Annotated in this window: 103 protein-coding genes (1 of these 103 running past the window's edge); 43 read left to right on the top strand and 60 right to left on the bottom strand. The window is 55.5% G+C overall.

Features of this window, described 5'->3' with window-relative positions; translation table 11 throughout:
- Positions 1–66: 66 nt before the first annotated feature.
- Positions 67–633, bottom strand: a complete 567-nt coding sequence (gene gmhB / locus AB8818_RS13010) for a D-glycero-beta-D-manno-heptose 1,7-bisphosphate 7-phosphatase (protein WP_163330367.1) — start codon at positions 631–633, stop codon at positions 67–69.
- Positions 634–821: 188 nt separating this feature from the next.
- On the opposite strand from gmhB, the gene metN reads away from it, so the two are divergent.
- The 6 genes from metN to proS all read left to right on the top strand — a co-directional run bounded on the left by metN (position 822) and on the right by proS (position 6401).
- Positions 822–1853 carry a methionine ABC transporter ATP-binding protein MetN gene (gene metN / locus AB8818_RS13015; RefSeq protein ID WP_163330366.1) on the top strand — a complete coding sequence of 344 codons (1032 nt, stop codon included), beginning with the start codon at positions 822–824 and terminating at the stop codon, positions 1851–1853.
- Positions 1846–2499, top strand: a complete 654-nt coding sequence (locus AB8818_RS13020) for a methionine ABC transporter permease MetI (RefSeq protein WP_014168730.1) — start codon at positions 1846–1848, stop codon at positions 2497–2499. Before metN ends, AB8818_RS13020 begins: the two co-directional genes overlap by 8 nt.
- Before the next feature lie 40 nt (positions 2500–2539).
- A complete protein-coding gene (metQ, locus tag AB8818_RS13025; RefSeq protein WP_116344006.1) occupies positions 2540–3355 on the top strand; it encodes a methionine ABC transporter substrate-binding lipoprotein MetQ in 816 nt (271 codons plus the stop codon).
- A gap of 106 nt (positions 3356–3461) precedes the next feature.
- On the top strand, positions 3462–3866 hold the full coding sequence (rcsF, locus tag AB8818_RS13030) for an Rcs stress response system protein RcsF (protein WP_008501883.1): 405 nt from the start codon (positions 3462–3464) through the stop codon (positions 3864–3866).
- Complete coding sequence (gene tsaA / locus AB8818_RS13035; RefSeq protein ID WP_163330365.1) at positions 3863–4570, top strand: tRNA (N6-threonylcarbamoyladenosine(37)-N6)-methyltransferase TrmO; 708 nt, start codon at positions 3863–3865, stop codon at positions 4568–4570. Before rcsF ends, tsaA begins: the two co-directional genes overlap by 4 nt.
- Before the next feature lie 112 nt (positions 4571–4682).
- Positions 4683–6401 carry a proline--tRNA ligase gene (proS, locus tag AB8818_RS13040; RefSeq protein ID WP_163330364.1) on the top strand — a complete coding sequence of 573 codons (1719 nt, stop codon included), beginning with the start codon at positions 4683–4685 and terminating at the stop codon, positions 6399–6401.
- Positions 6402–6448: 47 nt separating this feature from the next.
- Here proS and nlpE read toward each other — a convergent pair whose 3' ends face one another.
- From nlpE to AB8818_RS13055, 3 genes are read right to left on the bottom strand one after another with little or no spacing between them, the layout of a single operon-like run.
- A complete protein-coding gene (gene nlpE, locus AB8818_RS13045; RefSeq protein ID WP_192982047.1) occupies positions 6449–7147 on the bottom strand; it encodes an envelope stress response activation lipoprotein NlpE in 699 nt (232 codons plus the stop codon).
- Positions 7148–7181: 34 nt separating this feature from the next.
- Entirely contained in the window at positions 7182–7604 is a 423-nt protein-coding gene (gene arfB, locus AB8818_RS13050; protein WP_116344003.1) for an alternative ribosome rescue aminoacyl-tRNA hydrolase ArfB, read from the bottom strand.
- Entirely contained in the window at positions 7601–8146 is a 546-nt protein-coding gene (locus tag AB8818_RS13055) for a YaeQ family protein (RefSeq protein WP_163330361.1), read from the bottom strand. Before AB8818_RS13055 ends, arfB begins: the two co-directional genes overlap by 4 nt.
- Positions 8147–8342: 196 nt before the next feature.
- Here AB8818_RS13055 and AB8818_RS13060 point away from each other — a divergent pair, with 196 nt between their 5' ends.
- Together AB8818_RS13060 and rof are read left to right on the top strand one after the other, a co-directional pair.
- The gene (locus tag AB8818_RS13060) at positions 8343–8543 is read left to right on the top strand and encodes a YaeP family protein (protein ID WP_008501889.1); all 201 of its coding nucleotides are present in this window, start codon (positions 8343–8345) and stop codon (positions 8541–8543) included.
- A complete protein-coding gene (gene rof, locus AB8818_RS13065; RefSeq protein WP_126796884.1) occupies positions 8530–8790 on the top strand; it encodes a Rho-binding antiterminator in 261 nt (86 codons plus the stop codon). Before AB8818_RS13060 ends, rof begins: the two co-directional genes overlap by 14 nt.
- Positions 8791–8818: 28 nt before the next feature.
- Here the strand turns inward: rof and tilS are convergent, their stop codons facing one another.
- From tilS to rpsB, 20 genes are all read right to left on the bottom strand, one after another.
- The gene (tilS, locus tag AB8818_RS13070; protein ID WP_163330360.1) at positions 8819–10108 is read right to left on the bottom strand and encodes a tRNA lysidine(34) synthetase TilS; all 1290 of its coding nucleotides are present in this window, start codon (positions 10106–10108) and stop codon (positions 8819–8821) included.
- Between the two features lie 58 nt (positions 10109–10166).
- Positions 10167–10556 (bottom strand): VOC family protein, encoded by a 390-nt coding sequence (locus tag AB8818_RS13075; RefSeq protein WP_028015591.1) that lies wholly within the window; start codon positions 10554–10556, stop codon positions 10167–10169.
- 65 nt (positions 10557–10621) lie between these two features.
- Positions 10622–12754 (bottom strand): lysine decarboxylase LdcC, encoded by a 2133-nt coding sequence (locus AB8818_RS13080; RefSeq protein ID WP_192982044.1) that lies wholly within the window; start codon positions 12752–12754, stop codon positions 10622–10624.
- 100 nt (positions 12755–12854) lie between these two features.
- Positions 12855–13814: an acetyl-CoA carboxylase carboxyl transferase subunit alpha gene (gene accA / locus AB8818_RS13085; protein WP_013095666.1), complete on the bottom strand. Its 960-nt coding sequence runs from the start codon at positions 13812–13814 to the stop codon at positions 12855–12857.
- A 12-nt stretch (positions 13815–13826) separates the two neighbouring features.
- A complete protein-coding gene (gene dnaE / locus AB8818_RS13090; protein WP_061099163.1) occupies positions 13827–17309 on the bottom strand; it encodes a DNA polymerase III subunit alpha in 3483 nt (1160 codons plus the stop codon).
- Between the two features lie 38 nt (positions 17310–17347).
- Positions 17348–17944 (bottom strand): ribonuclease HII, encoded by a 597-nt coding sequence (gene rnhB, locus AB8818_RS13095; protein ID WP_061099164.1) that lies wholly within the window; start codon positions 17942–17944, stop codon positions 17348–17350.
- Positions 17941–19089: a lipid-A-disaccharide synthase gene (lpxB, locus tag AB8818_RS13100; protein WP_023334578.1), complete on the bottom strand. Its 1149-nt coding sequence runs from the start codon at positions 19087–19089 to the stop codon at positions 17941–17943. Before lpxB ends, rnhB begins: the two co-directional genes overlap by 4 nt.
- Positions 19089–19877, bottom strand: coding sequence for an acyl-ACP--UDP-N-acetylglucosamine O-acyltransferase (gene lpxA, locus AB8818_RS13105; RefSeq protein WP_063440167.1), 789 nt, complete (start codon positions 19875–19877; stop codon positions 19089–19091). Before lpxA ends, lpxB begins: the two co-directional genes overlap by 1 nt.
- A gap of 3 nt (positions 19878–19880) precedes the next feature.
- Positions 19881–20336, bottom strand: a complete 456-nt coding sequence (gene fabZ, locus AB8818_RS13110) for a 3-hydroxyacyl-ACP dehydratase FabZ (RefSeq protein WP_010426706.1) — start codon at positions 20334–20336, stop codon at positions 19881–19883.
- Between the two features lie 102 nt (positions 20337–20438).
- The gene (gene lpxD / locus AB8818_RS13115; protein WP_041911190.1) at positions 20439–21464 is read right to left on the bottom strand and encodes a UDP-3-O-(3-hydroxymyristoyl)glucosamine N-acyltransferase; all 1026 of its coding nucleotides are present in this window, start codon (positions 21462–21464) and stop codon (positions 20439–20441) included.
- A gap of 3 nt (positions 21465–21467) precedes the next feature.
- Positions 21468–21962 (bottom strand): molecular chaperone Skp, encoded by a 495-nt coding sequence (gene skp / locus AB8818_RS13120; protein ID WP_014882635.1) that lies wholly within the window; start codon positions 21960–21962, stop codon positions 21468–21470.
- Positions 21963–22084: 122 nt separating this feature from the next.
- Positions 22085–24517 (bottom strand): outer membrane protein assembly factor BamA, encoded by a 2433-nt coding sequence (gene bamA / locus AB8818_RS13125; protein WP_116343999.1) that lies wholly within the window; start codon positions 24515–24517, stop codon positions 22085–22087.
- A gap of 31 nt (positions 24518–24548) precedes the next feature.
- Complete coding sequence (rseP, locus tag AB8818_RS13130; RefSeq protein WP_061099167.1) at positions 24549–25901, bottom strand: sigma E protease regulator RseP; 1353 nt, start codon at positions 25899–25901, stop codon at positions 24549–24551.
- A gap of 11 nt (positions 25902–25912) precedes the next feature.
- Complete coding sequence (gene cdsA, locus AB8818_RS13135) at positions 25913–26770, bottom strand: phosphatidate cytidylyltransferase (RefSeq protein ID WP_116343998.1); 858 nt, start codon at positions 26768–26770, stop codon at positions 25913–25915.
- Between the two features lie 12 nt (positions 26771–26782).
- Complete coding sequence (gene ispU, locus AB8818_RS13140) at positions 26783–27541, bottom strand: (2E,6E)-farnesyl-diphosphate-specific ditrans,polycis-undecaprenyl-diphosphate synthase (protein ID WP_028015581.1); 759 nt, start codon at positions 27539–27541, stop codon at positions 26783–26785.
- A gap of 186 nt (positions 27542–27727) precedes the next feature.
- The gene (gene ispC, locus AB8818_RS13145) at positions 27728–28927 is read right to left on the bottom strand and encodes a 1-deoxy-D-xylulose-5-phosphate reductoisomerase (RefSeq protein ID WP_192982042.1); all 1200 of its coding nucleotides are present in this window, start codon (positions 28925–28927) and stop codon (positions 27728–27730) included.
- A gap of 95 nt (positions 28928–29022) precedes the next feature.
- The gene (gene frr, locus AB8818_RS13150; protein ID WP_003856180.1) at positions 29023–29580 is read right to left on the bottom strand and encodes a ribosome recycling factor; all 558 of its coding nucleotides are present in this window, start codon (positions 29578–29580) and stop codon (positions 29023–29025) included.
- A 167-nt stretch (positions 29581–29747) separates the two neighbouring features.
- On the bottom strand, positions 29748–30473 hold the full coding sequence (gene pyrH, locus AB8818_RS13155) for a UMP kinase (protein ID WP_008501910.1): 726 nt from the start codon (positions 30471–30473) through the stop codon (positions 29748–29750).
- A 150-nt stretch (positions 30474–30623) separates the two neighbouring features.
- Positions 30624–31475 carry a translation elongation factor Ts gene (gene tsf, locus AB8818_RS13160; RefSeq protein ID WP_028015579.1) on the bottom strand — a complete coding sequence of 284 codons (852 nt, stop codon included), beginning with the start codon at positions 31473–31475 and terminating at the stop codon, positions 30624–30626.
- 117 nt (positions 31476–31592) lie between these two features.
- On the bottom strand, positions 31593–32318 hold the full coding sequence (gene rpsB / locus AB8818_RS13165; RefSeq protein WP_003856207.1) for a 30S ribosomal protein S2: 726 nt from the start codon (positions 32316–32318) through the stop codon (positions 31593–31595).
- Between the two features lie 322 nt (positions 32319–32640).
- Here rpsB and map point away from each other — a divergent pair, with 322 nt between their 5' ends.
- From map to dapD, 3 genes are all read left to right on the top strand, one after another.
- Positions 32641–33435 carry a type I methionyl aminopeptidase gene (gene map / locus AB8818_RS13170; protein ID WP_028015578.1) on the top strand — a complete coding sequence of 265 codons (795 nt, stop codon included), beginning with the start codon at positions 32641–32643 and terminating at the stop codon, positions 33433–33435.
- A gap of 62 nt (positions 33436–33497) precedes the next feature.
- Entirely contained in the window at positions 33498–36173 is a 2676-nt protein-coding gene (glnD, locus tag AB8818_RS13175) for a bifunctional uridylyltransferase/uridylyl-removing protein GlnD (RefSeq protein WP_192982039.1), read from the top strand.
- 32 nt (positions 36174–36205) lie between these two features.
- Positions 36206–37030 (top strand): 2,3,4,5-tetrahydropyridine-2,6-dicarboxylate N-succinyltransferase, encoded by an 825-nt coding sequence (gene dapD, locus AB8818_RS13180; RefSeq protein ID WP_008501915.1) that lies wholly within the window; start codon positions 36206–36208, stop codon positions 37028–37030.
- Here dapD and AB8818_RS13185 read toward each other — a convergent pair.
- Entirely contained in the window at positions 37027–37659 is a 633-nt protein-coding gene (locus AB8818_RS13185; protein WP_116342611.1) for a DNA-binding protein, read from the bottom strand. The two genes, dapD and AB8818_RS13185, sit on opposite strands and share 4 nt — an antisense overlap.
- 322 nt (positions 37660–37981) lie before the next feature.
- Between AB8818_RS13185 and AB8818_RS13190 the strand changes: the two genes are divergently transcribed.
- Positions 37982–38371, top strand: a complete 390-nt coding sequence (locus AB8818_RS13190; RefSeq protein WP_008501916.1) for a DUF3461 family protein — start codon at positions 37982–37984, stop codon at positions 38369–38371.
- A gap of 68 nt (positions 38372–38439) precedes the next feature.
- Here the strand turns inward: AB8818_RS13190 and AB8818_RS13195 are convergent, their stop codons facing one another.
- From AB8818_RS13195 to dgt, 3 genes are all read right to left on the bottom strand, one after another.
- On the bottom strand, positions 38440–39597 hold the full coding sequence (locus AB8818_RS13195; protein ID WP_166710167.1) for a CdaR family transcriptional regulator: 1158 nt from the start codon (positions 39595–39597) through the stop codon (positions 38440–38442).
- Between the two features lie 146 nt (positions 39598–39743).
- Positions 39744–41180: a serine endoprotease DegP gene (gene degP / locus AB8818_RS13200; RefSeq protein WP_116342607.1), complete on the bottom strand. Its 1437-nt coding sequence runs from the start codon at positions 41178–41180 to the stop codon at positions 39744–39746.
- Positions 41181–41311: 131 nt separating this feature from the next.
- Positions 41312–42826 carry a dGTPase gene (gene dgt / locus AB8818_RS13205; RefSeq protein ID WP_116342605.1) on the bottom strand — a complete coding sequence of 505 codons (1515 nt, stop codon included), beginning with the start codon at positions 42824–42826 and terminating at the stop codon, positions 41312–41314.
- An 82-nt stretch (positions 42827–42908) separates the two neighbouring features.
- Between dgt and mtnN the strand changes: the two genes are divergently transcribed.
- Genes mtnN through AB8818_RS13220 form a run of 3 tightly spaced genes read left to right on the top strand, consistent with a single transcriptional unit; the run spans position 42909 to position 45045 of the window.
- A complete protein-coding gene (gene mtnN, locus AB8818_RS13210; RefSeq protein WP_192982036.1) occupies positions 42909–43607 on the top strand; it encodes a 5'-methylthioadenosine/S-adenosylhomocysteine nucleosidase in 699 nt (232 codons plus the stop codon).
- A complete protein-coding gene (btuF, locus tag AB8818_RS13215) occupies positions 43600–44400 on the top strand; it encodes a vitamin B12 ABC transporter substrate-binding protein BtuF (RefSeq protein ID WP_192982034.1) in 801 nt (266 codons plus the stop codon). Before mtnN ends, btuF begins: the two co-directional genes overlap by 8 nt.
- A gap of 21 nt (positions 44401–44421) precedes the next feature.
- Positions 44422–45045 (top strand): TRIC cation channel family protein, encoded by a 624-nt coding sequence (locus AB8818_RS13220; RefSeq protein ID WP_116342599.1) that lies wholly within the window; start codon positions 44422–44424, stop codon positions 45043–45045.
- Between the two features lie 58 nt (positions 45046–45103).
- Here the strand turns inward: AB8818_RS13220 and erpA are convergent, their stop codons facing one another.
- Together erpA and clcA are read right to left on the bottom strand one after the other, a co-directional pair.
- Positions 45104–45448: an iron-sulfur cluster insertion protein ErpA gene (erpA, locus tag AB8818_RS13225; RefSeq protein WP_008501923.1), complete on the bottom strand. Its 345-nt coding sequence runs from the start codon at positions 45446–45448 to the stop codon at positions 45104–45106.
- A 79-nt stretch (positions 45449–45527) separates the two neighbouring features.
- Positions 45528–46928 carry a H(+)/Cl(-) exchange transporter ClcA gene (clcA, locus tag AB8818_RS13230; protein ID WP_192982031.1) on the bottom strand — a complete coding sequence of 467 codons (1401 nt, stop codon included), beginning with the start codon at positions 46926–46928 and terminating at the stop codon, positions 45528–45530.
- Between the two features lie 177 nt (positions 46929–47105).
- Here clcA and hemL point away from each other — a divergent pair, with 177 nt between their 5' ends.
- Entirely contained in the window at positions 47106–48386 is a 1281-nt protein-coding gene (gene hemL / locus AB8818_RS13235; RefSeq protein ID WP_116342595.1) for a glutamate-1-semialdehyde 2,1-aminomutase, read from the top strand.
- Positions 48387–48479: 93 nt separating this feature from the next.
- Here hemL and fhuB read toward each other — a convergent pair whose 3' ends face one another.
- From fhuB to hrpB, 10 genes are all read right to left on the bottom strand, one after another.
- A complete protein-coding gene (gene fhuB, locus AB8818_RS13240) occupies positions 48480–50462 on the bottom strand; it encodes a Fe(3+)-hydroxamate ABC transporter permease FhuB (protein ID WP_163330345.1) in 1983 nt (660 codons plus the stop codon).
- Positions 50459–51349 (bottom strand): Fe(3+)-hydroxamate ABC transporter substrate-binding protein FhuD, encoded by an 891-nt coding sequence (fhuD, locus tag AB8818_RS13245; protein WP_192982029.1) that lies wholly within the window; start codon positions 51347–51349, stop codon positions 50459–50461. Before fhuD ends, fhuB begins: the two co-directional genes overlap by 4 nt.
- On the bottom strand, positions 51349–52146 hold the full coding sequence (gene fhuC / locus AB8818_RS13250; RefSeq protein ID WP_192982026.1) for a Fe3+-hydroxamate ABC transporter ATP-binding protein FhuC: 798 nt from the start codon (positions 52144–52146) through the stop codon (positions 51349–51351). The genes fhuD and fhuC overlap by 1 nt, the downstream gene beginning before the upstream one ends.
- Positions 52147–52196: 50 nt before the next feature.
- The gene (gene fhuA / locus AB8818_RS13255) at positions 52197–54452 is read right to left on the bottom strand and encodes a ferrichrome porin FhuA (RefSeq protein WP_192982024.1); all 2256 of its coding nucleotides are present in this window, start codon (positions 54450–54452) and stop codon (positions 52197–52199) included.
- Positions 54453–54655: 203 nt separating this feature from the next.
- On the bottom strand, positions 54656–55660 hold the full coding sequence (locus AB8818_RS13260; protein WP_371199903.1) for a fimbrial protein: 1005 nt from the start codon (positions 55658–55660) through the stop codon (positions 54656–54658).
- Positions 55661–55672: 12 nt separating this feature from the next.
- Positions 55673–58150: a fimbria/pilus outer membrane usher protein gene (locus AB8818_RS13265; protein WP_166710155.1), complete on the bottom strand. Its 2478-nt coding sequence runs from the start codon at positions 58148–58150 to the stop codon at positions 55673–55675.
- 19 nt (positions 58151–58169) lie between these two features.
- The gene (locus AB8818_RS13270) at positions 58170–58883 is read right to left on the bottom strand and encodes a molecular chaperone (protein ID WP_116342584.1); all 714 of its coding nucleotides are present in this window, start codon (positions 58881–58883) and stop codon (positions 58170–58172) included.
- Between the two features lie 43 nt (positions 58884–58926).
- Positions 58927–59535, bottom strand: coding sequence for a fimbrial protein (locus AB8818_RS13275; protein WP_166710153.1), 609 nt, complete (start codon positions 59533–59535; stop codon positions 58927–58929).
- Between the two features lie 295 nt (positions 59536–59830).
- On the bottom strand, positions 59831–62356 hold the full coding sequence (gene mrcB / locus AB8818_RS13280; protein WP_166710151.1) for a bifunctional glycosyl transferase/transpeptidase: 2526 nt from the start codon (positions 62354–62356) through the stop codon (positions 59831–59833).
- A 189-nt stretch (positions 62357–62545) separates the two neighbouring features.
- Complete coding sequence (gene hrpB / locus AB8818_RS13285; RefSeq protein WP_192982021.1) at positions 62546–64975, bottom strand: ATP-dependent helicase HrpB; 2430 nt, start codon at positions 64973–64975, stop codon at positions 62546–62548.
- 74 nt (positions 64976–65049) lie between these two features.
- Between hrpB and thpR the strand changes: the two genes are divergently transcribed.
- From thpR to panD, 9 genes are all read left to right on the top strand, one after another.
- Positions 65050–65604, top strand: a complete 555-nt coding sequence (thpR, locus tag AB8818_RS13290) for an RNA 2',3'-cyclic phosphodiesterase (RefSeq protein ID WP_116342574.1) — start codon at positions 65050–65052, stop codon at positions 65602–65604.
- The gene (sfsA, locus tag AB8818_RS13295) at positions 65594–66298 is read left to right on the top strand and encodes a DNA/RNA nuclease SfsA (protein ID WP_116342572.1); all 705 of its coding nucleotides are present in this window, start codon (positions 65594–65596) and stop codon (positions 66296–66298) included. Before thpR ends, sfsA begins: the two co-directional genes overlap by 11 nt.
- A gap of 176 nt (positions 66299–66474) precedes the next feature.
- Positions 66475–66930 carry an RNA polymerase-binding protein DksA gene (gene dksA, locus AB8818_RS13300; RefSeq protein ID WP_013095632.1) on the top strand — a complete coding sequence of 152 codons (456 nt, stop codon included), beginning with the start codon at positions 66475–66477 and terminating at the stop codon, positions 66928–66930.
- A gap of 59 nt (positions 66931–66989) precedes the next feature.
- On the top strand, positions 66990–67880 hold the full coding sequence (gene gluQRS / locus AB8818_RS13305; RefSeq protein ID WP_116342570.1) for a tRNA glutamyl-Q(34) synthetase GluQRS: 891 nt from the start codon (positions 66990–66992) through the stop codon (positions 67878–67880).
- A gap of 42 nt (positions 67881–67922) precedes the next feature.
- Positions 67923–69320 carry a polynucleotide adenylyltransferase PcnB gene (gene pcnB / locus AB8818_RS13310; RefSeq protein ID WP_028015552.1) on the top strand — a complete coding sequence of 466 codons (1398 nt, stop codon included), beginning with the start codon at positions 67923–67925 and terminating at the stop codon, positions 69318–69320.
- The gene (gene folK / locus AB8818_RS13315; RefSeq protein WP_163330335.1) at positions 69317–69796 is read left to right on the top strand and encodes a 2-amino-4-hydroxy-6-hydroxymethyldihydropteridine diphosphokinase; all 480 of its coding nucleotides are present in this window, start codon (positions 69317–69319) and stop codon (positions 69794–69796) included. The genes pcnB and folK overlap by 4 nt, the downstream gene beginning before the upstream one ends.
- A 121-nt stretch (positions 69797–69917) precedes the next feature.
- Positions 69918–70709: a 3-methyl-2-oxobutanoate hydroxymethyltransferase gene (panB, locus tag AB8818_RS13320; protein WP_371199904.1), complete on the top strand. Its 792-nt coding sequence runs from the start codon at positions 69918–69920 to the stop codon at positions 70707–70709.
- 11 nt (positions 70710–70720) lie between these two features.
- The gene (gene panC / locus AB8818_RS13325; RefSeq protein ID WP_163330334.1) at positions 70721–71572 is read left to right on the top strand and encodes a pantoate--beta-alanine ligase; all 852 of its coding nucleotides are present in this window, start codon (positions 70721–70723) and stop codon (positions 71570–71572) included.
- Between the two features lie 32 nt (positions 71573–71604).
- Complete coding sequence (panD, locus tag AB8818_RS13330) at positions 71605–71985, top strand: aspartate 1-decarboxylase (RefSeq protein ID WP_006810068.1); 381 nt, start codon at positions 71605–71607, stop codon at positions 71983–71985.
- A 3-nt stretch (positions 71986–71988) separates the two neighbouring features.
- On the opposite strand, the gene AB8818_RS13335 is transcribed toward panD, so the two are convergent.
- The 4 genes from AB8818_RS13335 to AB8818_RS13350 form a co-directional block, all read right to left on the bottom strand.
- Complete coding sequence (locus tag AB8818_RS13335) at positions 71989–73236, bottom strand: polysaccharide deacetylase family protein (protein ID WP_116342560.1); 1248 nt, start codon at positions 73234–73236, stop codon at positions 71989–71991.
- A gap of 63 nt (positions 73237–73299) precedes the next feature.
- Positions 73300–73740 carry a PTS sugar transporter subunit IIA gene (locus tag AB8818_RS13340; protein WP_116342558.1) on the bottom strand — a complete coding sequence of 147 codons (441 nt, stop codon included), beginning with the start codon at positions 73738–73740 and terminating at the stop codon, positions 73300–73302.
- A 104-nt stretch (positions 73741–73844) separates the two neighbouring features.
- On the bottom strand, positions 73845–74615 hold the full coding sequence (locus AB8818_RS13345; RefSeq protein ID WP_023334536.1) for an ABC transporter permease: 771 nt from the start codon (positions 74613–74615) through the stop codon (positions 73845–73847).
- Positions 74612–75538 (bottom strand): ABC transporter ATP-binding protein, encoded by a 927-nt coding sequence (locus AB8818_RS13350; RefSeq protein WP_116342556.1) that lies wholly within the window; start codon positions 75536–75538, stop codon positions 74612–74614. The genes AB8818_RS13345 and AB8818_RS13350 overlap by 4 nt, the downstream gene beginning before the upstream one ends.
- A 107-nt stretch (positions 75539–75645) precedes the next feature.
- Between AB8818_RS13350 and can the strand changes: the two genes are divergently transcribed.
- Positions 75646–76308: a carbonate dehydratase gene (can, locus tag AB8818_RS13355; RefSeq protein ID WP_014882586.1), complete on the top strand. Its 663-nt coding sequence runs from the start codon at positions 75646–75648 to the stop codon at positions 76306–76308.
- A gap of 65 nt (positions 76309–76373) precedes the next feature.
- On the opposite strand, the gene hpt is transcribed toward can, so the two are convergent.
- Positions 76374–76910 carry a hypoxanthine phosphoribosyltransferase gene (gene hpt, locus AB8818_RS13360; RefSeq protein WP_014882585.1) on the bottom strand — a complete coding sequence of 179 codons (537 nt, stop codon included), beginning with the start codon at positions 76908–76910 and terminating at the stop codon, positions 76374–76376.
- A gap of 208 nt (positions 76911–77118) precedes the next feature.
- Between hpt and AB8818_RS13365 the strand changes: the two genes are divergently transcribed.
- Entirely contained in the window at positions 77119–79509 is a 2391-nt protein-coding gene (locus tag AB8818_RS13365) for a glucose/quinate/shikimate family membrane-bound PQQ-dependent dehydrogenase (protein WP_116342554.1), read from the top strand.
- A gap of 84 nt (positions 79510–79593) precedes the next feature.
- Here the strand turns inward: AB8818_RS13365 and cueO are convergent, their stop codons facing one another.
- On the bottom strand, positions 79594–81162 hold the full coding sequence (cueO, locus tag AB8818_RS13370) for a multicopper oxidase CueO (RefSeq protein ID WP_192982018.1): 1569 nt from the start codon (positions 81160–81162) through the stop codon (positions 79594–79596).
- A 145-nt stretch (positions 81163–81307) separates the two neighbouring features.
- On the opposite strand from cueO, the gene AB8818_RS13375 reads away from it, so the two are divergent.
- The 3 genes from AB8818_RS13375 (at position 81308) to speD (ending at position 83435) form a co-directional block, all read left to right on the top strand.
- Positions 81308–81655, top strand: coding sequence for a YacC family pilotin-like protein (locus tag AB8818_RS13375; protein ID WP_014882582.1), 348 nt, complete (start codon positions 81308–81310; stop codon positions 81653–81655).
- 115 nt (positions 81656–81770) lie between these two features.
- Positions 81771–82640, top strand: a complete 870-nt coding sequence (gene speE, locus AB8818_RS13380) for a polyamine aminopropyltransferase (protein ID WP_028015536.1) — start codon at positions 81771–81773, stop codon at positions 82638–82640.
- Positions 82641–83435: an adenosylmethionine decarboxylase gene (gene speD / locus AB8818_RS13385; protein ID WP_013095609.1), complete on the top strand. Its 795-nt coding sequence runs from the start codon at positions 82641–82643 to the stop codon at positions 83433–83435. It abuts the gene before it with no gap.
- A 30-nt stretch (positions 83436–83465) separates the two neighbouring features.
- Here the strand turns inward: speD and yacL are convergent, their stop codons facing one another.
- Together yacL and acnB are read right to left on the bottom strand one after the other, a co-directional pair.
- Positions 83466–83828 (bottom strand): protein YacL, encoded by a 363-nt coding sequence (gene yacL, locus AB8818_RS13390; protein ID WP_116342548.1) that lies wholly within the window; start codon positions 83826–83828, stop codon positions 83466–83468.
- A gap of 190 nt (positions 83829–84018) precedes the next feature.
- The gene (gene acnB / locus AB8818_RS13395) at positions 84019–86616 is read right to left on the bottom strand and encodes a bifunctional aconitate hydratase 2/2-methylisocitrate dehydratase (RefSeq protein ID WP_192982015.1); all 2598 of its coding nucleotides are present in this window, start codon (positions 86614–86616) and stop codon (positions 84019–84021) included.
- 684 nt (positions 86617–87300) lie between these two features.
- Here acnB and AB8818_RS13400 point away from each other — a divergent pair.
- Together AB8818_RS13400 and AB8818_RS13405 are read left to right on the top strand one after the other, a co-directional pair.
- Entirely contained in the window at positions 87301–88824 is a 1524-nt protein-coding gene (locus AB8818_RS13400) for a DUF3300 domain-containing protein (RefSeq protein WP_192982012.1), read from the top strand.
- Positions 88825–88834: 10 nt separating this feature from the next.
- The gene (locus AB8818_RS13405) at positions 88835–89626 is read left to right on the top strand and encodes a DUF2950 family protein (protein ID WP_116342542.1); all 792 of its coding nucleotides are present in this window, start codon (positions 88835–88837) and stop codon (positions 89624–89626) included.
- Positions 89627–89679: 53 nt separating this feature from the next.
- On the opposite strand, the gene lpdA is transcribed toward AB8818_RS13405, so the two are convergent.
- The 4 genes from lpdA to pdhR form a co-directional block, all read right to left on the bottom strand.
- Entirely contained in the window at positions 89680–91104 is a 1425-nt protein-coding gene (gene lpdA / locus AB8818_RS13410; RefSeq protein ID WP_023332094.1) for a dihydrolipoyl dehydrogenase, read from the bottom strand.
- Positions 91105–91279: 175 nt separating this feature from the next.
- Positions 91280–93175 (bottom strand): pyruvate dehydrogenase complex dihydrolipoyllysine-residue acetyltransferase, encoded by a 1896-nt coding sequence (gene aceF / locus AB8818_RS13415; protein ID WP_116342540.1) that lies wholly within the window; start codon positions 93173–93175, stop codon positions 91280–91282.
- Positions 93176–93189: 14 nt separating this feature from the next.
- Positions 93190–95853, bottom strand: coding sequence for a pyruvate dehydrogenase (acetyl-transferring), homodimeric type (gene aceE / locus AB8818_RS13420; protein WP_028015529.1), 2664 nt, complete (start codon positions 95851–95853; stop codon positions 93190–93192).
- Between the two features lie 123 nt (positions 95854–95976).
- Positions 95977–96741 carry a pyruvate dehydrogenase complex transcriptional repressor PdhR gene (pdhR, locus tag AB8818_RS13425; RefSeq protein WP_014882565.1) on the bottom strand — a complete coding sequence of 255 codons (765 nt, stop codon included), beginning with the start codon at positions 96739–96741 and terminating at the stop codon, positions 95977–95979.
- 263 nt (positions 96742–97004) lie between these two features.
- Here pdhR and AB8818_RS13430 point away from each other — a divergent pair, with 263 nt between their 5' ends.
- The 4 genes from AB8818_RS13430 (at position 97005) to AB8818_RS13445 (ending at position 101173) form a co-directional block, all read left to right on the top strand.
- Positions 97005–97232 carry a hypothetical protein gene (locus AB8818_RS13430; RefSeq protein WP_116342538.1) on the top strand — a complete coding sequence of 76 codons (228 nt, stop codon included), beginning with the start codon at positions 97005–97007 and terminating at the stop codon, positions 97230–97232.
- 46 nt (positions 97233–97278) lie between these two features.
- A complete protein-coding gene (gene aroP, locus AB8818_RS13435; protein ID WP_028015528.1) occupies positions 97279–98649 on the top strand; it encodes an aromatic amino acid transporter AroP in 1371 nt (456 codons plus the stop codon).
- Between the two features lie 165 nt (positions 98650–98814).
- Positions 98815–100212, top strand: a complete 1398-nt coding sequence (locus AB8818_RS13440; RefSeq protein WP_192982009.1) for a glycoside-pentoside-hexuronide (GPH):cation symporter — start codon at positions 98815–98817, stop codon at positions 100210–100212.
- A gap of 10 nt (positions 100213–100222) precedes the next feature.
- Positions 100223–101173: a family 43 glycosylhydrolase gene (locus AB8818_RS13445; protein ID WP_192982006.1), complete on the top strand. Its 951-nt coding sequence runs from the start codon at positions 100223–100225 to the stop codon at positions 101171–101173.
- Between the two features lie 18 nt (positions 101174–101191).
- On the opposite strand, the gene ampE is transcribed toward AB8818_RS13445, so the two are convergent.
- On the bottom strand, positions 101192–102046 hold the full coding sequence (ampE, locus tag AB8818_RS13450; RefSeq protein WP_116342532.1) for a beta-lactamase regulator AmpE: 855 nt from the start codon (positions 102044–102046) through the stop codon (positions 101192–101194).
- Positions 102047–102055: 9 nt separating this feature from the next.
- The gene (gene ampD / locus AB8818_RS13455; protein ID WP_116342530.1) at positions 102056–102607 is read right to left on the bottom strand and encodes a 1,6-anhydro-N-acetylmuramyl-L-alanine amidase AmpD; all 552 of its coding nucleotides are present in this window, start codon (positions 102605–102607) and stop codon (positions 102056–102058) included.
- Positions 102608–102694: 87 nt separating this feature from the next.
- On the opposite strand from ampD, the gene nadC reads away from it, so the two are divergent.
- The 4 genes from nadC (at position 102695) to hofC (ending at position 106767) form a co-directional block, all read left to right on the top strand.
- Complete coding sequence (gene nadC, locus AB8818_RS13460; protein WP_028015523.1) at positions 102695–103588, top strand: carboxylating nicotinate-nucleotide diphosphorylase; 894 nt, start codon at positions 102695–102697, stop codon at positions 103586–103588.
- 174 nt (positions 103589–103762) lie between these two features.
- Complete coding sequence (gene ppdD, locus AB8818_RS13465) at positions 103763–104200, top strand: prepilin peptidase-dependent pilin (RefSeq protein ID WP_163330323.1); 438 nt, start codon at positions 103763–103765, stop codon at positions 104198–104200.
- 10 nt (positions 104201–104210) lie between these two features.
- A complete protein-coding gene (gene gspE / locus AB8818_RS13470) occupies positions 104211–105593 on the top strand; it encodes a type II secretion system protein GspE (RefSeq protein ID WP_116342524.1) in 1383 nt (460 codons plus the stop codon).
- The gene (gene hofC, locus AB8818_RS13475) at positions 105583–106767 is read left to right on the top strand and encodes a protein transport protein HofC (RefSeq protein ID WP_192982002.1); all 1185 of its coding nucleotides are present in this window, start codon (positions 105583–105585) and stop codon (positions 106765–106767) included. The genes gspE and hofC overlap by 11 nt, the downstream gene beginning before the upstream one ends.
- Positions 106768–106808: 41 nt before the next feature.
- On the opposite strand, the gene AB8818_RS13480 is transcribed toward hofC, so the two are convergent.
- Positions 106809–107852, bottom strand: a complete 1044-nt coding sequence (locus AB8818_RS13480; protein WP_166710124.1) for a GMP reductase — start codon at positions 107850–107852, stop codon at positions 106809–106811.
- Between the two features lie 228 nt (positions 107853–108080).
- On the opposite strand from AB8818_RS13480, the gene coaE reads away from it, so the two are divergent.
- From coaE to yacG, 3 genes are read left to right on the top strand one after another with little or no spacing between them, the layout of a single operon-like run.
- Positions 108081–108701 carry a dephospho-CoA kinase gene (gene coaE, locus AB8818_RS13485; RefSeq protein ID WP_116342518.1) on the top strand — a complete coding sequence of 207 codons (621 nt, stop codon included), beginning with the start codon at positions 108081–108083 and terminating at the stop codon, positions 108699–108701.
- On the top strand, positions 108701–109444 hold the full coding sequence (gene zapD, locus AB8818_RS13490) for a cell division protein ZapD (protein WP_028015517.1): 744 nt from the start codon (positions 108701–108703) through the stop codon (positions 109442–109444). Before coaE ends, zapD begins: the two co-directional genes overlap by 1 nt.
- A gap of 9 nt (positions 109445–109453) precedes the next feature.
- Positions 109454–109648 (top strand): DNA gyrase inhibitor YacG, encoded by a 195-nt coding sequence (gene yacG, locus AB8818_RS13495; RefSeq protein ID WP_028015516.1) that lies wholly within the window; start codon positions 109454–109456, stop codon positions 109646–109648.
- A 34-nt stretch (positions 109649–109682) separates the two neighbouring features.
- Here yacG and mutT read toward each other — a convergent pair whose 3' ends face one another.
- The 5 genes from mutT to ftsZ all read right to left on the bottom strand — a co-directional run.
- On the bottom strand, positions 109683–110075 hold the full coding sequence (gene mutT / locus AB8818_RS13500) for an 8-oxo-dGTP diphosphatase MutT (RefSeq protein WP_116342516.1): 393 nt from the start codon (positions 110073–110075) through the stop codon (positions 109683–109685).
- A 56-nt stretch (positions 110076–110131) separates the two neighbouring features.
- Positions 110132–112837 (bottom strand): preprotein translocase subunit SecA, encoded by a 2706-nt coding sequence (gene secA / locus AB8818_RS13505; protein ID WP_116342514.1) that lies wholly within the window; start codon positions 112835–112837, stop codon positions 110132–110134.
- A gap of 57 nt (positions 112838–112894) precedes the next feature.
- A complete protein-coding gene (secM, locus tag AB8818_RS13510) occupies positions 112895–113398 on the bottom strand; it encodes a secA translation cis-regulator SecM (RefSeq protein ID WP_163330317.1) in 504 nt (167 codons plus the stop codon).
- Positions 113399–113679: 281 nt separating this feature from the next.
- Positions 113680–114597, bottom strand: coding sequence for a UDP-3-O-acyl-N-acetylglucosamine deacetylase (lpxC, locus tag AB8818_RS13515; RefSeq protein ID WP_061099229.1), 918 nt, complete (start codon positions 114595–114597; stop codon positions 113680–113682).
- A 101-nt stretch (positions 114598–114698) separates the two neighbouring features.
- Positions 114699–115343 carry the 3' portion of a cell division protein FtsZ gene (gene ftsZ, locus AB8818_RS13520; RefSeq protein WP_008501978.1) on the bottom strand. It continues 507 nt past the right edge of the window, so only the last 645 of its 1152 coding nucleotides appear in the window; the start codon falls outside the window, past its right edge; the stop codon is at positions 114699–114701.

Genomic DNA, 115343 nt, shown 5'->3' on the forward strand with positions numbered 1-115343 from the left:
CTGCCGAGGAATGACAAGGGGAAATATACATTTTTATTTCGACCGCTCACCTTTTCGCCAGAAAGGCTATTTTTGATGCTTTTTTATCTCATTCGGCAGCTCAGCCAGGCTATTAATCACCCAATCCGCTGCATTTTCCGCTTCTGGCGTCACTGGCTTACCGGTGCGAACTAATATTTTGGTCCCTACACCCGCTGCTGTTGCTGCCTGCATATCTTCCAGTTTATCGCCCACCATATAAGAAGCAGACATATCAATGTGCAGAAACTCCTGCGCAGAGATGAACATCCCCGGATGCGGTTTACGGCAGTCACAGGTCTGGCGATACTCTTCTACCGTACCCTGCGGGTGATGCGGACAATAGTAGATGCCGTCGAGATCCACGCCGCGATCGGCCAGCGACCAGTCCATCCATTCGGTCAGCGTCTCGAACTGTGCTTCAGTGAATTTACCGCGCGCAATACCAGACTGATTGGTGACCACCACCAGCGCATAGCCCATCTCTTTCAGCTGGCGCATTGCCTCTATAACGCCGTCGATAAATTCGAACTCATCGATCTCATGCACATAACCGTGATCCACATTAATAGTGCCATCACGATCGAGAAAAATTGCGGGTACTGATTTTGCCACCGGTTTGCTCCTGAAAAAGGCCTGTTGAGCTAGTATCTCATGAATCGCAGCGCAATAAAGTGCTCATCGTTCAGAGTTGGATTGATTTAGACGTCTGGATGCCTTAACATCCATTTTGTTTACGGTCATCACCCGTATCTGGCAGAAGAAAATGCCACGGCTAACTTACATACGATAAAAATAATCTAATGATTAAACTTTCCAATATCACCAAAGTGTTCCAGCAGGGGAACCGAACCATTCAGGCGCTGAACAACGTCAGCCTGCATGTTCCTGCTGGTCAAATTTATGGCGTCATTGGCGCATCGGGTGCAGGTAAAAGCACGCTGATCCGTTGTGTTAACCTGCTTGAGCGCCCAACCCAGGGCAGCGTAGAAGTTGGCGGTCAGGAACTTACCGCCCTTTCAGAAAAAGAACTCACCAAAGCGCGTCGTCAGATCGGCATGATCTTCCAGCACTTTAACCTGCTGGCGTCCCGCACCGTGTTCGGCAACGTCGCCTTGCCGCTGGAGCTGGATAACACGCCGAAAGAAGAAGTGAAGCGTCGCGTTACCGAACTGCTCGACCTCGTGGGTCTGGGCGATAAGCATGATAGCTACCCGGCAAATCTGTCCGGTGGGCAGAAGCAGCGTGTCGCCATTGCCCGCGCGCTGGCCAGCAACCCAAAAGTACTGCTGTGCGACGAAGCCACCAGCGCGCTGGATCCGGCCACCACCCGTTCTATTCTGGAACTGCTGAAAGACATTAACCGTCGCCTGGGCCTGACGATCCTCCTTATTACGCACGAGATGGACGTGGTGAAACGCATCTGCGACTGCGTAGCGGTTATCAGCAACGGCGAGCTGATCGAGCAGGATACGGTAAGCGAAGTGTTCTCCCATCCGAAGACGCCGCTGGCGCAGCAGTTCATTCAGTCCACGCTGCATCTGGATATTCCGGAAGATTATCTGGAGCGTTTGAAAACCGAATCCACAGCAGACAGCGTCCCGATGCTGCGCATGGAGTTTACCGGTCAGTCCGTTGACGCTCCCCTTCTTTCCGAAACTGCGCGTCGCTTTAACGTGAACAACAACATTATTAGCGCGCAGATGGATTACGCCGGTGGCGTGAAGTTCGGCATCATGCTGACGGAAATGCACGGCACCCATGAAGAAACCCAGGCAGCAATCGCCTGGCTGCAAGAACACCACGTAAAAGTAGAGGTACTGGGTTATGTCTGAGCCGATGATGTGGCTGCTGGTTCGCGGCGTTTGGGAAACGCTGGCAATGACCTTCGTATCGGGTTTCTTTGGTTTTGTAATTGGCCTGCCGGTGGGCGTACTGCTGTACGTGACGCGTCCGGGTCAAATCATTGAGAACGCAAAACTCTACCGTACGCTCTCTGCGCTGGTGAACATCTTCCGTTCTATCCCGTTCATTATTCTGCTGGTGTGGATGATTCCATTTACCCGCGTGATCGTCGGAACCTCTATCGGTCTGCAGGCGGCTATCGTTCCGCTGACCGTAGGCGCAGCGCCGTTTATCGCCCGTATGGTGGAAAACGCCCTGCTGGAGATCCCAACCGGTTTAATCGAAGCTTCCCGCGCGATGGGTGCCACGCCGATGCAGATCGTCCGCAAGGTTCTGCTGCCTGAAGCACTGCCGGGCCTGGTGAACGCGGCAACCATCACGCTCATCACGCTGGTCGGTTATTCCGCAATGGGCGGTGCAGTTGGTGCTGGCGGTTTAGGACAGATTGGTTACCAGTACGGCTATATTGGATATAACGCTACTGTGATGAATACCGTTCTGGTATTGCTGGTTGTTCTGGTTTACTTAATCCAGTTCTCCGGCGATCGCATCGTCCGGACCGTTACTCACAAATAACGTTACACACAACACAAACTCGACGAGTTAAGGATAAAACATGGCGTTTAAATTAAAGACCCTTGCAGCAGTAGGCGCGCTGATTGGCTCTCTGGCACTGGTGGGTTGCGGTCAGGACGAAAAAGATCCAAACCACATTAAGGTGGGCGTTATCGTGGGTGCCGAACAGCAGGTTGCTGAAGTTGCTCAGAAAGTGGCGAAAGAGAAATATGGTCTGGACGTTGAGCTGGTGACCTTCAATGATTACGTTCTGCCGAACGAAGCGCTGAGCAAGGGCGATATCGACGCCAACGCCTTCCAGCATAAGCCATACCTGGATCAGCAGATCAAAGATCGCGGTTATAAACTGGTGGGTGTGGGTAACACCTTCGTTTACCCTATTGCCGGTTACTCTAAGAAAATTAAATCGCTGGACGAACTGCAGCCGGGCTCTCAGGTTGCCGTGCCTAACGATCCAACCAACCTCGGTCGTTCCCTGCTGCTGCTGCAGAAAGTGGGCCTGATCAAACTGAAAGACGGTGTTGGCCTGCTGCCAACCGTTCTGGACGTCACCGAGAACCCGAAAAATCTGAAAATTGTTGAACTGGAAGCACCGCAGCTGCCGCGTTCTTTGGACGATGCACAGATTGCCCTGGCCGTTATCAACACCACTTACGCCAGCCAGATTGGCCTGACGCCAGCAAAAGACGGTATCTTCGTTGAAGATAAAGACTCCCCGTACGTTAACCTGATCGTGACTCGCGAAGACAACAAAGACGCGGAAAACGTGAAGAAGTTCGTTCAGGCCTATCAGTCTGATGAAGTTTACCAGGAAGCCAACAAAGTGTTTAACGGCGGCGCTGTTAAAGGCTGGTAATCTCACCTCAGTGTAATATCATCAGGACGGGCTTATGCCCGTCTTGTCATTTGTGCAGTCACCTGATTCAATATCTGACGTTTTGATTATCCATTGAGGAATTATTATGCGTGCTTTACCGATCTGTCTTTTAGCACTCATGCTGAGCGGCTGTTCTATGCTAAGCAGATCTCCTGTTGAACCTGTTCAAAGCACGGCAACCCCGCCAAAAACTGAGCCTGCGAAACCGAAAGTGGTTCGCCCTGCGCCGGTTCGCATTATCACCAAAGCTGACGAACTGGTCGGCAAACCGTTCCGTGAACTGGGTGAAGTGAGCGGTGAATCCTGTCAGGCAACCAATCAGGACTCTCCACCGAATATCCCGACAGCGCGCAAACGTATGCAGATTAACGCCGCAAAAATGAAAGCTAACGCGGTGCTGCTGCACAGCTGCGAAGTCACCAGCGGCACGCCGGGCTGCTACCGTCAGGCGGTTTGCATCGGTTCTGCGCTGAACATCACGGCGAAATGAGTGCATTTCATTTTGAGCAGATAGGCGTTATCCACTCTCCGTATAAAGAGAAGTTCGCCGTACCCCGCCAGCCAGGTCTGGTCACCAGCGGCAGCGGCGAGCTTCATCTTCAGGCGCCTTATAACCAGGCCGATGCAGTACGCGGGCTTGAGGCGTTCAGCCACTTATGGGTGGTATTTGTCTTTCACCAGACAATGGAAGGCGGCTGGCGTCCCACCGTGCGTCCCCCGCGCCTGGGCGGAAATGCGAGAATGGGCGTGTTTGCGACTCGCTCGACCTTCCGTCCAAATCCGATCGGGATGTCGCTGGTTGAACTGAAGGGCATACGTTGCCAGAAGGAACAGGTCATACTTGAGCTGGGCAGTCTGGACCTGGTCGACGGCACGCCGGTTATCGACATCAAACCCTATTTGCCCTTCGCCGAAGCCCTCCCGGAAGCGCGTGCAAGCTATGCTCAGGACGCACCGCAGGCGGATATGCCTGTTTATTTTACGCCTGAGATAACCGCGCAGCTTGGTCAACTGGAGAAACGCTATCCTCGCTTACGGGATTTCATCACTGAAGTTCTGGCACAGGACCCCCGTCCGGCCTACCGTAAAGAAGAGGAAGCGGGAAAAACGTACGCCGTCTGGCTGCTGGATTTTAACGTGCGCTGGCGCGTCACCGGGGCAGGTTTCGAAGTGTTTGCCCTTGAACCCAGGTAATTTTGTTCTCCTCTCTTTTGGCATCTTTGCCACACTGGTAAACTAAACCACTTTTTTTGTGTCAGGCTGGTGTTTCAGCCTGTTCCAATCGTCGAAATGGAACCGTAACAACATGCGTACTAGCCAATATCTGCTCTCCACTCTGAAGGAGACGCCTGCCGACGCCGAAGTGATCAGCCATCAGCTGATGCTGCGCGCCGGGATGATCCGCAAGCTGGCCTCCGGGTTATACACCTGGCTGCCGACCGGCGTGCGCGTCCTGAAAAAAGTCGAAAACATCGTGCGTGAAGAGATGAACAACGCCGGTGCTATCGAGGTGTCCATGCCCGTGGTTCAGCCCGCTGACCTGTGGCAGGAGAGCGGCCGTTGGGAGCAATATGGCCCAGAACTGCTGCGCTTCGTCGATCGCGGCGAGCGTCCGTTCGTTCTCGGCCCAACGCATGAAGAAGTGATCACAGACCTGATTCGTAATGAGCTGAGCTCTTACAAACAGCTGCCGCTGAACTTCTTCCAGATCCAGACCAAGTTCCGTGACGAAGTGCGCCCACGTTTCGGCGTGATGCGCTCTCGTGAATTCCTGATGAAAGATGCCTACTCTTTCCATACGTCACAGGAATCGCTGCAAGAGACCTACGACAAAATGTACGAGGCTTACAGCAAAATTTTCTCTCGCATGGGTCTGGATTTCCGTGCTGTGCAGGCTGATACCGGCTCCATCGGCGGCAGCGCGTCCCATGAGTTTCAGGTACTGGCACAGAGCGGTGAAGACGATGTGATCTTCTCTGACTCTTCAGACTACGCGGCGAACATCGAATTTGCAGAAGCGCTGGCACCAAAAGAACCACGCGGCGCGGCCACGCAAGAGATGACGCTGGTTGATACACCAAACGCGAAAACCATCGCCGAGCTGGTTGAGCAGTTCAGTCTGCCGATCGAAAAAACAGTGAAAACGCTGCTGGTGAAATCCACCGAAGGCAGCGCTTACCCGCTGGTTGCCCTGCTGGTGCGTGGCGATCATGAACTGAACGAAGTAAAAGCCGAGAAGCTGCCGCAGGTAGCCAGCCCGCTGACGTTCGCAACGGAAGCGGAAATCCGTGCCGTAGTGAATGCGGGTCCAGGTTCACTGGGTCCAGTCAACCTGCCTGTGCCGGTTGTTATTGACCGCACGGTTGCTGCAATGAGCGACTTCTCTGCAGGTGCGAACATCGACGGTAAACATTACTTCGGCATCAACTGGGATCGCGACGTGGCGACGCCAGAAGTGGCTGACATCCGTAACGTGGTTGCAGGCGATCCAAGCCCGGACGGCCAGGGTACGCTGATGATCAAGCGCGGTATTGAAGTGGGCCACATCTTCCAGCTGGGTGATAAATACTCTCGCGCGCTGAACGCCGCCGTTCAGGGTGAAGATGGCCGTAACCAAATCCTGACCATGGGTTGCTACGGTATCGGGGTGACGCGCGTGGTGGCTGCGGCCATCGAGCAGAACTACGACGAGCGCGGCATCGTCTGGCCGGACAACATTGCGCCGTTCCAGGTGGCTATTCTGCCAATGAACATGCACAAATCTTACCGCGTGCAGGAGCTGGCCGAGAAGCTGTACGCCGAGCTGCGCGCTCAGGGTATTGAAGTACTGATGGATGACCGCAAAGAGCGTCCGGGCGTGATGTTTGCCGATATGGAACTGATCGGTATCCCGCACACCGTCGTCATTGGCGACCGTAACCTCGACAGCGATGAGATTGAATACAAATACCGTCGCAGCGGCGAAAAACAGATGATCAAGACCGGCGATATTCTTGATTACCTGGTGAAAGCCATCAAAGGCTAAACAAAAAACCCCGCTCAGGCGGGGTTTTTTAATGGCTCAACGTAAGCTTATTTGCTGCTACAGTCTTTGCCCGCAATAAATTTCGCGTCTTTATCTGCCACCAGCGTTTTCACCATCTCCCCGCTATCCGGGTTTGGCTCCAGCGTAAAGTGGCCGTCAACCGTCAACAATATCGGCTTGCTGTCATTGCCGCGCGCCACGGCGTAATCACGTTCAAGTTGTGCATTGTTTGCCACGCTGACTTTCTTACCGGTAGCGCAGTCGGTAAAGATCGCCGCATCCGCCATATAGAAATACATCCCCCGCATCGCCATCGGCGTGGCAGGCAGCGCCGCTTTCACCGGTGTCAGCGTGTAGTTGAACTGGGATTCAATCGGATTGCCTTCCCGGTCGAGCATTTCCATGTTCTCGCCTTTAGGGCGGAACCAGGTTTTGTCACCGGAGGTATCCGTCAGCACCAGCTTCTCAGCCGTACGCGCCCATGTCCCGTAAGTCGCAAATGAAGAGGGTTCTTTCGCGCCCTGATAGCGCTGGTTCATCACCCAGGTACCGTCTTTTTGCAGGAACAGTGACGTTTCAATGCCTTCGCAATCCGCGCAAGGCAATACGCCCCGCCAGCTCTGCTGCATTGGCTTTAACTCTTCATTCTGCGCTGGCTGCAAAACCTGCGTTTCAGAACGGTTGTTACACCCGAAAAGCGCAAACAGCGTACTCACTGCCAGCGCTGAAAATAATGCTTTTTTCACAATGAATTCCTTATGAAAATTGTGTTCCCTTTCGTCACTCCATCGGGCGACGAACTTTACCGCGTAGTGCTTTCACTGTGGATTTTTGGGCTTTCGAGGACAGCCGACGCTCTTTCGATGCGCGGGTTGGCCGCGTTGCCCGGCGGCTTTTTTGTACTGCCGTTAACTCTTTGATGACCGCCACCAGCCTGGCTACCGCCGCTTCCCGGTTTAATTCCTGGCTGCGGTACTCCTGGGCTTTAATCACGATCACACCTTCGCTGGTGATCAGGTGATGGCTGGCAGCAAGCAGACTTTCCTTATAATACTCTGGCAGGCTTGATGCCCGAATGTCAAAACGCAAATGGATAGCCGTTGAAGCCTTATTGACGTGCTGTCCACCCGCACCCTGAGCACGGATGGCGGTGATCTCCAGCTCGTTATCAGGGATGCTGACGTTTCGGGACAAAACGATCATGGCGCAGGCTGCCAGGCCGTCAGATGAATTTCCAGATTATTCTGAGAATCAGAAAGCCAGATGGCGCCGTCCTGAATCGTTGCCTGCAACGCCATCGTCCTGCCGGCGAACTCGCTCAGCTGCGCCAGCTGTTCATCATCCAGATACCAGACGGCGAGATTTTTAAACTGCCCGCATTTATTCTTATTTTGCTGCCACCAGATTTCCGCCGCGCGCTGGTTATAGGCGAATAAGGCCACTTCCGCGGACTGAGTACACGCCTTTTTAATCCTGCGCTCGTCCGGCAGACCGAGTTCAATCCATAAATCGATCCCAAGATGATCGTTGCGCAGCCAGGCTTCAGGCTCGTCTTCCGCGCTTAAGCCGCGGGTAAACTGCAGCCGCTCGTTGGCGTATTTAATCCACGCCAGCAGGCGCAGCATCATGCGTTCCTGAGTTTCGGAGGGGTGGCGTGCCAGAGTAAGCGACGCGTCCAGAAACTGGTTGCGATCAAGATCGGCCACGTTGACCACTGCTTTATAAATTGTCGCTTTCAGCGCCATGAGAGAACTCCATTCGAATCAGCCGCACATTGTAGCGAAAACAGAGGCAAAAGGCTGTTACGGAGTAATAAATACACCACTATCAAGGCGCTGATATTGCTTAAATGAGTATGGTATAGTCACCTTGCTAAACCGAGTTTATCTTCGTAGGCTTAATGATATCTCACAGTAAGTCAGTGCGCTGGCGGGAGGGGATGTGAATAATTATTGTGAGTTAATTCGCAAACGGTATGCGGAAATCGCCAGCGGAGATCTGGGGTATGTCCCGGACGCGTTGGGCTGTGTATTGAAAGTGCTTAATGAAGTGGCCTCTGATGAGAGCCTTTCAGAGTCGGTCAGGGAAAAAGCAGCGTATGCTGCGGCGAATTTACTGGTGAGCGATTATGTCGATGAATGATACTTATCAACCCATCAATTGTGATGACTATGACAACCTCGAACTCGCCTGCCAGCATCATTTATTACTGACGCTGGAGCTAAAAGATGGCGAAGTGTTGAAGGCGAAGGCCAGCGATCTGGTTTCACGCAAGAATGTGGAATACCTGGTCGTGGAAGACGCCGGTGCGACGCGTGAGCTGCGTCTGGACAAAATAGCCAGCTTCAGCCACCCGCAAATCGGCACCGTCGTGGTGAGCGAATCCTGATGACACTAACGGGCAGCCGGGCTGCCCGTTACGCTTTCCGCCACTCGAAGCATGCCCCTTCTTCTGTCCACCCCGCTTCCGTGATGAACACCCCTGCAGCAGCAATCAGCGTTTCACCGTAGAACAGCAGCGGCGTGGTGTCGCGCAGCCACGGCGGCACGTTGCATTCCTGCCATATCTTTTTCAGCTTCCGTCCCCCGTTGCGTCCGACGATATGCAGCAAGCCGCCAGCCTTAAAGCGCACGCTGACCGGTTCACCGGGGTTTGGCAGACGCACATGACCCGTCGGCATCAGAGAGACACTCCCCGCATCCTGGGGCAATATTAACGGAGCCTCCGGTGACGGCCAGTGGAGCACCACATTGGTCAGCGGGGGGAAGGATTTTACCCACCAGAGTTTTCCTTTATAGCGTCTGACCTCGAAGCCATTCAGGTGTACGCAGGGGGACGCATCTTCCCGCGCCTGTGCGACTTCGTCCCAGATACGGCTCAGCATTGCCCGCGACGGCATCACAGCATGATGAGAGGCGAGCCAGCGGCGTAACAGCGCGGCCCGGCGCACCGGGCTTACCGCCTCCAGCGGCGCGATCGCCAGCGCACCGTCTTCAGAGATCAGATCAGCCAGCTCTTCGCTGAGTAACTCATCCAGCAGGCTTTCCTGTTCGGCGCACAGCATGGCGCTTCTTGCTGTCGCGTCGGCAAAATGCGGCCAGCGCTCGCTTAAAAGCGGGAGGACGCGCAGACGCAGGAAGTTACGATCGTAGCTGTCGTCCTGGTTGCTCTCATCTTCGATCCAGCTCAGCCGATGTTCCCGCGCCCAGGATTCCAGCGACGCGCGGGTCTCGCCAAGCAGCGGACGCAATAATTGCGTTCCGGCAAACTCAGAACGCGCCGGCATGGCGGAAAGCCCCGCGGGTCCGCTGCCCCGCTTAAGCGCCAGCAAAAAAGTTTCGCACTGATCGTCCAGATGCTGCGCCGTGACCAGCGCTTCTCCAGTACGTAATGCCCCGGCAAACGCGGCGTAGCGAACTTTACGCGCCTGCGCCTCAATACCCAGTCCTTCATCCGCAAGCGTGACGCGCTCAACGACGAGCGGGATAGCCCACGCCTCACACAAGGCTTCACAGTGCGCCACCCACTCCTCCGCGTGAGGGCTTAACCCGTGATGGATGTGTATAGCCCGAAGCTGAACGTCAGGGTCCCGGTCGCGCCAGAGCCTAAGGCGATGCAGCAACACGGTGGAATCCAGGCCACCGCTAAACCCCACCAGCAGCTGGCGGTACGGTGAAACGGCTTGTGCGATAGCGGGTAAGGTCATAGGAAATTACACATAAAAAATGCCCGAACTGAGCGGGCATTATCACACAGGACAAACATTACTGCTGGTAAAGCTCCAGCGGCAGGCCATCCGGGTCGTTAAAAAAGGTAAAGCGCTTGTCGGTAAACGGATCGACACGAATCGCCTCGCACGTCACGCCGTGCGCTTCCAGATGTTTTACTGCGCTATCAAGGTCATCAACGCTGAAGGCCAGATGACGCAGGCCGCAGGCTTCCGGGCGGGACGGACGCGAAGGCGGAAAAGGAAAAGAGAACAGCTCAATCACATACTGCCCGTTTAACGCGAGATCGCCCTTCCAGGAGTCGCGCTCCTCGCGGTAGGCTTCGCTCATGAGCGTAAAGCCAAGAATGTCGCAGTAGAAGGCCTTACTTTTCGCATAATCGGTGGCAATGATCGCAATATGGTGAACCGCTTTTAAACCCAGCATAGCTTCTCCTTTTTATGATGCCTGAACGTTACAACCGAAAACCCACACCTGGCAAGCGGTCACATTTATTTTAGGACTCTCACCCAGTACACGCCGTTTTCATCGCGTTTCGCGCCGTGGATATCCGTTTCAAAGCCCGGATAGTGGCGTCCTACCGAACAGAGCATCAGCAGGAAATCGAGCACTGCCCGGCTCTCCTCGGTGATCATCTCACCCGGCATCAGCAGCGGCACGCCTGGTGGATACGGCAGGATCATGTTGGCCGATATCCGCCCGACCAGGTTTTCCAGCTCAATGGTTTCGATTTCACCTTTCACCTGCCGTTGCCAGGCCTTGTGAGGCGTCAGTTTCATATCAGGCAGGACATCAAACGCCTGGAGCATCAGGCGCGGCAGATCGTGCTGGCGGATCAGCCTGTGGATCCCCTGGGCCAGATCCTGAATGCGCATCGTGCGGTAGAAGTCAGGATCTTCCGCGTAGAGATCCGGCAGCATGTTCTTCACCCGCAGGTTGAGATCGTAGGCGCGCTTAAACTCCATTAGCCCGCGCAGCAGCCCCATTGCCCGGGTTTTATCGATCCCGATACTGAACAGGAACAGCAAGTTGTAGGGGCCGGTCTTCTCCACCACCACGCCGCGCTCGTCAAGGAACTTCGCCACCAGCGCGGCGGGGATCCCTTCATCGCCCATCACGCCCTGCTCGTCCATCCCCGGCGTCAGGATCGTTACCTTAACCGGATCGAGGAACATGTGGTCCGCATCGGCATCCCGGAAGCCGTGCCAGCTCTCTCCCGGCGCGACGGGCCAGCACTCCGCCTCGTCGATCGCTTCCGGCTGCCAGATATCGAAGAACCAGCCGTCGGCCTCATCCTTCAGCCGCTGGACCTCTTTACGGAAATGCAGCGCCCGTTCCACCGAGCGGTTAATCAGGCGTTTACCCGGATTACCGCGCAGCATCGCCGCGGCCGTTTCAATAGACGCCACCAGCGGATAGCTCGGTGAGGTGGTGGTGTGCATCATAAAGGCTTCGTTAAACGTATCCTCGTCGTACTCGCCTTTGATGTGAATAAGAGACGCCTGCGAAAATGCGGCCAGCATTTTGTGCGTCGACTGCGTTTCGAAAAACACTTTGCCCGGCACGCGCTCGCCGCTCATCCCACTTTTACCCGAATAAATCGGGTGGAAATTGGTGTACGGCACCCACGCGGAATCGAAGTGGATCGACGGTACGTCCAGCGTCTGCTTGATCCAGTTCGTATTGTAGAGCAGACCATCATAGGTGGAGTTGGTAATCACCGCATGGACAGGCCAGCTTGCGTCGGGTATCGCCGCAACCTTACTTTCGATGGCTTGATGCGTGAACTCCCGGCGCGGAATGCCGCCGAGGATACCGAGCGCGTTACGTGTGGGTGACAGCCAGATCGGGACGACGTCGCTCATCATCAGCAGGTGCGCCAGCGATTTATGGCAGTTACGGTCAATCAGCAACGTGCTTCCGGTTGGCGCGGCGTACATTCCGACGATTTTGTTCGAGGTCGAGGTGCCGTTGGTCACCATATAGCTCTGCTCGGCGCCAAAGGTGCGGGCGATATACTCTTCAGCTTCAAGATGCGGGCCGGTGTGATCCAGAAGAGAGCCTAACTCGGTCACTGAAATCGACACGTCTGCTTTCAGGGTGTTGCCGCCGAAGAAATCGTAGAACAGGCACCCCACCGGGCTTTTTTGATAGGCCGTTCCGGCCATGTGTCCCGGCGTACAGAAGGTGTATTTCCCCTCTTTCACATAGGTGAACAGCGCGCGCGTAAACGGCGGTGTGATGTTATCAAGATATTCGCCAGTGTATTGCTGAATGCGGGTCGCAATATCTTCCGCCACGCCGAGCGAGTATTCAAAGAACCACAGCGCCATGCGCATATCGTGAGCGCTGACGTCCATGGTGGAGTGAGTGTTGATAAAGGCGTAGAGCGGAAGATATTCATTCAGCCTGTTGATCTCGCTACACAGCTCCATGTCGTATTCGTCCCAGTCGAATATCACGCCACAGATGCGCGGATTATGTTCGATGAATTTCAACAGATCGGCGCTGTTTTGCGGCCAGATTAGCTGATATCCGCGTGCTTTAAGGGCTTGCTCCAGCTCCTTGATGGGCTCGTCTTTATAAAAGACGCCGTGTGGCCCCATGATGGCAATGATGTTCATGGTTTACCTCCTTGAAAAACATCAGATAAGCATAGTTAAGGTAAACGGCAGGTATAAAAAAAGCCGCAACATCGTGCGGCTTTTCAGATAATTGTGAAGCTTATGCGTAACCGTAGGTCATCAGACGCTGGTAACGACGGTTGAGCAGATCTTCTTTGCTCAGGACGTCCAGATCGGCCAGGTCGGCCAGCAGCTGTGCTTTCAGGGAAGCAGCCATCACTTCCGGCTTACGATGCGCGCCGCCCAGAGGTTCCGGGATAACGGTGTCGATCAGCTTCAGCTCTTTCAGACGTGGCGCAATGATGCCCATCGCTTCAGCGGCCAGCGGCGCTTTGTCGGCGCTTTTCCACAGAATGGACGCACAGCCTTCCGGAGAGATAACGGAATAGGTGCTGTACTGCAGCATATTCACTTTATCACCCACGCCAATCGCCAGCGCACCGCCGGAACCACCCTCACCGATAACGGTGCAGATGACCGGAACCTTCAGGCGAGACATCTCCCGCAGGTTACGTGCGATGGCTTCAGACTGGCCACGCTCTTCCGCGCCCACACCAGGGTATGCACCCGGAGTGTCGATGAAGGTGATGATAGGCATATTGAAACGCTCGGCCATCTCCATCAGACGCAGGGCTTTACGGTAGCCTTCTGGTGCTGGCATACCGAAGTTACGACGGATTTTCTCTTTGGTTTCACGGCCTTTCTGATGACCAATGATCATCACCGGGCGTCCGTCCAGACGCGCGATACCGCCGACGATAGCTTTGTCGTCAGCGTATGCGCGATCGCCTGCCAGTTCGTCAAATTCGTCAAACGCCAGGCGGACATAATCCAGGGTGTACGGACGCTGTGGGTGACGCGCCAGCTGGGCGATCTGCCATGCGCCGAGATCGGCAAAGATTTTGCGCGTCAGTTCTACGCTTTTTTCGCGCAGACGATGCACTTCTTCGTCGATGTTAATATCCAGTTTTTCATCCTGACGGCTTACCGCTGTCAGAGAATCGATTTTCGCTTCCAGCTCAGCAATCGGCTGTTCGAAATCAAGGAAATTCAGACTCATAGTATTCCTGTATTAGTCAAACTCCAGTTCCACCTGCTCCGAACCAATGAGGCCACGCAAATCGTTCAGTAAACGATCGCTCGGAGAGACACGCCACGTTGCGCCAAAGCGCAACCGCGCACGTGCATCCGCCCTCTGATAGTAGAGATGTACTGGAATGGTCCCCGAGCGGTGGGGTTCCAGAGACTGACGGAGTCGGTTTAAAAGCTGGTCATCAATTTGCCTGTCCGTCAGCGAGATAGCAAGCCCGCGAGCATATTTTTCCCGGGCTTCGTCAATGTCCATCACTTCGCGGGCGGTCATTTTAAGCCCCCCACTGAAGTCATCAAAGCTGACCTGTCCGCTGACGATAAGTATGCGGTCTTTTTCCAGCAATTGCTGGTATTTATCCAGCGCGTCGGTGAACAGCATCACCTCCAGACGCCCGGAACGGTCATCTAACGTACAGATGCCGATACGATTGCCGCGCTTGGTGACCATAACCCTTGCAGCAATCACGAGCCCCGCAGCCGTGGTGATTTTACCACGATCTGTCGGATGCATGTCTTTTAGCCTGTTGCCTCCGACATAGCGCTCAATTTCTTTGATGTACTGGTTGATCGGGTGTCCCGTCAGGTACAAACCTAACGTTTCACGTTCACCATCCAGCACCACCTGTTCTGGCCAGGGCTGACAGTTGGAGTAAGACTGCTCAATCTGCTCTGGCTCTTCCGCCAGTACGCCAAACATATCCGCCTGGCCAATGGCTTCCGCTTTCGCGTGCTGATCGGCTGCTTTCAGCGCATCGCCGAGAGAGTTCATCAGCGCGGCGCGGTGCGGCCCCAGCCTGTCGAACGCGCCGGACATGATCAGCTTTTCCAGCACGCGGCGGTTCAGTTTTTTGGTATCGGTACGGGCGCAGAGATCGAATAGCTCGCGGAAATAGCCGCCGTTGTTACGCGCTTCGATGATCGCCTCGATCGGCCCCTCACCCACGCCTTTGATCGCGCCGATCCCGTAGACGATCTCTCCGTCATCGTTGACGTGGAAATGGTAAAGCCCGGAGTTAATATCCGGCGGCAGGATCTTCAGACCCATGCGCCAGCACTCATCCACGAGGCCTACCACCTTCTCGGTGTTGTCCATATCGGCGGTCATCACCGCCGCCATAAACTCAGCGGGATAATGCGCTTTCAGCCACAGCGTTTGATACGAAACCAAAGCATAGGCAGCGGAGTGGGATTTGTTAAACCCGTACCCGGCGAATTTCTCCACCAGGTCGAAGATTTTCATCGCCAGTTCGCCGTCAACGCCGTTTTTCTTCGCACCGTCTTCAAAAATAGAGCGCTGCTTGGCCATCTCTTCCGGTTTTTTCTTACCCATAGCACGACGCAGCATGTCCGCGCCGCCGAGGGTATAGCCGGAAAGCACCTGGGCAATCTGCATGACCTGTTCCTGATACAGGATGATGCCGTAGGTTGGCTCCAGTACCGGCTTCAGGCTTTCGTGCTGCCACTGCACGTCCGGGTAGGAAATCTCTTCGCGTCCGTGCTTACGGTCGATGAAGTTATCTACCATCCCTGACTGCAGCGGGCCCGGACGGAACAGGGCCACCAGTGCGATCATATCTTCGAAGCAGTCGGGCTGCAGGCGTTTAATCAGGTCTTTCATGCCGCGGGATTCAAGCTGGAAGACGGCTGTCGTCTCCGAGCGCTGCAGCATGTCGAAGCTTTTCTTGTCATCCAGCGGGATGGCCGCGATATCCAGCGGCGGCTCGCCGTTCTTCTCGCGGCGGGCGTTGATCATCTCCAGCGCCCAGTTAATGATGGTCAGCGTGCGCAGGCCGAGGAAGTCGAACTTCACCAGCCCGGCGTATTCCACGTCGTTCTTATCGAACTGGGTGACCGGGTGCTGGCCCGCTTCGTCGCAGTAGAGCGGCGCAAAGTCGGTGATTTTGGTCGGGGCGATAACCACGCCCCCCGCGTGCTTACCGGCGTTACGCGTCACGCCTTCAAGCTTACGCGCCATGTCGATCAGCGCTTTGACTTCTTCGTCAGCTTCGTAGATTTCCGGCAGCTGCGGCTCGGCTTCAAACGCTTTTGCCAGCGTCATGCCCGGATCGGGCGGTACCAGCTTAGAAATACGATCAACAAAACCGTACGGGTGACCCAGCACGCGGCCCACGTCGCGGATAACCGCTTTCGCTGCCATGGTGCCGAAGGTAATGATCTGCGAAACCGCGTCACGGCCGTACATATCGGCTACGTGCTCGATAACCTGGTCGCGTTTTTCCATGCAGAAGTCGACGTCAAAGTCGGGCATGGAAACACGTTCCGGGTTGAGGAAGCGTTCGAACAGCAGGTCAAATTCCAGCGGATCGAGGTCGGTGATTTTCAGCGCATACGCCACCAGCGAGCCCGCCCCCGAGCCACGGCCCGGACCAACCGGAACGCCGTTATCCTTCGACCACTGGATAAACTCCATTACGATCAGGAAGTAGCCAGGGAAGCCCATCTGGTTAATCACCTGAAGTTCAATATCCAGGCGTTCGTCATACTCCGGACGACGTTTTTTACGCTCTTCTTCATCCGGGAACAGGAATTCGAGACGCTCTTCCAGACCTTCTTTCGATTTCATGACCAGGAAATCTTCCGTGGTCATGTCCCCCGTCGGGAACTGCGGCAGGAAATATTCGCCCAGGCGCACGGTCACGTTACAGCGCTTGGCAATCTCCACGCTGTTTTCCAGCGCTTCCGGAATGTCGGAGAAGAGCTCGCACATCTCCTCTTCGCTGCGCATGTACTGCTGCGATGAGTAGTTGCGCGGACGTTTCGGATCGTCGAGGGTGAAGCCATCGTGGATAGCAACGCGAATTTCGTGCGCGTCAAAATCACCGGACTCCAGGAAACGCACGTCATTCGTCGCCACAACGGGCAAGCCGCGCTCTTCTGCCAGCGCGACAGCAGCGTGCAGATAGTTCTCTTCATCCTGCCGACCGGTTCGAATCAGTTCCAGATAGTAACGATTCGGGAAGTACTCTTCATAGAACGAGACGCATTGATCCACCAGCGCGCTGTTACCGCGCAGCAGTGATTTACCGACATCGCCCATGCGGCCACCGGAGATCAACAGCAGCCCTTCGTTCAGTTCAGCCAGCCAGTCCCTGTCAATCCACGGGCCCAGTGCGCCGTAACCGCGCTGATAGGCTTTTGAGATAAGCAGGGTAAGGTTTTGGTAGCCCGTATTGTTCATGGCTAACACGGAGATTTGCGTCAGCTCATCGCCGATGAGATCGCTCTGCACATGAAAATCCGCACCGACGATAGGCTTCATTCCCGCGCCATGCGCCGTTCCGTAGAACTTCACCAGGCCACACAGGTTGGTAAAATCGGTGATCGCCAGCGCGGGCATGCCCAGAGAGGCCGCCTTTTTTACCAGCGGCCCGGTCTTCGCCAGCCCATCGATCATGGAGTAGTCGCTATGCACCCGCAGGTGTACGAAACGTGGTTCAGCCATCTTCAGATTCCGCGTTACTTAATTGCTTGCGTATTGATTCAGGACACCAGTCCCAGCGCGCGCTTCACCGGGCCAAAACTGCGCCGATGATGTTCGGTTGCGCCATGTTCAGCCAGCTTTTCCAGGTGGAAAGCCGTTGGATACCCCTTATGCTGGCCGAAACCATACTGAGGATAAGTAAGGTCCAGCGCGGCCATTTCGGCATCGCGCGTCACTTTGGCAATAATAGAAGCTGCACTGATCTCTGCGACGCGACTGTCGCCTTTAACGACGGCCATAGAAGGCATAGGCAGCGCCGGGCAACGGTTACCGTCGATCAGCACATATTCAGGCACAACCTTCAGGCCAGCAACAGCTCGCTGCATTGCCAGCATCGTGGCGTGGAGAATATTCAGATCGTCAATCTCATTCGGCTCTGCGCGCCCAACGCTCCAGGCCAGCGCCTTCTCTTTAATTTCATCGAACAGTGCCAGTCGGCGCTTCTCACTCAGTTTTTTTGAGTCATTCAGACCAATAATCGGGCGCGTTGGATCGAGGATCACCGCCGCGGTCACCACGGCCCCCACCAGCGGGCCGCGTCCGACCTCATCCACTCCGGCAACGAGGTGCGTGTGGGGATAAATAAATTCCATCATTTTGCTAACTCCAGCACTGCATCAGCCGCTTGCTCATCAGCATTACAGCGGATCAGCTGGTGCAGTTCACGGAAGGTATCGTGCATCTGGTGGCTGGTCTTGCCGTTGGCCAGCAGCGGCAGCAGGGCATCCGCCAGCGCCTGCGGCTGGCACTCATCCTGCAACAGCTCTTTTACCAGCTCGCGCCCGGCAAGCAGGTTTGGCAGGGAGACATAATCCGTTTTCACCAGACGTTTTGCCAGCCAGAAGGTAAACGGCTTCATACGATAACCGACCACCATCGGGCATTTCGCCAGCATACACTCCAGCGCCGCCGTACCAGAGGCCAGCAGAGCGGCATCGCTCGCATACATGGCTTCCCGCCCTTTTCCGTCGAGAAGACGGACGTGAAGATCCGGGGCGACTTCGGCTTTGATGCGCTCAAACTGCTCGCGGCGTTTGGCATTCACCAGCGGCACAACCACTTCAAGATCGGGATAGGTCTGGCGAAGAATCTGCGCGGTCTTCAGGAAATCAGCGCTCAGCATCTCTACCTCTGCGCCACGGCTGCCCGGCAGCAGCGCCAGACAGTGCACATCGTGCGGGATGCCCAGCGCGTCGCGCGCCGCGTTTTTATCCGGATCCAACGGCATCGCATCCGCCATGGTATGACCGATAAAACGGCACGGAACATTAAATCTGTCGTAAAACGCTTTTTCGAAAGGCAGGAAAGCCAGCACCAGGTTGGTGGACCGTCCGATTTTGAAAACGCGTTTCTGTCGCCACGCCCACACGGACGGACTGACGTAGTGAATGGTTTTGATGCCCTGCTTTTTCAGATTACCTTCGAGGGTAATGTTGAAATCGGGTGCATCGATACCGACGAACACATCGGGTTTGAGTTCGGTAAAGCGGCGGGTGAGATCGGCACGAATATGCAGCAAGCGTCGCAGGCGCCCCAGCACCTCAACGATGCCCATAACGGCCAGCTCTTCCATTTCATACCAGGCTTCACAGCCTTCGGCCTGCATCAGCGGGCCCGCTACGCCCACAAAGCGAGCATTGGGTACACGCGCCTTAAGCGCACGGATGAGACCTGCACCAAGAATATCGCCGGAGGTTTCTCCGGCGACCAGGGCTATCGTAAGCGGACGACTGTCGACCATTAACGAATCAGGCCCCTTGTTGAACGGTCAAAGAACTCTATGAACGCGTTCACTTCAGGATGCTTGTTCGCCAGTTCGGCAATTTCCGGCTTCGCCTCTTCCAGCGTTTTACCACTACGGTACAGCAATTTGTACGCGTTGCGGATGGCGGTAATCGCTTCGCGGCTAAAACCACGACGCTTGAGGCCTTCGATGTTCACGCCAAACGGCGTGGCATGGTTGCCCTGCGCAATCACATACGGTGGGACGTCCTGCGCCACACCCGAGCATCCGCCGACCATCACGTGTGCACCAATGATGCAGAACTGATGGACTGCGGTCATGCCGCCAATAATTGCGAAGTCATCAACCGATACGTGTCCTGCCAGCGTTGCGTTGTTGGCAAGAATACAGCGGTCACCCACGGTACAGTCGTGCGCGATATGCGCATTAACCATAAACAGGTTGTCGCTGCCCACCTTCGTCAACCCACCACCCTGCACGGTTCCACGATGAATGGTGACGCTTTCGCGAATGCGGTTACGATCGCCAATTTCCAGACGGGTCGACTCACCAGCATATTTCAGATCCTGGTTAACTTCGCCGATGGAAGCGAACTGATAGATCTCGTTATTGCAGCCAATGGTCGTGTGACCATTCACGACAACGTGAGATTTCAGTACTGTACCCTCACCAATTTCGACATGGGGTCCAACAATACAGAACGGGCCAATGTGGACGTTAGCACCAATGATGGCACCGGTTTCCACAATCGCGGTAGGATGAATAAAGGCGGATTTATCAATCACGTATCAGGACTCCCGGCTACGAGCACACATCATCGTCGCTTCGCAAACAACTTTGCCGTCAACCAGCGCTACGCCTTTGAAGCGAGTCAGGCCACGACGCGTTTTTTCAAAAGTGACTTCCATGATCATCTGATCGCCAGGCACGACAGGACGCTTGAAGCGCGCTTCATCAATACCTGCGAAGTAATACAGTTCACCCGGCTCCAGCTTACCGACGCTTTTAAACGCCAGAATACCGGTAGCCTGAGCCATCGCTTCCAGAATCAACACACCCGGGAAGATAGGCTTACCCGGGAAGTGTCCCTGGAAGAATGGTTCATTCACGGAAACATTTTTCACTGCGCGCAGAAAACGACCTTCTTCAAAATCCAGCACGCGGTCTACCAGCAGAAACGGGTAGCGGTGCGGCAGAAGTTCTAAAATCTCTTCAATATGCAGAGTATGAGTGTCAGTAGTCAAAATACTCTTCCTGTCAAAATGTACTGATAACAATAATAACACGGCCTGCCGGTTTATTAGAAAGCCGACAGGCCGGGAAAGATAGCGTTAAACGGGTGACGTTTAGTCTTGTTGATCGATCTTACGCTCAAGAGACTTGAGTCGCTTGCTCATATCATCAATGTTCATCACCAGAGCTGCTGTTTTACGCCATACCTTGTTGGGTTGCAGCGGAATACCGGAGGAATAGACGCCAGGTTCAGTGATAGGACGCATTACCATGCCCATACCCGTCACCGTCACCTTGTCGCATATTTCCATATGGCCATTAATCACGCTCGCGCCGCCAATCATGCAGTAACGACCAATTTTCAGGCTGCCCGCCATGATGACGCCCCCCGCAACCGCGGTATTGTCGCCAATCACAACGTTATGCGCAATCTGGCACTGGTTATCGATGATAACACCATTACCAATAATCGTGTCGTCGAGTGCACCACGGTCGATCGTTGTACAGGCCCCGATCTCCACGCGATCGCCAATAATAACGCGACCAAGCTGCGGGATCTTAACCCAGTTACCGCGATCGTTCGCGTAGCCAAAGCCATCAGAACCAATCACGGTACTGGACTGGACGAGGCAATTTTCGCCGATTTCAACTTCATGATAAACGGACACATTGGCCCATAAACGGGTTCCAGCGCCGATTTTCGTATTTTTCCCAACAAAGCATCCAGGGCCAATGACGACGTTATCGCCCAGCTCAACGCCAGATTCAATAACCGCATTCGCGCCAACGGCCACGTTGTTACCCAGCTTAGCCGTCGGATCAATCGCTGCGCTGGCAGCAATGTTCTGCGCCGGCTGCGGCGTGGTATCAAGAATTTGAGCCATGCGTGCATACGTCAGGTAGGGATTTTTCACTACCAGCGCGCTTCCAGTGGCAAAGGGAAGATCGTCCTGCGTCAGAACAACAGCTGACGCCTGGCATTGAGCCAGTTGTTCACGGTACTTAGGACTTACCATGAAGGTAATCGTGCCAGCTTTAGCAGATTGCATGGACGCAACAGCGGTGATGACGATATCGCCATCACCGTGTAATTCTGCATCCAACTGCTGAGCTAAATCAGCCAGTCGAATTGAAGGCATTACTTATTTAACCTGTTTCAGAACATCAGCGGTGATGTCTTTAACATCGCTGCTGTTGAAAGCAACGGCGTTCGCATCAACAACCAGATCGATGCTCTGATCGGCAGCAACTGCTTTAACAGCAGTCTGAATGCGAGTCACCAGCTTGCCACGCTCTTCGTTAGAACGACGCTGACGATCCTGCTCGAAAGCCTGCGCTTTCTGGGAGAAGGTCTGGCGCTGAGCCATAACGTCTTTTTCCAGTTTGCTGCGATCGCTTGCTTTCATGGTAGAACCATCACGCTGCAGACGCTGCATTTTGGACTGAAGATCGCCTTCCATACGCTGCAGTTCGCTCGCACGGCCTTTGAATTCGTTTTCCAGCGTCGCAGAAACACCCGTTTTCTGTGCAACCTGCTGGAACAAATTACCCATGTTGACGATTGCGATTTTGTCTGCTGCCTGAGCAGAAGTTGCCATCGCTAAACCGAGACCTGCAGCTAATAACCACTTTTTCACAATTAACTCCTTACCATCCCATTGGCACCAGAAGGTACCGTTCTTTGCGTGGCAAGGCGACCGTTTGACCGATCGCCGGTTGTCAGCGCTACACTGCCAACGCATTCCATTGCAGCGGATTATTACCAGGTTTTACCAATGTTAAACTGGAATTGCTCCGCTTTGTCTCCATCGTATTTCTTAAACGGCTGGGCGTAGGAGAAGACCAACGGCCCCAGCGGTGACATCCATTGTAATGCGATACCGGCAGACATGCGAATATTGCTCGGATCGCTGTAGTCTGGAACGCCAGCCAGACGCATCTGCTCAGTATTCTGCCAGTTGGTATCCCACACCGTACCCGCATCCCAGAAGAAGGACGTACGTACGGAGTTCGCGTATTTATCACTGATAAATGGCGTTGGGGTGATGAACTCCAGGCTGGCCACGGCCATGGCGTTACCGCCGACTGCATCATCAGAGCTACAGACATTTTTATTACCTGATGCATCTGTAGCTGATTTGTCACAGTTATCTTTATCGTTCCCGCCGTAATAAACCGCTTTCGGACCAATGTTGTTGGACTGGAAGCCACGCACGGTGCTGGAACCACCCGCGTAGAAGTTCTCGTAGAACGGCAGCTCTTTACTGCCGATACCGTCACCATAGCCCCAACGGGTACGACCCAGAACCACCCACTTGTGATCGTCATCAATCGGGAAGTAGGACGCGGTATCCAGCGTCACCTTGTAGAACTCGTTATCGGAACCAGGAATGGTCACCTTACCGTTCAGGTTGACGCGAGAGCCTTCCGTTGGGAAGTAACCACGGTCAAGACGGTTGTAAGTCCAGCCGTAGTTGAAGGTGAAGTCATCTGCAGCAAAACCGTTGTCATCGCTGGATGTGCTTGCAGACTGGCCGATAGAGTCCAGATAACGCCACATCGCCACCTGCGGCTGCATGTTGGACAGGTCGTTATGCACGTAACCTAAGCCCGCTCGCAGGGTGTTGTATTCGTTAACAGGGAAGCCAAGCGTTCCGTCCACACCGTAACTTTTGTTGGTGTAGGAAGACAGATCGGCATCATCCGCTTTAAAGTCGTTATAGAAGATACGACCGCCCAGGCTCACACCGTCAACGGTGAAGTATGGGTTAGTAACGGAGAACTCAGAGTAGGTCTGGTAGTCGTTTTTGGTACCATTAATACCAACAGAGTAACCCGTACCCAGCCAGTTATCCTGCTGGACGCCCACCTGGAAACTCACGCCGCTTTCCGTGCCGTAGCCCACGCCGAAGTTAAAGCTACCGGTGTTACGCTCTTTCACTTTATAAACGACATCAACCTGATCCGGGCTGCCCGGTACACGCTGAGTTTCAGTGTCTACGGTTTCAAAATAGCCCAGACGGTTCAGACGCTCTTTACCCTGGTCGACCAGGTCGCTGCCAAGCCACGCACCTTCCATCTGGCGCATTTCGCGGCGCAGAACGGAGTCTTTGGAGGTGTCGTTACCGACGAAGCGGATCTTACGCACGTAGAAACGGTTGCCCGCATCAACGTTAACGTGCAGCTTAACGGTTTTATCCGCGTCGTTGATTTCCGGCTGAGTCTGTACGCGCGGATAGGCGTAACCATAGCGGCCGAGCAGCTTCTTAATGCTGTCTTCCATTTTGGTGACTTTGGAGCCGCTATACAGATCGCCTGGCTGAATTTTGGTCAGCGATTCGATCTCAGCAGAATGCCCCGCCAGGTTACCACTCACTTCAACACCGGAAAGCTTGTACTGATCGCCTTCAGTGATGTTAACCGTAATGTAGATACCTTTCTTGTCCGGAGTCAGACTGACCTGAGTCGAGTCGATGTTGAAGCGGGCATAACCGCGATCCAGATAGTAGCTGCGCAGGGTCTCAAGGTCGCCCGCCAGTTTCTGCTTCTGGTATTTACGATCGCCAACTACGTTCCACCACGGCACTTCATCGCGCAGCTGGAAGGTCGAGATCAGTTCGTCGGTGCTGAACGCGTGGTTACCCACAATGTTGATCTGCTGGATCTTCGCAGAAACACCTTCCTGGAAGACCAGTTTCAGGTCAACACGGTTACGTGGGAGCGGAGTGACAACCGCTTTCACGCTGGCGCTGTATTTACCGACGCTGTAGTAGAAGTCTTCCAGACCTTTTTCAATGTCTGAAAGGGTTGTGCGGTCCAGAGATTCACCCACACGAACACCCGATGCTTCAAGGTTTTGCTTGAGCATGTCATCTTTCACCGACTTGTTACCGGAGAAAGTGATACTGGCGATTGTTGGACGTTCTTTTACCTGTACCAGCAGCGTATCACCATCGCGCAGGACGCGGACGTCCTCAAAGTTGCCGGTGGCAAACAGAGCACGGATGGTGTTACTGATATCATCATCATTAACCGTATCGCCGGGGCGCACAGGCATACTGAGGAGGGCCGCACCAACGGCGACACGCTGAAGGCCTTCGAAATGAATGTCTTTCACTACGAACCCGTCAGCACCGTATACGGTGGCGCTGCTAAACAGCAGCGACGCTATGAGCAACTTTTTCATCGCCATCGTTATTATGCGTTCTTCCTAACTAACTCTCTTACAACCGAGAGAAATCATTGAAAAGTGCAAGCCCCATTAACAGCACCAGCAAAATCGAGCCAATGCGATAACTAAAGTCTTGAACTCGCTCGGATACCGGTCCGCCTTTTAGCTTTTCAATCGCTAAAAACAGCAGATGACCCCCGTCTAAAACGGGAAGCGGGAACAGGTTGATAATCCCAAGGTTCACGCTAATAAGCGCGAGGAACATGAGATAGTAAATCACCCCGAACTCCGCTGACATCCCAGCCCCCTGAGCAATCGAGATTGGCCCACTGAGGTTGTTCAGTTTCACATCACCGGTTATCAATTTCCCCAACATGTTGACCGTCAGCTTCATCAGTTGCCATGTTTTATCCGTGGCTTCAAGAATGGCGCTGAACGGCCCATACTGGCGTATTGTCTTGTACTCATCTGGCAGCGGGATCACTTTTGGCACAACACCTGCAAACCCTTCTGCCTTTTTGCCGACCGACTTCGTATCCGGGATCAGCGTCAGCGAAAGCGGACTACCTTGCCTTTCAACTTCCAGCGCGAGGGACGTCCCCGGATTATCGCGCACCAGAGTAACAAAGGTCATCCACTCTGTTAATGGTTGACCATCGACTTTAACGATCCTGTCGCCAGCTTGCAAACCCGCTTTGCTCGCTGCCGAGTTTGCCTGTACTTCGGCTAATACCGGCTCAATCTGCGCGCCGCGGGGACGAATGCCCAGCGCAGCGACGGGATCCTCTTTGTCTGGCTCGAAACGCCAGTGGCGTAAATCCAGTACTTTGTCCTGACGCGCGTCTGACCCAAACGGCGATACGCTGATGGTTGTCTGCGGATCGCCAATTTTGGCTACCAGCTGCAGTCGCACGGCATCCCAATCAGGGGTTTCGATGCCATCAATCGCTTTAAGTTCCATCCCGGACGTAATTTGCGCACTCGCCGCGATGGAGTCAGGGGCAATCTCCCCCACTACCGGACGCACGCCAGGGACGCCGATGATAAACACCAGCCAGTAAGCGAAAATCGCAAAGATGAAGTTGGCTACCGGTCCGGCAGCAATGATGGCGGCGCGTTGTCCAACGGTTTTGTTGTTAAACGCACTGTGTCGCAGTTCAGGAGCGACAGGCTCAACGCGTTCGTCGAGCATTTTGACGTAGCCGCCAAGCGGGATAAGGGCGATGACAAATTCCGTGCCGTGACGGTCGGTGCGCGTCCAGAGTGATTTGCCAAAACCAATGGAGAATCGCTCTACCCGCACACCACAACGGCGAGCAACCCAGAAATGGCCAAATTCATGCACGGTAATCAGTACACCCAGTGCAACAATGAACGCCGCCAGATTCCAGAGAATGCTCAGCATAAAACCTTCCGTTAAATCGTCCCGAATACCAGTAAAAGCAGGCAAGCAAATACTGGAACAGCCGCTGTCAGGCTGTCAATGCGATCCAGTATACCGCCATGCCCTGGAATAAGATGTCCGCTGTCCTTAATCCCTGCTTCACGCTTAAACATACTTTCGGTTAAATCACCGAGCACTGAGGCAAGTGCAGCAAAAATCGAGCACACCAGCAGTATTGACGGTGCTACGGCCAGATCTGCCCAGACGCCATAGCCCCAGGAGATGATCGCTGCCGTAAACAAGCCGCCGATGAAGCCTTGCCAGGTTTTACCCGGAGAAACTTTTGGTGCCAGCTTATGTTTGCCAAACAGTTTACCAAACATATAGGCCCCGGAGTCAGCCCCCCAGACGAGAATCATCACATAAAGCAGCCAGATCGCACCGCTGTAATGGTTTTCGTCATAGTGCCAGGCTCGCAGCGCGACCATGCCCCAGAAAAACGGAACAATGGTGAGCAAACCAAAAATCAGTCGCAGCACTTTTGAATGACGCCATAATGCCGCGGAGCCTGGATAAAAAAGAACCAGCAACAGCGCGGCAACCCACCAGGCCAACGATATCCACAAGGAGCCGGCAACCAGCGGTTGATGAATATCATGGTGATATTCAGGCAACGTAAACAGCATTATGGCCAGGATAAAGCCACAGAGTACCGCAAGCCATACTCGCTGGCTGCGCGAGGTAAAGCCGCTAAACTGTCCCCATTCCCACGCGGCGAGCATGCACACCACCAGCGTAACAATGGCGAATCCCACCGGGGGCAGTAAAAACAGCGCCGCAATGACAATGGGTATTAAAACAAAAGCGGAAATCAGGCGATACTTCAGCAAAAGCTACCCCCATCAGGCTTTGTCGCCACCTGGCTCGGTGCCGCCGAAACGACGCTCTCGATTGGCAAAGGCATGCAGCGCACCTTCAAAGTCTTGTTCATCAAAATCGGGCCAAAGAACATCCGTAAAGTAAAGTTCAGCATAGGCAATTTGCCATATCAAAAAGTTACTTATGCGATGTTCCCCCCCTGTCCTAATTACCAAATCCACAGGTGCCAGTTCATTCATGCAGATTTGCTTGCTCAGCGCCTCTTCATCAATCTGGTCGGGTCTCAACAGCCCTTCCTGAACCTGTTCGGCCAGATGCCGAACGCCCTGGATAATATCCCAGCGTCCACCGTAATTCGCCGCAACGTTGAGCGTCAGACCGGTATTATTTTCAGTCAGCGCTTCTGCTTTACGAATCCGCTCCTGCAAACGTGAGTTAAAACGACTGGTATCGCCAATGATGCGCAGGCGAACGTTGTGGCGGTGCAGGCTTTTTACTTCGCTGTCTAGCGCCCACACAAACAATTCCATCAACGCAGTCACTTCCTGCGGAGGTCGATTCCAGTTTTCACTGCTAAAAGCATAGAGCGTTAACGCATCAATGCCGTTATTAGCGGCAAAAGAAACGGCACGGCGAACAGATTTCGCTCCCGCTTTATGCCCAAAGGCTCGTATTTTCCCTTGTCTTTTCGCCCAGCGCCCGTTGCCATCCATGATGATTGCTACATGACGGCAGCCATGAGCTGGCAAGTTTTCGCTTATTGGTTGATTCGCAGACAACATAACGCGTTTTTTGTCCCTGAAAAGGATTTAACGGTACTCAGGAATACTTAAGCCTGTACATAAAAAAGCCGTGTCAAACCACGGCTTACCTGACCACATAAAGTCAAATTCCTGCGATCAGGTGGCGCAGACTATATCACTGAAGCCCAACGCTAACAAATAGCACGACCACTAGTGCTTGCTTTATCACCAGCTTGCAAGACGTGTCACCTGTTTACGCGCAATATCACGAGCAGCTGTATCCACCGCCAGCACCTCTTCCACGCTTTGTGGCTCGCGCAAATCCATCATCTCCAGTACCGATAAATTTAACGTCGCGATATCGGTAAAACGGATCTGCTGATTCAGAAATGCGTCAACGGTAATTTCATTGGCTGCATTCAGTGCCGTCGTCGCCGCCTGCCCCTGGTCAAAGGCGTTCATTGCAAGCTTCAGACAAGGATAACGATCGTAGTCTGGTTCACTGAATGTCAGGGAACTGAGCTTACAGAAATCAAGCGGCTTAACGCCGGATTTCACCCGGTTTGGCCACGCCATTGAATGGGCAATAGGCGTACGCATATCCGGCTCGCCGAGCTGTGCCAGCACGCTGCCATCGTGATAGCGCACCATCGAGTGAATCACCGACTGCGGGTGGATCAGTACTTCCATCTGCTTCGCTGACGCATTAAACAGCCAGCGCGCTTCAATGTATTCCAGACCTTTGTTCATCATGGTGGCTGAGTCAACGGAGATTTTACGCCCCATTGACCAGTTCGGATGACGGCATGCCTGGTCCGGCGTCATTGCGCGCAGTTCAGACAGTGGCGTTTCACGGAACGGGCCACCAGACCCGGTAAGCAGAATCGACACGACGCCATTCTGCTCCAGGTCAGCGTACCCCAGGTTCTGTTGAAAAGGTTGCGGTAAACTCTGAAAAATGGCGTTGTGCTCGCTGTCAACCGGCAAAAGGCGCGCCCCACGCTGTTTTACCGCGTCCATAAACAGGCGGCCGCAGGTAACAAGCGACTCTTTATTGGCGAGCAAAACGTCTTTACCGGCATCGATCGCAGCAAGTGTCGGCAGCAGCCCGGCCGCTCCGACGATGGCCGCCATAACCTGGTCAACTTCATCCAGCGCAGCCATCTCGCAGGCCGCCTGCTGGCCGCTCAGCACCTCGGTTCGGCTGCCCTTTTCCCGCAGCTGGGCTTTCAGCAGACGCGCGCTCTCTTCGTCATCCATCACCGCGTAGCGGGGCATAAACTCCAGGCACTGCTCGACCATACTCTGCACATTCTTACCGGCCACCAGCGCTGTCACGGTGTAAAGTTCAGGATTATGGCGGACGACGTCGAGAGTACTGCAACCGATGGAGCCGGTTGAGCCGAGGAGTGTTAAATGCTTCATGAGATGCCCGAAAAAAGTTAGATCAGATAAAAGCAAAACGCCGCCAGCAAGACCCGAAGTCCCTCTGAACGGCGTTTATCAGTGTACGACAGAAATCAGAACTGCATCAGTTCCGCTTCTTTTTCTGCCAGCGCCGCATCAATTTTCTTGATGGCAGCGTCGGTCATTTTCTGAATGTCGTCCTGAGAACGACGATCGTCATCTTCGCTGATCTCTTTTTCTTTCAGCAGTGCTTTCACTTTATCGTTCGCATCACGGCGCACGTTACGCACGGAAACACGACCCTGCTCTGCTTCACCGCGAACCACTTTGATCAGGTCTTTACGACGTTCTTCCGTCAGCGGAGGCAGCGGAACGCGAATGTCAGCGCCCGCAGAACTTGGGTTCAGACCCAGGTCAGAGGCCATGATCGCTTTCTCAACGGCCGGGCTCATAGAGCGATCGAAGACGTTGATTTTCAGCGTACGGGTATCTTCAACCGTCACGCTCGCCAGCTGGCGCAGAGGCGTTGGCGTACCGTAGTATTCTACGATGATGCCATCCAGCAGGCTTGGGGAAGCACGGCCAGTACGGATTTTGCTGATTTGGTTTTTGAACGCTTCTACGCATTTGTCCATGCGTACTTCAGCATCTTTTCTGATGTCGTTAATCACGTTACGAATCCTTGAAAACTTGTCTCAGGCAGACTATCCGCCAGCACAGCGCTACAGGTGTGCTAAGTATAGTCGCGTTTAATTCATGACAACGCCAAAGGCGCGTCCAGGTAAGATACCACTACAAAGTAAAGCGGAATCTTACCTGTATTTATCGTCAACGGAAATTATTCCGTGATCAAAGTGCCTTCTTTTTCGCCCATGACCACGCGACGCAGTGCGCCAGGTTTGTTCATGTTGAAGACACGAATTGGCAATTTGTGGTCGCGAGCCAGCGTGAAGGCGGCAAGATCCATCACTTTCAGCTCTTTATCCAGCACTTCGCTGTAGCTCAGCTGATCGTACATGGTGGCAGAAGGATCTTTTGCCGGGTCGGCAGTAAACACGCCATCGACTTTGGTCGCTTTCAGTACCACATCAGCTTCGATCTCGATACCGCGCAGGCAGGCAGCGGAATCGGTCGTAAAGAACGGGTTACCCGTACCGGCGGAGAGGATCACCACGCGGTTGTTGCGCAGCAGGCTGATGGCCTCTGCCCAGCTGTAATTATCGCATACGCCATTCAGTGGAATCGCGGACATCAGGCGGGCGTTCACATAAGCGCGATGGAGCGCGTCACGCATTGCCAGGCCATTCATCACGGTTGCCAGCATACCCATGTGGTCGCCCACAACGCGGTTCATCCCCGCTTTCGCCAGACCAGCACCACGGAAAAGGTTGCCACCGCCAATGACCACGCCAACCTGGATACCCAGTTCGACCAGTTCTTTGATTTCCTGTGCCATGCGATCAAGGATGCTTGCGTCAATACCGAAGCCTTCCGATCCCTGCAGCGCTTCGCCACTCAGCTTAAGCAGAATGCGTTTGTACACGGGTTTTGCATTGGTAGCCATGTTTCTTTCCTGAGACTGTCAACGATTAAGATGGGAGTTAATTCTGGCGACATAATATGCCGCAAATCAGTACAGCGATACTGGAGCCTGTCTGATTTCCTGTGACGGGTGACAAAAAGAAGCCGCCCTCAGGCGGCTCCTTTTCAATCATTAAGACTGCTTGGACATTGCAGCAACTTCTGCTGCGAAGTCAGTCTCAACTTTCTCGATGCCTTCGCCCACTTCGAAGCGGATGAAGCCAGTTACGTCAGCGTTGTGCTCTTTCAGCAGCTGAGCAACAGACTTGCTTGGATCCATAACGAAAGGCTGGCCAGTCAGAGAAACTTCGCCGGTGAATTTCTTCATGCGGCCTTCAACCATTTTCTCTGCGATTTCTTTTGGCTTACCAGACTGCATCGCGATGTCCAGCTGAACCTGGTACTCTTTCTCAACCACTTCAGCAGACACGTCTTCTGGCTTAACGAATTCTGGTTTGCTTGCAGCGATGTGCATAGCCAGCTGTTTAACCAGCTCTTCGTCAGCGCCTTTAGCCGCAACCAGAACACCGATACGTGCGCCGTGCTGGTAAGAACCCAGTACTTCGCCTTCCAGGGAAGATACGCGACGGATGTTGATGTTCTCACCGATTTTAGCAACCAGCGCAACACGTTCTTCTTCGAACTGTGCTTTCAGAACTTCAACGTCAGTGATTTTGCCAGCAACAGCTGCGTCCAGAACTTTGTTCGCAAATGCCTGGAAACCGCCATCTTTAGCAACGAAGTCAGTCTGGCAGTTAACTTCCAGAATGATGCCGTAGGTGCCGTCGATTTTAGTGATGATCACGCCGTCAGCAGCAACGTTGCCTGCTTTCTTAGCTGCTTTGATCGCACCGGATTTACGCATGTTTTCGATTGCCAGCTCGATGTCGCCGTTCGCTTCAGTCAGCGCTTTTTTGCAATCCATCATGCCTGCGCCAGTACGCTCGCGCAGCTCTTTTACCAGGGATGCGGTAATTTCAGCCATTCTTAAATCCTCGGGAGATGTGAACTGCCCGGCCGGAGGCCAAACAGTGTAAATTGAAAAAAGGGGCCGATAATGGGCCCCTATTCATACACGGTACTAATAAGGGGTAAAACCTTATTATTCAGCTTCTACGAAGCTTTCTTCCGCCTGAGAAGCCAGATCCTGGGAACGGCCTTCACGAACGGTAGCAGCTACAGCGCTCAGGTACAGGCTAACAGCACGGATTGCGTCGTCGTTACCCGGGATAACGAAGTCAACACCGTCCGGATCGGAGTTGGTATCAACGATAGCGAATACCGGGATACCCAGGTTGTTAGCTTCTTTGATAGCGATGTGCTCGTGGTCTGCATCGATTACGAACAGCGCGTCTGGCAGGCCGCCCATATCTTTGATACCGCCCAGGCTGTTTTCCAGCTTGTCCAGTTCACGAGTGCGCATCAGCGCTTCTTTCTTAGTCAGCTTGTCGAAAGTACCGTCCTGAGACTGGGTTTCCAGATCTTTCAGGCGCTTGATGGACTGACGAACAGTTTTCCAGTTGGTCAGCATGCCGCCCAACCAGCGATGGTTCACGAAGAACTGGTCGCAGCTGTTAGCAGCATCTTTCACAGCTTCGCTTGCAGCGCGCTTAGTACCAACGAACAGAATCTTACCTTTACGGGAAGAGATCTTGTTCAGCTCAGCCAGGGCTTCGTTGAACATTGGTACAGTTTTCTCAAGGTTGATGATGTGAACTTTGTTACGCGCGCCGAAGATGAAAGGCTTCATTTTCGGGTTCCAGTAACGGGTCTGGTGACCGAAGTGAACACCAGCCTTGAGCATGTCGCGCATGGAAACAGTTGCCATGTTTTAAAACCTCTATATTGAAAGTTGGGGTTATGCCTCCACGTATCCCATATTACCGACCCCGAAGGGCACCCCGGAATATGTGCCGATACGTGTGTGTTGTTACACAAAGTGAGATTTGTCGCTTCCGTCCAGCCTGTGTATCTGAGATGGATCGGAAGTCCGGCGCGCTTTATACCACAAAACACGACCAGAAACCAACAGTTGTTGGCGGAGTGTGCTGTTAATGATTCTCAATTTGGCACGGAGCGTGCCTGACTGATACCATTGACGACACTTAGACTAGTATTGTCGAAAAAATCGACACCGATGGACAGATTACATGGCTATCTCTATTAAGACACCTGAAGAAATTGAAAAGATGCGCGTCGCCGGTCGTCTGGCCGCGGAAGTGCTGGAAATGATCGAGCCGTTCGTGAAGCCGGGCGTCAGCACCGGCGAACTGGATCGCATCTGTAATGACTATATCGTTAACGAGCAGCACGCGGTTTCCGCCTGCCTCGGCTACCACGGTTTCCCGAAATCCGTCTGCATCTCTATTAATGAAGTGGTTTGCCACGGTATTCCTGACGACGAAAAACTGCTGAAAGATGGCGACATCGTTAACATCGACGTGACCGTCATTAAAGACGAGTACCACGGTGACACCTCAAAAATGTTCATCGTTGGCAAACCAACGATTCTGGGCGAGCGTCTGTGCAAAGTGACGCAAGAGAGCCTTTACCTGGCGTTGAAAATGGTTAAACCGGGTATTCGCCTGCGCACCCTCGGTGCCGCAATTCAGAAATTTGTGGAAGCGGAAGGTTTCTCCGTGGTGCGCGAGTACTGCGGTCACGGCATTGGCCGCGTCTTCCATGAAGAACCGCAGGTTCTGCACTATGATGCCGATGACGGCGGCGTGGTGCTGCAAAAAGGGATGACCTTCACCATCGAGCCGATGGTCAACGCCGGTGACTACCGCATTCGCACCATGAAAGACGGCTGGACGGTGAAAACCAAAGACAGAAGCTTGTCTGCCCAGTACGAGCATACTATTGTGGTAACGGACAACGGCTGCGAAATTATGACGTTGCGCAAGGATGACACCATCCCGGCGATACTGACGAACATTGAGTGATAAGAAGCCGGCAAATGCCGGCTTTTTTAATGGCGATAGCTTTTTCTTATGGGTGGCGCACGATGAGTAATCTATTACCCGAACAGTATGCTAACACAGCCCTTCCCACCCTCCCCGACCAGCCCGATAACCCGGGCGTCTGGCCGCCGCACGAGCTGACCTGCGCGCACATAAAAGCCCATATGGACGTTTTCCATCGCTGGCTGGGCAGCGCGTTCGACGCGGGCATATCTGCCGAGCAGCTCATTGAAGCGCGCACCGAATTTATCGACCAGCTGCTGCAGCGTTTGTGGATCGATTACGGATTTGGGCAAATCAGTGATGTTGCGCTGGTTGCCGTCGGGGGCTATGGCCGCGGAGAGCTTCATCCGCTCTCCGACATCGATCTCCTGATCTTAAGCCGCAAAAAGCTGCCGGACGAACAGGCGCAAAAAATTGGCGAACTGCTGACCCTGCTCTGGGACGTCAAGCTTGAAGTGGGCCACAGCGTGCGCACCCTGGAAGAGTGCCTGCTGGAGGGGTTATCTGACCTGACCGTCGCCACCAACCTGATTGAAACCCGTCTGCTGATTGGCGACGTCGCGCTGTTCCTGGAGCTGCAAAAGCATATTTTCAGCGACGGCTTCTGGCCATCTGAGAAATTCTTCGCCGCCAAGGTCGAGGAGCAAAACCAGCGCCACCAGCGCTACCACGGCACCAGCTATAATCTTGAACCCGATATTAAAAGCAGCCCCGGCGGCCTGCGCGACATCCACACGTTACAGTGGGTCGCCCGTCGCCACTTTGGCGCCACCTCGATGGACGAGATGGTCGGCTTTGGCTTCCTGACCGAGGCCGAGCGTAACGAGCTAAACGAGTGTCTGCACCTGCTGTGGCGCATCCGTTTTGCCCTGCATCTGGAAGTTACCCGCTACGATAACCGCCTGCTGTTCGACCGCCAGCTCAGCGTGGCGCAGCGGCTGAATTATCAGGGCGAAGGTAACGAGCCGGTTGAGCAGATGATGAAGGATTTCTTCCGCGTCACCCGCCGGGTCACCGAGCTGAACCAGATGCTGTTGCAGCTGTTTGATGAAGCAATCCTCGCCCTGACAGCGGACGAAAAGCCGCGCCCGATTGATGACGAATTCCAGCTTCGCGGCACGCTGATCGATCTGCGCGACGAAACGCTGTTTATCCGCGAGCCGGAAGCAATCCTGCGGATGTTCTACACCATGGTGCGCAACAGCACCATCACCGGGATCTACTCCACCACCCTGCGCCATCTGCGCCACGCGCGCCGTCATCTGACGCAGCCGCTGTGCTATATCCCGGAAGCGCGCTCGCTGTTCCTGAGCATGCTCCGCCACCCGGGCGCCGTCAGCCGCGGTCTGCTGCCGATGCACCGCCACAGCGTGCTGTGGGCCTATATGCCGCAGTGGTCGCACATCGTCGGGCAGATGCAGTTCGATCTGTTCCACGCCTATACGGTGGATGAACATACGATCCGCGTCATGCTCAAGCTGGAAAGCTTTGCGAAAGAAGAGACGCGGCCCCGCCACCCGCTGTGCGTGGAGCTGTGGCCGCGCCTGACCCATCCTGAACTGATCCTGATTGCCGCCCTGTTCCACGACATCGCCAAGGGCCGCGGCGGCGATCACTCGGTGCTGGGCGCGCAGGACGTGCTGAAATTTGCCGAACTGCACGGTCTCAACTCGCGTGAAACGCAGCTGGTCGCCTGGCTGGTGCGCCATCACCTGCTGATGTCGGTTACCGCCCAGCGTCGTGATATTCAGGACCCTGAGGTGATTAAGCAGTTCGCCGAAGAAGTCCAGACGGAAAACCGTCTGCGCTACCTGGTCTGCCTGACGGTGGCCGATATTTGCGCCACCAACGAAACCCTGTGGAACAGCTGGAAGCAGAGCCTGCTGCGCGAACTGTACTTCGCCACCGAAAAACAGCTGCGTCGCGGGATGCAAAACACCCCGGACATGCGCGAGCGCGTGCGTCATCACCAGCTGCAGGCGCTGGCGCTGCTGCGGATGGATAACATTGATGAAGAAGCGCTGCATCAGATTTGGGCCCGCTGCCGTGCCAACTATTTTGTGCGCCACAGCCCAAACCAGCTTGCCTGGCACGCGCGGCACCTGCTGAAGCACGATCTGTCTCAGCCGATGATCCTGCTGAGCCCGCAGGCCACGCGCGGCGGAACGGAGATATTCATCTGGAGCCCGGACCGGCCTTATCTGTTTGCTGCCGTCTGCGCCGAGCTGGACAGGCGTAACCTGAGCGTTCACGACGCGCAGATTTTTACCACCCGCGACGGCATGGCGATGGATACCTTTATTGTGCTGGAGCCGGACGGCAGCCCGCTGTCCTCGGACAGGCATGAAGGGATACGCTTTGGTCTGGAGCAGGCGATTACCCAGCGCAGCTGGCAGCCACCGCAGCCGCGCCGTCAGCCGGCGAAACTGCGTCATTTTACCGTCGATACCGAGGTCAACTTCCTGCCGACCCACACCGACCGTAAATCGTTCCTGGAGCTGATCGCGCTCGACCAGCCTGGGCTGCTCGCCCGCGTCGGCCAGGTTTTTGCCGATCTGGGAATTTCGCTCCATGGGGCCCGAATTACAACCATTGGCGAGCGAGTAGAAGATTTATTTATAATCGCCACCGCCGACCGGCGTGCCCTTAATAATGACCTGCAGCTTGAAGTGCAACAACGGTTGACAGCAGCCCTCAATCCAAACGATAAAGGGTGACGTGTTTTTTAGTGAAATGGAAAGAGTAAACAATGCAGCAGTTACAGAACGTTATTGAGTCCGCTTTTGAGCGTCGCGCCGAGATCACTCCGGCAAATGTGGATACCGTGACCCGTGAAGCGGTAAACCAGGTTATTTCCCTGCTGGATTCCGGCGCGCTGCGCGTGGCAGAAAAAATCGACGGTCAGTGGGTCACTCATCAATGGCTGAAGAAAGCCGTGCTGCTCTCTTTCCGCATCAACGATAACCAGGTTATCGACGGAGCAGAAAGCCGCTACTTCGATAAAGTGCCAATGAAATTCGCGGATTACGACGAAGCGCGTTTCCAGAAAGAAGGTTTCCGCGTGGTACCACCGGCAGCAGTACGTCAGGGTGCATTCATCGCACGTAACACCGTGCTGATGCCATCCTATGTGAACATCGGTGCGTACGTTGACGAAGGCACCATGGTCGATACCTGGGCGACAGTCGGTTCCTGCGCGCAGATCGGTAAAAACGTCCACCTGTCTGGCGGCGTCGGCATCGGTGGCGTTCTGGAGCCACTGCAGGCTAACCCAACCATCATTGAAGACAACTGCTTCATCGGCGCGCGTTCAGAAGTGGTAGAAGGCGTGATCGTGGAAGAAGGCTCCGTGATCTCCATGGGCGTTTACATCGGTCAGAGCACCCGTATTTACGACCGTGAAACCGGCGAAGTGCACTACGGTCGCGTTCCTGCGGGCTCCGTGGTGGTTTCCGGTAACCTGCCGTCAAAAGACGGTAAATACAGCCTGTACTGTGCGGTTATCGTGAAGAAAGTGGATGCGAAAACCCGCGGTAAAGTGGGCATCAACGAACTGCTGCGCACCATCGACTAATCCCCAACGCGTTGATAAACCGGGACCCGCCTGTGCGTCCCGGTATAATCATCAAAAACGTCCGTTTCCGCTGTCGCGATTGCCATTCCCTTTTTTCGCAACCCTGCGATATCCGCCGCCATACGCTGGCTCCCCAGCCAGAACAGCCCGTCGAGAGCCGTCACCGCCAGCCCCGACTCCAGCGCCAGTTTCAGTCGCTCACGCGGCGCTTTTACCTCTTTGGCAATCTGCCGGAAAGGCTCTGCCGTAAGTCCGGTGGGATCGATCCGCCGAATGCGGGTGCTCATGCGGTACTGAAAAGCCTCGGGAATCGCATTGAGATCGGCTTTCAGGCTATACACGCAGCCAAAGCGCTTGCCGTTAAAGATAACGTTCTTCTGGCTTAGCTGAAACTCATCGCGCAGCCCGGCGATGAGCTGAGGGGCACGGGTCAGCACCAGTCGGAACGGCAGTTCGAAGCTGGTGACATAATCCACGTTCAGTAAGGCAATGCGTAAACGCTCTTCCGCACCCGCCTTCAGTTGGCGGCACTCAGCGGCAACTTCTGCCCACTGGTGCGTGAGCCTTGGGCTCTCCTCTACGGCGCCAAAGCTGTATTTTTCGATTTGATAATCAATGCGTCCTGACATGTCATTATCCCCGCGGGCTACGCTTTTGTGCGATAACTTTGCCTCATTTCCCCGCTTTTGAATACCCGTCTCGCCCTCCTTTTCTCGCGGCTATCGCTATGCTGCGTAAGCCTTGAGAATGCCGATTAAGGTATAAAATTGATTTCCACTTGACGTAGTCGTTAAAAACAACAATAAACGAGTGGGGGCAATGCACCTTCCCTGCCCGGTAATTTCAGTGAAATGTAATCAGGATCGACCCCGCTTTTTTTGTATGTGAGGGTGGCAAAAAGGAATTTTTTCGTTAATTATTCAAAGGTTATGTTGAGATAAGGGTACCGCTATGTACGATAATCTGAAAAGTCTGGGCATTACCAATCCTGATGAAATTGATCGTTACAGCCTTCGCCAGGAAGCCAACAACGACATTTTAAAAATCTATTTTCACAAGGATAAAGGAGAGTTTTTCGCCAAGAGCGTGAAGTTTAAATATCCACGCCAGCGTAAGACCGTCGTCGCCGACGGCGTAGGACAAGGCTATAAAGAAGTTCAGGAAATCAGCCCTAATCTGCGCTATGTGATCGATGAACTCGATCAGATTTGTCAGCGCGATCGCACTGAAGTCGATCTCAAGCGTAAGATCCTCGACGATCTGCGTCACCTTGAAAGCGTTGTCACCAACAAGATCAGCGAGATTGAAGCGGATCTTGAGAAATTAACTCGCAATAAATAAGTCAGGTGCGGTCTGATCCCCTCACCCCGGCCCTCTCCCACAGGGAGAGGGTGAAAACGCACACTGCATCATCTCTGCTCATCCAGCTGCAGCGCCACGTACAGCAGTAGCCTGTCGTCAAAGTTTCCCAAATCCAGCCCGGTCAGCTCCGAAATCCGGTTAAGCCGGTACTCCAGGGTGTTGCGATGAATAAACAGCGCTTTTGAGGTCGCCAGCGGCTGCACGTTATGGCGGAACCACGCCTGGAGGGTCCGGCGCAGCAAGCCGTTATTGTCCATTGCCTTCAGGCGCACTAACGGCCGCGCCAGCTCGTTGGCCTGCCAGCCGCCGCGCAGGCTATCGAGCAGCACCGGCAGCATCAGATCCTGATAAAAATAACTGCGGCTCTCCGGCATTCGCTGTTTGCCCACCATCATGGTGGTGCGCGCGGTACGCCAGGACCGGGCGATGCTGCCGGGCCCGGTAAAGTAATTGCCCAGGGCAACGCGAAAACGCAGCTGGCCGTTCTCCTGCATACGGGAGATCAGCAGTTCCACGCGACGACGATGATCCTCAGCATCCCAGCGGCCGAACGGATTGAGCGCAGGTTTGAGTACCACCATTTCCGTCAGCGAGACTATCGCCACCAGGTTGTCGCGCTCCGGCGTCGCCAGTGCATTTTGCAGCTGCTGAAGTTCAGCCATCGCGCTGTCTACGCCAAGCTGTCCGCTATCGACCTCAATCACCGCCACCACGCGCGGCTGGTTCAGATCGATCCCCAGACGCTGCGCCCATTCGCTGAGAGCAGGGGTATGCTCTTCCGCCTGAATCAGGTTCATTACCAGCTCTTCGCGTAAACGGCTGTCCTGGGCAAGCAGATACATCAGACGCGACTGCTCCAGCATCATTTCCGCCGTCATACAGACCAGCTCGCCGTATTTACGCAGAGATTCCGGTTCGCCCGTCAGACCAATAACGCCAACAATTTCCCCTTCCAGACGCAGCGGCAGATTAATCCCCTGACGCACGCCGTGCAGGTGTTTCGCTACCGCATCGTCGATATCAACCACGCGGCCCTGAGAGAGCACCAGCAGGGCACCTTCGTGCAATTCCCCAATACGCTCGCGATCGCCGCTGCCAATAATGCGCCCGCGGGCATCCATTACGTTGATATTGGTATCAATGATGCGCATGGTGCGCGCCACGATATCCTGCGCCATTTTGGTATCAAGATGCCAGCCAGCCATGTAACCCTCCTGTGAGCAGAGCTCAAGCATAGGGAAGTTCAGCGACGGCTGCATTGTGCGAATGCACAAAGTGAGAGGGGGAAGTATGGAGTTGCGGTAGGCGTCACAGAAACGAGAAAGCCCCTGCACGCAGGGGCTTAAAAGGATTACTGCATCAGCAGGTAGATTGAGGTGTCACCGCGCTGGATATTCAGTGCCAGCACGGACGGTTTGCTGTCGAGGATTTTGCGCAGTTCAGCGATGTTTTTCACCGGCTGCTGGTTAGCCCCCATAATCACATCACCTTTTTTCAGGCCGATACGGGCAGCGGGTGAATTCGCCTTCACGTTGTTCACCACCACGCCTTTATCTGCGCCTTTATTGCTCATCTCGGCACCTTCAATACCGCTGAAGATAGTGCTGGAATCTACCTGATTCTGGCTGCTCTGCTGCAGCTCAAGGCTCACGTTAACCGGTTTGCCGTCACGCAGCAGGCCAAGGGTCACTTTGCTGCCAATCGGCATCGAGCCCACTTCCGCACGCAGGGCGGCAAAGCTGCTGATCGGTTTACCGTTCAGGGAGGTAATCACATCACCCGCTTTAATGCCCGCCTTCGCCGCTGAGGAGTTCGGCATAACCTGGCTCACGAACGCGCCGCGCTGCGCATCCACCTTCATCGCTTTCGCCAGTTCAGAGTTCAGCTCAGTACCCATGATGCCCAGCTCGCCGCGTTTCACCTGGCCGTACTGCACCATCTGAGCAGTCAGGTTTTTCACCATGTTGCTCGGGATAGCAAAGCCAATCCCGATGTTGCCGCCGTCCGGTGCCAGAATAGCGGTGTTGATACCGATCAGCTCGCCGTTCAGGTTCACCAGCGCACCACCGGAGTTACCGCGGTTAATGGCCGCATCCGTCTGGATGAAGTTTTCATAGTTTTCCGCATTCAGGCCGCTACGGCCCAGCGCAGAGACGATACCGGAGGTCACGGTTTCACCCAGACCGAACGGGTTACCGATAGCGACGGTGTAATCGCCCACGCGCAGCGCGTCGGAGTCGGCAATCTTAATCGCCGTCAGGTTTTTCGGATCCTGAATCTGGATCAGCGCGATATCGGAGCGCGGGTCTTTACCCACCACTTTCGCATCGAACTTGCGGCCATCGCTCAGCTGAACCTTGATGCTGTTAGCGTTATCCACAACGTGGTTGTTGGTGACGACGTAGCCTTTCGCCGCATCAATAATCACCCCCGAGCCAAGCGCCATGAATTTCTGTTGCTGGCCGCCGCCCTGGCTGTCATCCCCTGCGCCACCGCCCTGACAGAACGGAGAGCTCTGGAATGGCGAACCGTCCTGGCAGAACGGTGAATTGTCACCGAAGAACTGCTGGAAGTTACGCGGCATACGCGGCGTATTGACGGTCGTGCTACCCTCAACGTTAATACTCACCACCGATGGCATCACTTTTTCGAGCATCGGTGCCAGGCTTGGCATCTGCTGCGCGGTTGCTGCCGACGACGCGGTCTCGGCTGCAGTAGCAGTCAGAGGAGACAGCGCTAAACCTAAACTCAGAGCCAGTGCACTCATTGCTAATGTGGTTTTTTTCATGTTTCTCAATCTCGATTTACAGGTAACGCAAAATTGCTGTGTAACTCAGATTCATTTTATACCGCTTAGTTCCGGCCATAAGTTTATGGAAAAGGTAAAAATTTATTGGCCGTCTTTACAAAACTCCGTGGTTATTCCACCGCCATGAGCTTGCGGTATTCATCCCAGGCATACAAATCCGTCATGCCGCTGATATAGTCCTGGATAAGACGGCAGCGATAATAATATTCCATCACCGGCCATTGGGAAGAATGGCGATCCAGCTTACCCATCGCTTCGACATAGGCCAGGCGATGCCGGGTAGAGAGTTTCTGATAAAGCCGCGATTCGATGGGTATTCTGCGCACGCGCTCGTGCTCCACCAGCTCGCTGAAATCGTCCACCGACAGCTGGAGCAACGGGGAATAAATTTCCAGTAACCCACTGATTACCCGATAGCCCTGCAGCTCTAACTGCTCGACATCCGGATGGCTAAATACATGCCGCATCGCCACATGCTTATAAAGCTCAAGGAGTTGGCTGAAACTGCTGTCATCCTCCAGCAGCGCGTGGTTGAATTCCCCGCTGAAGATTTGCGGCAAATTATCTATAAAGCGTGAGGCGGCATACGGCACCAGTTTATTTAATGTATTGACCCGTAAATACATAAAGAACTGATCTTCCGTACTGCGGCTTAACGTATTTGAGCGCGATTTTTCCCAGGCATTTTCGACAACCTGCGCGAACAGCGATCCTTTTTCATGGGTTCCCCACGCTGCATAAAGATGCTGATAAAGCTCCTCGACGCTGAATATTCTTTTCTCGACGGCATCTTCCAGGTCGGCCACGCAATAGGAAATATCGTCGGCGGCTTCCATAATCCACGTCAATGGGAAGCGGCCGTTTGGCGTCAGGGAAAGTTCTTTACGGAGCCGTTCTATATAGGCCTCTTCGGAAAGGTAATAGCCCGGTTTTTTCATTAAATAACTGTGGGACGCGGGCGTTTCCCCCATCCACCAGGCGGGACGCGTATATTTCAGAATGCAGCCGACCTGCGCCCAGGTCAGGTTCATGCGCATCAGAGAGTGCACCAGCCGGATCCCCTGCGCATTGCCCTCAAAGTGACAGAGGTCCTGGCGCACTTTGCGGCGTAGATCGTTTAGCCCTTCTTCGCCCTCACGCAGGCGTAAATCGCGCACGATGCAGCGGTCATCGCTGAGTGGCTGGCTTACCGCATCCGACGGATAAAGCCGCTGTTTAAACCAGTCATTAATAGCCGCCTCGCCAAAGTGGCCAAAAGGCGGGTTGCCGATATCGTGCATCAGGCAGGCCATCTCAACGATGCTCTCGAAGGGCCCCGTCAGCTCATCCAGGCCATAGGTTTCCAGTAAACGTTGCTCTTTGAGGCGGCTTAAAATCTCTTTGGCAATATAACGTCCGACCTGCTGCACTTCCATTGAGTGGGTTAAGCGCGTGCGCACCGCGGCGTTACGCTCCAGCGGGAACACCTGGGTCTTTTGCTGCAAACGCCGGATGGCGGGTGAGTTAATGATCCTGCCGCGATCGCTTTCGAAGATACGCAGGATCTCATGTTCGCTCTTTTCGCCCTGCGGCGAACGGAAACGTCGGTGCCAGTTAATTTTGGTACGAAAATCGATTGGTGACATGTGCTCCCCCGCGTGAGAATGCGTTTCCCCTTAACCGCATGATAGACTATGCCTCTTAACAAGGCACATCGCGAGTAAATCTATGAAAATCGGCATTATTGGTGCAATGGAAGAAGAAGTTACGCTCCTGCGTGACAAAATTGAGAACCGTCAGACCCTCTCTCTCGGGGGTTGTGAGATCTACACCGGCCAGCTGAACGGTGTTGAGGTGGCTCTGCTGAAATCAGGCATCGGTAAAGTTGCTGCTGCGCTGGGTGCGACCCTGCTGCTTGAGCGCTGCAAGCCGGACGTCATCATTAACACCGGCTCGGCAGGCGGCCTGGCACCGACGCTGAAAGTGGGTGATATCGTTGTCTCCGACGAAGCGCGTTACCACGATGCTGACGTCACCGCGTTCGGCTACGAATACGGCCAGCTTCCGGGCTGCCCGGCAGGGTTTAAAGCTGACGACAAACTGATTGCGGCGGCAGAGACCTGTATTGCTGAGCTCAACCTCAACGCGGTGCGCGGCCTGATTGTCAGCGGTGATGCGTTCATCAATGGCTCCGTCGGTCTGGCGAAAATCCGCCACAACTTCCCGCAGGCGGTTGCCGTTGAGATGGAAGCGACCGCGATTGCGCACGTTTGCTACAACTTCAGCGTACCGTTCGTAGTGGTTCGCGCCATCTCTGACGTGGCAGACCAGCAGTCTCACATCAGCTTCGACGAGTTCCTGGCCGTTGCAGCGAAACAGTCTACCGTGATGGTGGAACGCCTGGTGCAGAACCTGGCACGTGGTTAAACAGTCCCTCAGGGCGCTGGTCGCCCTGCTTCTGCTCGCACCGGCGTGGCTTTTCGCCGCGCCGCGTGTGATTACCCTCTCCCCCGCCAATACCGAACTGGCGTTTGCCGCCGGGATCACGCCCGTTGGCGTCAGCAGCTTTTCGGATTACCCCCCACAGGCGTCCGGCATTGAGCAAGTGGCAACCTGGCAAGGGATGAACCTTGAGCGCATCGTGGCGCTTAAACCGGATCTCGTGCTGGCCTGGCGTGGTGGTAACGCCGAGCGGCAGGTTAACCAGCTCACCTCGCTTGGCATCAAAGTCATGTGGGTTGACGCGGTAAGTATTGAGCAAGTCGCCCAGGCACTCCGCGCCTTGACCCCTTATAGCCCTGCGCCTCAAAAAGCCGAGAGTGCGGCGAACCAAATGCTCAGCGACTATGCCGCGCTGAAAGCCCAATACAATACGCCAGCCAAAAAACGCATCTTCCTGCAGTTTGGCAGCCAGCCGCTGTTCACCACCGGAAAAGGCTCGATTCAGAACCAGGTACTTGAAGTCTGTGGCGGTGAAAATATCTTTGCTGCCAGCCGGGTACCGTGGCCTCAGGTGAGCCGTGAGCAGGTTCTGGCGCGCCAGCCGCAGGCCATCGTAGTGGTCGGAAATGCGAGCGAGATTCCTAAAATTAAACAATTCTGGCAGAGCCAGCTAAAAATTCCGGTGATCCCGCTTAACAGCGACTGGTTTGAACGCGCCAGCCCGCGTATTATCCTCGCCGCAAAACAGCTCTGTGCCGCCCTGGCAGAGAGCCACTAACATACGTTCGAGGATTTAGCGATGCTCGTTTATTGGCTGGATATTCTTGGTACAGCCGTTTTTGCTATCTCCGGCGTCCTGCTCGCCGGAAAACTACGCATGGATCCGTTTGGCGTGCTGGTGCTGGGCGTGGTGACCGCCGTGGGCGGCGGGACAATCCGCGATATGGCGCTGGATAATGGCCCGGTGTTTTGGGTGAAAGATCCTACCGACCTGGTGGTGGCGATGGTGACCTGTCTGTTAACCATTGTACTGGTTCGCCAGCCCCGCAGATTACCGAAATGGATCCTGCCGGTGCTGGATGCCGTGGGTCTGGCCGTGTTTGTGGGGATCGGGGTGAATAAAGCCTTCAATGCCGGAACAGGGCCGATGGTGGCGATCTGCATGGGGGTATTGACCGGCGTAGGCGGCGGGATCATTCGCGACATCCTGGCGCGCGAAGTACCGATGATCCTGCGGACTGAAATCTACGCAACGGCCTGTATAATTGGCGGGATTGTGCACGCCACGGCGTACTACACCTTCGCGGTACCGCTGGAAAATGCGGCCATGCTGGGGATGGTCGTTACGCTGGTGATACGTTTAGCGGCGATACGCTGGCACCTGAAGCTGCCGACGTTTGCGCTGGATGAAACTTCAAGATAGTCGTCGTTTATAAGCCCGGTGGCGCTTCGCTTACCGGGCCTACAATCCGCATTCAGGCTTAAATGCTGAATGAAGAACCACACCCGCAGGTGCTTGTTGCGTTCGGGTTGGTCACCACAAAGCGCGAGCCTTCCAGACCTTCGGTATAATCCACCGAACCGCCTACCAGATACTGCAGGCTCATCGGGTCAACCACCAGCGCGACGCCCTGCTTCTCAATGGTCATATCGCCGTCGTTCACCTGATCGTCAAAGGTAAAACCGTACTGGAAGCCGCTGCAGCCGCCACCGGTAATATAGACACGCAGTTTCAGATCCGGATTGTCTTCGTCGGCAATCAGGGTTTTCACTTTGTTGGCTGCTGCTTCGGTAAATTCCAGCGGCACAGCTACGTCATCACTCATCTTATGCTCCCATGAATACTGCTATTGGGTAAAATTCACCCAATTCTTTTCGTCATTATCTAATACCCTGGTAATTCATTCAAGTATTCTGCGTGGCGGCCCGCTCCGCCTCTTGTTTTGCCAGGGTACGCGCGAGGATGGTGGAGTATAGCGGTTTTCCACCCAGGAATTGGGCTAATAGTGTCGCCCCGAGACAGGTAATGATCATTGGCAAAATGAGCTGGTAATTATCCGTCATCTCCAGCACCAGCACTATGCCGGTTAACGGCGCACGCAGGGACGCGGCCAGCAGTGCCCCCATCCCGGCCACGGCAAAGGTGCCAGCGTCCAGATGGTAAGCGGGGAAACCCGCCTCAGCCGCCATACCAAACGCGGTGCCGAGCAACGTTCCCAGCGCCAGCATCGGGGCAAAAATCCCGCCGGGAGCGCCGGAGGAGAAGCACAATACCGTCGTGATAACCCGGGAGATAAACATAAACAGCAGCAAACCCACGCTGAAGTTTCCGGCTGCGGCAATGGGAATAAGCCCGAAGCCGCCGCCCGCGGCATTCGGTTCGATAAAGCCGAGCATGCCGCAAATGCCGCCCAGCAGGCCGCCCATCAGCACCCATTTCGTGGTATTGCCGCCGTGAACGCGCTGAAACATATCCTGAGCGAGTAAGATAAAGGCATTGAACAGCGGCCCCACCACGCCAAAAATCATGCCGAGGATCAGATATAGCCACAAGGTGTTCACCGGTGCGTTGGTCAGTTTACCGACTTCAATCACCGCCCCTTCGCCATTAAAGATGCGAAAGACAATGCTCGACATAATGACGCCAGTAAACACCGCTTTAATGGAGATCAGGTTGTAGCGGAACTGCGCGCGCATCTCTTCGATGATGAACAAAATACCCGCAAGCGGCGCGTTAAATGCCGCAGAAAGCCCCGCCGCTGCACCGGTGGCCAGCAGCGTATGGCGCGCCTCGGCGCTACGCATACGGAACAGATCGCCCACCATGCGGCCGACGTTCCCCCCCAGCTGCACCGTTGGCCCCTCCCGGCCTAGCACCATCCCCGCGCCCAGCGTCCCCATGCCGCCGATGAATTTAACCGGGATCACCCTCCACCAGCGCACCGGACGCAGCTCCTCCAGCGCGCCTTCAATTTCCGGAATGCCAGACCCGCCCGCTTCCGGGGCGAATTTACGCACCAGAAAATACCCCACCATGGCAAACAGCGCAGACAGGCCGAATGCCGCTACCCAGACCAGCCATTCGCTCTCGGCGAAACCGGCTACGGTTCCCACTCGCCAGTTGAGTACGGCATTAACCGCTTTTTCAAACGCCACGCCAACCAGGCCTGCAAGGGTACCCACCACGGCAGCGGCCAGCAGGATCGCCAGCGGCGTTTTATCGCGATTGAGCAGCCGCCGAATGCTGATTCGGTGCTGGGCGCGCGTAAACTGTTGTTCTTCAAAAGACGGAGAATCTGATTTCATGTCCTGTTCTTATTCATCATACAAAAAGCCGCGAAGATTTTACCAGAGACCTTCCCTGCGTCGCCTGAAAAATACTTAACAAATCTTAAAGCATTACCCGGCTAAAAATTTCATAACCTTCCACGAATCACTTAGAATAGTGTGCTTAATCATTTTATACGAACCAGGAACGACGCCATGAGCAAGTCTGAAAACCTCTACAGTGCAGCCCGCGAGCTTATCCCAGGTGGCGTGAACTCACCTGTTCGCGCCTTTACCGGCGTGGGCGGAACGCCGCTGTTTATTGAACGTGCTGACGGCGCGTATCTGTATGATGTCGATGGCAAAGCCTATATCGATTACGTCGGTTCCTGGGGGCCGATGGTTCTCGGACATAACCACCCTGCCATTCGTAACGCGGTCATCGAAGCCGCGCAGCGCGGCCTGAGCTTCGGTGCGCCAACCGAGATGGAAGTGAAAATGGCGGAGCTGGTTACCGAACTGGTGCCTACCATGGACATGGTGCGTATGGTGAACTCCGGTACTGAAGCCACCATGAGCGCCATCCGCCTGGCGCGCGGTTTTACCGGTCGCGACAAAATCATCAAGTTCGAAGGCTGCTACCACGGCCATGCGGACTGCCTGCTGGTTAAAGCAGGCTCCGGCGCGCTGACGCTCGGCCAGCCAAACTCGCCTGGCGTACCTGCGGATTTCGCGAAGCACACCCTGACCTGCACCTACAACGATCTGAACACCGTTCGCGCGGCGTTCGAGCAGTATCCGCAGGAGATCGCCTGCATTATCGTTGAGCCGGTTGCGGGCAACATGAACTGCATCCCTCCGCAGCCTGACTTCCTGCCGGGCCTGCGCGCCCTGTGCGACGAGTTCGGCGCGCTGCTGATCATCGATGAAGTCATGACCGGCTTCCGCGTGGCGCTGGCGGGTGCCCAGTCTTACTACGGCGTTGAGCCGGACCTGACCTGCCTCGGCAAAATCATCGGCGGCGGCATGCCGGTCGGTGCTTTCGGTGGTCGTAAGGACGTGATGGAGGCCCTGGCGCCAACCGGCCCGGTTTACCAGGCGGGCACACTCTCCGGTAACCCAATTGCCATGGCTGCGGGCTTCGCCTGTCTGACCGAAGTGGCGCAGCCGGGTATTCATGAAACCCTGACGGACCGCACCACACAGTTGGCAAACGGTCTGCTGGAAGCCGCAGAAGAAGCGGGGGTTCCGCTGGTTGTTAACCACGTCGGCGGCATGTTCGGGATTTTCTTCACCGATGCGAAAACCGTGACCTGCTACCAGGACGTGGTGAAGTGCGACGTTGAACGCTTCAAGCGCTTCTTCCACCTGATGCTGGAAGAAGGCGTGTACCTGGCACCGTCCGCGTTCGAAGCGGGCTTTATGTCCGTGGCGCACAGCGAAGAAGATATCAATAACACCATCGACGCTGCGCGTAAGGTGTTTGCGAAGTTGTAAGATGTGCGGCCTGGTGCCCTCACCCCAACCCTCTCCCACGGGGAGAGGGAGCAAACACTAAAACGGCAATCCAGGGATTGCCGTTTACTTTTATTACCGACTCTGCTTTCTCAACAGATAGATAAAGTACGGCGCTCCGATAAAGGTCGACAGCAGGCCCGCCGGGATCTGATACGGGAACAGCACCATCCTTCCACACCAGTCGGCAAACACCAGAATGACCCCGCCCGTCAGGGCCGACATCACAATATGCGGCATCGTTCGGCGGAAACCCATCATTCTGGCGATATGCGGTGCCATCAACCCTACAAAGCTCAGCGGACCGATGGTCATGGTGGCGGTTGCCGTCAGACACGCCGCCAGCAGCAGAAGCGCGACGCGCGTTGGCGTCAGCGCTAAGCCAACCGCACGCGCGGTTTCGCCCCCCAATGGCAAAATGGTCATCCAGCGACGACACAGCGGCACAATTGCCAGCAGCACGATCATAACGCTTCCTGACCAGGCAACCTGGCTGGCGGTGGCGTTGTACGTTGAGCCGGAAATCCAGGTCAGGATCTTCGCCATGCGCGGATCGCCGCTCGCCTGTAGCATCATCAGCAGCATGGTAAAGGCGGTGCTGAGGGCCATACCGGCCAGCAGCATGCGGTGTGGAGAAAATCCGCCGCGGCCCGAGGCAACCAGAATAATCATCAGCGTGACCGCCGCACCGATACTTCCGGCAGGCATCAGCCAGCCAAACGCATTGCCCGGCACCAGGAACAGCATCAGCACCACGCCAAAAGCAGCGCCGGAGCTGATCCCCAGCACTTCAGGGCTTGCCATCGGGTTGCCGGTGAGACGCTGAATAATACAGCCGGCGACCGCCAGCATTACGCCAGCAAACAACGCAGAGAGAATACGCGGCCAGCGCCATTGTAATAGTTCGTTGAGTAAGTCACCCGTTGCCCAGTGCCAGCCTGCGGCATCGCGCCCAAACGCGAGGGCGGCAAACGAGGCGATAAGCAACACCGCCAGACCGGCAAGGCTGAACCACAGCACCGACTGACGTTCAGCATAGACCTTATCGCCGGCGTCCATCGCCGGCGCGCTGATACTGCGCAGGCGCGGGAGCAGCCACAGCAGCAGAGGCGCCCCGATAAGCGCCGTTGCCGACCCCGTAGACACTTCCATCCAGACGCGCGCCAGCCAGAGAATGATCTGATCGGAAAGCCAGAGGATCAGCGCGCCAATCAGCGGCGCCAGCAGCAGACGCGCCAGCAGGCGACGCGCCCCGAGCATTTTCGCCAGCAGGGGCGCAAAGAGGCCAATAAACCCGATGATGCCGACCGCGTTAACCAGCAGAGCACTGAGCACAATCGCCAGGGTGAGCGCCGCCAGGCGAGCCAGCGACAGCGCCAGCCCCAGGTTGCGCGCCACGCCATCATCCAACCCCATGAGCGTCAGCGGACGCAGCAGCAGCAGCGTCAGCACGACCCCGCCCGCCAGCTGCGGCCACAGGCGCTGCACAACGCTCCAGTCGGTCTGGGTGAGCGTACCGGTACTCCACAGGAACATGCTTTGCAGCTGATCGTGATGGAACAGCACCAGCAGCTGATTAATCGCGCCGCAGTAGAGGCTGACGACCAGCCCGGCCAGGATCAGCGTTACCGGGGAAAGGCGCTTGCCCCAGGCAACGCCAAAGACCAGCGCCCCCACCACGCACGCTCCCGCGAGAGCGGCAAACTGCGCGGTTAACGCCCCGGGTAACGCCCAGAGCGTGGTTATCGTGATCCCAAGCTGAGCCCCCGTCGCGACGCCCAGGGTTGTCGGCTCTGCCAGCGGGTTACGCAACACCTGCTGGAACAACACGCCTACCAGCCCTAAACCGGCCCCGACCAGCAGTGAAATCGCCAGACGCGGCAGCAGGCTGTAGTGGAACAGCATCTGCTGAATATTGTCGATATCCGGCGAGGCCAGCGCGGCGCCCCACTGTGCGCGCGGTAATGCCGTCGAGAGATTGAACCCGGTGAGAGCCAGCGCAACCAGGAAAAGCAGGAACAACAGCAGCACCGGGAAACGGGCGATACGCGTACTCATGATTTGCCTCCCAGCGCGTTATCCAGCACGCGGGCAAAATGCATGGCCGACAGCGTCGCGCCGTAGAACCATACTGCAGGTGCGCGCTGGAAGCGCTTCTCGCGCACAAATGGCATCGCCTGCCAGAGCGGCGTCGCCATCAGCGTTTGCATCTCGCGTTCGTTGCCGTGGTCGAAGCACAGCACGTCCACATCGCGAAACGCCGCCAGACGATCGATACCGACGGCGGTGCTGCCCCAGAAGGTCATCTCCCCTTCCCAGGCATTGCTAATGCCGAAGCTGTCCAGCACCTCCTGGAACAGGCAGTTTTTACCGAAGACCAGCATATGGCGGGCATCCAGCAGCGTCACCATCAGCAGCGGGCGATCGCCCCGGTTAGCAAAGCGCGGCTTCAGTCCGGCAATCAGGGCATCGAAGTCATCGAGATGCTTTTTGGCCTCCGCCTCGCGGTTGAGGAAATGCGCCATCTCGTTAATGGAGTTTTTCGCCACGGTCAGCGGTTTTTTACCGTCGCTGAAGGAAAAACCGCGCCCGGGCGCAATCCGCGCCATGGTCTCTTCTGACGGACCGTAGCCCGCAGACCAGAACAGGAACGACGGTTTCATCTGAGTGAGCAGTTCGAGGTTTGGCTCCGTGCGCAGGCCGATGTCGATCACCGAGTCCGGCAGCTTAGGCTCGTTCACCCAGAGGTTATAGTTTGGAATATCCGCCACGCCATACGGTGTGACGCCCAGCGCCATCATCAGTTCGACCGGCAGCCACTCCAGCGCCACAATGCGGTGCGGATCGACGGTGGCAGCGCGCGCCGCATTCATTTTAAACAGCAGCGGTGAGAGCGCTATTGCCGTCAGAAGACGACGGCGGCTAAGGGAAATGTTATCCAGCATCAGTATACGAAGCTCACCGGTGCAGCCCCGGCCGGGTGAGGCAAAATCCCCATCGGAATACCGTAAATATGTTCCAGCGTTTCGCTGCGCATCAGTTCAGACGGCGTGCCCTGGGCAATCATTTCGCCGCCGCGCAGCGCGACGAGGTAGTCACAGTAGCGTGCCGCCATGTTGATATCGTGCAGGACCGCGATCACCGTCAGGCCACGTTGCTGACTTAAGCGATGCACCAGCGCCAGCACGTCCACCTGATGGGCGATATCCAGCGCAGAGGTCGGTTCATCCAGCAGCAGGCAGCGGCTGTCCTGCGCCACCAGCATCGCAATCCACGCCCGCTGACGTTCACCGCCGGACAGGCTGTCCACCAGACGGTGCGCCAGTGGTTTTAGCCCCACCAGCGCAATCGCCTCTTCCACTTTTTCTCTGTCGGCGACGCCGAAGCGCCCAAGCGCACCGTGCCACGGATAACGCCCAATCGCCACCAGCTCACGCACCGTCATCCCTTCCGCCTGCGGCAACTGCTGCGGCAGATAGGCCACTTTGCGAGCAAAAGCTTTGCTGCTCCAGCTCTCCAGCGGCTGGTCATCCAGCAGAATAGCGCCTTCTGAAGGCGACTGATGGCGCCCCAGCATCTTAAGCAGCGTGGATTTACCGGAGCCGTTGTGGCCAATCAGGCCCGTCACTTTACCGGCCGGAAACGTCAGAGAGAGCGGATGCAGCAGCGTGCGCCCGGGTACGCGAAAGGAGAGTTGATTGAGCGTAAAGGTGGTGTCGGATTGCGTTTTATTATCCTGCATGTCAGCCAACTTAAATAAAAAGGGCACGGCGAACCGTGCCCAAAAAGCGATTAGAAGCGGAAGGTCGCGGTGGCAACAACCTGACGTTCGGCACCCCAGAAGCAGCCGTAGGTATTGAAGCAGCTGGCGACGTACTCACGATCGAACAGGTTGTTCACGTGAAGCGCAACGTTAGAGCCAGCCATGCCAACGCGAGCAAGATCGTATCTGACCAGCGCATCCACCACGGTGTAGCTGCCTACTTTGAAGGAGTTCGCCGGATCGCCATAGCTGGAGCCCGTATAACGCACGCCGGTACCCAGCGTCAGACCGGACAGTGCACCATCAAACAGCGTGTAATCGCCCCACAGCGACGCCATGTGTTTTGGCACCTGAGCAGGCGTGTTGCCTTTGTAGTTGGTGTCCGTGGTGTACTCGGCATCGGTGTAGGTATATGAACCGACAACGTTCACGCTCGCAGACAGGGCCGCTTTCGCTTCCAGCTCTACGCCACGGGCGCGGATCTCGCCGCCTTCAACGGAGAAGAAGGAACCCGCAGGGTCGGCCATCAGGTTGTTGGTTTTGGTCAGCTGGTACAACGCGCCGGTGACAACGATCGGACGATCGTTCGGCACGTATTTCACGCCCGCTTCGTACTGTTTGCCTTTAGACGGTGCAAAGACGTTGCCGCTCGCTCCGGTCTGCGAAGCCGGTTCAAACGATTCGCTGTAGCTAAAGTACGGGGTGACGCCGTTATCGAACAGGTAGTTAACACCGCCACGCCAGGTGAACTGGGTGTCATTACGCTCGGAAGTCGTATTTGTCACGCGGTTGTAAGATTCTTGATTGGCCCAGTCATATCGGCCACCCAGCGTTACCAGCACTTTATCCCACTCGATCTGATCCTGAGCATAAATACCGGTCTGCTTTTGCTTGTTCAGCACCTGATAAGCACCTGACGGCCCAGGATGTGAACCGAAATCGAAATCGCTACGATCGAGGTTATAGATATCAGAGGGAGCTACGGAACCGGCATAACCAAACCACGAATCGATGTCATTACGCATGCGCATAAAATCCACGCCGGTCAGGAGCGTATGATCGAACGAACCCGTCGCGAACTTGCTCTGCAACTGCGTGTCGACAGTGAAGTTTTCCAGCTTCTCGTTATCGATCACATACTGGCGAGTCAACGTATGGCCCCACTGCGATTGAGGAATGCTGGCGCAAGGGCTGGATGCCGGATTACTCGAATAGAGCGGGTCAGAACACATACCGTAGCCGTAGACGCTGTTTTGCGAGGTTTTATTCTGCGCATAACGCAGGTTCTGACGCACGGTAAAGGTATCGTTGAATTCGTGGTCGAAGCTGTATCCCACCATCTTCTGGTTACGGGAATAGGTGTTGTTCTTCGCGCCTTCGTTGAAGTTCGTTGGCAGACGATCGCCGTTAGGCAGCGGATCAACCGTCCCCTCTTTTGGCAACCAACCGTAGTAGCCCGTTTCAGGCTCGTTCTGGAAGTAAGAGAGGAATGTGAAGGTGGTCTTCTCATCCGGACGCCAGGAGAACGATGGCGCGATGGCATAACGCTGTTCGCCTTTACCTTCCTGCTGCGAATTGTTCGAACGCGCAACGCCCGTCAGACGGTACGAGTAAACACCGTCATCATCGATCGCATCGCTAAAATCAAAGCCGGTCTGGAACAGGCTGTCCGTACCCACCTTGAACTGGATCTCTTTCAGCGGTTCGGTTGTCGGGCGCTTACTGACCATGTTCAGCAAACCGCCAGGGCTGCTTTTGCCGTACAGAACGGAAACCGGACCGCGCATGATCTCGGCGCGCTCCAGCATGTAAGGGTCAATTACCGCGTCGTTGTAGAAGTTCCCCTGCATTTTCATGCCGTCGAGGTAGTTATTCTGCGACTGCCCATCCGCCGCGAAGCCGCGAATGATCAAATAGTCGTAGGTATTAGACGCACCGCGCGTGCCTACCGCAACGCCCGGCGTGTAGCTCAGGGCTTCTTTCACCGAGCGCGGCTGGTGCAGCGCCATCTCTTCGGCCGTCACCACAGAAATAGACTGCGGAACCTTCTGGATTGGCGTATCCGTTTTCGTGCCGGTGGCGGATTGCCTTGCAGCGATAGTCGCAGCGGGCCCCCAGGCACTTTCCTGGGCAGCAGGTGCTGCGGTTACCGTAATGGTTTCTTCTTTTTTCTGGGTTTCGGCAGCATGTGCGTACGTAGACATGCCGGCAACCGCTGTGGCTACGACCGCCGCGACTTTACGCAGCGACGTGGTAATTGGCTGAGCAGTATTGGAAAGCGCCATGTTTATCTCTGATGGAAAAGTGAATGATAACGTAAACGAGAATTATTATTATGACCGCAGAATAATATGCGAAACGCTGGTTGCATAGCAAGCAGTAAGCGGCCCTACAAGATTTAAGGGTTTAAGAATTAACCAGATGAAAACAGGGGGTTAATAAGTGTAGTGAAATGATCGTTTAAGCCCGCCGGAGCGGGCAGGATGGATTATCGGTAAAAGACTTCGAACGTCGCGACAGAGTCGACTTTGCCGGCTTTAATCTCTCCCGTCTTGATGTAGCGGGCCTTGAGCGGGATCTCGACAGGGACTTTGTCCTGCGTACTGGTTATGGCCGTGTAGTTCTGATCAAACTGCAGCACCGTATTATTCTGGTCAAGGATCTGTATGCCGACGCCATCGGCGGCAGAGTCTCCGGCAGCAATGCCGAGAATATTGCCGTTCGTGACCCCCGTTGAACCCGCGCTGGTAAACTGATAATCAACCTTTGTGCCCGCCGCACAGTCGGTGATTTCAATCCTGAAGCTGCTGTCCGTGAGTATGTCTGAGTACTGGCCGTTAAAGTCCTGGGTGTTGACCGTTTTCAGCGGCACATAAATGTTTCGGTCAACCAGGTTACAGGTGTTGGTTGTAATGCGAACGCTGGCAGGAGAAAAACGCATCTCACCTATCACCGCGTTGCCCAGAATGTCCATTGAGGTTAATCGTGAGGTATCGAGATACCCTTCCTGAATATCGCCCGTCACCACCAGCTGTGCGGCGGCACGAAATACCGATTTGCTCTGCGAGCTTCCATGCGTCGATCCCAGATAGTGCATCGGCCTGAGGATATCTTCCTCGTTGTAGCTGGGGAACTGCTCGTTCGACGATGCCGCACGGATGCCAATACCCGGCACGTTGGTCTGGTAAACCCCGGTCATCACATCATCCCGCGCGTCGGTATCGGTCAGATACAGATATCCGCGCCGAATTTGCGCTTCACCGCTACAGTCCACCAGCACCTCTTTACTTTCAACGCTGGCATCATAAATCACGGTGCCGACGGGCGTGTCTGGCTGGACAACAATCACCGGAGGAATTTGAAACGTCACCACAGCATCCACGCCAGCGCTGCCGTTAAAGGTACATTCTGCCCGGGCTGAATGGAAAAAAAGGCCCGCCAGCAAAAGCAGCACGGGCGAGAGAAACGTATTGACTGAACGGTGGAGAATCATGAAATACCTCTGTTAATGGCAGTTGACCGTTGCTTTGACGATCCCTGCCGGGCTCTCTGAAGGAATATCCAGCGTCCCCTGACACTGCCGATCGCGCTCTTCCCCCCACTGCACGCTAAACGTGGTTTTGCCGGACAGCCCCGTCAGGTAAACCTCACCGTCATCACCCACGATGGCAGTGGTGTTATCCAGCGCTACGACGGCACCAAACGGCACGGGTTTGCCCGCATAGCGCAAGGTCACCAGCGCGCGTCGTCCAACGCGGGCATCGAAGGTGGCGTGCAGCGCGGCGCCTTTCGTCGGGACGAGATCCTTCGTCGCCGCGTCGATATCAATATCTTCCCGATCCTGAGTGTTGACCGTAATGACGTTGTGTCGATAGGCGGTCAGGGAGGGAACGATCGCGTTACCAAAACGATCGGTTGAAATGCCGCGTCCGTTTTGCACTTTGACGTTATCGCCATCTTTAATGTGCACAATGGCGAAGGCGTCGCGCACGGGTTGCCCCAGCGTCACGCCATGCTCGTGAGCAACGATTGACCCCTGAGCGCTGTAGTTCCACTGTCGATTGTCGCCGCCGTAGCTGTACCCCATCCCCACTTCACCGGAAGCGCCGCGGTAACGCCCGGACAGGCTGCCACCGTAGCCCGTATCCTGGCTGGCGTAGGTCTGCTGGAGGTTATAGCTCAGCTTATTGTCCTCAAGAGCAGTACCGCCGAGCCCGACCTGATGCGAAACAAACCCACCGCTGGCGGTGTTAGCGCTGTAGGTTGCCCAGGCATCAGGCAGCCACTTCGATAAGGGAATATTGACCGTCAACGCCATTTGCCGGTCGGTATCGGCATCTGGCGTGCGGGTCAGGTTGTAGCTTATCGACCAGGTGATATTGCGCCAGCTGGAGCTCAGCCCCGCGCTGACGCTACGTTCGTGGCCGTCCATGTCCCAGTAATCCTGCTGATAGCCGTTGAGATAGGCCGAGCCCCAGTCTGAAATACGCTGGGAAAGGTTGAGCTGCATGCGGCTACGGCGGTTGTTGGTTCTGCGGTAGGTATAAATGCCGTCATCGATCTCGCTGTCACGCTGATCGAGAGCTTCCTGAAAGGTATAAAAACCCGAGGTGGAGTAGCGATAGCTGGCAAGCGTCACGGTCGTATCCGTGTCAGGAATATCTTTCGAATACTGAGCCCGCCAGGATAAGCCGCTGGCATCGTCACGTCCGTCATCAAACGCGGTACGCGCGGCGGTGAGATCGACAGATGCCGAGCCGAAGTGTCCCAGGTCGGCGCCGAGCCCCAACAGTAAAGCATGATACAGGGACGCCCCCATCGCGCCGGTATACGCCGTAACGCCGTAAGGCAGACCATAGATGGCCGTACCTTGCGCAAAGATCGGTTCATCTTCACCTTCATTACCGCGATAGCGCCCAGCTGCCAGTGAATACTTAAAACCACCTTCCCGCTGCAACACCGGCACCGAGGCGCTGGCCTGGATGAAGCTATGCTCGCTGCCGTCCGCCTCTTCGACAGTCACTTCCAGATCGGCGCCGGATGTTACCTGGCTTAAATCGCGGATCTCAAACGGCCCCGGCGAGACGTTCGTTTGATAAATGATGTAGCCGTTTTGCTTAATAGTGACTTTCGCATCGCTATTGGCAATACCGCGCACGACTGGCGCAAAGCCCTGCTGGCTGACGGGCAGCATAGAGGAGTCCGTTTCCAGCTTCACGCCGGTCATCTGGACGCTGTCAAAAAGCTCGCCGTTGGTATACGTCTGGCCAATCTCAAGCTGGCTTTTTAGCGTTTTGATGTCGCGTTGTAACGTGCTGGCAATGGCCTCCCAGCCGGAAGCGTCGCTCCAGGTGCTGTTATTGCGCAGCCGCCACGCTCCAAGGTTAATCCCCGACTCCAGGCCAAGCCAGGTCGAAGAAGTTTTGCCCGAGCTGTAGTGCTGCTGAGAGCCGCTGAGTTGATAGCTTGTCCAGGCGGCAGGCGCGCCGTCATCCCAGAATTTTGGACGTATCGCGCCAGCGGCAGCGTGGTCGCGATACACCTGCGGGATGACCAGCTTCAGGGTCTGGTCATCCTGATTGTATTCGTAACGGGCATTTTCAATAAAATGGGAGATATCGCGAACGTAAGCGCCGTCATCCAGATCTTTTAAGTCCGGGATCGCGTCAACTTTCACGCCGTAATCACGCAGGTCCGCTTTCGTTAGCTCCGGCAGCAGGCGCTGTTTATCGTCAGAGAGCACGAAGGCGATGGGACGTTTATCCACAACGTCCCGATCCCACATAACTGTCGTGAGGTAGCTTCCGGCTAGTAACCCGTTATCGTTGATGAAGTTTTGTAGCGTAGAGGTATTTTCGAGCGGCGTATCCAGTTCAAGGATCCGCAGGTTAAATTCGTCATCGGCACTTGCAGGCTGGATCGCGGCGAGCAGCGCCAGCGCGATCCCGGACAGTACCTGTTTGTGGAGCAGAGATGACGACATAAAATACCAACATGATTATTTAAAGAGCCTGTTTGCGTTGCGGGGTCTGTCCACCGAAATCGTTGATTGCCGTCCAGGTCACCGCGCCCTTTGCTGAATTCGGTAACGCGAAACGCTGCTCGCTGAACGGTGCCACCATCATGGAAATGGCTCCAGGCGTGGTTTTGGTCTCTTTCACCGGCACGCTTTTCCCGCCAACGGCAAGCTCGCCAAACGAGACGTAAAACGGTGTCGGGTTGTTTGCGATAAGCGTGTCACCCTGGCGATGGAAAGTGATTTTTTCATAGGCACTCAGCGCATCGGTTTCTTTCAACTGAGCGGGGCGCCAGAACAGTTTGAGGCGCGTTTTCATCGCAAACTGCAGCGTATTTTTCTCTTTCAGCTCAGGTGAAAGTGCCGATACCGATTTAACGTTCGCCAGAAACAGTGATTCCCGGTCTGCGGGCAGGCTTTTTTTATCGCCGGTAAAAATAACGTGCAAAAGGGTTTGACGATTTTCCTGCAATTTGTAAACAGGAGGCGTAATAATGAAAGGCGCTTTTGCATCATTGGGATAACTGACCCAGCTTTGCACCAGATAACGCGTATGAGGATCTTTATTTTTAAGTGCTATTTGAACTTCAGATTTATTCGATGGATAAATAATTCGCGTACCGCCGAGAACAACACTTGCCTGTACTGAACAGCAGGAAACAATTAAACAACCACATAACAATTTAAATAAAGTCTTCATACAATGTTCCAAAAAGGCAGCCGTTCAGGCTGCCAGTCATTGCTTAGCGGTAGACAACCTCGAATGTTGCAGAGGAGGAGTAATGGCCTGCAGTTGGCGCGGTATCCCCCACCTGAATCACTTTCGCGGTGTAGTTAAAGACAGAAGCCGTTGCCCCGGTCGCGTCGTTATTCACATCGGTACCCGCATCCGGTACTGAACCGTCGAAAATAACATCGCCTTTTGAGCCGTTATCATTGCTGACGATAATACCTACGTTGGTCGCATTACCTGCGCCTGTCAGATCGTTCTTCAAACGCTTGTACGCGGCGTCTGTCGTCGTGCCGCTGAACTTGAGGTTCAGTTTAGCGACCAGAGGGTCACATTTTTTCACTTCAATCTTAAAGGCTTTTGAGGTGCCAACCGTACCATCAGCGCCAAAATCCGAAGGATAGGTATCGGCGAAAGTGACGGTGGAAGCGTTAGTTCCGGATCCATCCACGTTAATTTCGCAGGTATCAGCAACAATTTTTCCGGCAAAGTTCACCGTACCGGAATCGTTCGATGCAAATACAGGCAAAGACAGCGCGGCCATTATGCTTCCGGCTAATAACGAAGAAACAACATACTTATTCATAATAATATCCTTATATTTGATGATAGAGGCATCCATTCTCGCTACAAATATTTCGCGTTAGAATGTTCTCCGACAGTTACGCCACTAACTCTTTAGAAATATCCTTAGAGCAAGTGAATTTCTTGAGGAGATTACATCAGATTTTTCTTTATTATGTCCAGAGCGGACAATGAGGCGAGACATACAGTTAGCCACAACCGCATGTTTTAAATGAAAAATACATGAACTTAAAAATACTTAATTTAAAATTTAATTTTTTTAATAATTACAAAGTGTAAATCACAAAAAAAGCCGCTTTAATATAAAGCGGCTTTTTTATTCAGGAAATTAATTAGTTTCCACCAAACATGTCCTTGATCCAGCCGGCCACGCCATCACTGTCTTTCTTCTCGTTCTGCTGCTGAGCCGGTTGTTGCTGCGGCTGCTGCGGCTGAGAAGATTGATCGAACGGGTTGCCCGTTGGCTGTTCAGGCTGGCTCTGCTGGCACAGCGAGTCCGGGTTGGTCGTCCAGACCGGCAGGGTACGCATCCCGCCGCCGCAGACAAAGTTCCCGGAACCATCCACGCCCATATCGACGATATCTTCCGGCGCAACCAGATTTAGCGGCACAGGTGACTGGTTCGCCAGGTAGCGCTGGTAAATCGACATCGCCCCGCTCGCCCCGTACAGTTTGGTCGGCTGGTTGTTGTCACGGCCTACCCAGGTAATCACCACTTCACGGCCATCAATACCGGCAAACCAGGTATCGACGTTGTTGTTGGTGGTCCCGGTTTTACCCGCCAGATGCAGACCAGGATACTTCGCCCCCAGCTGACGACCGGTACCGCGCTGCACAACCTGCTGCATCGTCCACAACGTCATATAGGCCGCCTGCGCGGGAACGGCACGTTCCGCCTGCGGGAAGCTCTGATACAGCACGGAGCCATCTTCGGCAATCACCGAACGCAGGGCAGAGAGCGGTGCGCGGTTCCCCCCGCTGGCAATAGTCTGGAACGCCTGCGCTACTTCGATCGGCGTCAGGTTAAGCGCCCCCAGAATCATCGCCGGAACAGGGTGCAGCTGATCTTTCGGTACGCCCAGCTTCTGCCAGGTATCGACAATGGCCGGCAGACCCAGCGCCATACCGAGGTTAACCGTTGGTACGTTCATGGAGCGGGTTAACGCATCCACCAGCATCACCTGGCCGCTGAACTGTTTATCATCGTTCTGCGGTGACCATACCTGGCCGTTAGGCTGACGCAGGGAGATTGGCGCATCGGCAATCCAGGTGTTCAGGCGATACATATTCGGCTGGCTCAGCGCGGTGAGATAGGTCGCCGGTTTAGCCAGAGAACCAATCGAACGACGCGCCTGCATTGCACGGTTGTAGCCCGCATACTGCGGCTCGGCGCCGCCCACCATCGCACGCACTTCGCCAGTGTTACGGTCAACGACCACCATCGCGGTTTCAAGATCGCTCAGCTTGCGCTGTTTCTTCAGCGCCGGGATCCCTTCAACCGCCGCTTTTTCTGCCGCGTCCTGCGCCACGGAATCAAAGGTCGTGAAGATCTTCACGCCGGAGAGATCTTTGACTTTATCCCCGAGCTTAGACTGCAACTCCTGACGCACCATCTGCATGAAGGCAGGCTGTGGAGAGATCACCCCACCGCGCGGCTGCACGCCCAGCGGACGTGCGCTCAGCATGTCGTACAGCTCCTGATCAATGACCTGCTGCTGTTGCAGCAGGCGCAGCACCAGGTTACGACGCTCCAGCGCCAGTTTAGGGTTGCGCCACGGGTTGTAAATGGACGCCCCTTTCACCATGCCCACCAGCAGCGCCTGTTGGTCCAGGCTGAGCTCTTCTACCGGGCGGCCAAAGTAGTACAGGCTCGCCAGCGGGAAGCCGCGGATCTCGTTATCGCCGCTCTGGCCGAGGTACACCTCGTTCATGTACAGCTCAAGGATACGATCCTTGCTGTAGCGCGCATCCATCAGCACGGCCATGTATGCTTCGTTGGCTTTACGCCAGTAAGAACGCTCGCTGGAGAGGAACAGGTTCTTCACCAGCTGCTGGGTCAGCGTACTCGCCCCCTGCACGGTACGGCCCGCAGTCAGGTTCGCCAGCACCGCACGGCCGATGGAGTAAAGGCTGATACCGTCGTGCTCGTAGAAGTGGCGGTCTTCGGTTGCCAGCAGGGTATCCACCAGCAGGTCCGGGAAACCGTTACGCGCCACGAACAGACGCTGTTCGCCGTTCGCCGACGAAAGCATGGTGATCAGACGCGGATCGAGACGGAAGAAACCGAACTGGCGGTTGTTGTCCATGTTCTCGATGGTTTCCAGCCGATCGCCGTCAAAGGTCAGACGCGCGCGCACCTGCCCTTCTTTGCTGTCCGGGAAGTCGAACGGACGACGGATCATCTCAATGCTCTTCGCCTGCACCGTAAACTCGCCCGGGCGCGTCATCTTCGTGACCTGACGATACTGTGTGGCCTGCAGCAGTTTCACCATCTCGTTCTTGCTGATGGACATATCCGGCTCAAGGTTCACCATGCGACCATACACTGCCGCAGGCAGCTGCCAGACTTTTCCGTCAATGCGGCTGCGGATCTTCTGATCCAGATAGACGCCATAAATCGCGATCAGCACCACAAAAACAATAAACAGCTTCAGCAGCAGCCAGAACCAGCCGCGCTTGCCCCGAGGCTTACGCCCTTTGCCTTTCCCTTTACGCGGCATGGGTTCTTCATCCTCATAATCGTCTTCATAGTCATCGTCATAGTCCTCATCTCTGAGGCGACGACGGCTTATCTTTTCTTTCGCCGGACGCGCGGGTTTTCCCTTACGTCCTATTGGCTCGCGGTCATTCCCCGCCATGCTTTTTCTCCGCAACTTTCAGGCGCAAAGGCCAGATTTTCTTTTCTTCCACAGGCCTGTGAAAGAAGAAATCTCTCAAAATAAACAGCAAGACTTTCCTGTCAGGAAAGTCTTTAGTGTTTTCTCCCTCTCCCTGTGGGAGAGGGCCGGGGTGAGGGCATCAGGCCGCACTCCCCTCTTTCACCTAACTCATGAATACTTCTTCGTGCGCCGCGTCGGCGCCGTATTCGCCGGATCGTCCGGCCAGACGTGTTTGGGATAGCGCCCTTTCATCTCTTTCTGCACTTCACGGTAGCTTCCCGCCCAGAACGCCCCCAAATCGCGGGTGATCTGCAACGGACGATGCGCAGGCGAGAGCAGCTCAAGCACCAACGGCACACGCCCTTCAGCAATAGACGGCGTGGTGGCTTCACCAAACATCTCCTGCATCCGAACCGCCAGCGCCGGAGGATTATCCTCATGATAACGAATGGCAATCCGGCTCCCGGTGGGCACAGTGTAATGCCCTGGAAGCTCACTATCCAGACGTTGACGTAATGACCAGTCCAGTAAATTCTGTAACGCGGTCTTAACATCAAGCGCCTTAAGGGCGCGCAGAGAGTGCACGCCGCTCATTTGTGGCAATAACCAGTGCTCAAGCGTGGCCAGCAGCGTCTCATCATCCACCGCTGGCCAGCCGTATTCTGGTAGCCACTTCGCGGCGCAGTGCAGACGAATACGGTACTGTTCGGCTTCCGGCGTCCAGTTCAGTACGCCCAGCCCTTTTTCCCGGATGCCGTTCAGCATTGCCTGGTGTAACTCTTCTTCCGACGGCTTCGCCAGCGGTTTCGTCCCGAGGATCAGTTTGCCAATCTGGCTACGCCGAAACGCCTTCAGCGTCCCCTGAGCGTCATCCCATTCCACGATGTCCGATTGCTGGAGCAGCTGCGGGCAGGTGCGCGTCAGGGCGTCTACGTCCACGGCAATCGCCTGCAGGATACGCGCATCCGGAGACTGGCTGCCCTGAAGCAACAGCGGGGCGATCAGCCACTCGTGACGCGTCAGGGCATCATCGCTGTCCAGCATCGCCCCCATACCGTTTGCCAGCTGATAGCGACCGTCAAGCCCGCGGCGGCGCGCAATCCTGTCCGGGAAGGCCAGCGCCAGCAGGGAGGCAATCTTATCGCTGTCAGGTGAACCGCCCCGGCTATTCAGACGTTTGCACAGCTGCTGCGCCCGCTGCTGCCAGTTTCCCTGACTGCGTGAAAACGCCTGCCCCAGATCGCTGCTGCCTCCGCGTGGCGGCTCCTCAAGAATAGCCGCCAGTTTCGCCGCCGTGGCAATTTCATCTTCTCCCTGCGCGGCCACCAGCATCGCCGCCAGACGCGGATCGTTGCCCAGCGCCGCCATTTTCTGACCGCGCGCCGTCAGACGTTCACCTTCCAGCGCGCCAAGCTGGGTCAGCAGGCTGCGCGCGGCGGCGAGGTTCACGACGGGCGGCGGATTGAGCCAGGTGAGCTGTTCAGGGTTCGGGCAGCCCCACTGCAGAAGATCCATCACCAGCCCTGAGAGATCGCTTTGTAAAATCTCCGGCGTGCTTTGCTGTGCCGCGCGTTCAGCGTGCTCCGCGCTGGTCAAGTGCAGGCAAATCCCCGGCTCAAGACGCCCCGCACGGCCCGCGCGCTGCACCATTGACGCCTGGCTGATGCGCTGCGTCAGCAGTTTCGTCAGCCCGGTGCGTGGATCAAAGCTCGCCACCCTCTCCTGCGCGCTATCCACCACCAGGCGAATGCCTTCGATGGTCAAGCTGGTTTCGGCAATGTTGGTTGCCAGCACCACTTTACGCTGCCCCGCCGGGGCGGGAAGGATGGCTTTACGCTGCTCGGTCAACGACAAGGCACCATAGAGCGGGCAAAGCATAACGTCAGTGCCCACCCTGGAGGCCAGCCGCTCCTGCAAGCGCTGAATCTCCCCCACGCCGGGCAAAAACAGCAGCAGCGAACCGGGCTCCTGGCGAAGCAGGTCAGCAGTGGCAACAGCCACCGCTTCGTCAAAACGCTGATGGGCAGGAAGCGGTAGATAGCGGCGCTCAACAGGGAATGCTCGACCTTCGGAGGCTACAACCGGCGCATCGGGCAGCGTCTGCTGCAGCCGCTCGTTGTCCAGCGTCGCCGACATAATCAGCAGCCGGAGATCGTCGCGCAGTCCCTGTTGTACATCCAGCAACAGCGCGAGGGCCAGATCGGCTTGCAGGCTGCGCTCGTGGAATTCATCCAGAATCACCAGCCCGACGCCGGTCAGCTCCGGATCGTTTTGCAGCATGCGGGTGAGAATGCCCTCGGTGACCACCTCAAGACGCGTGGACGGGCCGACGCAGGTTTCGGCACGCATCCGATAGCCCACCGTTTCACCCGGTTTTTCATTCAGCAGTTCCGCCAGCCGCTGCGCCACGTTGCGCGCGGCCAACCTGCGCGGCTCGAGCAGGATGATTTTTCCGGCAATCTTCCCCTCTTTGAGGATCTGCAACGGCAGCCAGGTAGATTTACCCGCCCCCGTAGGCGCGTTAAGCAAAACCTGCGGGGCATGTTGTAAGGCAGCGAGAAGCTCAGGAAGGACGACGGCGACCGGCAATGAGGACACTAACAGCTCCAGAGGGTTAACATTAGTCGGCGTACATTGTAGCATCGGCGCATATCATTACCGAGTCCCCCCGAATGTCTGAGTCGAAACGGCTGTTTTTTGCCATTGAATTGCCCACCACCGTACAGCGGCACATCGTTCGCTGGCGCGCGGAACATTTTCCGCCGGAAGCGGGCCGACCCGTTGCGGCAGCCAACCTGCACCTTACGCTGGCGTTTCTGGGTGACGTGAGCGCCGAAAAACAGCGGGCGTTGGCCGCCATGGCCGGGCGAATTTCTCAGCCACCGTTTACGCTGCACCTTGACGACGCGGGCCAGTGGCTGCGTTCGCGCGTGGTCTGGCTGGGGACGCGCCAGCCGCCGCGCGGGTTGTTACAGCTTGCCAATATGCTGCGCTCGCAGGCGGCGCGAAGCGGCTGTTATCAAAGCCCGCAGCCGTTTCACCCGCACATCACGTTATTGCGCGATGCCGGTCAGGCCGTTGCCATCCCGCCCCCGGGCTTTCATTGGGCTTTCCCGGTCAATGAATTCGCGCTTTATGAATCCGTCTTTGCACAGGGACGCACCCGCTATACGCCGCTACAGCGCTGGACGCTGGGCGACACCACAAGGAATTCTGATGAAGTTTAGTCCTGCACTCCAGTCTGCCACGCTGATCCAACGCTACAAACGCTTCCTCGCCGACGTGGTGACGCCGGAAGGCGAAGCGCTCACCCTGCACTGCCCCAACACCGGCGCCATGACCGGTTGCGCCGCCCCGGGTGACACGGTCTGGTATTCCACGTCAGAAAATACTAAACGCAAATATGCCCATACCTGGGAAATAACCGAGACGCAAAACGGGGCATTTATTTGCGTTAACACCCTGCGCGCAAATCAGCTCGTTAAGGAAGCGCTGACTAATGGCGCCATTCCCGAACTTGTGGGTTACGGTACGCATAAAAGTGAAGTGAAATATGGCGATGAAGGCAGCAGAATTGACTTCATGTTACAGGCGGAAGACCGGCCTGAGTGCTATATTGAAGTAAAATCAGTGACGTTAGCGGAACAGGAAAATGGCTTCTTTCCGGATGCGGTAACGCTACGCGGGCAGAAGCATCTGCGAGAGCTAATGAGTGTTGCGGCGGCGGGCAAACGCGCCGTATTGCTGTTTGCGGTGTTGCATTCAGCCATTGAACGGTTTTCCCCTGCCCGCCATATCGATCCTAAATACGCACAACTGTTGAATGAGGCACAAAAGCAGGGGGTAGAGGTTTTAGCTTATAAAGCGGAACTTTCTGCCGATAATATGACTCTGAGATCGTCTCTTCCCATTGTCTTATAAGGGATTAGACGATTGATGAATAACTGTTCTGGCCGCGTGCGCAAATACGCTTTTCCTCACAGGCTTGTCAAGTGTTACGTTTAGATAATTGCCATACGGAAAAGCATCTGCTATTTATAGCGACCTGATTTTTCCCCCAACACGGGGATCGATAGTGCGTGTTAAGGAGAAGCAACATGCAAGAAGGGCAAAACCGTAAAACATCGTCCCTGAGTATTCTCGCCATCGCTGGGGTGGAGCCGTATCAAGAGAAGCCGGGCGAAGAGTATATGAACGAAGCCCAGCTGTCGCACTTCAAGCGTATTCTTGAAGCATGGCGTAATCAACTCAGGGATGAAGTGGATCGCACCGTTTCGCATATGCAGGATGAAGCGGCTAACTTCCCTGATCCGGTAGACCGTGCCGCTCAGGAAGAAGAGTTCAGCCTCGAACTGCGTAACCGTGACCGCGAACGCAAGCTGATCAAAAAGATCGAGAAAACGCTGAAAAAAGTCGAAGACGAAGATTTTGGCTACTGCGAATCCTGCGGTGTTGAAATCGGTATTCGTCGCCTGGAAGCGCGTCCAACCGCCGATCTGTGCATCGACTGTAAAACGCTGGCCGAAATCCGCGAAAAACAGATGGCCGGCTAACGCCAGCGCTGTTTACACACTCCAAAGGCGGGAGTCTCTCCCGCCTTGTTACTGTTGATATGTCTGAATCACACTATATTGGGCGCTTCGCGCCATCTCCTTCCGGTGAATTACACTTCGGCTCATTAATTGCCGCGCTCGGCAGCTACCTGCAGGCTCGCGCCCGCCAGGGCAAATGGCTCGTACGCATTGAAGATATTGACCCTCCGCGTGAAGTTCCCGGTGCTGCAGACACCATTCTGCGTCAGCTGGAACATTACGGTCTTCACTGGGACGGCGACGTCCTCTGGCAGTCAAACCGTCATGAAGCCTACCGGGAACGTCTGGCCTGGCTTAGCGCTCAGGGGCTTTCCTATAACTGCACCTGCACCCGCGCGCGTATCCAGAGCGTGGGAGGGGTTTATGACGGCCACTGCCGCACGCTGAATCTTCCCCCGGAAAATGCCGCCGTACGGATAAAGCAGCGCTTCCCGGTGACGTGCTTTAACGATTTACTCTCCGGCGAAATCCATGCTGATGAGCGCCTCGCGCGCGAGGATTTTATTATTCACCGCCGCGACGGCCTTTTCGCCTATAACCTGGCCGTGGTCGTCGACGATCGTTTCCAGGGCGTCACGGAAATTGTGCGCGGGGCAGATCTGGTCGAACCGACGGTGCGACAAATATCGTTGTATCATCAGTTTGGCTGGACAGCGCCGGATTACATTCATCTGCCGCTGGCGGTCAATGCGCAGGGCGTTAAGCTGTCCAAGCAAAACCACGCCCCGGCCCTGCCAGACGGCGATCCGCGACCTGTTTTGATCGACGCGCTGCGATTTCTCAACCAGAATGTAACCAACGAATGGCAGGATCTGTGCATTGACGAACTGCTGAAAATAGCCATTGCCAACTGGACGCTCACGGCGGTGCCAAAAATCCAGCATTCTCAAATGCGTTGCGCTGAGCTATGATTAGCCGCTTTTTTCATAACAAAACACACTACGAGGTGTACCATTTTTACCCGAGTCGCTAATTTTTGCCGTAAAGTGCTAAGCCGCGAAGAGAGCATGGCGAACGACGCTATTGCACAGCCACACATGTCGGTTATTCCGCGTGAGCAGCACAATATTTCCCGCAAAGATATCAGTGAAAATGCCCTCAAGGTACTCTATCGTCTGAATAAAGCGGGCTACGAGGCCTATCTCGTTGGCGGTGGGGTGCGTGATTTACTGCTGGGCAAAAAACCGAAAGATTTCGACGTGACGACCAGCGCCACGCCTGAGCAGGTGCGCAAATTATTCCGTAACTGTCGTCTCGTTGGCCGCCGTTTCCGTCTCGCTCACGTGATGTTTGGGCCAGAAATTATCGAAGTGGCGACCTTCCGCGGCCACCACGAAGCGGGCGCATCCGATCGCACCACGTCACAGCGCGGCCAGAACGGCATGCTGCTGCGCGACAATATCTTCGGTTCTATCGAAGAAGATGCCCAGCGCCGCGACTTCACTATCAACAGCCTTTATTACAGCGTGGCGGATTTCACCGTGCGCGATTACGTCGGCGGCATGCAGGACCTGAAAGAGGGTCTGATCCGTCTGATTGGCACGCCGGAAACGCGCTATCGCGAAGATCCGGTGCGCATGCTGCGCGCCGTGCGTTTTGCCGCCAAGCTGAACATGCGCATCAGCCCGGAAACCGCAGAGCCGATCCCGCGTCTGGCGACGCTGATTAACGACGTACCGCCTGCCCGCCTGTTTGAAGAGGCGCTGAAGCTGCTGCAGGCTGGCTACGGGTTTGAAACCTACAATCTGCTGCGCGAATACAACCTGTTCCAGCCGCTGTTCCCGACCATTACCCGCTACTTCACCGAAAACGGTGACAGCCCAATGGAGCGCATGATTGCACAGGTGCTGAAAAATACCGACACCCGCATCCATAATGATATGCGCGTGAACCCGGCATTCCTGTTTGCGGCGATGTTCTGGTATCCCCTGCTGGAAACGGCTCAAAGAATCACCCAGGAGAGCGGCCTCGCCTATTACGATGCCTTCGCGCTCGCCGCGAACGACGTGCTGGACGAAGGGTGCCGCACGCTGGCAATCCCGAAACGTATTACCACGCTGGTGCGCGATATCTGGCAGCTACAGCTGCGCATGTCCCGCCGTCAGGGCAAGCGTGCCTGGAAGCTGATGGAGCATCCAAAATTCCGCGCGGCCTTCGATCTGCTGTCGCTACGTGCGGAAACTGAACGTAATCAGGAGCTGCAGCGTCTGGCGCAGTGGTGGGCTGAGTTCCAGGTTTCCGCCCCGCCGGAGCAGAAAGATATGCTGACCGGGCTGGATGAAGAGCCTGCACCGCGTCGCCGTCATCGTCGTCCGCGCAAACGCGCGCCGCGTCGTGAAGGGACAGCATGACCCTCGCGTATATCGCCATCGGCAGTAATTTAGCCTCTCCGCTGGAGCAGGTTAACGCTTCCGTACAGGCCCTGGGTGAGATCCCGCAAAGCCGTATCGTGGCGGTCTCCTCGTTTTACCGCACGCCGCCACTCGGGCCACAGGATCAGCCTGATTATCTGAATGCCGCCGTGGTGCTGGAAACGGCCCTCGATGCCGAAACGCTGCTGGAAAATACCCAGCGCATCGAACTACAGCAGGGGCGCGTGCGTAAAGCCGAACGCTGGGGGCCGCGCACGCTCGACCTCGATATTATGCTGTTCGGCCATGAAGTGATTAATACCGAGCGCCTCACCGTACCGCATTACGACATGAAAAACCGTGGCTTTATGCTCTGGCCGCTCTTTGAAGTGGCACCCGATCTCACCTTCCCGGACGGTACCGCATTAAAGACCGTTCTGAGCAACCTCAACGCGGAAAGACCCGCTCGCTGGTGATCCTCTCCCCCACCGATTGACCGCAAAATAATTGTGGTTAATCGGTTACCTAAAATCATTGTTCCCTCGAATGTTACTGTTAGAATGCGCAAAGATTCGCTTTGGGCTATCAGGAAACAGTATGAAACCAACCACCATCTCCTTACTGCAGAAATGCAAACAGGAAAAAAAACGCTTCGCCACCATCACCGCGTATGACTACAGCTTCGCCAAACTGTTTGCCGAAGAGGGTATCAACGTCATGCTGGTCGGAGATTCGTTAGGGATGACGGTACAAGGACATGATTCCACCCTGCCGGTAACGGTTGAGGATATCGCTTACCATACCCGCGCCGTGCGCCGTGGAGCCCCTGCCTGCCTGCTGCTTTCCGACCTGCCGTTTATGGCCTACGCCACGCCAGAGCAGGCATTTGAAAACGCGGCGGCGGTAATGCGCGCGGGTACTAACATGGTCAAAATTGAAGGCGGCGCCTGGCTGGTGGATACGGTGAAAATGCTCACCGAACGCGCGGTACCGGTGTGCGGTCATTTGGGTCTGACGCCGCAGTCCGTCAACATCTTTGGCGGGTATAAAGTGCAGGGCCGCGGCGACGCAGCCCAGACGCTGTTTGATGATGCCCTGGCGCTGGAAGCCGCCGGCGCGCAGCTGCTGGTGCTGGAGTGCGTGCCGGTTGAGCTGGCGAAACGCATCACCGACGCGCTAACCATTCCGGTGATTGGTATTGGCGCAGGCAACGTGACCGATGGTCAGATTCTGGTGATGCACGACGCCTTTGGCATTACCGGAGGGCATATTCCGAAGTTTGCCAAAAATTTCCTTACCGAAGCGGGCGACATGCGCGCTGCGGTCAGGCAGTATATTGCCGACGTTGAATCCGGTGTTTACCCGGGTGAAGAACACAGTTTCCATTAAGGAGTCTCGTTGTGCTAATCATTGAAACCCTGCCGCTGCTTCGCCAGCATATTCGTCGCGCGCGTCAGGAAGGTAAACGTATCGCACTGGTCCCAACCATGGGCAACCTGCATGACGGCCACATGAAGCTGGTGGACGAAGCAAAAGCCCGCGCAGATATCGTGGTGGTCAGTATCTTCGTTAACCCAATGCAGTTTGACCGCGCCGATGACCTGGCACGCTATCCGCGCACCCTGCAGGAAGATTGCGAGAAGCTTAAAAAGCGCCACGCAGACATCGTCTTCTCACCGGCCCCGGCAGATATCTACCCGCAGGGTACCGACGAGGCGACGTACGTTGATGTCCCCGGCATTTCCACCATGCTGGAAGGCGCCAGCCGCCCTGGACACTTCCGCGGCGTCTCCACCATCGTCAGCAAGCTGTTCAACCTGGTGCAGCCGGACGTTGCCTGCTTCGGTGAGAAAGATTTCCAGCAGCTGGCGCTGATCCGCAAGATGGTCGCCGATATGGGATACGATATTGAGATTGTCGGGGTGCCGATTGTGCGTGCGAAAGACGGTCTGGCGCTCAGCTCGCGCAACGGCTACCTGACCGCTGACCAGCGTAAGCTCGCACCGGGCTTGAGCAAGGTCATGAACACCATGGCGGAACAGCTGCTGGCGAAAGAGCTGGACGCAGAAGAGATCGTCGCCCTTGCAGAGCAGGCGCTGAACGACAAAGGCTTCCGCGCTGATGATATTCAAATCCGCGATGCTGATACCCTGCTTGAACTGACGCAGACCAGCAAACGCGCGGTAATTCTGGTGGCGGCATGGCTCGGCCAGGCACGCCTTATCGACAATAAAGTGGTTGAGCTGGCGTAGTTCTTCACCCTGGATAATTAAAGGTAAACGTAATGATTCGCAAAATGCTGCAAGGTAAGCTTCACCGTGTGAAAGTCACCCAGGCCGACCTGCACTATGAAGGCTCCTGCGCCATTGACCAGGATTTCCTCGACGCGGCGGGTATTCTTGAAAACGAAGCGATTGATATCTGGAACGTGAACAACGGCAAACGCTTCTCCACCTACGCCATTGCCGCCGAGCGCGGCTCCAAAATCATCTCCGTTAACGGCGCGGCAGCGCACTGCGCGGACGTGGGCGATATCGTGATCATCGCCAGCTTCGTGATGATGTCTGACGAAGAAGCGCGCCGCTGGCAGCCCAAAGTGGCCTATTTTGAAGGCGACAACGACATGAAGCGTACCGCGAAGGCGATTCCTGTTCAGGTTGCCTGATCGTTACCCCTGCGGCTGATTGCTGATCAGCCGCGACATGGTCTCCAGAGAATCCGTTCTTAATATATACAAACGCTTCAGTAAGAACGGATTATCCCCCGGCTTCACCTTCCCTTTCACTGTGGTCACCGCAAGATGAAAACCGGCGTCGTTCGCCGCCTTGATCGCTTTATTGTCGTAGCCACCAAACGGATAGGAAAGGTACAGCACGCGCGGATTAAACTGCGACAACGCGCGACGAGAACGTTCAAAATCAAACAGGATCACGTGATAGCTGCGGCTCAGCAAGATCGGGTGTTTATACCCGTCGACGCGATGCAGGAAGTGAGTATGAGACTGAATGTCGAACACGTCCTGAATGCCCTTAATTTCCTGAACGCTCATAAACTGCAGCGATTTCGGGTCCCACTTCTGCGGATGGCCTTTAATTCGTGAGGAAATGATAAACGCCGTCGCGTTGAAGCCATATTGTTTCAGAACCGGATACGCGTAGCGGCTCACCGACTTCAGGCCGTCGTCAAAGGTAATCACCACCGCCTTTGCTGGCAGGTTCATCCTGTTACGCACGTAGCCTTCCAGCTGGTACATCGTCAGCGTGGTGTACCCCTGGTCGCGAAGCCAGGTCATCTGGTTGCTGAACGCGCGTACGCTGGTGGTCGTGGAAGTATGACGAAAACGGGTGTTCTCCTCATCTCGCAGAATATGGTGGTAGGTCAGAACCGGAATGCCGTTATCTTCCTGCGCATCCAGGCTGCTGATCCACGCCAGACGATTGCCAATGCGGATCTGAAACCAGGTCTGATTCAGACGGTCTTTAAGTTTGTTCAGAATGGGATAACGCAGGTTGGCGCTAAGGGTGCCAAAAGGCGCACTTCCGCTGCTGGGCGCGTTATAGACGGGCGTATCTTTCCAGGTAATGAGGTTCTGGTTACTGAGCGGCTTGTTCAGATCGCCCAGGCTGTCCTCAACGCGCTGTTTGCCCTGCACTTTCTCAAGGTGATCTTTATCGATAAACCCCGTGCCGAATCCGAAGCGAAATTCATAATAATCCGCCGCAGCGGGAAAGACCGCGAGGATCTGCCCGGCGCGAATATTGCCTACGTTAACCACCTCGTTCCCCACCTGGGCCCAGATGGCCGCATCCTCAGTGGTTTGCATATATTGAGCAGGAAGCCCTTGCTGGCTTATCAGGCTGGCAGACGCCCCGCCGGAAACCAGCAGCAAAAGGAGAAAGATAACGCGCATGAACATAGGATATTAATCGACACAGGAAATCAGTCGCCATTGTAGCAAAAGCGACATCAATACCAATGTTTAATGCTTATACAGATCGTGAAGCAGAACGAAAGGCGGGTTCTTCTGCTGCTGGTGCCACAGGCTGCTCACTTCCGGCAGCCCCTCTGCCACGATGGCGTGACGAAACTCGGCGCTGCTTAATGAGGCACGAAGCGGATACACGGTTTCGAGTAAAGGCAGGCTGATACCGGAGATCACTTCACAGTTATCATGCTTGTGGCTCAGTAACGCCGCGGCCCGGTAAGGCGCGGCCCCGGATTTATCGGTAAGAAAAATGACCCCATCACCGGTGTCCGTTTCATGCAGGGCATCGCACATCATCCGGCTGAGCATGTTGGTGCTCAACCCGCGCCAGTAATTTACCGCCCGGCATTGCGCCAGCGGGCCAAATCTGGCCTCAAGCTTGTCCAGCATTTCCTGCGCCTGTTCATCGTGGCAGGTAATAACCCATCCCAGCATAACTCTCTCCTTAGCAGGCAAGTAGTTTAGCGAAGTGAAGGTTTGCTTACGGTGATAACTGTCAAAGAAAGTGCCCGGCAACCAGAACGTCGCCGGGCAGGAGGCTAACTGCGCAGACCGCGCCCACGCTGGATCAGATACCAGCACAGCAGGTAGAAGGCGATGATGAACACCACCAGCACCGCCACCGTGGTAAACAGCGGCACATCGGTAATGCCGAGGAAGCCAAAGCGGAAACCGCTGATCATGTAGACAATCGGGTTCAGGTGCGACAGCGCCTGCCAGAACGGTGGCAGCAGCGTCAGGGAGTAGAACACCCCGCCGAGATAGGTCAGCGGCGTCAGCACGAAGGTCGGGATCAGGCTGATGTCGTCAAACGTTTTGGCGAATACCGCGTTCAGCAGACCGGCCAGCGAAAACAGGATCGCCGTCAGGAGCAGCGTGAGCGCGACAAACAGCCACGAGTGTACCTGGAACGGGACGAAGAACAGCGAAATCGCCGTGACCAGGATCCCTACGCACAGCCCGCGCGCCACGCCGCCACCCACGTAACCGGCGATGATGACGTGCGTCGGCACCGGTGCCACCAGCAGTTCTTCAATGTTGCGCTGGAATTTGGCGCTAAAGAACGACGACGCCACGTTGGCGTAGGCGTTGGTGATCACCGCCATCATGATCAGACCCGGTACGATAAACTGCATGTAGGTAAAGCCGTGCATTTCACCAATGCGGGAGCCAATCAGGTTACCAAAGATAATGAAATAGAGCGTCATAGTGATGACCGGCGGCACCAGGGTTTGCACCCAGATACGCATAAAGCGGTTAATCTCTTTCGCCCAGATGCTCTTCAGCGCGACCCAGTAAAGATGCGTCATGCCTTGTCTCCTTGTTTATCCTGCACCAGAGAGACAAACAGCTCTTCCAGTCGGTTCGCTTTATTACGCATACTTAATACCTGAATCCCCTGCGCGCTCAGCTGCGAGAACACACTGTTGATCCCCTGCTCGCGCAGCACTTCCACTTCCAGCGTCGAGGTATCTACCAGGCGATACTGGTACCCTTCAAGCTTCGGTAGCGGGCTTTTTGCCGCCAGATCGAGAATAAAGGTTTCTGATTTCAGCTTGGAGAGCAGATCCTTCATCGAGGTGTTTTCCACCAGCTCGCCGTGCTGAATGATGCCGATGTTGCGGCACAGCATTTCAGCCTCTTCCAGATAGTGGGTGGTCAGAATGATGGTAGTTCCCTTGTCGTTGAGATCTTTCAGGAAGCCCCACATGGAACGACGAAGTTCGATATCGACACCCGCAGTCGGTTCATCGAGGATCAGCAGCTTTGGCTCGTGCATCAGCGCACGGGCAATCATCAGGCGGCGCTTCATCCCGCCGGACAACATCCGCGCACGCTCGTTACGTTTTTCCCAGAGATCGAGCTGCCTGAGGTATTTTTCGCTGCGCTCCAGCGCCTCTTTACGCTCAACGCCGTAATAACCCGCCTGGTTAACGACAATCTGCTGCACCGTCTCAAACGGGTTGAAGTTAAACTCCTGCGGTACCAGCCCCAACTGACGCTTGGCGTTGACCACATCTTTTTGCAGATCGTATCCGAACACGCTGACGCGGCCGGAGGATTTGTTCACCAGCGAACTGATGATCCCGATGGTGGTGGATTTCCCCGCCCCGTTCGGCCCCAGAAGCGCGTAAAAATCACCGGCCTCTACTTTTAGATCTATCCCGCGTAGCGCCTGAACGCCCCCCGGATAGGTTTTTTTAAGCTGCTCAAGCTCCAGTGCAATTGCCATGAATTTAACTTACCTTCAGTTCTTACACACGTTGTGTGGTTTCATTAAAAGTCGGGTTACCCTATAGTAGCGCAACGCAATTACTTGGTTACAGGTCGCTAACCTCCATGAACGACATAGATACACTCATTAGCAACAATGCACTATGGTCAAAAATGCTGGTGGAGGAAGACCCCGGATTTTTTGGAAAACTGGCGCAAGCCCAAAACCCGCGCTTTCTCTGGATTGGCTGTTCCGACAGCCGCGTACCTGCGGAACGCCTGACCGGCCTTGAGCCCGGCGAACTGTTTGTTCACCGCAACGTCGCCAACCTGGTGATTCATACCGATCTCAACTGTCTTTCCGTGGTTCAGTATGCCGTTGACGTTCTGGAAGTCGAGCACATCATTATTTGCGGCCACTACGGCTGCGGCGGCGTGCAGGCGGCGGTTGAAAATCCGGAACTGGGATTGATTGATAACTGGCTGCTGCACATCCGCGATATCTGGTTCAAACATAGTTCACTGCTCGGCGAAATGCCGCAGGAGCGACGCATGGACACCCTGTGCGAGCTCAACGTGATGGAGCAGGTGTATAACCTTGGGCATTCGACCATCATGCAGTCGGCGTGGAAACGCGGGCAGAAGGTTTCAATTCACGGCTGGGCGTACGGTATTCACGATGGGCTGCTGCGCAATCTGGAAGTCACCGCCACTAACCGCGAAACGCTGGAGCAGCGCTACCGTTCGGGGATTGCCAACCTCAAGCTTAAGCATGTGAACCATAAATAAACAAAACCGGGGGTTTTCACCCTCTCCCCGTGGGAGAGGGCTGGGATGAGGGCATCAGCCCGCTATTACTCGTCCAGCAATACCACTTTCCCGACATACGGCAGATGACGATAACGCTGCGCGTAGTCAATGCCGTAACCGACGACGAATTCGTCCGGAATCGAGAAACCGACAAACTCCACCGGCACCTGCACTTCACGGCGGTCAGGTTTATCCAGCAAAGTACAAATCGCCAGAGATTTTGGCTCACGCAGGCTCAGGATCTCGCGCACTTTTGACAGCGTGTTGCCTGAGTCAATAATGTCTTCAACGATCAACACATCTTTGCCACGAATATCTTCATCCAGATCTTTCAGGATTTTCACATCACGGGTTGTGGACATGCCGCTGCCGTAGCTGGAGGCGGTCATAAAATCGACCTCGTGCGGCACCTGCACTTCACGGCACAGGTCTGCCATGAACATGAAAGAGCCACGCAACAGGCCCACCAGCACCATTTCGCTGCCGCTGTCCTTGTAATGTTCGGTGATTTGACGACCCAGTTCGGCGATACGCGCTTTGATCTCGGCTTCCGGGATCATCACTTCAACAGTATGTTTCATATTACTAACCATATGATTTTAATGAAAATCTCTCAATGCAGGTGAATGTATTTCCGGCATCGATACGCAAGCCAGCCATTATACCAGCAAATGGATAACCCTGGCGCATGAGTTATAAAAAGCAAATATTGTGATTCCGATCACACTTGTTAATACCTATAATTAGTTGCTAGCAAATTATTAACAAAAACTGACGAGTACACTTTCTATGGCTGAAACAAACTCTAAACAGCCGCGTCTACTGGTGACACTAACAGCGCTATTCGCCGCCTTCTGCGGCCTGTACCTGTTAATCGGTGGCGTCTGGCTGGTCGCGATCGGCGGCTCCTGGTACTACCCGATTGCGGGCCTGGTTATGCTTGGCGTAACCGTCCTGCTCTGGCGTAGAAAACAATCCGCACTGTGGCTCTATGCCGCACTGCTCCTCGCCACGATGATCTGGGGCGTCTGGGAAGTCGGCTTCGACTTCTGGGCGCTGACCCCGCGCAGCGACATCCTGGTCTTCTTCGGTATCTGGCTGATCCTGCCGTTTGTCTGGCGTCGCCTGATTGTCCCTTCCAGCGGTGCCGTTGCGGCGCTGGTGGTAGCGCTGTTAATCAGCGGCGGCATCCTGACATGGGCAGGTTTTAACGACCCACAGGAGATCAACGGTACGCTGAACGCGGAATCCACGCCTGCGGCAGCTATCTCTCAGGTGGCGGACGGCGACTGGCCGGCCTATGGTCGTAACCAGGAAGGTCAACGCTACTCCCCGCTGAAGCAGATCAACGCGGACAACGTTAAAAACCTGAAGGAAGCCTGGGTATTCCGTACCGGCGACCTGAAGATGCCAAACGATCCGGGCGAGCTGACCAATGAAGTGACCCCGATTAAAGTGGGCAACATGCTCTACCTGTGTACGGCGCACCAGCGTCTGTTTGCGCTCGACGCGGCCACCGGTAAAGAGAAATGGCACTTCGATCCGCAGCTGAACTCCAACCCGTCCTTCCAGCATGTCACCTGCCGTGGCGTTTCTTACCACGAAGCGCGTGCCGATAATGCCAGCCCGGAAGTGATTGCCGACTGCCCGCGCCGCATTATGCTGCCGGTGAACGATGGCCGTCTGTTCGCCATCAACGCAGAAACGGGCAAGCTGTGTGAAACCTTTGCCAACAAAGGCATCCTGAATCTGCAGACCAACATGCCGGACACCACGCCGGGTCTGTATGAGCCAACCTCGCCGCCAATCATCACCGATAAAACCATCGTGATTGCCGGTTCGGTAACGGATAACTTCTCCACGCGTGAAACCTCCGGCGTTATCCGCGGTTTCGACGTGAACACCGGTAAACTGCTGTGGGCCTTCGACCCGGGCGCGAAAGATCCAAACGCGATCCCGTCGGACGAGCACACCTTTACCTTCAACTCGCCAAACTCCTGGGCGCCAGCCGCGTATGACGCGAAGCTGGACCTGGTCTATCTGCCAATGGGCGTGACCACGCCGGATATCTGGGGCGGTAACCGTACGCCGGAGCAGGAACGTTATGCGAGCGCTATCGTGGCGCTGAACGCGACCACCGGTAAGCTGGCGTGGAGCTACCAGACCGTTCACCACGATCTGTGGGATATGGATATGCCGTCCCAGCCGACGCTGGCCGACATTACCGTAAACGGCAAAACCGTGCCGGTCATTTACGCTCCGGCCAAGACGGGCAACATCTTCGTCCTGGATCGCAGCAACGGTAAGCTGGTTGTGCCGGCACCGGAAAAACCGGTTCCGCAGGGCGCGGCTAAAGGCGATTACGTCAGCAAAACCCAGCCGTTCTCTGACCTGAGCTTCCGTCCGAAGAAAGACCTCAGCGGTGCAGACATGTGGGGTGCCACCATGTTTGACCAGCTGGTGTGCCGCGTGATGTTCCATCAGCTGCGCTATGAAGGCATCTTCACGCCGCCGTCTGAGCAGGGCACGCTGGTCTTCCCGGGTAACCTGGGGATGTTCGAGTGGGGCGGTATCTCCGTTGACCCGAACCGTCAGGTGGCGATTGCCAACCCAATGGCGCTGCCGTTCGTTTCTCGTCTGATCCCACGCGGTCCGGGCAATCCGATGGAGCAGCCGAAAGACGCGAAAGGCAGCGGTACCGAAGCCGGTATTCAGCCGCAGTATGGCGTGCCGTTTGGCGTGACCCTGAACCCGTTCCTCTCTCCGTTTGGTCTGCCGTGTAAACAGCCGGCCTGGGGTTACATCTCCGGTCTGGATCTGAAAACCAACCAGATCGTCTGGAAAAAACGTATTGGTACGCCACAGGACAGCATGCCGTTCCCGATGCCGGTTCCGGTGCCGTTCAATATGGGTATGCCAATGCTGGGTGGCCCTATCTCCACCGCCGGTAACGTGCTGTTCATCGCGGCAACCGCAGATAACTATCTGCGCGCGTACAACATGACCAACGGTGAAAAACTGTGGCAGGGCCGTCTGCCGGCCGGTGGACAGGCAACGCCGATGACCTATGAAGTGAATGGCAAGCAGTACGTTGTCATCTCTGCGGGTGGTCACGGCTCGTTTGGCACGAAGATGGGCGATTATATTGTCGCGTACGCATTGCCGGACGAAGGCAAATAAAAGCAAAACGGCAACTTCGGTTGCCGTTTTTGTGTTTGTTCCCTCTCCCCGTGGGAGAGGGTGAGGGCATCAGGCCGCTCTGCTTTAAACCGTGAACCCCAGCATCATCCCCGTATCTTCGTGCTCCAGCAGATGACAGTGGGCCATATAGGCAAACTCTTTAGGCGCGTCGTGGTCAAACTTCACCAGCACCTCGCTGACGCCGCCTTCTACTCTCACCGTATCTTTCCAGCCTGCGCGATGCGCATCCGGCGCTTTGCCGTTCTCAGAAAGAATGCGGAACTGGGTACCGTGGATGTGGAACGGGTGCAGCATCATGTCGCCTTCGCCTGAAATCACCCAGCGCTCAAACTGACCTTTAGTGGCAGCAAACATCGGCGCGTTCATGTCGAACGCTTTGCCGTTGATCGTGTTGGCGTTGTGGAAATCGAACCCGTGACCACCGTGATCCATGTTCCCCATGCCGCCCATTTTGCCGTGATCCATATTCATATGGCCCATCATCTGCCCGTGGTGCATCCCCGCCATCGCCTGATTGCCATACTTCTTCATCAGCGCCTGCATGCCCATCATGTCCAGCATCGGATCCATGGCAAGCTGAAGCTTGCGCTGCGTAAGGCCATCCAACGACGGGAGAGCAGGCAGCGTGGCTAAGGTGTCCGGCAGCGTACCAGAGGCCGTGACCTGTAGCGGCTGAATGCGCAGCACCGGATGCGGTTTATCAAACGGCGCAACCGCCATCCCCATCTGGCTGACCGGCAGCGTTACCAGGTCGAACGGCTTGCCGTTGCTGATGTCCACCAGCACTTCGAAGCGTTCGCCCATGAGCATCGGCAGCTCGCTCACCTTCACCGGCTCCGGCAGCAGGCCGCCGTCGCTCGCCACGACATACAGCGGGCGCTTATCGCTGGCAGCAAAATTCAGCGAACGCGCGTTACAGCCGTTAAGCAGACGTAAACGCAGCCAGCCTTTCGGCGCGGCATGCTGCGGATAGATCGCGCCGTTGGCCAGCAGCGTATCGCCGAACCAGCCGACCGCCGCGCTCATCACGTCCAGCAGATAGTCAATCTGGCCGTCCGCGGTGAATTTTTTGTCCTGCACAATCACCGGCACGTCGTCGATGCCCCACTGTTTCGGCAGACGCAGCAGGCGGCTATCGTCGTCTTCAATCAGCACCAGCCCCGCCAGCCCCATCGCTACCTGATGGCCCGTTTTTCCATGCTGATGCGGGTGGAACCAGCAGGTCGCCGCGCGCTGGTCAGGCGTAAAGGTGACGCTACGTTTGCCACCGGCCTTGATAACCCCCTGCGGTCCACCGTCTACTTCGCCCGGTACTTCGAGCCCGTGCCAGTGCAGAGTGGTCTCTTCAGCGAGCGTGTTGTGGATATCCACCGTCACCGCCTTCCCTTTACGTAACTGAAGCGCCGGACCGAGCAAATTGCCGTTATAGCCCCACGTCGTAGCGTTGTTCTCGCCGAACGTCGTTTTACCGGCCTGAACAACAAGCTGGATACGGCTGCGGGCGTCAGCGGTCAGTAAGTCAGGGATGGGTAAGGCAGGCCTGTCAGCCGCAAAAACCGCGCGGCTCCAGAGTGGTAATGCGCTGGCAGCCCCCAGCACAGCGGAATATTTTAAAAAATCACGACGTTGCATGTTCATTTCCTTATTTCCAGCAGGCGATCTTTTGAGCATAAACCCTCCCCTTACCGGAAGGTCAAGTAAAGCGGCAATAATAAAGATCGTCGCACTGGCATCAAGTATGCTAACGTTAATTTTCCGTGAAGAAGTGGTAGAAGCAATGAAGACGTTTTTCAGGACAATTTTGTTCGGAAGCCTGATGGCAATGTGTGCGAACAGCTATGCGCTCAGTGAAAATGAAGCGGAAGATATGGCCGATTTAACGGCGGTTTTTGTATTCCTGAAAAATGATTGTGGCTACCAGAATTTACCCAACGGGCAAATTCGCCGCGCGCTGGTCTTTTTCGCCCAGCAAAACCAGTGGGATCTCAGCAACTACGACAGCTTTGACATGAAGGCGCTCGGTGAAGACAGCTACCGCGACTTGAGCGGTATTGGCATTCCCACGGCTAAAAAATGCAAAGCGCTGGCTCGCGATTCGCTCAGCCTGCTCGCCTACGTGAAATAACCTTCCCAACGCCCCCTGTTGAACCTATAACCGTGCAACCACGGTTATAGTTAGCTATCATGTTTCGCTCATTTTTTATGAGCGTTACGGAAGTTAACAAAGGAGGAGTCCGCGTATGGCCGACCACACGTTGTGGCATGAAACACTGCATGACCAGTTTGGTCAGTACTTTGCCGTTGATAACGTGCTCTATCATGAGAAAACCGATCACCAGGATCTCATCATTTTCGAAAATGCCGCCTTTGGCCGCGTGATGGCGCTGGACGGCGTCGTGCAAACGACCGAGCGCGACGAATTTATCTATCATGAAATGATGACCCACGTTCCGCTGCTGGCCCACGGTCACGCGAAGCATGTCCTGATTATCGGCGGCGGCGACGGCGCAATGCTGCGCGAGGTTTCCCGTCATCGGTCCATTGAAACCATCACCATGGTGGAGATCGATGCAGGCGTGGTCTCGTTCTGCCGTCAGTATCTGCCCAACCACAATGCTGGCAGCTATGACGACCCGCGTTTTAATCTGGTCATTGACGACGGCGTTAACTTCGTTAACCAGACCACGCAGACCTTCGACGTCATTATCTCCGACTGTACCGACCCCATCGGCCCCGGCGCGTCGCTGTTTACCTCCTCGTTCTACGAAGGCTGCAAGCGCTGCCTGAACCCTGGCGGTATCTTCGTCGCGCAAAATGGCGTCTGCTTCCTGCAGCAGGATGAAGCCCTCGACAGCCATCGTAAGCTGAGCACCTATTTCGGCGACGTCAGCTTCTATCAGGCGGCCATTCCGACGTACTACGGCGGGATCATGACCTTTGCCTGGGCGACGGATAACGACGTGCTGCGCCATCTCTCCACCGAAATTATTCAGGCCCGCTTCCATCAGGCCGGTCTCACGTGTCGGTACTACAACCCGGCCATTCATACCGCAGCGTTTGCTCTGCCGCAGTACCTGCAAGACGCATTATCCACTAAGGGGGTGAGCTAATTGAAAAAGCTTAAACTGCATGGCTTTAACAACCTGACCAAAAGCCTGAGTTTTTGTATTTACGATATCTGCTATGCCAAAACAGCGGAAGAACGCGATGGTTACATCGCCTATATCGACGAACTCTACAACGCCAACCGTCTGACCGAGATCCTGTCAGAAACCTGCTCGATCATCGGTGCGAACATCCTGAACATCGCCCGACAAGATTATGAACCTCAGGGTGCCAGCGTGACCATTCTTGTCAGCGAAGAGCCGGTCGACCCAAAGCTAATCGACAAAACTGAACACCCGGGCCCGCTGCCGGAAGTGGTCGTCGCCCACCTGGACAAAAGCCATATCTGCGTGCACACCTACCCGGAAAGCCACCCGGAAGGCGGGCTGTGCACGTTCCGCGCGGATATTGAGGTGTCGACCTGCGGCGTGATTTCCCCGCTGAACGCGCTGAACTATTTAATCCACCAGCTGGAATCGGACATCGTCACGATTGATTATCGCGTGCGCGGTTTCACCCGCGATATCAACGGCATGAAGCACTTCATCGACCACGAGATCAACTCCATTCAGAACTTTATGTCCGAGGACATGAAATCGCTGTACGACATGATGGACGTGAACGTGTATCAGGAAAACATCTTCCATACCAAAATGTTGCTTAAAGAGTTCGACCTTAAGCACTACATGTTCCACACAAAGCCGGAAGATTTAAGCGAAGAAGAGCGCAAGGTCATCACCGACCTGCTCTGGAAAGAGATGCGCGAAATCTACTACGGCCGCAATATTCCGGCCGTGTAAGTGTTGCCCGGAGCAGGGATGCTTCGGGAGTTACTTCTGTTTCATGAACTCACGGTAGGCATTCACGACCTGCAGGAAGTCTTCCACGCCGCACAGCGACAGGCTCTCTTCGTCGTAGTAGCTCATCCCCTCTTCCATCTCGTCACCTGAAAACTCGAGCTGGTTAGCGCGCACCATCACCTCTTCGCCATCCATCCACAGCGTGTATTCATGTCCGGCGCGTTGCCAGGAGCGTTCACTGCCTTTTACCGTCTTCGCCGCCTGTTCGACTTCATCCAGCAGCGCGAGGTTCTCTTTCACCTCTTCGTTAAACCAGTGTCCAACGGCTTCGTGCCCCATCGACATACGCACTTTCACCACGCCGGTGATGTCGCGCAGAAATTCGTAATCCATAGCATTTTCCTCTGCAAAGCCATTAGGGTAATTATCGCAGGAGAGAGGAAGAAAAAAAGCGGGAGAGGTGGGAGGAATGAAAATAAAAAGGTGAGAGCAAGATCCTGCGGCCTGATGCCCTCACCCCGTCCCTCTCCCACGGGAGAGGGTGCAAACACTAAAAACCGTCTCGTAGAGACGGTTTTGCTGTTTATACTGCCGTCTGGAAGATAACCCCGTCGGCCTTCTCGGTGTACTGAGAGAGCTGGTCGAAGTTCAGATAGCGGTAGGTATCCACCGCCGTCTTATCCACCTGAGCCACGAAGGTCTGGTACTCTTCCGGCGTTGGCAGTTTGCCAATCAGCGCCGCAACCGCCGCCAGCTCCGCAGAGGCCAGGTAGACGTTCGCACCGGTACCTAAACGGTTCGGGAAGTTACGGGTTGAGGTGGAGACCACCGTCGCACCGTCGGCCACGCGCGCCTGGTTACCCATACACAGGGAACAGCCAGGGATTTCGATACGCGCGCCGCTCTTACCAAACACGCTGTAGTAGCCCTCTTCGGTCAGCTGAGCCGCGTCCATACGGGTTGGCGGAGCCACCCACAGGCGGGTCGGCAGCTGGCCTTTGTGGGTATCCAGCAGCTTACCGGCAGCACGGAAGTGGCCGATGTTGGTCATGCAGGAGCCGATGAACACTTCGTCGATCTTATCGCCCTGTACGTCAGAGAGCAGACGCGCATCGTCCGGATCGTTCGGTGCACACAGGATTGGCTCTTTGATATCCGCCAGATCGATGTCGATCACCGCCGCGTATTCTGCGTCTGCGTCGGCTTCCAGCAGCTGTGGATCCGCCAGCCATTTTTCCATGCCCTGAATACGACGCTCCAGCGTACGACGGTCGCCGTAGCCTTCCGCAATCATCCACTTCAGCAGCACAATGTTGGAGGTCAGATACTCAACAATCGGCTCTTTGTTCAGCTTGATGGTACAGCCCGCCGCAGAACGCTCGGCGGAGGCATCGGTCAGCTCGAACGCCTGCTCCACTTTCAGATCCGGCAGACCTTCAATTTCCAGGATACGGCCGGAGAAGATGTTTTTCTTCCCTTTCTTCTCAACGGTCAGCAGGCCCTGTTTAATCGCATACAGCGGGATCGCGTGAACCAGGTCGCGCAGGGTGATGCCCGGCTGCATTTTACCTTTGAAGCGCACCAGCACCGACTCAGGCATGTCCAGCGGCATTACGCCGGTCGCCGCAGCAAACGCCACCAGACCGGAGCCCGCCGGGAAGGAGATACCGATTGGGAAACGGGTGTGGGAGTCACCGCCGGTACCGACGGTATCCGGCAGAAGCATGCGGTTCAGCCAGGAGTGAATCACGCCGTCACCCGGACGCAGAGAAACGCCGCCGCGGTTCATGATGAAGTCAGGCAGCGTGTGGTGCGTGGTTACGTCAACCGGCTTCGGATAGGCCGCCGTGTGGCAGAATGACTGCATTACCAGGTCAGACGAGAAGCCCAGGCACGCCAGGTCTTTCAGTTCGTCACGGGTCATTGGGCCCGTGGTGTCCTGAGAGCCCACGGAGGTCATCTTCGGCTCGCAGTACGCGCCAGGACGGATACCGGCAACGCCGCACGCGCGACCCACCATTTTCTGTGCCAGCGAGAAGCCGCGGTTGCTTTCCGCAACGTCTTTCGCGTGGCGGAAAACGTCCGAGTGCGGCAGACCCAGCGCTTCACGCGCTTTGGTGGTCAGGCCACGACCAATGATCAGCGGGATACGGCCACCGGCGCGCACTTCGTCGATCAGCACGTCAGTTTTCAGCTCGAAGCTTGCCAGCAGCTCGTTGGTCTCGTGGTTACGCACTTCGCCTTTGAACGGATAGACGTCAATCACGTCGCCCATGTTCAGGTTGCTCACATCCACTTCGATCGGCAGCGCGCCCGCATCTTCCATGGTGTTGAAGAAGATTGGCGCAATTTTGCCGCCGAGGCACAGGCCGCCGCCGCGCTTGTTTGGCACGTGCGGAATGTCGTCGCCCATGAACCACAGCACGGAGTTGGTGGCGGACTTACGGGAAGAGCCGGTACCGACAACGTCACCGACATAGGCCAGCGGGAAACCTTTCTTCTGAAGCGCTTCGATCTGTTTGATCGGGCCAACAACGCCTGGCTGATCCGGCTCAATGCCTTCACGGGCGTTTTTCAGCATCGCCAGGGCGTGCAGAGGAATATCCGGGCGAGACCACGCGTCCGGCGCCGGAGAGAGGTCATCGGTGTTGGTTTCACCGGTCACTTTAAAGACGGTCACGGTGATTTTTTCAGCGAGCGCAGGACGGTTCAGGAACCATTCGGCATCAGCCCAGGACTGCATCACCTGCTTCGCATAGACGTTGCCCGCTTTGGCTTTTTCTTCCACATCGTAGAAGTTATCGAACATCAGCAGCGTGGAAGAGAGCGCTTTCGCGGCAATCGGTGCCAGCTTGTCGTTATCCAGCGCGTCAATGAGCGGATGAATGTTGTAACCACCCTGCATGGTGCCGAGCAGTTCAATGGCTTTTTCAGGAGTAACCAGTGGGGAGGTGGCTTCGCCTTTGGCGATAGCAGCAAGGAATCCGGCTTTTACGTAGGCAGCTTCATCTACGCCAGGCGGTACGCGGTTGATCAGCAGATCTAACAGGAATTCTTCTTCGCCCTCAGGCGGGTTCTTCAGCAGCTCGACGAGCGCGGCCATTTGGGTTGCATCTAAAGGTTTGGGTACAATTCCCTCGGCGGCACGTTCTGCTACGTGCTTACAGTATTCTTCTAGCACGACGGTTCTCCTCGCTCTCATTGTCATATGCGGCGGGCGTTCTCTTCACGCTCCTGTGAGACAGCAGTTTGTAGGGTAAATGCCCGATACCGCGTCGGGCAGCATAGCAGGATTTCTGCACAGTGTTAATCCGTTTACAAAAAAGCAACATTAAAAAATTTGCTGAATCGTTAAGCATGGTGTAGCGGGGGGTCGAGATGAATTTTGGGTACAAAAAAACCGCCTGGTAGCGGTTATTTTGTTGCCTTGCGGTGGTAGCACACCGGGCTGGCAGATTTGCGGCAATGCACTCGGCATGAATAATGTTCCTGAGTATGCAGATCCGCAAGCACATATTTTATGTTTACGAGCTGCCATCCAGTTTCGAATGAAAAAGGATGAAACTGCATTTCACCTATTTTCAGTCCATTTCGGCTGTAATACTGTTGCCCCCGGCCTGCTTCGCTGGTGTAGCAACCAGTCACCGGGCCATGAACTAGCTGCTGGCCGCTCGCAAGAGCGGCCTTCTGAATTCCCTCCGGTTTTTCCCGCATCGCATATAATTGCGTAATAAATACTCACACTCTTTATCCGGACACACCGAACGCTTCCCAATAAAAGTCAAAAAAGTAAAAGACGTGTAATTGATACTCACGCCAACCGTAACGCCTCACGGCACAGCGCTTGTCTCATCGGAGTCATTTTATGAAGTTGCCTTTTAAGCCTCACCTGCTCGTCCTTCTGTGCAGTGCCGGGCTGTTTGCCGCCTCGGGCGTGATGTTTGTCAAAGGCCGCGCAACGGAGCCCGCTGCGCCTGCCCCCGTCGCGCAACAGCCAGCTGCACCGGCGCCTGCCGCAGCCCAGCCCGCTCCGGTTGTCGCGCCAACCTACACTGCCGCGCAAATCGACCAGTGGGTTGCCCCCATTGCGCTCTATCCGGATGCCCTGCTGTCGCAGATTTTAATGGCGTCAACCTATCCGTCTAACGTTATCCAGGCGGCGCAGTGGTCAAAGGACAATCCTAAAATGCAGGGTGATGCCGCCATTCAGGCGGTGGCCAATCAGCCGTGGGATCCCAGCGTGAAATCGCTGGTCGCGTTTCCTCAGTTGATGTCGCTGATGGGTGAAAATCCGCCGTGGGTACAAAATCTGGGGGATGCGTTTCTCGCGCAACCGAAAGACGTGATGGATTCGGTGCAACGGTTGCGCCTGCTGGCGCAACAAGCGGGTGCGCTGCAATCCACGCCGCAGCAGACGGTCACCACCGTCACGAAGCCTGCACCGGCAAAAACAACATCAACAACGGCAACGGAAACAACCAGCAATCCGACGGTCATTAAAATTGAATCCGCCGATCCGCAGGTGGTTTACGTTCCCACCTATAACCCGAATACGGTTTACGGTACATGGCCCAACACCACTTACCCGCCGGTGTATCTCCCGCCCTCCCCCGGCGAGCAATTCACCGACAGCCTGGTCAAAGGTTTGGGTTTCAGTCTCGGGGTCGCAACAACCTACGCCATCTTCAGCAATATCGACTGGGATGATGACGATGACTGGGATCATCACCATGACGACTGGGATAATCACGGCGGCTATAACCACAACGGTGATAACAACATCAATATTAACGTTGATAACTTCAACAGAATCAGCGGGCAGCATCTCACCGATATCAACCGCACATGGCAGCACAATCCGGCCTATCGTGAGGGCGTTCCCTACCCGAATAATCAGTTGGCTAACCGTTTCCACTCCACAAATACAGCCACAGGGCTAAGCGCAACGCAGCAAAAGCCGGTTAATCGCGACAGCCAGCGCCAGGCCGCGCTCAGCCAGATGGAAAAATCAACGGGAAAAACCTTCCCGCGCACCGGCACGCGGGATGCTCAGCGTCTGGCCTCGACGCAGCAGTTAGCGCAGATTTCGCAGCGCAATAACTATCGCGGGTATGACGCCAGGCCGCAGACCGTAAAACGCGCGAGTACACCACAGCGTGAAAATCACCAGACTGCCGTGCACAGACAGGAGAAGCGGGCTTCACAGACGGTACAGCAGCCAGCCAGGCTGCATCGCGCCAATGCCCTGAGCGGCAACGACAGCCGCTCCGCCAACTGGCAGGCGCAGCAGCAGCGAGGTGCACAGAGTCGGCAGCTCGCTGCTCGTCAACAGCAATCGCGCCAGGTTTCTGGCGAACGTGTAGAACGCCGTGAATTCCGTCATCGTTAAGGGAGCCGACATGAAAAGTAAATTACTCAGTGGAATAGTATTGTTCATGGCCTCGGCGACCGTTATGGCGCAGCAATCCTTCAGTTCGCCAGAACAGGCAACCAATGCGCTGGCAAGCGCCATCAGCGAGCAAAACGAAAGTGCGATGAACAATCTGCTCGGCGAAAACTGGCGCGATTTTCTGCCGCCTGAAGGCGTTGATCCGGATGCGGTCGATCGCTTCCTGCGCGACTGGAACGTCCGTCATAGCACCGTTGTCGAAGGGGATACGGCGCATCTTGTGGTCGGAAACAGCGGCTGGCAGCTTCCCATCCCGGTGATCAAAACCGCCTCCGGCTGGCAGTTTGACATCAAAGAAGGGGCCGAGGAGATCCTGACCCGCGAAATTGGGCGTAACGAGCTCGCCGCCATCGAAGCCCTGCATGCCTACGTAGATGCCCAGCAGAGCTATTTTGCGATGAACCAGAAATACGCGCAGAAGATTGTCAGCTCTGAAGGGAAAAAGGACGGTCTGTACTGGCCCGTCTCGCCCGGAGAAACGCCGAGCCCGCTTGGCCCGGCGTTCAGTCCGAAAGAGCCGGGTGCGGGTTACCACGGCTATCGCTTCCGCATCCTGCCGGATAATCACGGTTTTGCGATGGTGGCCTGGCCGGTCAGCTATGGTCAGACGGGCGTAATGAGCTTTGTGATTAACCAGGACGACAAGGTGTACCAGTCCGATCTCGGCAGTGATTCAGAGCAGAAAGCCCGTGCGCTAGCCGCCTACAGCCCTGATAAAACCTGGCAGCCGGTGGCACCCTAAACACAGCGCATAAAAAAAGCGGCCATTGGCCGCTTTTTTTCATCTGAAGAAACTTATTTCTTCTTCGCTTTCGCGTTTGGCAGGTCGGTGATGCTGCCTTCAAACACTTCAGCCGCCAGGCCCACGGACTCGTGCAGAGTTGGGTGAGCGTGGATGGTCAGCGCGATGTCTTCCGCATCACAGCCCATTTCGATAGCCAGACCGATTTCACCCAGCAGCTCGCCGCCGTTGGTGCCGACAATCGCACCACCGATCACGCGGTGAGTCTCTTTGTCGAAGATCAGTTTGGTCATACCGTCAGCACAGTCAGACGCGATAGCACGGCCAGAAGCAGCCCACGGGAAGGTGGCGGTTTCGTAGCTGATGCCTTTCTCTTTCGCTTCTTTCTCGGTCAGACCGACCCATGCAACTTCTGGCTCGGTGTATGCGATAGATGGGATGACTTTCGGATCGAAGTAGTGCTTCATGCCGGCGATAACTTCAGCGGCAACGTGACCTTCGTGAACACCTTTGTGCGCCAGCATTGGCTGACCGACGATATCGCCGATAGCAAAGATGTGCGGCACGTTAGTGCGCAGCTGCTTGTCAACGCGGATGAAGCCACGGTCGTCCACTTCCACGCCAGCTTTGCCCGCGTCGAGGTTTTTACCGTTCGGCACACGACCGATAGCCACCAGCACGGCGTCGTAACGCTGTGGTTCGGATGGGGCTTTTTTGCCTTCCATGGAAACGTAAATACCGTCTTCTTTCGCTTCAACGGCAGTCACTTTGGTTTCCAGCATCAGGTTGAATTTCTTGCTGATGCGTTTGGTGAAGACTTTAACGATGTCTTTGTCGGCAGCCGGAATAACCTGGTCGAACATTTCAACCACGTCAATGTCTGAACCCAGCGCATGGTACACGGTACCCATTTCCAGACCGATGATACCGCCGCCCATGACCAGCAGGCGCTTAGGAACGGTTTTCAGCTCCAGAGCATCGGTGGAATCCCACACGCGTGGATCTTCATGCGGAATGAATGGCAGTTCAATTGGGCGAGAGCCTGCCGCGATGATCGCGTTGTCGAAGTTGATCACGGTTTTGCCGTTTTCGCCTTCAACTTCCAGGGTGTTCGCACCGGTGAATTTACCCAGACCGTTTACCACTTTCACCTTACGGCCTTTGGCCATACCCGCCAGACCGCCGGTCAGCTGAGTGATAACTTTCTCTTTCCAGGTACGAATTTTGTCGATATCGGTTTTCGGCTCGCCGAAGACGATACCGTGTTCAGCCAGCGCTTTGGCTTCTTCGATAACTTTCGCTACGTGCAGCAGCGCTTTAGAAGGGATACAGCCGACGTTCAGACAAACACCGCCGAGGGTGCTGTAACGTTCTACGATGACGGTTTCCAGACCTAAATCCGCTGCGCGGAATGCTGCGGAGTAACCTGCTGGGCCTGCCCCAAGTACTACGACCTGAGTTTTGATTTCTGTGCTCATCATGACCTCTTAATTTATACCCGTCGTCCACCGGGTCGTTCTATCCGCCCGTATTTTACAAAATTGTTAACAATTTTGAAACAACAAACGGCTCACGAATTATCGCTTTCACCCATAACCTCATAAACCCCATGAGGTTATCAGAAAAAAGCCGGCCGAGCGGCCGGCTTTTCGATTACATCACCAGGCGGCGAATGTCGCTCAGGGTGTTGTTGATGATGGTGATGAAACGTGCACCATCAGCACCGTCGATCACGCGGTGGTCGAAGGACAGAGAGATTGGCATCATCAGACGCGGCACGAACTCTTTGCCGTTCCACACCGGCTCCATCGCGGACTTGGACACACCGAGGATAGCCACTTCCGGCGCGTTAACAATCGGCGCGAAGTGGGTGGTACCCAGGCCGCCGATGCTGGAGATAGTGAAGCAGCCGCCCTGCATTTCGCCGGCAGTCAGCTTACCATCACGCGCTTTTTTGGAGATGGTGGTCAGTTCACGGGACAGCTCAGTAATGCTCTTCTTGTTCACGTCTTTGAAGACCGGAACAACCAGACCATTTGGCGTATCAACCGCAACACCGATGTTGATGTATTTCTTCAGCGTCAGCTTCTGACCGTCTTCGGACAGGGAGCTGTTGAAGCGTGGCATCTGCTCAAGGGCAGCGGCAACGGCTTTCATGATGAAGACCACTGGGGTGAATTTCACGTCCAGCTTGCGCTTCTCAGCTTCGGCGTTCTGCTGTTTACGGAACGCTTCCAGATCGGTGATATCGGTTTTGTCGAAGTGCGTAACGTGCGGGATCATCACCCAGTTACGGCTCAGGTTCGCACCAGAGATTTTCTGAATGCGGCCCAGCTCCACTTCTTCGATTTCGCCGAACTTGCTGAAGTCCACTTTCGGCCATGGCAGCATGCCCGGGATACCGCCGCCAGCGGCTGCAGCTGGTGCAGCTTCGGCGCGTTTCACCGCGTCTTTCACGTAGGTCTGCACGTCTTCGCGCAGGATACGACCCTTACGGCCGGTTCCTTTCACTTTCGCCAGGTTCACGCCGAACTCGCGCGCCAGGCGACGAATCAGCGGGGTAGCGTGGACGTACGCGTCGTTTTCAGCGAACTCAGATTTTTCTGCTTTAGCAGCAGGAGCAGCAGCGGGTTTAGCAGCCTGAGCCGGTGCAGCAGCCGGTGCTGGAGCAGCCGCGGCAGCTGGAGCTGCGGCAGGCGCAGCGCCTTCCACTTCGAAGACCATGATCAGAGAGCCGGTAGACACTTTATCGCCGGTGCTGATTTTGATCTCTTTAACGGTACCGGCGAACGGCGCAGGGACTTCCATAGAAGCCTTGTCGCCTTCAACGGTGATCAGTGACTGTTCAGCGGCAACTTTGTCGCCCACTTTTACCATCACTTCGGTCACTTCAACTTCGTCACCGCCGATGTCCGGTACGTTAACGTCTTTCGCGCCGCCAGCAGCCGCTGGTGCAGCCGCCGGAGCCGGAGCAGCAGCCTGTGCAGGCGCGGCAGCAGGTGCAGCACCCGCCACTTCGAAGACCATAATCAGGGAGCCGGTAGACACTTTATCACCGGTGTTGATCTTGATCTCTTTAACGGTACCGGCGAACGGAGCTGGCACTTCCATAGAGGCTTTGTCGCCTTCTACGGTGATCAGTGACTGCTCGGCCGCAACGGTGTCGCCCACTTTCACCAGGATTTCAGTGACTTCAACTTCGTCGCCGCCGATGTCAGGCACATTGACTTCTTTCGCGCTCGCGGCAGCTGCTGGAGCAGCTGCGGCCGGAGCGGCTTTCTTCTCTTCCTGCGCAGGTGCAGCAGCTGCTGCACCGTCGGCGGAATCGAAAATCATGATCAGTTTGCCGGTCTCGGTTTTATCGCCAACAGAGACTTTGATCTCTTTAACGATGCCAGCCTGAGGAGACGGGACTTCCATAGAGGCTTTGTCGCCTTCTACGGTGATCAGCGACTGTTCAGCTTCAACTTTGTCGCCAACTTTGACCAGGATCTCGGTGATTTCAACTTCATCAGCCCCGATGTCCGGTACATTGATTTCGATAGCCATTATTCTTTTACCTCTTACGCCAGACGCGGGTTAACTTTTTCTGCATCGATGTTGAATTTGGTAATTGCGTCCGCAACCACTTTCTTATCGATTTCGCCACGTTTAGCCAGTTCGCCCAGTGCTGCTACAACCACGTAAGAAGCATCAACTTCGAAGTGGTGACGCAGGTTTTCGCGGCTGTCAGAACGACCGAAGCCGTCAGTACCCAGTACGCGATAATCATCAGCCGGAACGTAAGTACGAACCTGCTCAGCGAACAGTTTCATGTAGTCAGTAGATGCCACCGCTGGCGCGTCGTTCATCACCTGAGCGATGTACGGAACGCGTGGGGTTTCCATTGGGTGCAGCATGTTCCAGCGCTCACAATCCTGGCCATCACGCGCCAGTTCAGTGAAGGAAGTTACAGAGTACACGTCGGAACCCACGCCGTAGTCTTTCGCCAGGATCTGCGCTGCTTCACGCACGTGACGCAGGATAGAGCCGGAGCCCAGCAGCTGAACTTTACCTTTGCTACCTTCGATGGTTTCGAGTTTGTAGATACCTTTACGGATACCTTCCTCGGCACCTGCTGGCATTGCCGGCATGTGGTAGTTTTCGTTCAGGGTGGTGATGTAGTAGTAAATGTTCTCTTGCGCTTCACCGTACATGCGCTGCAGACCGTCATGCATGATGACTGCCACTTCGTACGCGTAAGACGGATCGTAAGAGATACAGTTAGGGATAGTCAGAGACTGAATGTGGCTGTGGCCATCTTCGTGCTGCAGACCTTCACCGTTCAGGGTCGTACGACCGGAAGTACCACCGATCAGGAAGCCGCGAGCCTGCTGGTCGCCTGCCTGCCAGCACAGGTCACCGATACGCTGGAACCCGAACATGGAGTAGTAAATGTAGAACGGGATCATCGGCAGGTTGTTGGTGCTGTAAGAGGTCGCAGCAGCCAGCCAGGATGCGCCTGCGCCCAGCTCGTTGATACCTTCCTGCAGGATCTGACCTTTCTCGTCTTCTTTGTAGTAAGCAACCTGCTCACGGTCCTGCGGGGTGTACTGCTGGCCGTTCGGGCTGTAGATACCGATCTGACGGAACAGACCTTCCATACCGAAAGTACGCGCTTCGTCGGCGATGATTGGAACCAGACGATCTTTGATCGACTTGTTCTTGAGCATCACGTTCAGGGCACGAACGAAAGCGATGGTGGTAGAGATCTCTTTGTTCTGCTCTTCCAGCAGCTGAGAGAAGTCTTCCAGCGCTGGCAGTTCCAGCTTCTCGGTGAAGTTAGGCTGACGAGCAGGCAGGTAGCCTTTCAGCGCCTGACGACGTTCATGCAGGTACTTGTGCTCTTCTGAACCTTCCGGGAAGGTGATGTAAGACAGGTTTTCTACCTGCTCATCGGTCACTGGAACGTTGAAACGGTCGCGGATGTAACGCACGCCGTCCATGTTCATTTTCTTAACCTGGTGAGCGATGTTTTTACCTTCTGCGGTATCACCCATGCCGTAACCTTTAATGGTGTGGGCCAGGATTACAGTCGCTTTACCTTTGGTTTCGCGCGCTTTTTTCAGTGCAGCGTAGATTTTCTTCGGATCGTGACCACCGCGGTTCAGCGCCCAGATCTGCTCATCAGTCCAGTCTGCAACCAGGGCTGCGGTTTCTGGATATTTGCCGAAGAAGTGCTCACGCACGTAGGCACCGTCTTTGGATTTGAAGGTCTGGTAGTCGCCGTCAACGGTTTCGTTCATCAGCTGGATCAGTTTACCGCTGGTATCTTTACGCAGCAGTTCGTCCCAACGGGAACCCCACATTACTTTAATCACGTTCCAGCCAGCACCTGCGAAGATGCCTTCCAGTTCGTTGATGATCTTGCCGTTACCGGTTACCGGACCATCCAGACGCTGCAGGTTACAGTTGATGATGAAGCACAGGTTGTCCAGCTTCTCACGGGTCGCGATGGTGATCGCGCCTTTAGATTCTGGCTCATCCATTTCGCCGTCGCCCAGGAAGGCGTATACGGTCTGCTCGGAGGTGTCTTTCAGACCACGGTGTTCCAGATACTTCAAGAATTTCGCCTGGTAGATCGCACCGATTGGGCCCAGACCCATTGATACGGTTGGGAACTGCCAGAATTCAGGCATCAGTTTAGGGTGCGGGTAAGAAGACAGACCTTTACCGTGAACTTCCTGACGGAAGTTGTTCATCTGCTCTTCGGTCAGACGACCTTCCAGGAATGCACGTGCATAGATGCCCGGAGAGATGTGGCCCTGGAAGTACACCAGATCGCCGCCGTCTTTCTCGTTCGCTGCACGGAAGAAGTGGTTGAAGCACACTTCGTAAACGGTTGCAGAAGACTGGAAGGACGCCATGTGGCCACCCAGTTCCAGGTCTTTCTTGGATGCGCGCAGAACGGTCATGATGGCGTTCCAGCGGATTGCAGAACGGATACGACGTTCCAGATCCAGATTGCCCGGGTATTCCGGTTCGTCTTCAACGGCAATCGTGTTTACGTAGTTGCTAGCCCCTGCACCTGAAGCAACCTTCACGCCGCCTTTGCGGGCTTCAGAAAGCAGCTGATCAATCAGATACTGAGCGCGCTCAACACCTTCTTCACGGATGACCGATTCGATCGCCTGTAGCCAGTCGCGAGTTTCGATCGGATCCACGTCATTTTGGAGACGTTCTGACATGGGGGTATTCCTTATCTATCTAATACGTTGATTTGTCTGGAACCTGTCCCATTGTATTTTCGTCAGAAAACACAATAAGACAGGTTCTGCGTTTAGTTGCCGCGCTCTAAAAGTACCTGGCGCTTAATCCTTTCGTTGCTGTATGCGGCGTAATGAACGTTCGCGACGCGATTGTTCACGGCTGCGGTCCAGCAAGATTTCCTCAATGAAAGCCAGGTGACGGTGCGACGCTTCGCGCGCCTGCTCCGGCTCCCCGGCCATTATCGCCTCGAATATTCGGGTGCGATGGTTGCTTACCAGTGGGAGCATCTCCCGACGGGCATACAACAATTCAAAATTCTGACGAACGTTCTGGGCCAGCATCGGCTCCATGCAGCGTAGCAGATGGAGGAGCACCACGTTGTGTGCCGCTTCGGTGACGGCGATTTGATACTGGACGACGGCGCTGGACTCGGCGTCTAAATCGCCGGACTGCTGTGCCCGTTCAATGGCCTGATGCAGTTCGCGGATACGCACGCGATCTTCATCAGTGCTGCGAAGGGCGGCGTAATAGGCCGCAATACCTTCCAGCGCGTGACGGGTCTCAAGCAGATCAAACTGGGATTCTGGGTGGTCAGAGAGAAGTTCTACCAGCGGATCGCTGAAGCTCTGCCACAGGCTGTTTTGCACAAAGGTTCCGCCGCCCTGGCGACGAAGCAGCAAGCCCTTTGCTTCGAGGCGTTGAATCGCCTCACGCAGAGAGGGGCGTGAAACGTCGAACTGTTTTGCCAGCTCGCGTTCTGGCGGAAGTTTCTCACCCGGGCGCAGAGTCCCTTCGAGGATTAAAAACTCCAGCTGCTGCTCAATCACATCAGATAGTTTTGGTTGGCGAATTTTGCTGTAGGCCATATTCCCTGTCTTACGCCTTTTTGCCCGGAGTCAATTGGTCTTACCAATTTCTGGTTCGTATCGCTAAAGTAACAAAGTATTCACCTTCTGTCCATATTGGTTTTGATTGAAATCAGTAAACCCTGCACATTTTAACAACCTTACAGAAATAACGTTTCAGAAATGTAACTTTGCACAAATGAGTTGATTACTCCCAAAGAGGGAGTTTTAACCATAATGAAACGAGGGTTTTTGCAATCTGAAGCGATTCAACAAGGCAAATAATGAAAATTCGTCCACTTAATAAGCATTTCTATTCTATAGGTTGGGTTAGGAAGAATAAGCGGGCCGATTTACAAATGCTTTCTTTTTATTCAAGTCGTCAGCATCCCTTCATAAAGCAGGTGCATTCGCAGGCGCTTACCACTATTCTGGCGCGTACGGAAGTCATCACCGCTTTTTTCGGTTTGTTTAACCGTAAAGAAATAAATACAGAATATGGACTTTCATAATTACACACGCTCAGCGTGAACATAACAACCACACACGAGGTTTCAAATGGAAGCTCAACAGCACGGCGATCAGCTAAAGCGCGGGCTTAAAAACCGCCATATACAGCTCATCGCACTGGGCGGTGCGATTGGTACCGGCCTGTTTCTGGGCAGCGCATCCGTTATCCAGTCAGCCGGTCCCGGCATTATTTTGGGTTACGCGATAGCCGGTTTTATTGCCTTTCTGATTATGCGCCAGTTGGGAGAAATGGTCGTTGAAGAGCCGGTAGCAGGCTCATTCAGCCATTTTGCCTATAAATACTGGGGTAGCTTCGCGGGTTTTGCCTCCGGCTGGAACTACTGGGTGCTGTACGTTCTGGTTGCAATGGCAGAACTGACCGCCGTCGGGAAGTACATTCAGTTCTGGTACCCCGAGATCCCCACCTGGGCCTCCGCAGCGGCATTCTTCGTGATTATCAACGCCATTAACCTGACCAACGTGAAAGTGTTCGGCGAGATGGAGTTCTGGTTTGCCATCATCAAAGTGATTGCCGTTGTGGCGATGATCATCTTTGGCGGCTGGCTGCTGTTCAGCGGCAACGGCGGCCCGCAGGCTACCGTGCGTAACCTCTGGGAACAGGGCGGCTTCCTGCCTCATGGCATGACCGGTCTGGTGATGATGATGGCGATCATTATGTTCTCCTTCGGCGGCCTGGAGCTGGTGGGCATCACCGCCGCAGAAGCCGACAATCCGGAGCAGAGCATCCCGAAAGCCACTAACCAGGTTATCTACCGCATCCTGATCTTCTATGTGGGCTCGCTGGCCGTGCTGCTCTCCCTGTTGCCGTGGACGCGCGTGACCGCTGACACCAGCCCGTTTGTTCTCATCTTCCACGAGCTGGGCGACACCTTTGTCGCAAACGCCCTTAACATCGTGGTGCTGACTGCAGCGCTCTCCGTTTACAACAGCTGCGTATACTGCAACAGCCGCATGCTGTTCGGCCTTGCCCAGCAGGGCAACGCGCCTAAGATGCTGCTCAACGTTGATAAACGCGGCGTGCCGGTCAATACCATCATTGTTTCAGCCATCGTGACCGCGCTGTGCGTGCTGATTAACTATATGGCACCGGAATCGGCGTTTGGCCTGCTGATGGCGCTGGTGGTCTCTGCGCTGGTCATCAACTGGGCAATGATCAGCCTGGCGCACATGAAGTTCCGCCGCGCGAAGCAGCAGCAGGGCGTCACTACGCGCTTCCCTGCCCTGCTGTATCCGCTGGGTAACTGGATCTGCCTGCTGTTTATGGCGGCCGTGCTGGTGATCATGCTGATCACGCCGGGTATGGCGATTTCCGTCTACCTGATCCCGGTCTGGATTGCGATCCTTGGCGTTGGCTATCTCTTCAGCCAGAAAAGCCGTAATGCCATGAAGGCGCACTAAGCCTCCCACCGCGGCACCTTGCTTTTGCGGGTGCCGCGCGTTGTTACCTCCCTCACACTTTCACGCCCATAGCGCATTTATCCATATCACCGCCCTGATACTGCAACGCATATATTCCTTTGCCAGCAAATAATTCTCTCCATACCGTAAACCGGAGAGCTGTCGATGGATAACAACAAACTGTCAGTAAAAGAAAAGATCGGCTATGGGATGGGCGACGCGGGATGCAACATTATCTTCGGCGCCATCATGTTGTTTGTTAACTATTTCTACACGGATATTTTTGGCCTGGCGCCTGCGCTGGTCGGCGTACTGCTGCTTTCCGTCCGCGTGATTGACGCCGTAACGGACCCGATCATGGGGGCGATTGCCGACCGTACCCGCAGTAAATATGGCCGGTTTCGTCCATGGCTGCTGTGGATTGCCTTCCCCTACGCGCTGTTCAGCATTCTGATGTTCACCACCCCGGAGTGGAGCTATAACAGCAAAGTTATCTATGCGTTTGTCACCTACTTCCTGCTGTCGCTCACCTATACCGCCATCAACATCCCCTACTGCTCGTTAGGTGGGGTAATCACCAACGATCCAAAAGAGCGCGTGGCCTGCCAGTCGTATCGCTTCGTGCTGGTCGGCATCGCCACGCTGCTGCTCTCATTAACGCTGCTGCCGATGGCCGACTGGTTTGGCGGGGATAACAAAGCCAAGGGCTACCAGATGGCAATGACCGTCCTGGCGCTGACAGGTACCTGTATGTTCCTGTTCTGCTTCGCCACCGTGCGCGAGCGCGTACGCCCGGCGGTACAGACCAACGACGAGCTGAAAAATGACCTGAAAGACGTGTGGAAGAACGACCAGTGGGTACGCATTCTGCTGCTGACGCTGTGCAACGTCTGCCCGGGCTTTATCCGCATGGCGGCGACCATGTATTACGTCACCTGGGTGATGGGTCAGAGCACCCACTTCGCCACCCTGTTTATCAGCCTGGGCGTTGTCGGCATGATGCTCGGCAGCGTGCTGGCAAAAGTGCTGACTGACCGCTGGTGCAAGCTGAAGGTCTTCTTCTGGACCAACATCGTGCTGGCGGTATTCTCCTGCGCCTTCTATTTCTTCGACCCGAAAGCCACCGTCACCATCGTGGTGCTCTACGTCCTGCTGAACATCCTGCACCAGATCCCGTCTCCGCTGCACTGGTCGCTGATGGCCGACGTGGACGACTACGGCGAGTGGAAGACCGGGAAACGCATCACCGGGATCAGCTTCTCCGGCAACATCTTCTTCCTGAAGCTGGGCCTTGCGATTGCCGGGGCGATGGTCGGCTTCCTGCTCTCCTGGTACGGTTATGACGCGGGCGCGAAAGCACAGAGCGCGGACGCCATTAACGGGATCGTGCTGCTCTTTACCGTTATTCCCGGCATTGGATACTTAATTACCGCGGGCGTGGTACGTCTGCTGAAGGTGGATCGCGAAACCATGAAGCAGATCCAGGCCGATCTGGAGAAGCGCCGCACCAACTACCGCGAGCTGAACGACTATCAGGAACTTAAAGCCGCTGAGACTAAATAAGGAAAGCCGAATGCAAACCTGGCCAAATCCGTTTATCGAACAACGCGCCGACCCGTACATTTTACGCCATGAGGGGCAGTACTATTTTATTGCCTCCGTGCCGCAGTACGACAGGCTGGCGATCCGCCGCGCAGACTCGCTGGAAGGGCTACGCGACGCTGAAGAGGTGGTAGTCTGGCGCAAACCCGACACCGGCCCGATGAGCCAGCTAATCTGGGCGCCCGAACTGCACCACGTCGACGGCAAGTGGTACATCTATTTTGCCGCGACGCACACCCAGGCGCTCGACGCGCTCGGTATGTTCCAGCACCGCATGTTCGCCATTGAATGTGCTGACGGCGATCCGCTCACCGGTACGTGGACGGAAAAAGGTCAGATAAAAACGCAGTTCGACACCTTCGCCCTGGACGCCACCACCTTTGTTCATCAGGGGAAACGCTGGTATTTATGGGCGCAGAAAGCGCCGAATATCACCGGCAACTCCAATCTTTATCTGTGCGAAATGGCGAACCCGTGGACGCTGAAAGGCGAGCCGGTGATGCTCAGCAAACCGGAATACGACTGGGAATGCCGCGGTTTCTGGGTCAACGAAGGCCCTGCGGTGCTGTTCCATGACGATAAGCTGTTTATCAGCTACTCTGCCAGCGCCACCGATGAGAACTACTGCATGGGATTACTGTGGATAGATATGAACGCCGATCCGCAAAACCCGGCAAACTGGCACAAATCCCCTCGCCCGGTTTTCGTCACCAGCTTTGAGAACCGCCAGTACGGGCCAGGACACAACAGCTTTACGCAAACGCCGGAAGGGGAAGATGTACTGGTGTATCACGCGCGTAATTACACCGAAATTGAGGGCGATCCGCTGTACGATCCGAACCGTCATACCCGCCTGAAGCTTGTCCGCTGGGACGAAAACGGGATGCCTGATTTCGGCATCCCGCCTGCGGATACGCTGTAGCGTTTGCGGCGCGCTGGGTTACACCAGCGTGCCGTAAATGGTCAGCAGCGCCACAATAACGACCACCGCAAACGACGTTTTCTTCGCCATTGAAACGGCGGCTTTTGGCGTTTCAATCTTGTCGGTATGCGGCTCGCGCGCCAGTGAGAACTGCGCCAGGCGCGTTAACACCTGGTACTGGGACGTATGGCGGTCGCCAAGAGAAGCGAACCATGCGGGCAGCGCTTTTTCACCGTGGCCAATTAACGCGTACACCACGCCCACCAGACGCACCGGAAGCCAGTCGAGCACGTGCAGGATGGCATCAATTCCGGACAGCAAACGCTCATGCGGCGTCAGATAACGGGCAAGCCAGGTCTGCCAGGCGCGCAGAAACGCATAGCCCATCAGCAGGACCGGCCCCCACGGGCCGCCCACCACAAACCAGAACAGCGGTGCCAGGTAGTAGCGGAAGTTAATCCACAGCAGCGCGTTTTGCAGCTCGCGCAGGAACTCGCGCTCGTCGCAGTCCGGCGGCACGCCGTGGATCATCGTCAGCTCGCTCGCCATCGCGCCGCGCGCGTGGGCATCGTCACGGGAGGCGGCTTTCAGGTAGGCATGATAGTGCAAGCGCACCTTGCCCGCACCAATACACAGCACGCCGAGCAGGATCCACACCACCAGCAGCGGCACGTTGAAAAACAGTCCGTACAGCGAGCGCAGAAGCAGGAAGGTAATCGCCATCACGCCCGCCATCATCAGCAGCGTGCGCAGCATGGAAAAGTGCTTGATGCGGCGGAATAACACTTCCAGCCGGTGATCCAGTTGCCAGTGTTCGCCGAGCTTGAACAGGCGTTCAGCGATGATAACCAGCAGCATGGTAAACAACGTCATGGTATCTCCTTATTCTGACGACGCGGCAAGCATGGCGCGAAACCGTGACCAGTCAAATGCCGGGCCCGGATCGGTTTTTCTCGCCGGAGCGATATCGCTGTGCCCGGTAATATTGTCGGCGATTGCCGGGTAGAGTCCGATAAGCGTGTGGGTAATAGCAACCAGCTGCTGATACTGAGCATCGGTGTAGGGGGTCGTGTCCGTGCCTTCCAGCTCGATCCCTATTGAGAAATCGTTGCACCGTTCGCGCCCGTGATACATCGACACACCGGCATGCCAGGCACGCTTATCAAAAGGAACATACTGAACCACCTCACCATCACGGCGAATCAGGCAGTGAGCCGACACGCGCAAATGCGCAATCTCAGCGAAGAAAGGATGGGCATTGGGATCTATCGTTCCCGTGAATAACGCATCGATCCACGGGCCGCCAAACTCACCCGGCGGGAGGCTAATATTATGAACCACCAGCAGTGTGGGCTTTTCATCCTCCGGGCGGCAGTCGTGGTGCGGCGAGGGCACATGCCGCGCATCCACCAGCCATCCGTTTTCTAACAACATGCTGGAACTCCTTCTGTATGGTGCAATGACTCGGTTCAGAGTAGCATGTTTCAATATTATGATTCGTTACCAATTTGGAGTTTTATCATGCCGCCTCGCCGCTACAACCCCGACCACCGACGTGAAGCGCTTCTGGAACGTATTAATATGGATATTCCGGCAAGCGTCGCCCATGCGTTGAAAGAAGACCTGGGGGGTGACGTTAACGCCGATAAAGACATTACCGCACAATTGTTGCCAAAAGAGACACGCTCGCACGCGGTCATTATCACCCGTGAGGAGGGCGTTTTTTGCGGCAAGCGTTGGGTTGAAGAGGTCTTTACTCAGCTGGCGGGCGACGATGTGCAGGTGACATGGCACGTTGATGATGGTGATGCGGTGACCGCCAATCAGCCACTGTTCGAGCTGGACGGGCCATCCCGCGTATTGCTGACCGGCGAGCGTACCGCGCTCAATTTTGTCCAAACGCTCTCTGGCGTCGCCAGTGAAGTTCGCCGCTACGTTGACCTGCTGGCCGGCACCCGAACCCAGCTGCTGGATACCCGTAAAACGCTGCCGGGCCTGCGCACCGCCCTGAAGTATGCGGTACTGTGCGGCGGCGGCGCAAACCATCGTCTCGGTTTATCCGATGCCTTCCTGATTAAAGAGAACCACATAATTGCTTCTGGCTCCGTGCGTCAGGCGGTGGAGAAAGCCTTCTGGCTGCACCCGGATGTGCCGGTTGAGGTGGAAGTTGAAAGTCTGGAAGAGCTGGAGCAGGCGATTAAGGCCGGGGCCGATATCATCATGCTCGATAACTTCGAAACGGAGCAGATGCGCGAGGCGGTGAAACTGACCAACGGCCGGGCCCAGCTTGAAGTCTCCGGAAACGTCACTTTCGACACGATCCGTGAGTTCGCTGAAACCGGCGTGGATTACATCTCCGTCGGCGCGCTGACCAAGCACGTTCGCGCCCTCGACCTCTCAATGCGCTTCAAATAACGCGCGCTCCCCTCTCTGCCCGGAGAGGGGAATTTCAGCTCTGCTCGCAAATCCATTGTCTCTTCCTGCAACACGGAATGAATTCTCTGAAGCCTCTTTCCCGTTCCCTTATTTGCCCCTCGTTTCTGCCCTGTCCCGCTGACAAAGTAGCGCCACTTTGCATAAGGAGCAGATATGGACAGACAACAAGGATTCACGCTCATTGAGCTGATGGTGGTCATTGGCATTATCGCGATTCTGAGCGCCATCGGCGTTCCCGCCTATCAGAACTACCTGCGTAAAGCAGCCCTCACCGATATGCTGCAAACTTTCGTGCCTTACCGTACCGCCATTGAGCTTTGCGCGCTCGATCGCGGCGGCGTGGAAAGCTGCGATGCCGGCAGTAACGGTATACCCTCTCCTGCCACGACGCGTTACGTTTCAGGAATGAGCGTGGCGAAAGGGGTCGTGGCCTTAACGGGCCAGGAAAGCCTGAACGGGCTGACGGTAACCATGACGCCACAGTGGAACAACGGCAACGGTATGACGGGCTGGACGCGTGACTGCAACATCAGTGCTGACAGCGCGCTTAAGCAGGCCTGCGAAGACGTCTTCCGCTTCGACACACACTGAGGAGCGGATAATGAACACCGATCAACTCGTGGCACTTTGTCTTCGCCACCATGCGCTGCTGCTCACCAGCGACAGCGACATGATTAGCATCGCCGTCGTGGGAAACCCCGCGCCTGAACTGATGGAGGCCCTGCGCTTCGCGACCCAAAAGCGGATTGATATCGAATGCTGGAGCGCTGAACGCATGGAAAAGCACCGGCAGTTAACCGCGCAATCGCATCTGCCTGTCGTTTCACAACCCCACTCCGCGGTAGATATCCTAAACCACACGCTGCAGCAGGCAATAAACCAGCGCGCGTCTGACATCCATATCGAACCGATGGAGCACGCGTGCCAGATCCGCTTGCGTATCGACGGGGTACTTTACCCGCAACCTCCCCTTTCCGCCGCGCTGACGACGATGCTCAGCGCCCGGTTAAAAGTGCTGGGTAATCTGGATATTGCAGAACGCCGCTTACCGCAGGACGGTCAGTTTACGATCGAGCTGACAAACGAGCCGGTCTCGTTTCGTATCTCCACGCTTCCCTGCAGCGGCGGGGAAAAAATTGTGCTGCGCCTGCTGCACCAGGTTCAGCAAGCGCTGGAACCGAACGCGCTTGGCATGAGCGCTAAACAGCTGGCCTGTTTTAATGAGGTACTCCACCAGCCTCAGGGGCTAATTCTGGTCACCGGCCCGACGGGCAGCGGCAAAACCGTAACGCTCTACAGCGCGCTGCAGGCGCGTAACACCCCTGACGTCAACATCTGCAGCGTGGAGGATCCCATTGAGATCCCGCTTGTAGGGTTAAATCAGACTCAGATTAACCCCCGCGCGGGCTTAACATTCCAGAGCGTACTGAGGGCGCTGCTCCGTCAGGATCCGGACATCATTATGGTCGGGGAAATTCGCGATGGTGAAACGGCAGAAATTGCCATCAAAGCCGCACAGACCGGACACCTGGTGCTGTCGACGCTGCACACCAACTCGACGATGGAAACCCTCATTCGTCTGGAGCAGATGGGCATTGCACGCTGGATGATCTCTTCCGCGCTCTCGATGGTGATTGCCCAGCGGCTGGTTCGACGCCTTTGCCCGCACTGCCGACAGAAAACAGGGGAGCATACGGACTTACCGCGCTCGGCCTGGACGCGGCAACTTCCTCGCTGGCAGCCCGCAGGCTGCGATCGTTGTTATCACGGTTTTTACGGCCGCGTGGCCATTTTTGAAGCGCTTGCGATCGATAATCCCCTGCGCCAGGCGATTGCCAGCGGGGCAGGCATTGAGGTGATAGAAGCCAGTGCACGGCAGGCGGGACTCATCTCGCTGTTTGAACACGGCTGCATGGCCGTCGAGCAAGGGCTCACCACGCTTGAAGAGTTAGTGCGTGTTCTGGGAATGCCCGATGGCCGCTAATCAACTCTGGCGCTGGCGAGCAATCTCCGCTGAAGGAGAACCCCGAAGCGGGGTTCTCTGGGCCACAGACCGCAGCGCGGCCTTCACCAGGCTGATGCGTAACGACCTCCATCCTCTGGCCCTGACCCGATGCGCTCAAAGACACCGCTGGCGTCCACATCACTGCTACGAGATGTTTCGTCAGCTCGCAACGCTTCTGCAGGCCGGCCTGACGCTCGCACATAGTCTGCAAATGCTGGCAGACCAGCATCCAGTAGAACCGTGGCGGGGGCTACTGCAAAGCGTTGCCGATGAACTCAGCGAAGGGCGTCCTTTTTCTGAGGCGCTTAAACGGTGGCCAGCAGTCTTTAGCCCACTGCATATCTCAATGGTGAAAACCGGAGAGCTAACAGGGAAGCTTGAAGCGTGCTGCCGGGAGCTTGCAGAGCAGCAAAAAGCGCAGCAGCAACTCAACGCGAAAGTGAAAAAAGCGCTGCGCTACCCGGCGATCGTCCTGACGCTGGCGGTGCTCGTCGTGCTGGCAATGGTCACCCTGGTTTTGCCCGAGTTTGCCGCGATTTACAAAACGTTTAACACCCCGCTTCCGGCACTGACGCGAATAGTGATGGGGATAGCCGCGTTTATGCAGTCATATGCCCTCGTGCTGTTCGCGATGCTACTTGTTCCCGTAACCGCTGCCTGGGCTCTGCGTCACCATCCTCGCTGGCAGCGTATTCTGCTGAGTTTTCCCGTAATGGGAGCGCTGGCGAAAGGGCAAAAGCTGGGGCAGATCTTCACCGTGCTGTCACTTACGCAGCAGGCGGGCATTGCCTTCTTACAGGGTCTTGAGAGCGCAGAAGAGACCGCTGAAAGCCGGTACTGGCAAGGGATACTCAGCAGCATAAGGGAGGACATCGAAAAAGGTCTCCCCGTCTGGTCTTCCTTCCAGAAAGCGGCGATGTTTACCCCGCTCTGCATCCAGCTCTTACGAACCGGCGAGATGTCAGGTTCGCTGGACGTCATGCTGGCAAACCTTGCCCGCCATCACACGGAACAGACCTTTCAACGGGCAGACAACCTGGCGGCGCTTCTGGAGCCGCTGCTGCTGGTTGTTACTGGAGTCATCATCGGCACGCTGGTAGTGGCAATGTATCTGCCGATTTTCCATCTGGGAGATGCGATGAGCGCGGGGTAGTGCAACAGCGCTGGCGCACGGGCATGCGCCAGCGAAAGCCATTACAGGCTATTGAAAACGCGGTTTTCCTGCTCCTGAACACGAATAAACGTCGTGCGTTTCGTCAGCTCTTTCAGGCGGGATGCACCTACGTAGGTGCAGGCTGAGCGCAGGCCACCGAGAATATCGCGCGCGGTGTTTTCAACCGGACCGCGCAGTGGCAGCTTCACGGTTTTGCCTTCTGCCGCACGGTATTTAGCCACGCCACCGACGTGACGGGTCATCGCGGACTCAGAGCTCATACCGTAGAACAGCATGAATTTCTCGCCGTTCTCTTCCACTACGGTGCCGCCGCTCTCTTCGTGACCTGCCAGCATACCGCCGAGCATCACGAAGTCCGCGCCGCCGCCAAAGGCCTTTGCGACATCGCCCGGCATGGTGCAACCGCCGTCGCTGATAATCTGGCCGCCCAGGCCGTGCGCCGCATCGGCACATTCAATGACCGCGGAAAGCTGCGGATAACCAACTCCGGTCTTAACGCGCGTGGTGCATACGGAGCCCGGGCCAATGCCCACTTTCACGATGTCGGCACCGGAAAGGATCAGCTCTTCACACATTTCACCGGTCACCACGTTGCCCGCGATGATAGTTTTGTTCGGCCAGGCTTCGCGCGCCTTGCTGACGAACTGTACGAAGTGCTCGGAGTAACCGTTCGCCACATCAATACAAACGAAGCTAAGCGCTGGGTTGGCATTCAGGATCTGTTTGGTCTTTTCGAAATCTGCATCGGAGGTACCCGTGGAGACCATCACGTGCTTCACCACATCAGCAGAGGCGGACGCAACAAACGCGTTCCACTCTTCAGGAGTGTAGTGCTTGTGGACTGCAGTAAGAATATCGAACTGAGCCAGCGCCGTTGCCATCTCAAAGGTACCGACCGTATCCATGTTGGCAGCAATGATTGGCACGCCAGACCAGGTCTGACCGGAGTGTTTAAAGGTGAATTGACGTTCGAGTTCAACGTCTGAGCGACTTTTCAGTGTAGAGCGTTTAGGGCGGATAAGAACGTCTTTGAAACCTAACTTCAGATCTTCTTCGATACGCATGTGCGGATTCCTGGGGTTAGAGGCAAATATGTTAAAAGCACAACTCCAGTGACGCTATCATACGCACTAATACCTGCTCCGCAAGACTGCGAAATTCTCTTTTTTTACGCTACAATCCTATAAATTTACCTGGTAAAAAGCGGGTAAAGAGAATCAAACAATTACTGTCGCACGTTTGTTTTTTAAGCAACTGATTTTCATAATGAATAATTCCCAGGATTTGATTTAATGGGGTATATCGTCGCAGTAACCGGCGGCATCGGTAGTGGCAAAAGTACCGTTGCGGACGCGTTTTCTCGTCTCGGCATCGCGATTATTGATGCCGATATTATTGCCCGTCAGGTGGTAGAGCCCGATACACCCGCGCTAAAGGCCATCGCAGACCATTTCGGTCAGGCAATCATCAATGCCGACGGCACGCTGAACCGCCGTCAGCTTCGCGAATATATTTTTTCTGATTCTGCGGAAAAAGCCTGGCTTAATGCCCTGCTCCACCCCATTATCCACCAGGAAACTCAGCGTCAGATAGCCGCAGCCCGCTCGCCCTATGTCCTGTGGGTGGTTCCGCTCCTGGTGGAAAATCAGCTGTATAAGAAAGCCAATCGGGTACTGGTGATTGATGTCACACCCGAAACGCAAATCCAGCGAACCATGACGCGCGATCACGTCTCGCGTGAACATGCTGAACAAATTCTTGCCGCTCAGGCCACGCGCGCTCAGCGCCTTGCCGTTGCGGATGATGTTATTGATAATAACGGCGCACCAGATGCCATTGCATCGGATGTTGCCCGTCTGCACGCGCAGTATCTGACGTTCGCCGCGCAGGCCGTTGCACAGGAAAAACCATAATGTCCACTCACATTCTTTTTGAGCACCCGCTTAATGAAAAAATGCGTACCTGGCTGCGCATTGAATTTCTTATCCAACAGCTTTCACAACATCTTCCTGTTAACGATCATGCCACGGCGTTGCACTTCTTTCGCAACGTAGGCGATCTGCTGGATGTGATTGAGCGTGGCGATGTCCGTACGGAGCTGTTGAAAGAGCTGGAGCGCCAGCAGCGTAAATTACAGGCCTGGGCCGAAGTGCCGGGCGTGGATCAAAGCCGGATTGACGCCTTACGTCAGCAATTGAAAAACAGCAGCACAACGCTGATGGCAGCGCCGCGCGTTGGGCAATATTTACGAGAAGACCGTTTGATTGCGCTGGTGCGCCAGCGCCTGAGCATACCGGGCGGTTGCTGTAGCTTTGACCTGCCAACGCTGCATATGTGGCTGCATATGCCGCAGGAACAGCGCGATCGTCAGGTAAACAGCTGGCTGGGCAGCCTGGAGCCGATGAATCAGACGTTATCGCTGATCCTCGATCTTGTGCGTAACTCTGCCCCATTCCGCAAGCAAACCAGTCTCAACGGTTTTTATCAGGACAACGGCGACGACGCCGATCTTCTGCGTCTAAATCTGTCTCTTGGCGAGCAGCTTTATCCACAAATTTCCGGGCATAAAAGCCGTTTCGCGATCCGCTTTATGCCGCTGGACAGTGAAAATGGCACCGTGCCGGAACGCCTCGATTTTGAACTGGCCTGTTGTTAAGGAGTGCCAATGTCTGACGTCACCACCGTAAACTGCCCAACCTGTGGCAAAACCGTTGTCTGGGGCGAAGTGAGTCCATTTCGCCCATTCTGCTGCAAGCGCTGTCAGCTCATTGACCTGGGCGAATGGGCGGCGGAAGAGAAACGTATTCCGAGCGAAGGGGACCTCTCGGATAGCGATGACTGGAGCGAAAGCCAGCAGTAACGTTCAAAGCCTGCTGGCGCTTCGTCCGGCAGGCCTACATATTTGCCGCTAAGCGGCGGATCACAGGCTCATTGGCTGGCGGGAATTTATCGGCATCACTGGCCTGAAGTTCCACCCAGTTACCCGGCTGTCCTTCTTTTCCCCATGGGTCACCTTCCCAGCTTTCCACCAGCCAGAACCACAGCGTGATGTGCCTGTCGGGAAACTGGTATTCCAGCTTATCAAACAGCGTGGCGCCAAGCGGGGTAATCCCCACCTCTTCCTGCAGCTCACGCACCAGCGCCTCTTCCGGCGTTTCTCCTGATTCGATTTTCCCACCAGGAAACTCCCACTTGTTCGCCATATGGGCGTCGGCAGCGCGCTGGGTGATGAAGATTTGGTTTTGCGGGTTGCGAATAATCCCGACGGCAATTTGCAGTATTTTCATAGTTTCACTTCCATAAAAAAGGCGCAGATGTCTGCGCCTTTTCTTTTTTTATGAACTTAGTTCAGACGGCCGTGGCAGGCCTTGTATTTTTTACCAGAACCACATGGGCATGGATCGTTACGACCCACTTTACGATCGCCGGTCTGCGCGGCGATCGCTGCTGCGGCTTCGCTTTCGTCGGTCTGGTGGCTCAGCTGCTGCATCTGCGCCAGACGCTCAGCTTCTTCACGACGCTGCTGCTCCATCGCTTCCACTTCTTCCGGCATACGCACCTGAACCTTACTCAGGGTGCTGATCACTTCATACTTCAGCGACTCCAGCATAGAGGCAAACATGGAGAAGGATTCGCGCTTGTACTCCTGCTTCGGATCTTTCTGTGCATAGCCACGCAGGTGGATACCCTGACGCAGGTAGTCCATCGCCGCCAGGTGCTCTTTCCACAGGGAGTCCAGCGTCTGCAGCATCACGCCTTTTTCGAAGTGACGCATCATCTCAGCGCCAACCACTTCTTCCTTACGCTTGTAAACCTCCAGCGCGGTTTCAAAGATACGTTCGCGCAGGGTCTCTTCATGAAGCTCAGGCTCTTTGTCCAGCCACTCTTTGATTGGCAGATCGAGATCGAAGTCGTTTTTCAGGCGTTCCTGCAGGCCTTCAACATCCCACATCTCTTCCAGAGACTGCGGTGGAATATGCGCGTCGATGGTGGCTTTGAACACATCCTCGCGGATGCTGTTGATGGTTTCGCTCACGTCGGACACGTCCAGCAGTTCGTTACGCTGGGTGTAGATTGCACGACGCTGATCGTTGGCAACGTCATCGTATTCCAGCAGTTGCTTACGAATATCGAAGTTGCGGCTTTCCACTTTACGCTGGGCGTTAGCGATCGCTTTAGTCACCCACGGGTGCTCAATGGCTTCGCCTGGCTTCATGCCCAGCTTACGCATCATGCCGGACACGCGGTCGGAGGCGAAAATACGCATCAGCGCATCTTCCATAGACAGATAGAAGCGGGAAGAACCGGCGTCCCCCTGACGACCCGCACGGCCACGCAGCTGGTTGTCGATACGACGAGATTCGTGACGCTCGGTACCAATGATGTGCAGGCCACCGGATGCCAGCACCGCGTCGTGGCGCACCTGCCAGTCGGCTTTGATCTGCGCGATCTGCTCTGGCGTTGGGTTTTCCAGCTCTGCAACTTCAGCCTGCCAGCTACCGCCCAGCATAATATCGGTACCACGACCCGCCATGTTGGTGGCGATGGTCACGGCTGCCGGATAGCCAGCCTGAGCAACAATGTCTGCTTCTTTAGCGTGGAACTTGGCGTTCAGAACGTTGTGCTTGATGCCAGCTTTGGTCAGTTCGTTAGAAACCACTTCAGATTTCTCGATGGAGATGGTCCCCACCAGAACCGGCTGACCATTGGCAGTACGGTCACGAATATCTTCGATGATCGCCTGAATTTTTTCGGCTTCGGTCATGTACACCAGGTCCGGCATATCCTTACGGATCATCGGACGGTTGGTTGGCACAACCACGGTATCCAGCTTGTAGATGGAGCTGAATTCAAACGCTTCGGTATCTGCAGTACCGGTCATCCCTGCCAGCTTCTCGTACAGACGGAAGTAGTTCTGGAAGGTAATAGACGCCAGCGTCTGGTTTTCGTTCTGGATATCCACGCCTTCTTTCGCTTCAACGGCCTGGTGCAGACCGTCAGACCAGCGACGACCCTGCATGGTACGACCGGTGTGTTCATCGACGATAATGACTTCACCGTCTTTCACGATGTAGTCGACGTCGCGGGTGAACAGCGCGTGCGCACGCAGCGCGGCGGTCACGTGGTGCATCAGCATAATGTTGCTCGGAGAGTACAGAGACTCGCCTTCTTCCATAATGCCTTCAGCCACCAGCAGCTCTTCAATTTTCACCAGACCACGTTCGGTCAGGTTCACCTGGCGCGCTTTCTCATCAACGGAGAAGTGGCCTTCACCCTGGAAGGTATCGGAGTCTTCTTTCTCCTGGCGCAGCAGGTGTGGAATGATTTTGTCGACTTTACGGTACATGTCAGAGCTGTCTTCGGCCGGGCCGGAGATGATCAGCGGGGTACGCGCCTCATCGATAAGAATGGAGTCAACCTCATCCACCAGCGCATAGTGCAGCTTGCGCTGGACGCGCTCTTCCGGGCTGAACGCCATGTTGTCACGCAGGTAGTCGAAGCCGTATTCGTTGTTGGTACCGTAGGTGATATCAGCGTTATACGCTTCACGCTTGGCGGGCGCCGGCAGGCCGGACATGTTGATGCCGACGGTCATGCCGAGGAATTCGAACAGCGGACGGTTGTTTTCGGCATCACGCTGGGCCAGATAGTCGTTGACGGTAACGACGTGAACGCCCTTCCCGGTCAGTGCATTCAGGTAAGCCGGCAGCGTTGCGGTCAGTGTTTTACCTTCACCGGTACGCATTTCCGCGATGCAGCGCTCGTTAAGCACCATACCACCCAGCAGCTGAACGTCGAAGTGACGCATGCCAAATACGCGTTTACTCGCTTCACGCACAACCGCGAAAGCTTCCGGAATAAGGCTCTCCAGGGTTTCGCCTTTTTCCAGGCGCGCGCGGAATTCCGCGGTTTTCGCCTTCAGCTCATCATCAGAGAGCTTCTCCATCGCCGGTTCCATACCGTTGATGACGTTTACAGCTTTGCGCATACGGCGCAGGGTACGATCGTTACGACTACCGAAAACTTTGGTTAATAATTTGATTAGCATAATAAATTCTCAAACGCCCCAGACGGGCAGATAAATTAAGGTATTGAAAAAGTTAATTTAGCTGAGGCGTTGAGGCCCGGCGCGGATGCCGTGAACCTGGCTAATCCATGTCGAAACGGAGAATGATACAGGGGAGACAAACCCGGTTTGCGCCGTCTGACTCACGTTCACAGGCGGCTGGTTGTCCTGCGTCAGAAGCGCATTAAGCGTATCGAGCAGGGCAAGATGCTGAGCCTGAACCGGCAGCGTTTCTTCAGCAACAGGCATCGTCTGCGGCGCCATCGCGAACGACAGATGACGGATAACCGTGCGGATGGCGTGCTGCTGCCAGTAATCAACGGAGAAATTAGGACGACGGCTGGCTTCAAGCCACGCGAGATTAGTAAAATTAACCCGCGTCGAGAGATCGTGTTTAGTCGTAGTGGAACGTGCTGGTGTCGCTGCTTCCGCACTGTTGCTGAGCGCAGGCAAGCCGAAACTCGCCGCGACCATCCCTAATAAGAGATGCGGCCAGAAGTAACGTCTGCCAAATTGTCGCCAGCGCGTCAGTATTCCGCTCACTTGCTCCACCACATTCGCCCGCCAGTGCAGGCTGAGTTCAGTTATTCTTTTTTTAGCGCCCAGATATTACCACTAAAGCCACTACACAGCAGCAGGAATGACACCTCGTAGCAGGTAAAAACGGTCAATAATGCAGCGAACACACCGTTATTCGGCACCCGACAAAGGCCAGGGAATAGAGGGACAAATCACAGAAGGGCAGAAATAAAAACGACTGGCTTCCCTGGTCGGAGAGAGTACCAGGTGAACCAGTCGCTTTTCTTACGAAACGGCGTTAACCGTTACGCCAGGACCATAGTCGGTGCTTTGAACGCCAGCGGCAGCTCAGCTTCGTCTTCGAAGGTCACATATTCCCAGGCTTCCTGTTTTGCCAGGACGGCCTGCAACAGTTTGTTGTTCAGTGCATGACCGGATTTAAACGCGGTAAATGCACCAATGATGTTGTGACCACACATGAAGAGGTCGCCGATCGCGTCCAGCATTTTGTGACGAACGAATTCATCTTCAAAACGCAGGCCGTCTTCGTTCAGTACGCGATAATCGTCAACAACGATGGCACAATCGAAGCTGCCGCCCAGGCACAGGCCGCGGGACTGCAGATATTCGATATCACGCATGAAGCCAAACGTACGTGCGCGGCTGATCTGGCGCATAAACGCATCAGCAGAGAAGTTCATCGCATAGCGTTGGGTGCTGGCATCAATCGCCGGATGGTTAAAGTCGATGGTAAAGTCCAACGAGAAACCATTGTACGGTTTGAATTCAGCCCACTTGTCGCCATCTTCGACGCGAACGGTCTCTTTAATGCGAACAAATTTCTTCGCACAGTTCAGTTCTTCGATGCCGGCATCCAGCAACAGATAAACGAACGGCGCAGCACTACCATCCATAATCGGGATTTCTGGCGCATCGACTTCAACAATAATGTTGTCGATACCCAGACCCGCCAGGGCGGCGTTCAGGTGCTCTACGGTAGAAATCCGCACGTCATGCTCGTTCACCAGACAAGTACAGAGCATAGTATCACGCACAGATTTGGCATCGGCCGGAAAATCTACCGGTGGATTCAAGTCGGTGCGACGATAGATGACCCCGGTATTGGCCGGCGCAGGGCGTAACGTCAGTGTGACTTTCTTGCCGGTATGTAAACCGACACCCGTCGCCTGAACGATACGTTTAAGTGTCCTTTGTTTGATCATCGTATAATCTCGCCAAATTAACTATCCAACCGAGAGTGTATATCACTAACGGTGGGCCAGTTTAGCACAAAGAGCGCAAATCCCCAAATTCCAGCCAATTCTTAGTCAGCTTGCTTACGCAGGAACGCCGGGATGTCCAGATAATCTGGCTCTTTTGCCGTTTGCGGCGTTGGGTCGTTCACCACTTTCGCGGCCGGTTTTTGCTCCTGAGTCAGAGGAGACATACCGTGCTGCTGGTAACGATCCATTACCGGTTGCTGAGTCTGCTTGTTGGTCACCAGGGTGATCTCAGGACGCTTGTCCATACCGATACCGGTCGCAACAACGGTAACACGCAACTCGTCGTTCATTTCCGGGTCAAGAGACGTACCGATTACCACGGTCGCGTTGTCAGAGGCGAACGCACGGATGGTGTTACCCACGGTTTCGAATTCATCCAGACGCAGGTCAAAGCCAGCGGTAATGTTGACCAGCACGCCGCGCGCACCAGACAGATCGATATCTTCCAGCAGTGGAGAAGAGATAGCCATTTCAGCCGCTTCTTCAGCACGGTCTTCACCGCTCGCCACGCCAGAGCCCATCATCGCGTAGCCCATTTCGGACATCACGGTGCGAACGTCTGCAAAGTCAACGTTCATCAGGCCAGGACGGGTAATCAGTTCAGCGATACCCTGAACCGCGCCTTTCAGCACGTCGTTTGCCGCGCCGAAGGCGTCCAGCAGGGAGATACCGCGACCCAGAACTTT

This window comes from Enterobacter sp. KB-280D8, from assembly GCF_041399405.1.
Classification (GTDB): Bacteria; Pseudomonadota; Gammaproteobacteria; order Enterobacterales; family Enterobacteriaceae; genus Enterobacter; species Enterobacter cloacae_N.

Excerpts from the sequence above, each read along its gene's own strand:
- ampD (WP_116342530.1), bottom strand. The coding sequence starts at position 102,607 with ATGTTGTTAGAAAACGGATGGCTGGTGGATGCGCGGCATGTGCCCTCG.
- fhuD (WP_192982029.1), bottom strand. The coding sequence starts at position 51,349 with ATGCTGGATAACATTTCCCTTAGCCGCCGTCGTCTTCTGACGGCAATA.
- can (WP_014882586.1), top strand. The coding sequence starts at position 75,646 with ATGAACGACATAGATACACTCATTAGCAACAATGCACTATGGTCAAAA.
- accA (WP_013095666.1), bottom strand. The coding sequence starts at position 13,814 with ATGAGTCTGAATTTCCTTGATTTCGAACAGCCGATTGCTGAGCTGGAA.
- thpR (WP_116342574.1), top strand. The coding sequence starts at position 65,050 with ATGTCTGAGTCGAAACGGCTGTTTTTTGCCATTGAATTGCCCACCACC.
- aceF (WP_116342540.1), bottom strand. The coding sequence starts at position 93,175 with ATGGCTATCGAAATCAATGTACCGGACATCGGGGCTGATGAAGTTGAA.
- coaE (WP_116342518.1), top strand. The coding sequence starts at position 108,081 with ATGGGGTATATCGTCGCAGTAACCGGCGGCATCGGTAGTGGCAAAAGT.
- panD (WP_006810068.1), top strand. The coding sequence starts at position 71,605 with ATGATTCGCAAAATGCTGCAAGGTAAGCTTCACCGTGTGAAAGTCACC.
- tsf (WP_028015579.1), bottom strand. The coding sequence starts at position 31,475 with ATGGCTGAAATTACCGCATCCCTGGTAAAAGAGCTGCGCGAGCGTACT.
- secA (WP_116342514.1), bottom strand. The coding sequence starts at position 112,837 with ATGCTAATCAAATTATTAACCAAAGTTTTCGGTAGTCGTAACGATCGT.
- AB8818_RS13260 (WP_371199903.1), bottom strand. The coding sequence starts at position 55,660 with ATGATTCTCCACCGTTCAGTCAATACGTTTCTCTCGCCCGTGCTGCTT.
- fhuA (WP_192982024.1), bottom strand. The coding sequence starts at position 54,452 with ATGGCGCTTTCCAATACTGCTCAGCCAATTACCACGTCGCTGCGTAAA.
- cueO (WP_192982018.1), bottom strand. The coding sequence starts at position 81,162 with ATGCAACGTCGTGATTTTTTAAAATATTCCGCTGTGCTGGGGGCTGCC.
- aceE (WP_028015529.1), bottom strand. The coding sequence starts at position 95,853 with ATGTCAGAACGTCTCCAAAATGACGTGGATCCGATCGAAACTCGCGAC.
- lpxB (WP_023334578.1), bottom strand. The coding sequence starts at position 19,089 with ATGGTCGACAGTCGTCCGCTTACGATAGCCCTGGTCGCCGGAGAAACC.
- dksA (WP_013095632.1), top strand. The coding sequence starts at position 66,475 with ATGCAAGAAGGGCAAAACCGTAAAACATCGTCCCTGAGTATTCTCGCC.
- mtnN (WP_192982036.1), top strand. The coding sequence starts at position 42,909 with ATGAAAATCGGCATTATTGGTGCAATGGAAGAAGAAGTTACGCTCCTG.
- tsaA (WP_163330365.1), top strand. The coding sequence starts at position 3,863 with ATGAGTGCATTTCATTTTGAGCAGATAGGCGTTATCCACTCTCCGTAT.
- tilS (WP_163330360.1), bottom strand. The coding sequence starts at position 10,108 with ATGACCTTACCCGCTATCGCACAAGCCGTTTCACCGTACCGCCAGCTG.
- hemL (WP_116342595.1), top strand. The coding sequence starts at position 47,106 with ATGAGCAAGTCTGAAAACCTCTACAGTGCAGCCCGCGAGCTTATCCCA.
- folK (WP_163330335.1), top strand. The coding sequence starts at position 69,317 with ATGACCCTCGCGTATATCGCCATCGGCAGTAATTTAGCCTCTCCGCTG.
- mutT (WP_116342516.1), bottom strand. The coding sequence starts at position 110,075 with ATGAAAATACTGCAAATTGCCGTCGGGATTATTCGCAACCCGCAAAAC.
- AB8818_RS13185 (WP_116342611.1), bottom strand. The coding sequence starts at position 37,659 with ATGTCAGGACGCATTGATTATCAAATCGAAAAATACAGCTTTGGCGCC.
- rcsF (WP_008501883.1), top strand. The coding sequence starts at position 3,462 with ATGCGTGCTTTACCGATCTGTCTTTTAGCACTCATGCTGAGCGGCTGT.
- lpxC (WP_061099229.1), bottom strand. The coding sequence starts at position 114,597 with ATGATCAAACAAAGGACACTTAAACGTATCGTTCAGGCGACGGGTGTC.
- rpsB (WP_003856207.1), bottom strand. The coding sequence starts at position 32,318 with ATGGCAACTGTTTCCATGCGCGACATGCTCAAGGCTGGTGTTCACTTC.
- proS (WP_163330364.1), top strand. The coding sequence starts at position 4,683 with ATGCGTACTAGCCAATATCTGCTCTCCACTCTGAAGGAGACGCCTGCC.
- gspE (WP_116342524.1), top strand. The coding sequence starts at position 104,211 with ATGAACACCGATCAACTCGTGGCACTTTGTCTTCGCCACCATGCGCTG.
- hofC (WP_192982002.1), top strand. The coding sequence starts at position 105,583 with ATGGCCGCTAATCAACTCTGGCGCTGGCGAGCAATCTCCGCTGAAGGA.
- AB8818_RS13350 (WP_116342556.1), bottom strand. The coding sequence starts at position 75,538 with ATGGCAATTGCACTGGAGCTTGAGCAGCTTAAAAAAACCTATCCGGGG.
- AB8818_RS13265 (WP_166710155.1), bottom strand. The coding sequence starts at position 58,150 with ATGTCGTCATCTCTGCTCCACAAACAGGTACTGTCCGGGATCGCGCTG.
- AB8818_RS13335 (WP_116342560.1), bottom strand. The coding sequence starts at position 73,236 with ATGTTCATGCGCGTTATCTTTCTCCTTTTGCTGCTGGTTTCCGGCGGG.
- pyrH (WP_008501910.1), bottom strand. The coding sequence starts at position 30,473 with ATGGCTACCAATGCAAAACCCGTGTACAAACGCATTCTGCTTAAGCTG.
- rseP (WP_061099167.1), bottom strand. The coding sequence starts at position 25,901 with ATGCTGAGCATTCTCTGGAATCTGGCGGCGTTCATTGTTGCACTGGGT.
- map (WP_028015578.1), top strand. The coding sequence starts at position 32,641 with ATGGCTATCTCTATTAAGACACCTGAAGAAATTGAAAAGATGCGCGTC.
- AB8818_RS13430 (WP_116342538.1), top strand. The coding sequence starts at position 97,005 with ATGAAAATTCGTCCACTTAATAAGCATTTCTATTCTATAGGTTGGGTT.
- bamA (WP_116343999.1), bottom strand. The coding sequence starts at position 24,517 with ATGGCGATGAAAAAGTTGCTCATAGCGTCGCTGCTGTTTAGCAGCGCC.
- rof (WP_126796884.1), top strand. The coding sequence starts at position 8,530 with ATGTCGATGAATGATACTTATCAACCCATCAATTGTGATGACTATGAC.
- metQ (WP_116344006.1), top strand. The coding sequence starts at position 2,540 with ATGGCGTTTAAATTAAAGACCCTTGCAGCAGTAGGCGCGCTGATTGGC.
- degP (WP_116342607.1), bottom strand. The coding sequence starts at position 41,180 with ATGAAAAAAACCACATTAGCAATGAGTGCACTGGCTCTGAGTTTAGGT.
- lpdA (WP_023332094.1), bottom strand. The coding sequence starts at position 91,104 with ATGAGCACAGAAATCAAAACTCAGGTCGTAGTACTTGGGGCAGGCCCA.
- AB8818_RS13340 (WP_116342558.1), bottom strand. The coding sequence starts at position 73,740 with ATGCTGGGATGGGTTATTACCTGCCACGATGAACAGGCGCAGGAAATG.
- AB8818_RS13345 (WP_023334536.1), bottom strand. The coding sequence starts at position 74,615 with ATGACGCATCTTTACTGGGTCGCGCTGAAGAGCATCTGGGCGAAAGAG.
- AB8818_RS13080 (WP_192982044.1), bottom strand. The coding sequence starts at position 12,754 with ATGAACATCATTGCCATCATGGGGCCACACGGCGTCTTTTATAAAGAC.
- ppdD (WP_163330323.1), top strand. The coding sequence starts at position 103,763 with ATGGACAGACAACAAGGATTCACGCTCATTGAGCTGATGGTGGTCATT.
- metN (WP_163330366.1), top strand. The coding sequence starts at position 822 with ATGATTAAACTTTCCAATATCACCAAAGTGTTCCAGCAGGGGAACCGA.
- arfB (WP_116344003.1), bottom strand. The coding sequence starts at position 7,604 with ATGATCGTTTTGTCCCGAAACGTCAGCATCCCTGATAACGAGCTGGAG.
- aroP (WP_028015528.1), top strand. The coding sequence starts at position 97,279 with ATGGAAGCTCAACAGCACGGCGATCAGCTAAAGCGCGGGCTTAAAAAC.
- lpxD (WP_041911190.1), bottom strand. The coding sequence starts at position 21,464 with ATGCCTTCAATTCGACTGGCTGATTTAGCTCAGCAGTTGGATGCAGAA.
- rnhB (WP_061099164.1), bottom strand. The coding sequence starts at position 17,944 with ATGATGGAATTTATTTATCCCCACACGCACCTCGTTGCCGGAGTGGAT.
- AB8818_RS13365 (WP_116342554.1), top strand. The coding sequence starts at position 77,119 with ATGGCTGAAACAAACTCTAAACAGCCGCGTCTACTGGTGACACTAACA.
- AB8818_RS13375 (WP_014882582.1), top strand. The coding sequence starts at position 81,308 with ATGAAGACGTTTTTCAGGACAATTTTGTTCGGAAGCCTGATGGCAATG.
- AB8818_RS13190 (WP_008501916.1), top strand. The coding sequence starts at position 37,982 with ATGTACGATAATCTGAAAAGTCTGGGCATTACCAATCCTGATGAAATT.
- sfsA (WP_116342572.1), top strand. The coding sequence starts at position 65,594 with ATGAAGTTTAGTCCTGCACTCCAGTCTGCCACGCTGATCCAACGCTAC.
- yacL (WP_116342548.1), bottom strand. The coding sequence starts at position 83,828 with ATGGATTACGAATTTCTGCGCGACATCACCGGCGTGGTGAAAGTGCGT.
- clcA (WP_192982031.1), bottom strand. The coding sequence starts at position 46,928 with ATGAAATCAGATTCTCCGTCTTTTGAAGAACAACAGTTTACGCGCGCC.
- ampE (WP_116342532.1), bottom strand. The coding sequence starts at position 102,046 with ATGACGTTGTTTACCATGCTGCTGGTTATCATCGCTGAACGCCTGTTC.
- dapD (WP_008501915.1), top strand. The coding sequence starts at position 36,206 with ATGCAGCAGTTACAGAACGTTATTGAGTCCGCTTTTGAGCGTCGCGCC.
- AB8818_RS13445 (WP_192982006.1), top strand. The coding sequence starts at position 100,223 with ATGCAAACCTGGCCAAATCCGTTTATCGAACAACGCGCCGACCCGTAC.
- AB8818_RS13480 (WP_166710124.1), bottom strand. The coding sequence starts at position 107,852 with ATGCGTATCGAAGAAGATCTGAAGTTAGGTTTCAAAGACGTTCTTATC.
- ispC (WP_192982042.1), bottom strand. The coding sequence starts at position 28,927 with ATGAAGCATTTAACACTCCTCGGCTCAACCGGCTCCATCGGTTGCAGT.
- AB8818_RS13055 (WP_163330361.1), bottom strand. The coding sequence starts at position 8,146 with ATGGCGCTGAAAGCGACAATTTATAAAGCAGTGGTCAACGTGGCCGAT.
- AB8818_RS13270 (WP_116342584.1), bottom strand. The coding sequence starts at position 58,883 with ATGAAGACTTTATTTAAATTGTTATGTGGTTGTTTAATTGTTTCCTGC.
- AB8818_RS13440 (WP_192982009.1), top strand. The coding sequence starts at position 98,815 with ATGGATAACAACAAACTGTCAGTAAAAGAAAAGATCGGCTATGGGATG.
- AB8818_RS13075 (WP_028015591.1), bottom strand. The coding sequence starts at position 10,556 with ATGCTGGGTTTAAAAGCGGTTCACCATATTGCGATCATTGCCACCGAT.
- dgt (WP_116342605.1), bottom strand. The coding sequence starts at position 42,826 with ATGTCACCAATCGATTTTCGTACCAAAATTAACTGGCACCGACGTTTC.
- hpt (WP_014882585.1), bottom strand. The coding sequence starts at position 76,910 with ATGAAACATACTGTTGAAGTGATGATCCCGGAAGCCGAGATCAAAGCG.
- fhuB (WP_163330345.1), bottom strand. The coding sequence starts at position 50,462 with ATGAGTACGCGTATCGCCCGTTTCCCGGTGCTGCTGTTGTTCCTGCTT.
- glnD (WP_192982039.1), top strand. The coding sequence starts at position 33,498 with ATGAGTAATCTATTACCCGAACAGTATGCTAACACAGCCCTTCCCACC.
- gluQRS (WP_116342570.1), top strand. The coding sequence starts at position 66,990 with ATGTCTGAATCACACTATATTGGGCGCTTCGCGCCATCTCCTTCCGGT.
- erpA (WP_008501923.1), bottom strand. The coding sequence starts at position 45,448 with ATGAGTGATGACGTAGCTGTGCCGCTGGAATTTACCGAAGCAGCAGCC.
- AB8818_RS13275 (WP_166710153.1), bottom strand. The coding sequence starts at position 59,535 with ATGGATGCCTCTATCATCAAATATAAGGATATTATTATGAATAAGTAT.
- zapD (WP_028015517.1), top strand. The coding sequence starts at position 108,701 with ATGTCCACTCACATTCTTTTTGAGCACCCGCTTAATGAAAAAATGCGT.
- speE (WP_028015536.1), top strand. The coding sequence starts at position 81,771 with ATGGCCGACCACACGTTGTGGCATGAAACACTGCATGACCAGTTTGGT.
- AB8818_RS13405 (WP_116342542.1), top strand. The coding sequence starts at position 88,835 with ATGAAAAGTAAATTACTCAGTGGAATAGTATTGTTCATGGCCTCGGCG.
- ispU (WP_028015581.1), bottom strand. The coding sequence starts at position 27,541 with ATGTTGTCTGCGAATCAACCAATAAGCGAAAACTTGCCAGCTCATGGC.
- yacG (WP_028015516.1), top strand. The coding sequence starts at position 109,454 with ATGTCTGACGTCACCACCGTAAACTGCCCAACCTGTGGCAAAACCGTT.
- fhuC (WP_192982026.1), bottom strand. The coding sequence starts at position 52,146 with ATGCAGGATAATAAAACGCAATCCGACACCACCTTTACGCTCAATCAA.
- AB8818_RS13220 (WP_116342599.1), top strand. The coding sequence starts at position 44,422 with ATGCTCGTTTATTGGCTGGATATTCTTGGTACAGCCGTTTTTGCTATC.
- panB (WP_371199904.1), top strand. The coding sequence starts at position 69,918 with ATGAAACCAACCACCATCTCCTTACTGCAGAAATGCAAACAGGAAAAA.
- dnaE (WP_061099163.1), bottom strand. The coding sequence starts at position 17,309 with ATGGCTGAACCACGTTTCGTACACCTGCGGGTGCATAGCGACTACTCC.
- AB8818_RS13020 (WP_014168730.1), top strand. The coding sequence starts at position 1,846 with ATGTCTGAGCCGATGATGTGGCTGCTGGTTCGCGGCGTTTGGGAAACG.
- AB8818_RS13195 (WP_166710167.1), bottom strand. The coding sequence starts at position 39,597 with ATGGCTGGCTGGCATCTTGATACCAAAATGGCGCAGGATATCGTGGCG.
- pdhR (WP_014882565.1), bottom strand. The coding sequence starts at position 96,741 with ATGGCCTACAGCAAAATTCGCCAACCAAAACTATCTGATGTGATTGAG.
- AB8818_RS13400 (WP_192982012.1), top strand. The coding sequence starts at position 87,301 with ATGAAGTTGCCTTTTAAGCCTCACCTGCTCGTCCTTCTGTGCAGTGCC.
- mrcB (WP_166710151.1), bottom strand. The coding sequence starts at position 62,356 with ATGGCGGGGAATGACCGCGAGCCAATAGGACGTAAGGGAAAACCCGCG.
- nadC (WP_028015523.1), top strand. The coding sequence starts at position 102,695 with ATGCCGCCTCGCCGCTACAACCCCGACCACCGACGTGAAGCGCTTCTG.